The 112,878-nt window shown below is 63.7% G+C and carries 111 protein-coding genes and 1 pseudogene (1 of these 112 only partly in view); 73 read left to right on the top strand and 39 right to left on the bottom strand.

Translation table 11 applies throughout. The features are described 5' to 3' along the window. Positions 1-142: 142 nt before the first annotated feature. The 4 genes from IVA78_RS32515 to gph form a co-directional block, all read right to left on the bottom strand. Positions 143-1,798, bottom strand: a complete 1,656-nt coding sequence (locus IVA78_RS32515; RefSeq protein ID WP_247276791.1) for a TRAP transporter large permease subunit — start codon at positions 1,796-1,798, stop codon at positions 143-145. A gap of 26 nt (positions 1,799-1,824) precedes the next feature. Further along, positions 1,825-2,406 carry a TRAP transporter small permease subunit gene (locus IVA78_RS32520; RefSeq protein ID WP_247276792.1) on the bottom strand — a complete coding sequence of 194 codons (582 nt, stop codon included), beginning with the start codon at positions 2,404-2,406 and terminating at the stop codon, positions 1,825-1,827. A gap of 174 nt (positions 2,407-2,580) precedes the next feature. Beyond that, entirely contained in the window at positions 2,581-3,633 is a 1,053-nt protein-coding gene (gene moaA / locus IVA78_RS32525; RefSeq protein ID WP_247276793.1) for a GTP 3',8-cyclase MoaA, read from the bottom strand. Between the two features lie 382 nt (positions 3,634-4,015). Beyond that, the gene (gph, locus tag IVA78_RS32530; RefSeq protein ID WP_247469431.1) at positions 4,016-4,708 is read right to left on the bottom strand and encodes a phosphoglycolate phosphatase; all 693 of its coding nucleotides are present in this window, start codon (positions 4,706-4,708) and stop codon (positions 4,016-4,018) included. A gap of 166 nt (positions 4,709-4,874) precedes the next feature. Here gph and rpiA point away from each other — a divergent pair, with 166 nt between their 5' ends. From rpiA to IVA78_RS32550, 4 genes are all read left to right on the top strand, one after another. Continuing rightward, a complete protein-coding gene (rpiA, locus tag IVA78_RS32535) occupies positions 4,875-5,594 on the top strand; it encodes a ribose-5-phosphate isomerase RpiA (RefSeq protein WP_247276795.1) in 720 nt (239 codons plus the stop codon). Next, complete coding sequence (locus IVA78_RS32540; RefSeq protein WP_247276796.1) at positions 5,591-6,130, top strand: DUF2059 domain-containing protein; 540 nt, start codon at positions 5,591-5,593, stop codon at positions 6,128-6,130. Before rpiA ends, IVA78_RS32540 begins: the two co-directional genes overlap by 4 nt. Before the next feature lie 127 nt (positions 6,131-6,257). After that, positions 6,258-7,646 carry a glutathione-disulfide reductase gene (gene gor / locus IVA78_RS32545; RefSeq protein WP_247276797.1) on the top strand — a complete coding sequence of 463 codons (1,389 nt, stop codon included), beginning with the start codon at positions 6,258-6,260 and terminating at the stop codon, positions 7,644-7,646. A gap of 140 nt (positions 7,647-7,786) precedes the next feature. Next, positions 7,787-8,074: a hypothetical protein gene (locus IVA78_RS32550; protein ID WP_247469435.1), complete on the top strand. Its 288-nt coding sequence runs from the start codon at positions 7,787-7,789 to the stop codon at positions 8,072-8,074. A 228-nt stretch (positions 8,075-8,302) separates the two neighbouring features. On the opposite strand, the gene IVA78_RS32555 is transcribed toward IVA78_RS32550, so the two are convergent. Together IVA78_RS32555 and IVA78_RS32560 are read right to left on the bottom strand one after the other, a co-directional pair. Then, positions 8,303-9,529, bottom strand: a complete 1,227-nt coding sequence (locus IVA78_RS32555; protein WP_247276799.1) for a carboxylate-amine ligase — start codon at positions 9,527-9,529, stop codon at positions 8,303-8,305. Positions 9,530-9,550: 21 nt separating this feature from the next. Further along, a complete protein-coding gene (locus IVA78_RS32560) occupies positions 9,551-10,378 on the bottom strand; it encodes a class II glutamine amidotransferase (RefSeq protein WP_247276800.1) in 828 nt (275 codons plus the stop codon). Positions 10,379-10,511: 133 nt separating this feature from the next. Here IVA78_RS32560 and IVA78_RS32565 point away from each other — a divergent pair, with 133 nt between their 5' ends. The 9 genes from IVA78_RS32565 (at position 10,512) to IVA78_RS32605 (ending at position 17,654) form a co-directional block, all read left to right on the top strand. Further along, positions 10,512-10,892 (top strand): nuclear transport factor 2 family protein, encoded by a 381-nt coding sequence (locus tag IVA78_RS32565; RefSeq protein ID WP_247276970.1) that lies wholly within the window; start codon positions 10,512-10,514, stop codon positions 10,890-10,892. A 404-nt stretch (positions 10,893-11,296) separates the two neighbouring features. Next, the gene (locus tag IVA78_RS32570; RefSeq protein WP_247276801.1) at positions 11,297-11,770 is read left to right on the top strand and encodes a TerB family tellurite resistance protein; all 474 of its coding nucleotides are present in this window, start codon (positions 11,297-11,299) and stop codon (positions 11,768-11,770) included. A gap of 2 nt (positions 11,771-11,772) precedes the next feature. Next, positions 11,773-12,135, top strand: coding sequence for a hypothetical protein (locus IVA78_RS32575; protein ID WP_247276802.1), 363 nt, complete (start codon positions 11,773-11,775; stop codon positions 12,133-12,135). After that, positions 12,132-12,770 (top strand): TerC family protein, encoded by a 639-nt coding sequence (locus tag IVA78_RS32580; RefSeq protein WP_247276803.1) that lies wholly within the window; start codon positions 12,132-12,134, stop codon positions 12,768-12,770. The genes IVA78_RS32575 and IVA78_RS32580 overlap by 4 nt, the downstream gene beginning before the upstream one ends. A 31-nt stretch (positions 12,771-12,801) precedes the next feature. Continuing rightward, the gene (locus IVA78_RS32585; protein WP_247276804.1) at positions 12,802-13,386 is read left to right on the top strand and encodes a TIGR00645 family protein; all 585 of its coding nucleotides are present in this window, start codon (positions 12,802-12,804) and stop codon (positions 13,384-13,386) included. 203 nt (positions 13,387-13,589) lie between these two features. After that, entirely contained in the window at positions 13,590-13,853 is a 264-nt protein-coding gene (locus IVA78_RS32590) for a hypothetical protein (protein WP_247276805.1), read from the top strand. Between the two features lie 273 nt (positions 13,854-14,126). Then, positions 14,127-15,515: a 3-deoxy-7-phosphoheptulonate synthase class II gene (locus IVA78_RS32595; protein ID WP_247276806.1), complete on the top strand. Its 1,389-nt coding sequence runs from the start codon at positions 14,127-14,129 to the stop codon at positions 15,513-15,515. A 4-nt stretch (positions 15,516-15,519) separates the two neighbouring features. Beyond that, entirely contained in the window at positions 15,520-15,873 is a 354-nt protein-coding gene (locus IVA78_RS32600) for a diacylglycerol kinase (protein WP_247276807.1), read from the top strand. Positions 15,874-15,896: 23 nt separating this feature from the next. Next, complete coding sequence (locus IVA78_RS32605; protein ID WP_247276808.1) at positions 15,897-17,654, top strand: NAD+ synthase; 1,758 nt, start codon at positions 15,897-15,899, stop codon at positions 17,652-17,654. A gap of 52 nt (positions 17,655-17,706) precedes the next feature. Here IVA78_RS32605 and IVA78_RS32610 read toward each other — a convergent pair whose 3' ends face one another. The 5 genes from IVA78_RS32610 to IVA78_RS32630 form a co-directional block, all read right to left on the bottom strand. Then, a complete protein-coding gene (locus IVA78_RS32610; RefSeq protein ID WP_247276809.1) occupies positions 17,707-18,099 on the bottom strand; it encodes a cytochrome C oxidase subunit IV family protein in 393 nt (130 codons plus the stop codon). 9 nt (positions 18,100-18,108) lie between these two features. Continuing rightward, positions 18,109-18,831, bottom strand: coding sequence for a heme-copper oxidase subunit III family protein (locus IVA78_RS32615; RefSeq protein ID WP_247276810.1), 723 nt, complete (start codon positions 18,829-18,831; stop codon positions 18,109-18,111). A gap of 9 nt (positions 18,832-18,840) precedes the next feature. After that, a complete protein-coding gene (locus IVA78_RS32620) occupies positions 18,841-19,545 on the bottom strand; it encodes a cytochrome c oxidase subunit 3 (RefSeq protein ID WP_247469437.1) in 705 nt (234 codons plus the stop codon). Beyond that, positions 19,542-21,320, bottom strand: a complete 1,779-nt coding sequence (locus IVA78_RS32625; RefSeq protein WP_247276812.1) for a cbb3-type cytochrome c oxidase subunit I — start codon at positions 21,318-21,320, stop codon at positions 19,542-19,544. Before IVA78_RS32625 ends, IVA78_RS32620 begins: the two co-directional genes overlap by 4 nt. A gap of 76 nt (positions 21,321-21,396) precedes the next feature. Continuing rightward, complete coding sequence (locus IVA78_RS32630) at positions 21,397-22,230, bottom strand: cytochrome c oxidase subunit II (RefSeq protein WP_247276813.1); 834 nt, start codon at positions 22,228-22,230, stop codon at positions 21,397-21,399. A gap of 541 nt (positions 22,231-22,771) precedes the next feature. On the opposite strand from IVA78_RS32630, the gene IVA78_RS32635 reads away from it, so the two are divergent. Continuing rightward, positions 22,772-23,677 (top strand): DUF2189 domain-containing protein, encoded by a 906-nt coding sequence (locus IVA78_RS32635; protein WP_247276814.1) that lies wholly within the window; start codon positions 22,772-22,774, stop codon positions 23,675-23,677. Between the two features lie 57 nt (positions 23,678-23,734). Here the strand turns inward: IVA78_RS32635 and IVA78_RS32640 are convergent, their stop codons facing one another. Continuing rightward, entirely contained in the window at positions 23,735-24,922 is a 1,188-nt protein-coding gene (locus tag IVA78_RS32640) for a DUF2865 domain-containing protein (protein WP_247418495.1), read from the bottom strand. A 147-nt stretch (positions 24,923-25,069) separates the two neighbouring features. Further along, entirely contained in the window at positions 25,070-25,375 is a 306-nt protein-coding gene (locus IVA78_RS32645; RefSeq protein WP_247418496.1) for a hypothetical protein, read from the bottom strand. Positions 25,376-25,663: 288 nt separating this feature from the next. Here IVA78_RS32645 and cysS point away from each other — a divergent pair, with 288 nt between their 5' ends. The 4 genes from cysS to IVA78_RS32665 all read left to right on the top strand — a co-directional run bounded on the left by cysS (position 25,664) and on the right by IVA78_RS32665 (position 29,737). Continuing rightward, a complete protein-coding gene (gene cysS, locus IVA78_RS32650) occupies positions 25,664-27,046 on the top strand; it encodes a cysteine--tRNA ligase (RefSeq protein WP_247276816.1) in 1,383 nt (460 codons plus the stop codon). A 115-nt stretch (positions 27,047-27,161) separates the two neighbouring features. Further along, a complete protein-coding gene (locus tag IVA78_RS32655) occupies positions 27,162-27,653 on the top strand; it encodes a GNAT family N-acetyltransferase (protein ID WP_247276817.1) in 492 nt (163 codons plus the stop codon). After that, positions 27,650-29,248 carry a citramalate synthase gene (gene cimA, locus IVA78_RS32660; RefSeq protein WP_247276818.1) on the top strand — a complete coding sequence of 533 codons (1,599 nt, stop codon included), beginning with the start codon at positions 27,650-27,652 and terminating at the stop codon, positions 29,246-29,248. Before IVA78_RS32655 ends, cimA begins: the two co-directional genes overlap by 4 nt. Before the next feature lie 111 nt (positions 29,249-29,359). Then, on the top strand, positions 29,360-29,737 hold the full coding sequence (locus IVA78_RS32665; protein WP_247276819.1) for a VOC family protein: 378 nt from the start codon (positions 29,360-29,362) through the stop codon (positions 29,735-29,737). Positions 29,738-29,740: 3 nt separating this feature from the next. Here IVA78_RS32665 and IVA78_RS32670 read toward each other — a convergent pair whose 3' ends face one another. Further along, the gene (locus tag IVA78_RS32670) at positions 29,741-30,346 is read right to left on the bottom strand and encodes a TIGR00730 family Rossman fold protein (RefSeq protein WP_247276820.1); all 606 of its coding nucleotides are present in this window, start codon (positions 30,344-30,346) and stop codon (positions 29,741-29,743) included. 201 nt (positions 30,347-30,547) lie between these two features. Between IVA78_RS32670 and IVA78_RS32675 the strand changes: the two genes are divergently transcribed. From IVA78_RS32675 to IVA78_RS32690, 4 genes and pseudogenes are all read left to right on the top strand, one after another. Next, positions 30,548-32,506, top strand: a complete 1,959-nt coding sequence (locus IVA78_RS32675) for an ABC transporter ATP-binding protein/permease (protein WP_247276821.1) — start codon at positions 30,548-30,550, stop codon at positions 32,504-32,506. 72 nt (positions 32,507-32,578) lie between these two features. Next, positions 32,579-33,292 (top strand): annotated as a pseudogene (locus IVA78_RS32680) (phosphatidylserine decarboxylase); the annotation flags it as partial. Positions 33,293-33,379: 87 nt separating this feature from the next. Next, positions 33,380-34,264, top strand: coding sequence for a phosphatidylcholine/phosphatidylserine synthase (locus IVA78_RS32685; protein ID WP_247276823.1), 885 nt, complete (start codon positions 33,380-33,382; stop codon positions 34,262-34,264). A 122-nt stretch (positions 34,265-34,386) separates the two neighbouring features. After that, complete coding sequence (locus tag IVA78_RS32690; RefSeq protein WP_247276824.1) at positions 34,387-35,106, top strand: RraA family protein; 720 nt, start codon at positions 34,387-34,389, stop codon at positions 35,104-35,106. Between the two features lie 17 nt (positions 35,107-35,123). On the opposite strand, the gene IVA78_RS32695 is transcribed toward IVA78_RS32690, so the two are convergent. Further along, positions 35,124-35,417, bottom strand: coding sequence for a hypothetical protein (locus tag IVA78_RS32695; RefSeq protein ID WP_247276825.1), 294 nt, complete (start codon positions 35,415-35,417; stop codon positions 35,124-35,126). Positions 35,418-35,517: 100 nt separating this feature from the next. On the opposite strand from IVA78_RS32695, the gene IVA78_RS32700 reads away from it, so the two are divergent. The 8 genes from IVA78_RS32700 to IVA78_RS32735 all read left to right on the top strand — a co-directional run bounded on the left by IVA78_RS32700 (position 35,518) and on the right by IVA78_RS32735 (position 45,087). Beyond that, the gene (locus tag IVA78_RS32700; protein ID WP_247276826.1) at positions 35,518-36,342 is read left to right on the top strand and encodes an SDR family NAD(P)-dependent oxidoreductase; all 825 of its coding nucleotides are present in this window, start codon (positions 35,518-35,520) and stop codon (positions 36,340-36,342) included. A gap of 198 nt (positions 36,343-36,540) precedes the next feature. Further along, positions 36,541-37,314: a MotA/TolQ/ExbB proton channel family protein gene (locus tag IVA78_RS32705; RefSeq protein WP_172788099.1), complete on the top strand. Its 774-nt coding sequence runs from the start codon at positions 36,541-36,543 to the stop codon at positions 37,312-37,314. Positions 37,315-37,337: 23 nt separating this feature from the next. Beyond that, a complete protein-coding gene (locus IVA78_RS32710) occupies positions 37,338-38,168 on the top strand; it encodes a flagellar motor protein MotB (RefSeq protein ID WP_247276827.1) in 831 nt (276 codons plus the stop codon). A 171-nt stretch (positions 38,169-38,339) separates the two neighbouring features. Then, positions 38,340-40,238, top strand: coding sequence for a potassium transporter Kup (locus IVA78_RS32715; protein WP_247276828.1), 1,899 nt, complete (start codon positions 38,340-38,342; stop codon positions 40,236-40,238). Between the two features lie 138 nt (positions 40,239-40,376). Beyond that, positions 40,377-42,299, top strand: coding sequence for a potassium transporter Kup (locus IVA78_RS32720; RefSeq protein WP_247276829.1), 1,923 nt, complete (start codon positions 40,377-40,379; stop codon positions 42,297-42,299). Positions 42,300-42,455: 156 nt separating this feature from the next. After that, on the top strand, positions 42,456-42,782 hold the full coding sequence (locus tag IVA78_RS32725; RefSeq protein ID WP_247276830.1) for a rhodanese-like domain-containing protein: 327 nt from the start codon (positions 42,456-42,458) through the stop codon (positions 42,780-42,782). Positions 42,783-42,789: 7 nt separating this feature from the next. Next, on the top strand, positions 42,790-43,971 hold the full coding sequence (locus IVA78_RS32730) for an aminotransferase (RefSeq protein WP_247276831.1): 1,182 nt from the start codon (positions 42,790-42,792) through the stop codon (positions 43,969-43,971). Between the two features lie 3 nt (positions 43,972-43,974). Further along, positions 43,975-45,087, top strand: a complete 1,113-nt coding sequence (locus IVA78_RS32735) for a polyamine ABC transporter substrate-binding protein (protein ID WP_247276832.1) — start codon at positions 43,975-43,977, stop codon at positions 45,085-45,087. A 105-nt stretch (positions 45,088-45,192) separates the two neighbouring features. Here IVA78_RS32735 and IVA78_RS32740 read toward each other — a convergent pair whose 3' ends face one another. From IVA78_RS32740 to IVA78_RS32765, 6 genes are all read right to left on the bottom strand, one after another. Further along, positions 45,193-46,125, bottom strand: a complete 933-nt coding sequence (locus IVA78_RS32740) for a lipid A biosynthesis lauroyl acyltransferase (RefSeq protein ID WP_247276833.1) — start codon at positions 46,123-46,125, stop codon at positions 45,193-45,195. Positions 46,126-46,133: 8 nt separating this feature from the next. Continuing rightward, on the bottom strand, positions 46,134-47,411 hold the full coding sequence (locus IVA78_RS32745; RefSeq protein ID WP_247276834.1) for a beta-ketoacyl-ACP synthase: 1,278 nt from the start codon (positions 47,409-47,411) through the stop codon (positions 46,134-46,136). 14 nt (positions 47,412-47,425) lie between these two features. Next, positions 47,426-48,634 carry a beta-ketoacyl-ACP synthase gene (locus IVA78_RS32750; protein WP_247276835.1) on the bottom strand — a complete coding sequence of 403 codons (1,209 nt, stop codon included), beginning with the start codon at positions 48,632-48,634 and terminating at the stop codon, positions 47,426-47,428. Continuing rightward, positions 48,631-49,101 (bottom strand): 3-hydroxyacyl-ACP dehydratase FabZ family protein, encoded by a 471-nt coding sequence (locus IVA78_RS32755; protein ID WP_247276836.1) that lies wholly within the window; start codon positions 49,099-49,101, stop codon positions 48,631-48,633. The genes IVA78_RS32750 and IVA78_RS32755 overlap by 4 nt, the downstream gene beginning before the upstream one ends. Positions 49,102-49,111: 10 nt before the next feature. Further along, positions 49,112-49,399 (bottom strand): acyl carrier protein, encoded by a 288-nt coding sequence (locus tag IVA78_RS32760; RefSeq protein ID WP_094974763.1) that lies wholly within the window; start codon positions 49,397-49,399, stop codon positions 49,112-49,114. Positions 49,400-49,619: 220 nt separating this feature from the next. Then, positions 49,620-49,961, bottom strand: a complete 342-nt coding sequence (locus IVA78_RS32765) for a hypothetical protein (protein WP_247276837.1) — start codon at positions 49,959-49,961, stop codon at positions 49,620-49,622. A gap of 319 nt (positions 49,962-50,280) precedes the next feature. Here IVA78_RS32765 and IVA78_RS32770 point away from each other — a divergent pair, with 319 nt between their 5' ends. Further along, positions 50,281-50,904, top strand: a complete 624-nt coding sequence (locus tag IVA78_RS32770) for a ParB-like protein (protein WP_247276838.1) — start codon at positions 50,281-50,283, stop codon at positions 50,902-50,904. Between the two features lie 402 nt (positions 50,905-51,306). Here the strand turns inward: IVA78_RS32770 and IVA78_RS32775 are convergent, their stop codons facing one another. The 3 genes from IVA78_RS32775 to IVA78_RS32785 all read right to left on the bottom strand — a co-directional run bounded on the left by IVA78_RS32775 (position 51,307) and on the right by IVA78_RS32785 (position 54,359). Further along, positions 51,307-51,807, bottom strand: a complete 501-nt coding sequence (locus tag IVA78_RS32775; protein ID WP_247276840.1) for an MgtC/SapB family protein — start codon at positions 51,805-51,807, stop codon at positions 51,307-51,309. Positions 51,808-51,817: 10 nt separating this feature from the next. Continuing rightward, positions 51,818-52,396, bottom strand: a complete 579-nt coding sequence (locus IVA78_RS32780) for a peroxidase-related enzyme (RefSeq protein WP_247469439.1) — start codon at positions 52,394-52,396, stop codon at positions 51,818-51,820. 223 nt (positions 52,397-52,619) lie between these two features. Continuing rightward, positions 52,620-54,359 carry a DUF87 domain-containing protein gene (locus IVA78_RS32785; protein WP_247276842.1) on the bottom strand — a complete coding sequence of 580 codons (1,740 nt, stop codon included), beginning with the start codon at positions 54,357-54,359 and terminating at the stop codon, positions 52,620-52,622. 446 nt (positions 54,360-54,805) lie between these two features. On the opposite strand from IVA78_RS32785, the gene IVA78_RS32790 reads away from it, so the two are divergent. Further along, the gene (locus IVA78_RS32790; protein ID WP_247276843.1) at positions 54,806-55,774 is read left to right on the top strand and encodes a catechol 2,3-dioxygenase; all 969 of its coding nucleotides are present in this window, start codon (positions 54,806-54,808) and stop codon (positions 55,772-55,774) included. Here IVA78_RS32790 and IVA78_RS32795 read toward each other — a convergent pair. Together IVA78_RS32795 and IVA78_RS32800 are read right to left on the bottom strand one after the other, a co-directional pair. Next, on the bottom strand, positions 55,771-59,301 hold the full coding sequence (locus IVA78_RS32795) for a molybdopterin cofactor-binding domain-containing protein (protein ID WP_247276971.1): 3,531 nt from the start codon (positions 59,299-59,301) through the stop codon (positions 55,771-55,773). The genes IVA78_RS32790 and IVA78_RS32795 overlap by 4 nt on opposite strands. After that, positions 59,301-59,783, bottom strand: coding sequence for a (2Fe-2S)-binding protein (locus IVA78_RS32800; protein ID WP_247276844.1), 483 nt, complete (start codon positions 59,781-59,783; stop codon positions 59,301-59,303). Before IVA78_RS32800 ends, IVA78_RS32795 begins: the two co-directional genes overlap by 1 nt. A gap of 244 nt (positions 59,784-60,027) precedes the next feature. On the opposite strand from IVA78_RS32800, the gene IVA78_RS32805 reads away from it, so the two are divergent. The 8 genes from IVA78_RS32805 (at position 60,028) to IVA78_RS32840 (ending at position 68,187) form a co-directional block, all read left to right on the top strand. Then, positions 60,028-61,485: a 6-hydroxynicotinate reductase gene (locus IVA78_RS32805; protein WP_247276972.1), complete on the top strand. Its 1,458-nt coding sequence runs from the start codon at positions 60,028-60,030 to the stop codon at positions 61,483-61,485. Beyond that, positions 61,482-62,378 (top strand): UPF0280 family protein, encoded by an 897-nt coding sequence (locus IVA78_RS32810; RefSeq protein WP_247276845.1) that lies wholly within the window; start codon positions 61,482-61,484, stop codon positions 62,376-62,378. The genes IVA78_RS32805 and IVA78_RS32810 overlap by 4 nt, the downstream gene beginning before the upstream one ends. A 27-nt stretch (positions 62,379-62,405) precedes the next feature. Next, entirely contained in the window at positions 62,406-62,990 is a 585-nt protein-coding gene (locus IVA78_RS32815) for an amino acid synthesis family protein (protein ID WP_247276846.1), read from the top strand. A 78-nt stretch (positions 62,991-63,068) separates the two neighbouring features. Then, the gene (locus IVA78_RS32820; RefSeq protein WP_247276847.1) at positions 63,069-64,271 is read left to right on the top strand and encodes an ABC transporter substrate-binding protein; all 1,203 of its coding nucleotides are present in this window, start codon (positions 63,069-63,071) and stop codon (positions 64,269-64,271) included. Between the two features lie 68 nt (positions 64,272-64,339). Then, positions 64,340-66,229 (top strand): ABC transporter permease, encoded by a 1,890-nt coding sequence (locus IVA78_RS32825; RefSeq protein ID WP_247276848.1) that lies wholly within the window; start codon positions 64,340-64,342, stop codon positions 66,227-66,229. Next, positions 66,226-67,017, top strand: a complete 792-nt coding sequence (locus IVA78_RS32830; protein ID WP_247276849.1) for an ABC transporter ATP-binding protein — start codon at positions 66,226-66,228, stop codon at positions 67,015-67,017. The genes IVA78_RS32825 and IVA78_RS32830 overlap by 4 nt, the downstream gene beginning before the upstream one ends. Further along, entirely contained in the window at positions 67,014-67,718 is a 705-nt protein-coding gene (locus IVA78_RS32835; protein ID WP_247276850.1) for an ABC transporter ATP-binding protein, read from the top strand. Before IVA78_RS32830 ends, IVA78_RS32835 begins: the two co-directional genes overlap by 4 nt. Before the next feature lie 13 nt (positions 67,719-67,731). Further along, positions 67,732-68,187: a MarR family transcriptional regulator gene (locus tag IVA78_RS32840; RefSeq protein ID WP_247276851.1), complete on the top strand. Its 456-nt coding sequence runs from the start codon at positions 67,732-67,734 to the stop codon at positions 68,185-68,187. A gap of 113 nt (positions 68,188-68,300) precedes the next feature. Here the strand turns inward: IVA78_RS32840 and IVA78_RS32845 are convergent, their stop codons facing one another. Continuing rightward, positions 68,301-69,497, bottom strand: coding sequence for an amidohydrolase family protein (locus IVA78_RS32845; protein ID WP_247276852.1), 1,197 nt, complete (start codon positions 69,495-69,497; stop codon positions 68,301-68,303). Between the two features lie 157 nt (positions 69,498-69,654). On the opposite strand from IVA78_RS32845, the gene IVA78_RS32850 reads away from it, so the two are divergent. The 7 genes from IVA78_RS32850 to IVA78_RS32880 all read left to right on the top strand — a co-directional run bounded on the left by IVA78_RS32850 (position 69,655) and on the right by IVA78_RS32880 (position 73,656). After that, the gene (locus IVA78_RS32850; protein ID WP_247276853.1) at positions 69,655-70,428 is read left to right on the top strand and encodes a ferredoxin--NADP reductase; all 774 of its coding nucleotides are present in this window, start codon (positions 69,655-69,657) and stop codon (positions 70,426-70,428) included. 210 nt (positions 70,429-70,638) lie between these two features. Next, positions 70,639-70,959 carry a hypothetical protein gene (locus IVA78_RS32855; RefSeq protein WP_247276854.1) on the top strand — a complete coding sequence of 107 codons (321 nt, stop codon included), beginning with the start codon at positions 70,639-70,641 and terminating at the stop codon, positions 70,957-70,959. A 107-nt stretch (positions 70,960-71,066) separates the two neighbouring features. Further along, a complete protein-coding gene (locus IVA78_RS32860) occupies positions 71,067-72,302 on the top strand; it encodes a cytochrome P450 (protein WP_247276855.1) in 1,236 nt (411 codons plus the stop codon). A 171-nt stretch (positions 72,303-72,473) separates the two neighbouring features. After that, positions 72,474-72,659 carry a hypothetical protein gene (locus IVA78_RS32865; RefSeq protein WP_247276973.1) on the top strand — a complete coding sequence of 62 codons (186 nt, stop codon included), beginning with the start codon at positions 72,474-72,476 and terminating at the stop codon, positions 72,657-72,659. 14 nt (positions 72,660-72,673) lie between these two features. Further along, positions 72,674-72,874: a hypothetical protein gene (locus IVA78_RS32870; protein ID WP_247276856.1), complete on the top strand. Its 201-nt coding sequence runs from the start codon at positions 72,674-72,676 to the stop codon at positions 72,872-72,874. Between the two features lie 245 nt (positions 72,875-73,119). Next, a complete protein-coding gene (locus tag IVA78_RS32875; RefSeq protein WP_247276857.1) occupies positions 73,120-73,383 on the top strand; it encodes a hypothetical protein in 264 nt (87 codons plus the stop codon). Between the two features lie 33 nt (positions 73,384-73,416). Continuing rightward, positions 73,417-73,656, top strand: coding sequence for a hypothetical protein (locus tag IVA78_RS32880; protein WP_247276858.1), 240 nt, complete (start codon positions 73,417-73,419; stop codon positions 73,654-73,656). Positions 73,657-73,693: 37 nt separating this feature from the next. Here the strand turns inward: IVA78_RS32880 and IVA78_RS32885 are convergent, their stop codons facing one another. Next, the gene (locus IVA78_RS32885) at positions 73,694-74,938 is read right to left on the bottom strand and encodes a DUF763 domain-containing protein (protein ID WP_247276859.1); all 1,245 of its coding nucleotides are present in this window, start codon (positions 74,936-74,938) and stop codon (positions 73,694-73,696) included. A 126-nt stretch (positions 74,939-75,064) separates the two neighbouring features. Between IVA78_RS32885 and IVA78_RS32890 the strand changes: the two genes are divergently transcribed. After that, the gene (locus IVA78_RS32890) at positions 75,065-76,207 is read left to right on the top strand and encodes a mechanosensitive ion channel family protein (RefSeq protein WP_247418515.1); all 1,143 of its coding nucleotides are present in this window, start codon (positions 75,065-75,067) and stop codon (positions 76,205-76,207) included. A gap of 122 nt (positions 76,208-76,329) precedes the next feature. Here the strand turns inward: IVA78_RS32890 and IVA78_RS32895 are convergent, their stop codons facing one another. Further along, positions 76,330-77,310: a tripartite tricarboxylate transporter substrate binding protein gene (locus tag IVA78_RS32895; RefSeq protein ID WP_247276861.1), complete on the bottom strand. Its 981-nt coding sequence runs from the start codon at positions 77,308-77,310 to the stop codon at positions 76,330-76,332. 116 nt (positions 77,311-77,426) lie between these two features. Here IVA78_RS32895 and IVA78_RS32900 point away from each other — a divergent pair, with 116 nt between their 5' ends. From IVA78_RS32900 to IVA78_RS32935, 8 genes are all read left to right on the top strand, one after another. Beyond that, entirely contained in the window at positions 77,427-78,137 is a 711-nt protein-coding gene (locus tag IVA78_RS32900; RefSeq protein ID WP_247276862.1) for a TetR family transcriptional regulator, read from the top strand. Positions 78,138-78,211: 74 nt separating this feature from the next. Further along, complete coding sequence (locus IVA78_RS32905; protein ID WP_247276863.1) at positions 78,212-79,171, top strand: amidohydrolase family protein; 960 nt, start codon at positions 78,212-78,214, stop codon at positions 79,169-79,171. Positions 79,172-79,176: 5 nt separating this feature from the next. Then, positions 79,177-80,055, top strand: coding sequence for an amidohydrolase family protein (locus IVA78_RS32910; protein ID WP_247276864.1), 879 nt, complete (start codon positions 79,177-79,179; stop codon positions 80,053-80,055). Beyond that, positions 80,052-81,353: a C4-dicarboxylate transporter DctA gene (dctA, locus tag IVA78_RS32915; protein WP_247420232.1), complete on the top strand. Its 1,302-nt coding sequence runs from the start codon at positions 80,052-80,054 to the stop codon at positions 81,351-81,353. Before IVA78_RS32910 ends, dctA begins: the two co-directional genes overlap by 4 nt. 66 nt (positions 81,354-81,419) lie before the next feature. Then, the gene (locus tag IVA78_RS32920) at positions 81,420-82,133 is read left to right on the top strand and encodes a PIG-L deacetylase family protein (protein ID WP_247276866.1); all 714 of its coding nucleotides are present in this window, start codon (positions 81,420-81,422) and stop codon (positions 82,131-82,133) included. Continuing rightward, positions 82,130-82,813, top strand: coding sequence for a 4-carboxy-4-hydroxy-2-oxoadipate aldolase/oxaloacetate decarboxylase (locus IVA78_RS32925; RefSeq protein ID WP_247276867.1), 684 nt, complete (start codon positions 82,130-82,132; stop codon positions 82,811-82,813). The genes IVA78_RS32920 and IVA78_RS32925 overlap by 4 nt, the downstream gene beginning before the upstream one ends. A gap of 20 nt (positions 82,814-82,833) precedes the next feature. Further along, positions 82,834-83,703 carry a hypothetical protein gene (locus tag IVA78_RS32930; protein ID WP_247276868.1) on the top strand — a complete coding sequence of 290 codons (870 nt, stop codon included), beginning with the start codon at positions 82,834-82,836 and terminating at the stop codon, positions 83,701-83,703. Continuing rightward, on the top strand, positions 83,700-84,650 hold the full coding sequence (locus IVA78_RS32935) for a DUF1932 domain-containing protein (protein ID WP_247276974.1): 951 nt from the start codon (positions 83,700-83,702) through the stop codon (positions 84,648-84,650). The genes IVA78_RS32930 and IVA78_RS32935 overlap by 4 nt, the downstream gene beginning before the upstream one ends. Here IVA78_RS32935 and IVA78_RS32940 read toward each other — a convergent pair. After that, positions 84,623-84,943, bottom strand: a complete 321-nt coding sequence (locus IVA78_RS32940; RefSeq protein WP_247276869.1) for a hypothetical protein — start codon at positions 84,941-84,943, stop codon at positions 84,623-84,625. The genes IVA78_RS32935 and IVA78_RS32940 overlap by 28 nt on opposite strands. A 227-nt stretch (positions 84,944-85,170) precedes the next feature. Continuing rightward, a complete protein-coding gene (locus tag IVA78_RS32945) occupies positions 85,171-86,412 on the bottom strand; it encodes an amidohydrolase family protein (protein WP_247276870.1) in 1,242 nt (413 codons plus the stop codon). Between the two features lie 150 nt (positions 86,413-86,562). Between IVA78_RS32945 and IVA78_RS32950 the strand changes: the two genes are divergently transcribed. After that, positions 86,563-86,985, top strand: coding sequence for a nuclear transport factor 2 family protein (locus IVA78_RS32950; protein ID WP_247420228.1), 423 nt, complete (start codon positions 86,563-86,565; stop codon positions 86,983-86,985). Here the strand turns inward: IVA78_RS32950 and IVA78_RS32955 are convergent. Continuing rightward, positions 86,982-87,740: a GntR family transcriptional regulator gene (locus IVA78_RS32955; RefSeq protein ID WP_247276872.1), complete on the bottom strand. Its 759-nt coding sequence runs from the start codon at positions 87,738-87,740 to the stop codon at positions 86,982-86,984. The two genes, IVA78_RS32950 and IVA78_RS32955, sit on opposite strands and share 4 nt — an antisense overlap. A 199-nt stretch (positions 87,741-87,939) precedes the next feature. Between IVA78_RS32955 and IVA78_RS32960 the strand changes: the two genes are divergently transcribed. From IVA78_RS32960 to IVA78_RS32980, 5 genes are all read left to right on the top strand, one after another. After that, entirely contained in the window at positions 87,940-88,797 is an 858-nt protein-coding gene (locus IVA78_RS32960; RefSeq protein ID WP_247276873.1) for an ABC transporter ATP-binding protein, read from the top strand. Beyond that, positions 88,797-89,573, top strand: a complete 777-nt coding sequence (locus tag IVA78_RS32965; protein ID WP_247276874.1) for an ABC transporter permease — start codon at positions 88,797-88,799, stop codon at positions 89,571-89,573. Before IVA78_RS32960 ends, IVA78_RS32965 begins: the two co-directional genes overlap by 1 nt. A 39-nt stretch (positions 89,574-89,612) precedes the next feature. After that, entirely contained in the window at positions 89,613-90,638 is a 1,026-nt protein-coding gene (locus IVA78_RS32970) for an ABC transporter substrate-binding protein (RefSeq protein WP_247276875.1), read from the top strand. 17 nt (positions 90,639-90,655) lie between these two features. Next, positions 90,656-92,095, top strand: a complete 1,440-nt coding sequence (locus IVA78_RS32975) for an amidohydrolase family protein (RefSeq protein WP_247420221.1) — start codon at positions 90,656-90,658, stop codon at positions 92,093-92,095. 145 nt (positions 92,096-92,240) lie between these two features. Beyond that, positions 92,241-93,149 (top strand): amino acid ABC transporter substrate-binding protein, encoded by a 909-nt coding sequence (locus IVA78_RS32980; RefSeq protein ID WP_247276877.1) that lies wholly within the window; start codon positions 92,241-92,243, stop codon positions 93,147-93,149. Between the two features lie 770 nt (positions 93,150-93,919). On the opposite strand, the gene IVA78_RS34455 is transcribed toward IVA78_RS32980, so the two are convergent. The 3 genes from IVA78_RS34455 to IVA78_RS32990 form a co-directional block, all read right to left on the bottom strand. Further along, a complete protein-coding gene (locus IVA78_RS34455) occupies positions 93,920-94,051 on the bottom strand; it encodes a hypothetical protein (RefSeq protein WP_256464572.1) in 132 nt (43 codons plus the stop codon). 34 nt (positions 94,052-94,085) lie between these two features. Beyond that, complete coding sequence (locus tag IVA78_RS32985) at positions 94,086-95,204, bottom strand: glycoside hydrolase family 172 protein (protein WP_247276878.1); 1,119 nt, start codon at positions 95,202-95,204, stop codon at positions 94,086-94,088. Positions 95,205-95,309: 105 nt separating this feature from the next. Continuing rightward, positions 95,310-96,935 carry a long-chain fatty acid--CoA ligase gene (locus IVA78_RS32990; protein ID WP_247469442.1) on the bottom strand — a complete coding sequence of 542 codons (1,626 nt, stop codon included), beginning with the start codon at positions 96,933-96,935 and terminating at the stop codon, positions 95,310-95,312. A gap of 175 nt (positions 96,936-97,110) precedes the next feature. Between IVA78_RS32990 and IVA78_RS32995 the strand changes: the two genes are divergently transcribed. The 6 genes from IVA78_RS32995 (at position 97,111) to IVA78_RS33020 (ending at position 102,071) form a co-directional block, all read left to right on the top strand. Then, positions 97,111-98,964: an NAD(P)/FAD-dependent oxidoreductase gene (locus IVA78_RS32995; RefSeq protein WP_247276880.1), complete on the top strand. Its 1,854-nt coding sequence runs from the start codon at positions 97,111-97,113 to the stop codon at positions 98,962-98,964. Between the two features lie 40 nt (positions 98,965-99,004). After that, positions 99,005-99,823: a lytic murein transglycosylase gene (locus IVA78_RS33000; protein ID WP_247276881.1), complete on the top strand. Its 819-nt coding sequence runs from the start codon at positions 99,005-99,007 to the stop codon at positions 99,821-99,823. A 110-nt stretch (positions 99,824-99,933) separates the two neighbouring features. Beyond that, positions 99,934-100,155 carry a hypothetical protein gene (locus IVA78_RS33005; protein WP_091888574.1) on the top strand — a complete coding sequence of 74 codons (222 nt, stop codon included), beginning with the start codon at positions 99,934-99,936 and terminating at the stop codon, positions 100,153-100,155. A gap of 12 nt (positions 100,156-100,167) precedes the next feature. After that, a complete protein-coding gene (locus IVA78_RS33010; RefSeq protein WP_247276882.1) occupies positions 100,168-100,590 on the top strand; it encodes a hypothetical protein in 423 nt (140 codons plus the stop codon). Positions 100,591-101,026: 436 nt separating this feature from the next. Then, positions 101,027-101,473 carry a MaoC family dehydratase gene (locus tag IVA78_RS33015; protein WP_247420213.1) on the top strand — a complete coding sequence of 149 codons (447 nt, stop codon included), beginning with the start codon at positions 101,027-101,029 and terminating at the stop codon, positions 101,471-101,473. Between the two features lie 100 nt (positions 101,474-101,573). Then, complete coding sequence (locus IVA78_RS33020; protein WP_247276883.1) at positions 101,574-102,071, top strand: hypothetical protein; 498 nt, start codon at positions 101,574-101,576, stop codon at positions 102,069-102,071. Between the two features lie 247 nt (positions 102,072-102,318). Here IVA78_RS33020 and IVA78_RS33025 read toward each other — a convergent pair whose 3' ends face one another. Next, positions 102,319-105,507: a multidrug efflux RND transporter permease subunit gene (locus IVA78_RS33025; protein WP_247420207.1), complete on the bottom strand. Its 3,189-nt coding sequence runs from the start codon at positions 105,505-105,507 to the stop codon at positions 102,319-102,321. A gap of 184 nt (positions 105,508-105,691) precedes the next feature. After that, positions 105,692-106,936: an efflux RND transporter periplasmic adaptor subunit gene (locus IVA78_RS33030; protein WP_247276885.1), complete on the bottom strand. Its 1,245-nt coding sequence runs from the start codon at positions 106,934-106,936 to the stop codon at positions 105,692-105,694. A 199-nt stretch (positions 106,937-107,135) separates the two neighbouring features. Here IVA78_RS33030 and IVA78_RS33035 point away from each other — a divergent pair, with 199 nt between their 5' ends. Continuing rightward, the gene (locus tag IVA78_RS33035; protein WP_247420201.1) at positions 107,136-107,738 is read left to right on the top strand and encodes a TetR/AcrR family transcriptional regulator; all 603 of its coding nucleotides are present in this window, start codon (positions 107,136-107,138) and stop codon (positions 107,736-107,738) included. A gap of 73 nt (positions 107,739-107,811) precedes the next feature. On the opposite strand, the gene IVA78_RS33040 is transcribed toward IVA78_RS33035, so the two are convergent. After that, positions 107,812-108,396: a DUF1349 domain-containing protein gene (locus IVA78_RS33040; protein WP_247276975.1), complete on the bottom strand. Its 585-nt coding sequence runs from the start codon at positions 108,394-108,396 to the stop codon at positions 107,812-107,814. A gap of 488 nt (positions 108,397-108,884) precedes the next feature. On the opposite strand from IVA78_RS33040, the gene IVA78_RS33045 reads away from it, so the two are divergent. From IVA78_RS33045 to IVA78_RS33060, 4 genes are read left to right on the top strand one after another with little or no spacing between them, the layout of a single operon-like run. Next, the gene (locus IVA78_RS33045) at positions 108,885-109,181 is read left to right on the top strand and encodes a hypothetical protein (protein WP_247276887.1); all 297 of its coding nucleotides are present in this window, start codon (positions 108,885-108,887) and stop codon (positions 109,179-109,181) included. Positions 109,182-109,197: 16 nt separating this feature from the next. Further along, entirely contained in the window at positions 109,198-110,595 is a 1,398-nt protein-coding gene (gene guaD / locus IVA78_RS33050; RefSeq protein WP_247276888.1) for a guanine deaminase, read from the top strand. An 11-nt stretch (positions 110,596-110,606) separates the two neighbouring features. Further along, entirely contained in the window at positions 110,607-111,584 is a 978-nt protein-coding gene (locus IVA78_RS33055; RefSeq protein ID WP_247276889.1) for an antibiotic biosynthesis monooxygenase, read from the top strand. A gap of 28 nt (positions 111,585-111,612) precedes the next feature. Further along, on the top strand, positions 111,613-112,515 hold the full coding sequence (locus IVA78_RS33060) for a ribonuclease Z (protein WP_247276890.1): 903 nt from the start codon (positions 111,613-111,615) through the stop codon (positions 112,513-112,515). A 15-nt stretch (positions 112,516-112,530) separates the two neighbouring features. Here IVA78_RS33060 and IVA78_RS33065 read toward each other — a convergent pair whose 3' ends face one another. After that, on the bottom strand, positions 112,531-112,878 hold the 3' portion of the coding sequence (locus IVA78_RS33065) for an IclR family transcriptional regulator (RefSeq protein ID WP_247276891.1). The gene runs 504 nt beyond the window's last position; only the last 348 of its 852 coding nucleotides appear in the window; its start codon lies off the right edge, out of view; its stop codon occupies positions 112,531-112,533.

The following is a 112,878-nucleotide window of genomic DNA, read 5'->3' on the forward strand; positions in this document are numbered from 1 at the left end:
TCACCCTGACACCACCATCTCCTTGCGCCTCAAGCTCAAGCGCGCCGGGTGGAACGATGCCTTTCTTTTTGAGCTCCTCGGCCACATGCGATAGCCCTGACCCTCAGGGGGAGGGTAGGAGGGGCAGTCGCGCGCTCCTTCGCTACTTTTGCGGCGGGCCGAGATCGAGCGGCGGCAAGTCGATCTGCGGCACTTCGATCTTGATCGTGCTGGGGTCGATGTTCGATTGCACGCCCTTGTAGTGCATCACCATCGAGGGGAACGCGATCACCAGACCTACCATGATCAACTGAATCACGACGAATGGCACCGCCCCCCAATAGATCTGGCCCGTGGTGACAGGCTCCATTCGCTTGCCGGTGACGCGATCAGTATATCGATCCTTCGGGGCGACCGATCGCAGATAGAACAGCGCAAAGCCGAATGGCGGATGCATGAACGAGGTCTGCATGTTGACGCCGAGGATGACGCCGAACCAGATCAGGTCGATGCCGAGATGCTCGGCGGCAGGTCCGAGCAGCGGGATCACGATGAAGGCCAGCTCGAAGAAGTCGAGGAAGAAGGCCAGCACGAACACGAACGCGTTGACGAAGATCAGGAAGCCGACCGGGCCGCCGGGCAGGGAGGTGAGCAGGTGCTCGACCCAGACATGCCCGTTGACGCCGTAGAAGGTGAGCGAGAACACGCGGGCGCCGACCAGGATGAACACAACAAAAGCCGACAGCTTGGCGGTCGATTCCGTGGCCTGCCGGATCAGGTCCCAGCTCAGCCGCCGCTTTGCGGCACCGAGGATGAGGGCGCCGGCGGCACCCATCGCGCCGCCTTCGGTCGGCGTCGCGATGCCGATGAAGATCGTACCCAGCACCAGGAAGATCAGGAACAGGGGCGGCACCATGACGAAGGTGGTCTGCTGCGCCATCTTCGAGAGGAAACGGAAGCCGGTGAGCTTGTCGATAACCCAGTTCAGCACGGCGACGACGAAGGCGAAGATGATACCGTAGAACATGCTCAGCACGACGTAGTCGGCGCCATGCGTGCTCGAACTGCGCATCATGAACCATCCGAACACACAGCTCGCGAGGAACAGCATGCCGAGCGAGACCAGGCCGCGGCTGCCGTCCTCCTCGCGGAAACCGATGGCCTCCTTCGGCAGGCCCGGCACGGCCTTCGGGAAGATCATGCTGACGAGGAAGGCATAACCGGCGTAGAGGGCGGCGAGCACGAGGCCCGGGATGAAGGCGCCTTCGTACATGTCGCCGACGGACTTGCCGAGCTGGTCGGCCATCACGATCAGGACGAGCGAGGGCGGAATGATCTGCGCGAGCGTGCCGGACGCGGCGATGACGCCGGTCGCTACCCGGCGGTCATAGCCGTAGCGCAGCATGATCGGCAGCGAAATCAGCCCCATCGAAATCACCGAGGCGGCAACCACGCCCGTCGTCGCGGCCAAGAGCGCACCGACGAACACCACCGCGTAAGCAAGTCCGCCGCGGATGGTGCCGAACAATTGGCCGATGGTGTCGAGCAGGTCCTCGGCCATGCCCGATCGCTCCAGCACCAGCCCCATGAAGGTGAAGAAGGGAATGGCGAGCAGCGTGTCGTTGTTCATCACGCCGTAGACCCGCTCCGGAAGGGCCTGGAGGAAGTCGGGGTGGAATTGGCCGAGCTGGACGCCGATGATGGCGTAGAACAGGCCGACGGCGCCGAGCGAGAATGCCGCGGGATAGCCGAGCAGCAGCACGACAACCAGCGACGCGAACATGATGGGCGCCATATTGGCGATGATAAACGCGGTCATGATTTCCCCTAAACCGTCGCCAACGGCTACTTCTTCTCGATCGCTTCGACGAGATGCTCGACTTCTGCCTCGAGCGCCGACACTTGGGATTCATGCGGATCGGGCATCAGTCCGCGCATGACTGCCATCCGCTTGATCAGCTCGGAGATACCTTGCACGAGCAGGAGAGCGAACCCGATCATGATCAGGGCTTTGGCAGGCCATTGCGGCAGGCCGCCGGCATTGCCGGATTGCTCGTTGATGTGGAAGGAGCGCTGGAAGAACGGCACGCCGGTGATGATCATCACGACGCACAGCGGAATGAGGAAGAACAAGTGACCGATCACGTCGATCACGTTGCGGGCCGTCTTCGGCAGTGCGTTGTTCACGATATCGATGCGGATGTGCTCGTTGTCGAGCAGCGTCCATGACGAGCAGAGCAGGAAGACGATGCTGAACAGCACCCATTGCAGCTCGAGCCACGAATTGGAGGACGTATCGAAGGTCTTGCGGATGACGGCGTTGACCGCCGAGATGATGACTGCGAGCACGATCAGCCATGCCAGGCGTTTGCCCGTCCAGCGCGTGAACGCGTCAATCCTGCTGCTCAACTTTAGGAGCGCTTGCAACGATAGGTCCTCCCCCGATTGTGCCCCCGGCCGTCTTGACTGCGCCGAGTTGGCGCGTGGCTTGTCTCGCCGGGCAGGCATGAGGCAGCCGCACCAAACCAGCGGGCGTGCCGCCAGTCAATTGGAAGTTTGTTGATAGTTAAGGGGAAATAATACCCGCGAGCAGGTTAAGGGCTACCCGCCGGTGACGCTCATATGCCTGGAGACGCTGGGACGGTTGTGGCGGCGGTCGATAATGAAATCGTGGCCCTTGGGCTTGAGCCCAATGGCACGATCGATCGCATCCGCAAGCAGCACATCCTCGTTCGATGCACGCAGAGGTTTACGCAAATCGGAAGCATCCTCGTGGCCAAGGCAGGTGTGCAGCGTTCCGGTGCAGGTGATGCGCACCCGGTTGCAGGATTCGCAGAAATTATGGGTCATTGGTGTGATGAAGCCGAGCTTGCCGCCGGTCTCGGCGACGTTGACATAGCGCGCGGGTCCGCCCGTGCTCTCGGCTAGGTCTGTCAGCGTGAATTGCTGGGCGAGACGCGCGCGCACCAGGGACAGCGGCAGATATTGGTCGATCCGGCCCGAGCCGATCTCGCCCATCGGCATGACCTCGATCAGCGTCAGGCCCATGCCCTTGCCATGGGCCCAGCGCATCAGCTCGGGGAGCTCGTCCTCGTTGAGGTTCTTCAGGGCCACCGCGTTGATCTTCACGCTGAGCCCTGCGGCGCGGGCGGCTTCGATGCCTTCCAGAACCTTGTCGATCTCGCCCCAACGGGTGATCTCGCGAAACTTCCGGGGATCGAGCGTGTCGAGCGAGACGTTGATGCGGCGGACGCCGCAATCGGCGAGCTCCCGCGCATGCTTCGCAAGCTGGGTGCCGTTGGTGGTCAGCGTCAGCTCATTCAAGGCGCCGCTGGAAAGATGCCGCGACAACGAGCGCACCAGCATCATCACGTTGCGGCGGACCAAGGGCTCGCCCCCGGTGAGCCGCAGCTTCTTCACGCCCTTGGCGATGAAGGCCGAGCAGAGCCGGTCGAGTTCCTCCAGCGTCAGCAGGTCAGCCTTGGGCAGGAACGTCATGTCCTCTGACATGCAATAGAAGCAGCGCAAATCGCAACGGTCGGTCACGGACACGCGCAAATAGCTGATGGTCCGCCCGAACGGATCGGTCATGGGGCTCGACAGCGCGGCGAGGGGACTCGCTGTAGCGAGGGGGCTCGCGGAAGATCCGTTCATACGGGAAGCCTTGTACTTCGGGCAGCTTGCGCACCGACGCTTCAGCGGTGCTCTGGAAGCAATCTAAGCATCGGAGAGGCAAAGGACAATCGGGTCGATAGGTCAGCGCCTCCCGCGCTTGGCTCGGGGGACGCGGCCCGCGCGGCGTCCGCCGGGCTGCGGCTGCCGCAGGTTTCGGCTTCTTGGGCCGCTGCGGCTTACGGACCGGTTTGGGCGGAGTGGCCGATTGAAGCTCTGCAAATCCCGGATTTGGCGCGGTGATGGAGGCCACCTTCTGCGACCAACCGCTACATCGCCCAGCCGGACCTAAGGCGTGCCGCTTGGGCAGGCAACCACGGCTGCGCATCGATCACGCAGAATTGCAAGGAATAACTCAGATTTATCAGGGGTTTGCTGGAGCCTGGGCGGTCATCAGGCTGCGCGCTGCGGCGGGCAGGTCACGCATGTGATGGATCAGCCGGTCCGGCTTCAGTTCGGCGATCGGCACGTCCGTATAGCCGAAGCTGACCCCGATCACGGGCACCCCGGCCCGGCGGGCCACGCCAACGTCGGTTCCGGCATCACCGACCATGATGGAGGCTTTGACCTCCCCGCCGGCGCGCGCCACGGTCTCGCGGAAAATGGTCGGGTCCGGCTTCTGGACGCCGAACGTGTCCGCGCCGCAGATCGCCGCGAAGCGGCGGCTGAGGTCGAGCTGGTCCAAAAGCCGCTTCGACAGCCATTCCAGCTTGTTGGTGCAGACCGCGAGGCGGTGGCCTTGGGCGGCAAAATGGTCGAGCGCGGCCTCGAGCCCCTCGAAGGGGCGGGATTCCACCGCGATATGATCGGCGTAATAGGCGATGAAATCCGCCGTCATCTGGTCCATGTCGGCAGTGGTGACGGTGCGCCCCTCGGCCTCCAGGCCCCGCTCGATCAGTTTGCGGGCCCCGGCGCCGATCATGTTCCGGGCCGAGGCCATCGGCACCGGCGGCAGCCCTTCGCGGTCGAGCACGTGATTCAGCGCGGTGATCAGGTCGGGCGCCGTATCCACAAGCGTGCCGTCGAGATCGAAGACGATGGTGTGAGGGAAGGTCATGGGCGAAGCGCTACCGGCCCGGTCGTATCGAAGCAAGGGGCGGGACCATAAGATCCGCTTATAGACCTGATCCCAGACCCTGTTCTCCGGGAAAAAACGAGGCTACATAGGCCGCCGCAACCGGCCACACCCGGCGGCACATTCTCGATTCAAGGCGGGCGCAAACGTGAACATGGACCAGTTGAAGCGGCAAGCGGCCGCGCGCGCCCTCGAGGAGGTGCGTGACGGCATGCAACTCGGGCTCGGCACCGGCTCGACCGCAAAACATTTCGTCGAGCTGCTCGGCGAGCGCGTCGCCGCCGGGCTCAAGGTGATCGGCGTACCGACCTCGGAAGCGACCCGCTCGGACGCCGAGCGTTGCGGCGTGCCACTGACCACGCTGGACGAGATCGACCATCTCGACATCACCGTCGACGGCGCCGACGAGATCGATCCCGAGCTCAACCTCATCAAGGGCGGCGGCGGGGCGCTGCTGCGCGAGAAGATCGTGGCGGCTGCGTCGGATCGCATGATCGTGATTGCCGACGAGAGCAAATGGGTGCCGACGCTCGGACGCTTTCCGCTGCCGGTCGAGGTCATCCCGTTCGGGCTTGGGGCAACGCGTCGCGCGATCGAGATTGCATTTGCCGAATGCGGCGTTTCCGGGCAGATGGCGGTCCGCAAGGCCAAAGACGGCCACGTTTTCGTCACCGATGGCGGCCACTGGATCGTCGATGCCCAGCTCGGACGTATTGTGGATCCATCCGGCCTCGCCAACGCGTTGAGCGCGATTCCGGGCGTGGTCGAGCATGGGTTGTTCATCGGCTTGGCCGGCTCGGCCGTTTTGGCGGGCGGCGAGGGAATCCGCGTGATTGAACGGCGCAAGCCGAAAGGAGACTTGGAATGAAGATCGTGTTGAAATTCTTGCCGGCTGCGACCCTCGCTGTGGGACTGGCGCTTTCGGCCGCCCCGGCAATGGCCCAGCAGGCCGCGCCCAAGGCCGCCGCGCCGGCCCAGCCGAAAGCCTCACCTGCGGCGATTGCGGCGGCCAAGGAGATTTTGCAGATCAAGAACGCGACTGCGATGTACAGCGGCGCCGTGCCCGGCCTCGTCGAGAAGACCAAGATCGCGCTGATCCAGCAGAATCTCAACTACCAGAAGGACCTCAACGAGGTCGCGCCGATCGTCGCCCAGCAGCTCAACGGCCGCCAGAACGAAATCGGCGAAGGCATGGCGCAGATCTATGCCAGCGAATTTACCGAGCAGGAGCTCAAGGACCTCGTCACCTTCTACAGGTCGCCGCTCGGCAAGAAGCTGATCGAGGCCGAGCCGCGCGCCATCGGCCTCAGCATGGCCTTCATGAACTCCTGGGCCCAGAACTTCTCCGAGACCGTGATGGGAGCCTTCCGCGCCGAGATGCGCAAGCGTGGCAAGGAGATCTGAGCGCACCTATCTGATAGGAGTCCTAAAGCGCGTCATCGCGCTCTGGGTTGTTATTTGAGCAAGATCTTTTTCGGAAAACCGCTCCACACTTTCCCGGATCATGCTCTGAAAGAGGTCGGAGTGGACAATGGCTGAATTCGACGTCGACCTCTTTGTCATCGGTGGCGGCTCGGGCGGCGTGCGGGCCGCCCGCATCGCGGCTGGTTACGGCGCCCGCGTGATGATCGCGGAAGAGTACCGCATGGGCGGCACCTGCGTGATCCGCGGCTGCGTGCCGAAGAAGCTGTTCGTGATCGGCTCGCATTTTCGTCATGAGCTCGAGGACGCCGCCGGCTTCGGCTGGACAGTCCCGCCAGCCACCTTCGACTGGCCGACGCTGATCGCCAACAAGGACAAGGAGATTGCGCGGCTCGAGGCGGCCTACACGGCCAATGTCGAGAAGTCGGGTGCGCAGATCGTCAAGAGCCGGGCGGTGATCGAGGATGAGCACACTGTCCGTCTGCTCGAGAACGACCGCAAGATCACGGCGAAGTACATCCTGATCGCCACCGGCGGGGCGCCAAACCATGGCGCGGCGATTCCCGGCATCGAGCACGTGATCTCCTCCAACGAGGCTTTCCATCTGAAAAAGTTGCCGAAGCGGATCGTGATTCAGGGCGGCGGCTACATCGCGCTGGAATTCGCCGGGATCTTCGCCGGCTTCGGCTCGGACGTCACGGTGATCTATCGCGGCGACAACATCCTTCGCGGTTTTGACGAGGATGTTCGGACCCACGTTCGCGCCGAGATGGAGAAGCAGGGCATCACCATCCTCACCGGCTGCACCGTGACCAAGGTCGATCGGCACGGCGAGGAGTTCACCACGCATCTGTCGAACGGGTCGAGCCTCGCCTCCGATCAGGTCATGTTCGCGATCGGCCGCCATCCTGCGGTGGCCAATCTCGGCCTTGAGAACGCCGGCGTCGCCATTAATCCGAGCAATGGCGGCATAGCGGTGGATGGTTTCTCGAAGAGCTCGGTCGACAGCATCTATGCGATCGGCGACGTCACCCACCGCTTCAACCTGACGCCGGTAGCGATCCGCGAAGGCCACGCCTTTGCCGACACCGTGTTCGGCAAGCGCGAGGTCAGGGTCGATCATGCCAACATCCCGACCGCCGTGTTCTCGCAGCCGGAGGTCGGCACCGTCGGCCTCACCGAGACGGAGGCACGGGCGCAGTACAGCCACGTCGATATCTACAAGACGACGTTCCGCCCCATCAAGGCGACGATGTCGGGCCGCGACACCCGCATGCTGATGAAGCTCGTCGTCGACGGGGCGACCGAGCGCGTGCTGGGCTGCCACATCGTCGGCGATGCCGCCGCCGAGATTATCCAGGCGGTCGCGATCGCTGTGAAGATGAAGGCGACCAAGGCCGATTTCGATGCGACGATCGCGCTGCACCCGACCGCGGCCGAAGAGCTCGTTACCATGCGCACGCCGAGCGCACGCCACGTGCGCCAGGCGGCGGAGTAGCCTTTCGACTGTGAGGTCTCGGCCTGTGAGGCCTTGACGTTATGTTCATGTTTTGTTCTTATGCTGCGATCGTCAGGGAGGCAGCCATGGACAACCGTATCAACGAAATCCGCAGAACCATACGAGCGCTCCGGGTCAGCATGCTCGAGGCCGAGTCCATCATGCGTGAGCAGGTCAATCGGGACGAGGACTGCAGCTTCGTCGCGCAGGAAATCCTCAAGATGCGTTCGGTCATGAGCCTGCTCGTCAAGGAGCGTGCAACGCTCGGCGATGACGAGCCGATCCTCGTCAACTGCCTCTATCTCCGGCGACGCCGGCAGCCGCGAAAATCATCGGCTGATCGCCTCCCGGAGCCGGCAATATTCCACCGCAACGCGTGGCGGCGAGGATCTGACCGGAACGGGGCGACCGCTCATTCGAGCGACTGACGGGCAGCCCGCTCAGGCTTGCCGGACGGGCTGTCCGCCCACTTCGCCATGTCCGTCGTTCGCACGTCGATGCCTTCGCACCAGAGGCAGCTGAGCTCCGCGCGGCCCTTGGCCGAAAGCATCGGGACAAGTCCATGGCCGCAGCCGGGGCAAGACGTGACGCGATTCATGCGTTCCTCCGATGCCCGAATTCAAGACGACATTTCGTTGCCGAAGCTTGCCCGGGCGTTATGACGGAGCAGGAACGCTGCCAGTCGGAGCGCTCGTCCCTGAGATGGTCGAGGCTGCGATCCAGCGCGAAACTGCCCCGATGTCCTCGGCATGTTCGCGATAGGCGCGAAGCTGGAATTCTGCGGAGCTGCCGCGCGCAACGATGGTCCGACAGTGCTCGACCTCGGCGGCGCAGTTCAGTGCCGCTGCGTCCCCAGCGATGTCGTCGATCACGCGGGAGAGCAGCTCCGAGATCGTGACGGGCCCGTCCTTCGAGGCGAAGATGCAATCGGTGCCGTAGCGCTGGGCGCGCCATTTGTTTTCGACCGCAATCGCGCGTTCGACCGCGGTGACCTCCTTCGACAGGTGGGGCCGCAGGTAGAGGTGCCGTGTCAGGCAGCGATAGAGCGAGGCGATCGCGACGGCGTCGTCGATGAAGGTGCAGGTGTCGGGCGCGCGCAGCTCGAGGGTCGGGTGTCGCATCGAAGGTCGCATCGCCCACCAGATGTGGCTCTCGTCGGGAATCACGCCCGAGCGCTGCAACGCGCCGACATAGTCGTCGAAGTCCTGCTTGCTTTCGAACAGTTCGGGCAGGCCGGTGCGCGGCAGCTCGGAGTAGGCGGCGAGCCGGTAGCCCTTTAGTCCGGTCTTGTGCGAATTCCAGAATGGGGACGAGGCGGAGAGCGCGATGAACAGCGGCAGATGCGGCAGCATCGCCCGCATCACCGCCATGCGCTTCTCGGGATCTGGCAGCTGGACGTGCACATGCATGCCGCACATCATGTTGCGGTGGCCGATGCTGCGCAAATCCTCGATCATCTCCTCGTAGCGCGGTTTCGGGCTGGGCTGCGACATGCGCCAGACCGCGGTCGGATGCGTGCCGCAGGCCATGATCACGAAGCCGTATTGCGCGGCGACGTTTGCGACCTCGCGGCGCAGGAAGCGGAGCTCTTCGCGCGCGTCATTGACCTCGACGTGAATGTTGGTCGCGACCTCGAGTTGGGATTGCAGCATTTCCCGCATCGCCTGGCCGCCGGTCGACCAATTCGCCGATTCGAACAGCTCGTTGGGAGTCTCGATCGCGACTTCCAGGCTGCGACGATCGGCGAGGAAATATTCCTCCTCGATGCCGAACGAATATTCCGCCGCCTTGCCGCCTCTGCCGGCGGAGCGAATGACGAAGTGCTGCCTGTCGTCGGACGGATCAAGCCGCAGCAGTTTCAAAACGTCTGAAGCAAATGTCATTGTCCCACCCGGCCGAGGTATTTACCTGCCGGCAACAATTCTTCTGGATGGAACGGGTTCCGCGTCGCACTCACCCGTAATTGCAAGAGTGAACGGAACAATCTTCACGCTTTCGGACGCGCGCGCGATCAGCGTGTGATTCGGCGGCACTTCGGCCCAATCCTCGTCCTTGTCGAACGGCTCGGACACGACGACGACCTGGCCGCCGGCCTCGCGGAAATACAGCGTGTTCGCGGCATCGTTGACCGCAACGCGGAACGCGTAGAGATCGTGGCCGTTGGCGATCGCGCTCGTGAAGCGCAGCCGTTCGCGTAGCTGGCCTTCGTTGACGAGACTGACGAGGGCTTGCAGCACGCGGTGCGTTGCGCCGAGCGGATCGCTATCCAGACCCGCGCCCATCATGGCGAGGAATACGGCTTCCGAATCGGTCGTGCCCAGCCGCGATGGGTAATAAGGATCGGGGATCAACGCCTCGACCCTGCGCCGCAGCCGATTCCAGCTCCCGACGAATCCATTGTGCATGAACATCCATTGGCCGCAGGCGAAGGGATGGCAATTCTGCCGTGTCACCGCCGTGCCGGTGGCCGCGCGCACGTGCGCGAAGAACAAATGCGAGCGCAGATGGCGGCAGAGATAGCGCAGGTTCTCGTCCGACCAGGCCGGGCGCGTCTCGCGATAAAGGCCTGGCTCCGGATGCTCGCCGTACCAGCCGAGGCCAAAGCCGTCACCGTTCGAACCCGCCGTCGACTGAAGCGAGCGGATGCTCTGCGCGACCAGCGAATGCTCGGGCTCGGTGACGTAGGGCTCGAAGGACGTCGTCTCGCCCCGGTATGCGATCCAGCGGCACATGAGGGATCCTCTCGGGGATGTGTCTTGAGCTGCACCAACAGTTCTGACTCCCTCATGGTTCCCGGTGATGCCGGGAGCGCGACCAAGGCCGGCTTCGTTGCTAGGATGCGAGAAAATCGAGATGGAGATCGAGATGAATGATCGAGCCAAGCTAGCCGCGCTCAAGCGCCATTGGGATGCTTCGGACGCGAGCAATTTCGAGGCGGAGCATGACATTTACTGCGAGGATGCCGTGCTCGACTATCCGCAGTCCGGCGAGCGCATCCGCGGTCGTAGGAACATTCAGGAGAGTCGATCCGCGCAGCCGAACAGGAAGCGATTCACGGTCCGGCGGATTGCCGGTGGAGGCGATTTCTGGGTGAGCGAATTCGTCCTGAGCTATGATGGGGTGCCGTCCTACGTCGTGAGTATCATGGAATTCCGCGAAGGCCTGGTGGCGCACGAAACGCAGTATTTCGGTGACAGGTTCGAGCCGTCGCCCTCGCGTGCGCATCTCGTCGAGCGGGGAGGATGAGGAGCACTTGGCCAGGGGCATCCATTCATGCTGGCTCGCGATGCAACGAGCGCCAACCCGACACCATCGCCCTGAGGTGTGTGACCGCGCGGCGCATGGCGTCACTTGGCGAGCCACGAAAGATCGACTCCAGCCCGCTTCCATGGCCATATGGAACCCAATGCGGCGGCTAGTCGCAGCCGTATCGCCTTGATTCCGACAGCCCCGTCTTTATCTCTGAGAGGAACAAGAATCCGGGCCCCTCTGGCGAGGACGCCGACAATGTCGGCAAACCTCGTGATGTCGGATGACCTGTCCCGCGCGAATGCGATGGATCGGCCGATCGTCGGGCCTTCTTCGGTTCTCTCCGACCAGTCGTTCCATCGCAGCTCCGTGCGGCCATTTCGCAAGCTTAGGGAGCAACGATGTCTGACGCCAAGCATTCAAATCCGATCGAGATCGAGATCGCCGATCCGTCCAGCCTGAACGAGCAGGCTGCGGCGGCGCTGGTCATTGCCGGCGCGCTCGTCGCCGTGGCCGACCGGCGCGTTTCGCCGGTCGAGCGCGACGAGGTGATCCGCTTCATTCGCGATCGCGGATTGGCGCCTCATATCGAGGACGAAAGGCTATTTGGGATGTTCGACACACTCGCCGAGCGACTCGAGGAGCCGGATTTTGCAAACGTCGTGATCGATACGCTGCGGCCGGTCTCGGACATGCCGCTGTCGTCGCATCTGATGGAGTTGTCGGAGCGCGTCGCCGCTGCCGACGAGGACGTGCATCCGCATGAGGTGCAGGCGATCAAGCTGTTGCGCCTGCTGACGCTGGCCCTGCCGCGTGCAAAGCAGGTCGCACCGGGTGCTGCGCGCGCCCAACAGCCCGTGGCGGCAGAGGAGTGAGCATGAGCGCAGCTTCGGACGAGCCTACGAATGGGGCCACGGGCCCCGCCAGCCAGTTGGCCGGCGGCGACCCGCGTCTCGACAAGCTCGTCCATCGCTTGCCGCCGCGCATGGGCGACGCCGTCACCTATCTGCTCAAGCCGTCCAGCCGCTGGATCAGGATTCCCTCGGGCCTGCTGCTCATCGTCGGCGGCGTGCTCTCCTTTCTGCCGGTGCTCGGCGTCTGGATGCTGCCGCTCGGTCTTGCATTGCTGGCGGAAGACGTGCCGCTGCTGCGCTCCTCGCGCGCCAAGGTCCTGGATTGGGTTGAACGGAAGAAACCGCACTGGCTCGATCCGTCTGCACCGAAAAACGATCAATCATGACAGAATTCATCACCGCCGATGCTCTGACCGCGCTGTTTCAGGTCATCCTGATCGACCTCGTGCTGGCCGGAGACAACGCCGTCGTCATCGGCCTTGCCGCGGCGGGACTGCCGGCCGAGCAGCGCCGGCGCGCCATCGTCGTCGGCATTGTCGCCGCCACGGCGCTCCGCATCGTCTTCGCCGGCGTTGCGACCCAGCTCCTGCAGGTGATCGGCCTCCTGCTCGCCGGCGGCGTGCTGTTGCTGTGGGTCTGCTGGAAGATGTGGCGCGAGCTGCGCGAGCAGTCCGCGCATTCGCGCCAGCTCGCGTTCGAGTATGGCGGCGGCGCGGGTGCTGCGCCGGCGCAGCGAAAGACCTTTGGTCAGGCGGCCTTGCAGATCGTCGCCGCCGACGTCTCGATGTCGCTCGACAACGTGCTCGCGGTTGCGGGCGCCGCGCGCGAGCATCCCTACATCCTTGCCTTCGGTCTGCTATTGTCGGTGGCGATGATGGGCGTTGCGGCCGACCTGCTCGGCCGCGTGCTGCAGAAGCAGCGCTGGATCGCCTATGTCGGTCTCGCCATCATCGTTTACGTCGCCTTCGAGATGATCTATCGGGGCTCGCTCGAGCTCGCGCCTGTCATCGCGAGTCTGTGAGGCGCTTCCTATTTGCAATCCGGAGTGATCAATGACGTCTGAACCGAAAGCACCTTCGGCGCATGCCGCGGAGGGGCCGCAGATCGGCCCGTTTGCGCAGCTCATCTTTGGTTCGCGCTGGCTGCAAGTGCCGCTCTATGTCGGCCTGATCATCGCGCAGGGCGTTTATGTGCTGCTGTTCCTCAAAGAGCTCTGGCACCTGGTCTTGCACTCGTTCGACGCCAGCGAGCAGCAGATCATGCTGGTCGTGCTCGGGCTGATCGACGTCGTCATGATCTCGAACCTGCTGGTGATGGTGATTGTCGGCGGCTATGAGACCTTCGTCTCCCGCCTGAACCTGACCGGGCATCCCGACGAGCCGGAATGGCTCAGTCACGTCAATGCCAGCGTGCTCAAGATCAAGCTGGCGATGGCGATCATCGGCATCTCCTCGATCTCTCTGCTCAGGACCTTCATTGAGGCGGGCAATCTCGGCACGACGCGCAGCAATTTCACCGAGAGCGGCGTGATGTGGCAGGTGCTGATCCACCTGACCTTCATCATCTCGGCGATCGGCATCGCTTGGGTCGATCGCCTCAGCGAGAGCGGCCATCGCAAGGAGGCAAGCCACGGCTGACGAATCCGGCCGTCCGATACCTCCCGAGCGGCCAAGCCTGGGCCCGCCTGGTCGCTTGGTCGGGCGGGCTCCCTTTTCCGGATCGATAAAATTGCCTGCAATCCGCACAGTAGCGGCAAACCCTGCGAACAAGAAGCGCGCGGCTTTAAACCTCGACTTTGGAACCAGCGTGCATCCTCCCGGCAAAAGGGCAGGGCATCCTCATGTCTATTCTCAGGGAGATCGTCGCCGCAGTCGCAGGAGTGTACGCGCTCCTGTTTCTCTGCGACGCATTGTTCGGGGTCGGCGAGGCACGCTTCGACGAGGCCTATTTCCGCACCAGTTTCTACGCGCCGCGGCCGAAGGAATTTCGCTTTGCGAGCGATACGCCGCCGGCGGTGCGAGTTAGCGACGCATTTGCGCAATTCGCGCCGGGCGAAGCCAGGCTGAACAGGCGTTACTCGTCTCTGACGACGATCATTCGCTGACGTCATTCCCCCTAGGTCTGGGTCCATTCCGCGACGCCGCCCCACCTTGTATCGCGGTGATCGGGGCGGTGGCGCCGACGTCGAATGGCTTGACCGTCAACACCTCCGGTTTGATCGCCGACCGTTTCCCAACAATTGCGAATTTGACTTTGGCCGCAAGGGTTTGCAATGCGGAATGGATTTACAACTGGCGGGACGGGGCCAGCCTGTGTATAAGGCGGCCCTCGCAACCCACAGATCAGGTTGCGCTTTTTGCTTCACGGAGAGATTGCGATGTCCGAGCGGTGGACGCCCGAGTCCTGGCGCAGCAAGCCGGTGCTACAGGTGCCCGACTATCCCGACGCCAAGGCCTTGGCCGACGTCGAGGCGCAGCTTGCGACCTTTCCGCCGCTGGTGTTTGCCGGCGAAGCGCGCAATCTGAAGAAGGCGTTGGCACGGGTTGCGGCCGGCGAGGCCTTCCTGCTCCAGGGCGGCGACTGCGCTGAGAGCTTTGCCGAGCACGGCGCCAACAACATCCGCGACTTCTTCCGCGTGCTGCTCCAGATGGCGGTGGTGCTTACTTACGCCGGCGCCGTCCCCGTGGTGAAAGTCGGCCGCATCGCCGGCCAGTTCGCCAAGCCGCGGTCGTCGCCGACCGAAAAGGTGAACGGTGTCGAGCTCCCGAGCTATCGCGGCGACATCGTCAACGACATCGCCTTCACCAAGGAAGCGCGCGTGCCGGATCCGCAGCGCCAGCTGATGGCCTACCGCCAGTCGGCCGCGACGCTGAACCTGCTCCGCGCCTTCGCCACCGGCGGCTTCGCCAATCTCGGCAGCGTGCATCAATGGATGCTCGGCTTCCTGAAGGATAGCCCGCAGTCCCGCCGCTACAAGGAATTGGCCGACCGCATCTCGGACGCGCTCAACTTCATGCGCGCCTGCGGCCTCGATCTCGAAAGTCATCCCGAGCTGCGCGCCACGGATTTCTACACCAGCCACGAGGCGCTGCTGCTCGGCTACGAGCAGGCCCTGACCCGCGTCGATTCCACCACCGGCGACTGGTACGCGACCTCGGGCCACATGATCTGGATCGGTGACCGCACCCGCCAGCTCGATCATGGCCATATCGAATATTTCCGCGGCATCAAGAACCCGATCGGGCTCAAATGCGGCCCGTCACTTAAGCCCGACGAACTGCTGAAGCTGATCGACGTGCTCAACCCCGACAACGAGCCGGGCCGGCTGACGCTGATCGGCCGCTTCGGCTCCGACAAGATCGGTGAGCATCTGCCCAACATGATCCGCGCCGTGCAGCGCGAGGGCCGGGTGGTGGTCTGGTCCTGTGATCCCATGCACGGCAACACCATCACCTCGACTTCGGGCTACAAGACCCGCCCCTTCGACCGCATCCTGTCCGAGGTGAAGTCGTTCTTCGCGGTCCACGCCGCGGAAGGCACCCATGCCGGCGGCGTGCACCTGGAGATGACGGGCCAGGACGTCACCGAATGCCTCGGCGGCGCCCGCGCCATCACCGACGAGGATCTCAACGACCGCTACCACACGGTCTGCGATCCCCGTCTCAATGCTGAGCAATCCATCGACATGGCTTTCCTGATTGCCGAGCTGCTGAAGCAGGAACGCGCCGGCAAAGCCAGGCCGATGCCGGCCGCAGCGGGGCTCTAGAACCTTGCTGCGAATTTGGAAGGCCACGATCAATTCCCGGAACGGTCTGGCCTTTGCGTTCCGCTCGGAGCAGGCCGTCCGCGAGGAGATCTTTGTGCTCCTCCTGTCGCTGCCGCTGGCCTGGTTCATCGGCGCGACCGCGATGCGCGCGGTCGAGCTGGTCTGTGCAGTCGCCTTCGTGCTGGTGGTCGAGCTGCTCAACACCGCGATCGAAAAACTCGCCGACCGCCTGACCATGGACCACGACAAGCAGATCGGCCGGGTCAAGGACATGGGCTCGGCCGCGGTCGGCGTTGCGCTGCTGATGGCTGGCGCGTTCTGGATCTTTGCGCTCATCGAGCGATTGGGTTTCGTCTAGCGAGGATCGAACAAGGGCGGTCCATGACCGAACGTCTCAACGCATTCGCGGTCACGCTCGCCCAGCTCAATCCGACCGTGGGCGACATCGAGGGCAATGCTGCGAAGGCACGCTCGGCGCGCGCGCGAGCCGCCGCCGACGGTGCCGATCTCGTGCTGTTTCCGGAATTGTTCATCGCCGGCTATCCTCCGGAGGACCTGGTGCAGAAGCCGGCGTTCCAGGCTGCCTGCCGCGCCGCGATCGAAGGCCTCGCGCGCGAGACCGCGGACGGTGGTCCGGCGATGCTGGTCGGCACGCCCTGGGTCGAGGAGGGCAGGCTTTACAATGCCTGTGCGCTGCTCGATGGCGGCCGTGTCTCCGGCTTACGCTTCAAATGCAATCTGCCGAACTACGGCGTGTTCGACGAGAGGCGACTGTTTGCGCGCGGACCCGCAGCAGGACCCGTGACCGTGCGTGGCGTGCGCATCGGGGTGCCGATCTGCGAGGACATCTGGCTGGAAGAGTCCGAGGACTACGAAAACGTGATCGAGACGCTGGCGGAGACTGGCGCCGAGATCATCCTGGTGCCGAACGGCTCGCCTTACGCCCGCGACAAGAACGACGTTCGTCTGTCGGTCGCCGTGGCGCGCGTCACCGAAAGCGGCCTGCCGCTGGTCTATCTCAATCAGGTCTGTGGCCAGGACGAGCTCGTGTTCGACGGAGCGTCCTTCGTGCTCAATGGCGACCTCTCGCTTGCGGCGCAATTACCGGCGTTCGAGGAGAGCGTGGTCACGCTGCGCTTCACCAGGAATGGTGACGACTGGCGCTGCACCGGGCCGGTCGCCCAGCAGCCCGAGGGCGACAAGGCCGATTATGCCGCCTGCGTGCTGGGCCTCCGCGATTACGTCGCCAAGAACGGCTTTCCAGGCGTGCTGCTGGGCATTTCCGGCGGCATCGATTCCGCGCTGTGTGCGGCGATCGCGGTCGATGCGCTCGGCGCCGATCAGGTGCATGGCGTAATGCTGCCTTATCGCTACACGGCACCACACGCGATTGCGGATGCCGGCGAGCTCGCGGGCCATCTCGGCATCCGCTACGAGGTTTTGCCGATCGCCGAAGCGGTGAACGGGTTCGAGACGATCCTGTCCGGCATCTTCAAGAATCTGCCGCCAGATATCACCGAGGAAAATCTCCAGGCCCGCACCCGCGGCACGCTCTTGATGGCGATCTCCAACAAAACCGGCTTGATGGTGGTGACGACAGGCAACAAGTCGGAAATGTCGGTCGGCTACGCCACGCTCTATGGCGACATGAACGGCGGCTTCAATCCGATCAAGGACATTTATAAGACGCAGGTGTTTCGGCTGGCGACACTGCGCAATTCCTGGAAGCCGGAAGGCGCGCTCGGACCGGCCGGGGAGGTCATTCCGCCGGATATCATCACGCGGCCGCCGACCGCGGAATTGCGCGAGAACCAGCGTGATGAGGATTCTCTGCCGCCCTACGATGTGCTCGATGCCGTCCTGGAGCGTCTGGTCGAACGCGAGGAGCCACTTGATCACATCATCGCAGCCGGCTTTGACCGCGAGACGGTCACCCGCATCGACCATCTCCTCAACGTCGCCGAATACAAGCGCCGCCAGGCCGCACCCGGCGTGAAAGTGACACCTAAGAACTTCGGTCGCGACCGCCGCTATCCCATCACCAACCGTTTTCGTGACAAGGGCGAGCCCTTGCCGGCGGCGGATGAGGCGCTGGTGTCACGTGGTAGCAAGGCGTCGATCGACGCGTTTGAGGGGTGACTCTTCTAGATGCCCGCCTCGCGCGGAATGACGGTGAGAACTCGGGTTGCCGCTACGACGGGGTTGCGAAGAAGAGCACGCGAAGGAAGTGGGTGTAATCGGATTCGAGCACCATGATCGACACAAATACCAATACCACGACCGGCGGCAGCAGGATGGCGTAGGCCAGGGCCAGTCGCTCCCAGGCCATGTGCATGAAGACAGCGACGATCAAGCCGGCCTTCAACACCATGAACAGCAGGATCAGCGACCACCTCAGATAGCCATGTAGGCCAAAGTAGTCGACGAGGTAGGAGCACGTGCTGAGGACGAACAACCAGCCCCAGACCACGAGGTAGAGCTTGATCGGGTGCTGTTGACCCTTGGCGTGAACGGCCCCCGTTGCGACTGCGCCATGCACCGGAGCGTGAAGTTGTCCTTCCATGTGTACCGCCGCGTTTGTCATGCGCCGACCTCACCAAAGATAGAAGAATGCAAAGATGAACACCCACACGAGATCGACGAAGTGCCAGTACAGGCCCGTGATCTCGACGATCTCGTAATACCCCTTGCGGCTCGTGAAAAAGCCGCGCCTCTCGACGTCGAAATCGCCGCGAAAGACCTTCCGCGCGATGGCGATGAGGAAGATCACACCGATCGTGACATGGGTGCCGTGAAAGCCCGTGATCATGAAGAAGCTCGCGCCAAACTGCGGGGCACCCCATGGATTGCCCCAGGGCCGGACGCCCTCCATGATCAGCTTGGTCCATTCGAAGGCCTGCATTCCAACGAAGGTCGCGCCGAAGGCTGCCGTGGCCAGCATTAAGGCCGCGGTTCTGACGCGATCGCGTCGGTAGCCGAAATTGACGGCCATCGCCATGGTGCCGCTGCTGCTGATCAGGATAAACGTCATGATGGCGATCAGAATCAGCGGAATGTGCTTGCCGGCGATGTTGAGAGCGAAGACTTCGCTGGGATTGGGCCAGGGCACGGTCGTCGACATGCGCGCCGTCATGTAGGAGAGCAGGAAGCAACTGAAAATGAAGGTGTCGCTGAGGAGGAAGATCCACATCATGGCCTTGCCCCAGGACACGTTCTTGAAGGCGCGCTGATCGGACGCCCAGTCGTCGGCGACGCCGCGCCAGCCCTCAGGCCGCGCAGGCGATTGGCCCGGATTTGTGAGCACGGTCTCAGCCATCTGGTCTCTCTAGCTCAGCAATTGGCGGCAGATGTTGACGAAATCGTCGGTCCAGCCCGTGAGAAGACCGAGCAGGACAAGCCAGACCAGCAGCAGGAAGTGCCAGTAGATGGCGCACAGCTCCACGCTCAAGCGCATGTTGGCGATCTCGGTGCCGCGCCACATCTTGGCTGAGGTTCGGCCCAAGGCCACCAGACCGCCTGTCAGATGGAGCCCGTGCACTGCGGTCAACAGGTAGAAGAAAGAATTCGCCGGATTGGACGCCACGAGATATCCGGCAGCCCCCAGCCGTTGCCAGGCCAGGAGCTGCCCGGCGAGGAAGATCACGGCAGACGCTCGGCCGGCGAGCAGACCGATCATGGCGCCTTCAGCATCGTGTCGGCGCGCGGCCACGTACGACCATTGCAGCGCGACGCTGCTCAGGACCAGGACTCCTGTGTTGACCCACAGCAGTCGCGGTATCGGCAGCGGCCGCCAGTCCACCACGCTCATGCGCATCGAGTAGGCGCTGATGAAGAGGACGAATAATGCGCTCGCGACGGCGAGAAACACGCCAAGTCCGACCTTCGCTGCCGGCCAGGTCATGGTATCGCCGCCCGGGAAGTTACCGACCGGGCCTTCCTCCAGCCATGGCTTGGCCGTCAGCCGCTGCTGCGATAGCCACCAACCGGCGATCACCGCAAGCACAGCCAGGAAGAGGATGACGGCGCTCACGAAGCAGCTCCCTGAATGAGCTGCGTCGCGCGCGGCGGCTGGTTCTGCGGAATGAAGTCCTCTGCGGCGCCGGGCACGCTGTAGTCATAGGCCCAGCGGTACACGACCGGGAGCTCCTTGCCCCAGTTGCCGTGCCCTGGAGGGGTCTCCGGCGTCTGCCACTCTAGCGTCGTCGCCCGCCACGGATTGCCGCCTGAGGCCTCACCTTTGAACAAGCTCCAGGCAAGATTAAACAGGAACACCATCTGGCTGAAGCCGACGGTCAAGGCCACCACGGAGATGAAGGCGTTGAGTGAATGGGCCGAGGATGGGATGAATGTCGCATCGCCGAGTTCGAAATACCGCCGCGGAACCCCGAGCAGTCCAAGATAGTGCATGGGGAAAAAGATCAGGTACGCGCCGAGGAAGGTGACCCAGAAGTGAAACTTGCCCAAGGCCTCGTTCAGCATCCGTCCCGTGACCTTGGGGTACCAATGATAGATCGCGCCGAGCACGACCATGATCGGCGCCACGCCCATCACCATGTGGAAATGCGCGACCACGAACATGGTGTCCGAGAGGGGCACGTCCACGACGACGTTGCCGAGGAAGAGGCCGGTGAGCCCGCCGTTCACGAAGGTGATGATGAAGCCGAGGGCGAACAGCATCGGCACCGTGAGATGGATGTCGCCGCGCCACAGGGTCAGCACCCAGTTGTAGACCTTGATCGCGGTGGGGATTGCGATGATGAGCGTTGTGGTGGCGAAGAAGTACCCGAATTGCGGGAACATGCCGCTCACATACATGTGGTGCGCCCATACGATGAAGCTGAGCGCGCCGATGGCCACGATCGCCCAGACCATCATACGGTAACCAAAGATGTTCTTGCGCGCATGCGTGCTGATCAGATCGGAGACGATGCCGAAGGCGGGCAGGGCGACGATGTAGACTTCGGGATGGCCGAAGAACCAGAACAGGTGCTGGAAGAGCAGCGGGCTGCCGCCACCATATTTCGACAGCGTGCCCATCTCGACGAGCGAAGGCATGAAGAAGCTGGTTCCGAGCAGGCGGTCGAGCAGCAGCATGACCGAGGCAACGAACAGGGCAGGGAATGCCAGCAACGCCATGACGGTCGCCGTGAAAATGCCCCACACCGTCAGGGGCAAGCGCATCAACGTCATGCCGCGGGTGCGGGCCTGGAGTACCGTTACCACATAATTCAGTCCGCCCATGGTGAAGCCGATGATGAACAGGATCAGGGACGACATCATGAGAATGATGCCCCAATCCTGCCCGGGCGTTCCGGAGAGGATTGCTTGCGGCGGGTATAACGTCCAGCCGGCGCCGGTGGGGCCGCCGGGCACGAAGAATGTCGAGGCCAGCACCAGGACTGCGAGCAGGTAGACCCAGTAGCTCAGCATGTTCACATAAGGGAAGACCATGTCCCGCGCGCCGACCATTAGCGGGATCAGGTAGTTGCCGAAGCCGCCCAAGAACAGCGCGGTGAGCAGATAGATCACCATGATCATGCCGTGCATGGTGATGAACTGAAGGTATTGGTTGGCATCGATGAAAGAGAAGGTGCCGGGGAATCCCAATTGCAGCCGCATCAGCCACGATAGCACCAGGGCCACCAGCCCGATCGCCGTGGCCGTCAGCGAATACTGAATAGCGATCACCTTGGCGTCCTGCGAGAAGACATATCGTGTCCACCAGCTCCTCGGATGATAGAGCTCGACATCAGGTACTTCGGCAGGCGGGATGCCGGGGATCCCTTCATATGGAATATCGACCACAGAAACCTCCTCGGTCGTTTCCATCGGGGGAGGCGTTGGCCTCATGCACCCGATCTATCTTTGCGGCGGCAGCTTGCTAGTTGCCTCCGGATTGGAACGTCGCCTTCACGACGGCCTTCGCCGGCGACAATTCTGCAAACGTTTTTTGTTGCTCCAGCCAAGCGTGATATTCACGCTCTTCGTCGACGATGACCTTGGCCCGCATCTGATAGTGAGCAGCGCCACAAAGCTCCGCACAGAGAACATCGAACGTTCCGGTTCGGATTGGCGTTATCCAGAAATAGGTCACCATGCCTGGAACCATGTCCATCTTGGCCCGGAATTCGGGCACGTAGAAATCGTGCAGGACATCAACCGAGCGGAGCAGAACCTTGACCGGCTTTCCCACTTGAAGGTGCAGGTCGCCGTTCTCGATCACGACGTCGTCCTGCGCGTGTTGGTCGTCATGATTGAGCCCCATCGGATTGTCGGAGGCGATGTTGCGGACGTCGGATGTGCCCAATTGCCCATCCTTGCCCGGAAGGCGGAAGCTCCATTGCCATTGCTGCCCCATGACCTCGACCTCGGTGGCATCCGCAGGCACCGTCACGAACTGGTGCCAGACCACGAGGCCAGGCGCCAGCATGGCCGCGACGCCGACGCCGGTTCCGACGCTCAGCCACCATTCGAGCCTTTTGTTTTCCGGATTGTAATCGGCCCGTCTTCCCTCTTTGTGGTGAAAGCGGAAGACGCAGTAGGCCATGAAGGCGATGACCGCGACGAATACAAAGCCCGTGATCCAGAACGTGATGTTGATGGTGTGGTCGATATAGGCCCAGTTAGTGGCGATCGGCGTCCACCACCACGGGCTGTAGAGGTGAAACAGCACGGAGCCAATCGCGACCAGCAGCAATATCAGTGCGACAGCCATCCTGATCCATCCTTGCCATTGAAGGCTACGGATACGAATCCAGGGCGGAGCTCATGTCGGTTGCGATGGCTGGCCTTTCTCGTTGGCGTTCATGCCATCTCCGGCCTCTTGCTTCGCCCATTCCACTGGTCGCGAAATCAAAGGAACGCTCGCGACCATCAATCTCATCGGAGCTTAGGGCGTCTGTGTCTAAAATGATCCCAGCCTAAGCCGGCGTCAATAGAGCATATTTTCGTGTCGACGCGGCGTGGGCGTTGCCGTCGTCGGGCACGACCAAGCATCAGGGCATCAGGTGCGCTCAGCGTCCGGGGTGATGCAACGCACAATCAGCCGCACAATTCACCCAACCGTGAGTGCAGCCGTGCCCCGCGCGCGCTAAGCTTGTGAGGCAGGTCGCGGCGGGTTCCGTCCGGCCAGGCTCGTTCGCTGAACCTGGGTTGCCGTACCCGACCCATCGCGTTTCCTGCTTATCCGGCGGACACGCGTGGCTGGAAAGCGCGTGTCATCGAAACCGCGATTTTCAGCACGGGAGGGTCCGTTCATGGCCACTCTGTACTCCCACGACATCAGGCGGCACGTATTCGGCGAAGCGGCCTCCTATCCCATTCGCAAGATCAGCTTGTCCGACCTGTCCGAGGCCCTGCGCCTGGGTTGGGGGGATTTCCAGGCAATGCCGAGTCACGCGATTATCGTGTGCGTGATTTATCCCGTTCTCGGTCTCGTCCTGTTCAGGATGGTGCTCGGCTATTCGGTGCTGCCGCTACTGTTTCCGCTGGCCGCCGGCTTTGCCTTGGTCGGGCCTTTTGCCGCCATCGGTCTCTACGAGCTCAGCCGTCGTCGCGAGCGCGGCGAGGAGGTCGATGCATGGGATGCGTTCAAGGTGCTGCGCGCACCCTCGTTCGGCGCCATGGTAGAACTCGGCGTGCTCCTGCTGGTCCTGTTCGGGGCCTGGATCGGTGCCGCGAACGCAATCTATGTCGCGATCTTCGGTCACGCGGCGGCCGCAAGCATTCCCGACTTCGCAACGCGCGTGCTGACGACACCGGAAGGCTGGTCGCTCATCATCGTCGGTTGCGGCGTCGGCTTCCTGTTTGCGGTTGTCGCGCTGTGCGTCAGCGTCGTGTCATTCCCGTTGATGCTCGACCGGCATGCGACTGCGATCGACGCGATCCGCACGTCGCTCCGAGTGGTGGCGGCGAATCCGATTGCGATGGCCGGATGGGGCCTCATTGTGGCAGCGCTGCTCGTGATCGGCTCGCTGCCGCTCTTCGTCGGCCTTGCTGTCGTTCTGCCGGTGCTCGGTCATGCCACCTGGCACCTCTACCGGCGGGTGGTCGAGCCGAATCCGAACCCACCGGACGCACCGCCCCCGCCCCGGAAGGGAAGGCGCTACGCAGCAGACTTTCCGGCCAATCTCTTCCCCTGGAGCCGCGAGGGAGAGCCGTAACGGCCGAAACGGCCGCGCCGGCGGCCGCCTGCGCGGAGCATGACAGAAAGTAACGGCCTACTTCTGCTGCTGCGGCAGGAAGGTCGGGCCGACTGAACGGATCGGCTTATTCTCGGAGTTAGCGGTGGTGCCGGTATCCGCCGGCGACGTCGTGGCCGGCGTATTGGCCGTCGTCGGCGCCGAAGCTGCGCCCTTCTTGGCATTCGCAGGCGTGCCCTTGTTGAGCCGCTGCTGCTGCATCTTCCTGGCGCTCTCTTCGGTGACGATGATGTCGCCCTGCTGCTCGACTGCGGCCTTGTCGTCCGCCGATTTCAACGCGTCCGCCCAGGTCTGGCCTGCGGCCTTGCAGGAGCAGGATGGGTTGAACTCGCTGCGGAACTTGAACGCTGTCGGCAGCGCCGTGTAGGGCTGGCCGCCGATCGAGACCGCCGAGTTCATGTCTTCGCCGGGATTGCGATGGGTGTAGAGCACGGCCTCCGCGGCCGGGCACAGCGCCTTGCAGGTTTTCTCGTCGTCGGGGAAGCGCGCCGGCACGGTCGCAAACGAGATCGGAAAATAGGCGCCGTCGCAGGTGCGCACGCACACGGTGCGAAAGGTGGCGGATTGCGGGCCGAGATCGGCGGGCGGAACGGCTTGCGGATTGCCCGCGTTATTGCCGCCAAACAGATTGCTGAGGAAGTTGCCGCCGCCTTGCGACTGCGCCGCGTTGGCATATTGCGGGCCGCAATTGTTCTGCGCCAGCGCCGCCAGCACCGAACGGCGCTGATTGTCGCGCTCGGGGCTGAAGCCGCCGGGGCCACCGCCGCGCAGGCGCTCGAGATTGCCAGTGATCTGATCCAGATTGGCGCGCATCTGCTGGATCTGGGTGTTGACCGGGCCGCATTGCGCGGATTGGCCGCTGAACAGCGAGAAGAAGCCGGAGGAATCGCAGCCCATGCGCTTGGCCTGCATGGTGACGCGATCGAGCTCGGCCTGCTGACGGGTCTGGGAATCCTGGTAGCGGCGGATCTGCTCTTCGCGCGCGGGGTCACCACCGCCGCCGCGGTCGAGTGCGGCGAGCTGGCCTTCCAGCCGCACGCACATCGGATTAGGGCCGAGCCCGTTCTGGGCGGGCTGAGGCGGCGGTCCCGGAGGGCCGACCTGCGCGAAAGCGCCGGTGGCGAGCACGACCGTGCTCAAGAGCACGGTGCAGACAAGGAGGAAGCGGGCACGGGGCAGGGACAACAATTCAGGCATATCCGCCATTCTAGCGAGGTCACGGCCCAATGTGACTTGGGAAGCCGAAGTGACTTGAGGGCCGAAGCGCGCCCTCCCATAGCCGCTTCCTGCGGCATCGTCACGTCGTTTCAGGGGCCAAAGATTGGGCCTAAGGTCCGCCAGTTCCGAGGGAATTCAGCGCTGGCAGGTGATTGCGACATATTCGTCGCAACGGCCATGGGAGCAGTTTGCGCCGGATTTGGGGACGGAGCCGGTAATTTCGTCGGGATCGACCCGGCGATAGGCCGAGGCCTGGGCAAAATCCCGTGACTGGCAATAGGTGCGCGCGACGGAGGCGCCGCATCTCTCGCCCTTGGCCAGGCACTGGTCAACTCCATAGCCGTCCGCCTGGTTGGCAATGATGAAGACGCGCGTCTCGGCGTAAGCGCTGGCTGCCGCAAGGGTGGAGGCGCACAAAATCAGGACGAGCAAGGATCGCATGAAAATACCCGTGAAAAAATGGAACCGCCAGTTCCAGAATGGGCTCAAGTGGTTAAGGATCACGAACCAGCAGGGCGAGCCGCGTGCTTTGCGGAGATAAAGCGGCGCTTTCGCGGCTCTCTTGACGCGGAGCCGCCTCATAGCCCATATGTGGCCGCATGAACGGTCTCCTCGCCATTTGCGCCATTTGCCGCGAGATTACGAGCTAGCGATTCGCTGGCTGGAGCCGTCTTTTCTCAAAAACATTGAGAGCCTTGGACGCCCGGCCAACAGCCGACGGGTATCCATATGGAATTGCGCCTCTACGATACGCTGAGCCGGGAAAAGCGGACCTTTGTACCGCTCGATGCCAACATCGTGCGCATGTATGTCTGCGGACCGACCGTCTATGACTTCGCCCATATTGGCAATGCGCGGCCGGTGATCGTGTTCGACGTGCTGTTTCGGCTGCTGCGCCATCTCTATGGCGAGGCGCATGTCAAATATGTCCGCAACATCACGGACGTCGACGACAAGATCAACGACCGCGCCGCGCGGGATTTTCCCGGCCTGCCGCTGAACGAGGCGATCCGCAAGGTCACGGAGGAGACGGGCCGGCAGTTTCATGCCGACGTCGATGCGCTGGGCGCGCTTCGACCGAGCGTCGAGCCGCGCGCGACCGAGCATGTCGGCGAGATGCGCGAGATCATCGAAAAACTCGTCGCCGGCGGCTTTGCCTATGTCGCTGAGGATCATGTGCTGTTCTCGCCGCAGGCAATGAACGCGGCCAATGCCGGCCTGCCGCGCTACGGCGCGCTATCCAATCGCTCGCTGGACGAGATGGTCGCCGGCGCCCGCGTCGATGTCGCGCCCTACAAGAAGGGCAACACCGACTTCGTGCTGTGGAAGCCATCAAAGCCGGGCGAGCCGTCATGGCCATCGCCGGCGGGCATCGCCGCGCAGGGACGCCCGGGCTGGCACATCGAGTGCTCGGCAATGGCCTGGAAGCATCTCGGCGAGCATTTCGACATCCATGGCGGCGGTATCGATCTCGTGTTTCCGCATCACGAGAACGAGATCGCGCAGACCTGCTGCGCCTTCCACCAGCAGCGCATGGCGAACTACTGGATGCACAACGGCTTCCTGCAGGTCGAGAGTGAGAAGATGTCGAAGAGCCTCGGCAACTTCATCACCATCCATGAGCTGCTTGCGGATTGGCCGGGTGAGGTGCTGCGTCTGAACATGCTGAAGACGCATTACCGCTCGCCGATCGACTGGACCATGAAATCGCTGGAGGAGAGCGCCAAGACGCTCGACGACTGGTATCGCGTTGCGGCCGACGTCGAATCCGGCAGGCCGGCAGCATCCGTGGTCGAGCCGCTGCTGGACGACCTCAACACGTCCCTTGCGATCGCGGCGCTGCACGGCTTGCGCGGCAGCGACGTGAACGGCTTGGCGGGATCGTTGCGGCTGCTCGGTTTTCTCTCCGAGAGCGCTGCGCAATGGGAAAGCCGCAAGCAGCAGGCGAGCGGCATCGATGCGAAGGAAGTCGAACGCCTGATCGCGGAACGGACGGCCGCCCGTCGTCGTAAGGACTTTGGGGAGTCCGATCGCATCCGCGATCTGCTCGCCGCGATGGGCGTTGCGATCAAGGACTCCAAGGAAGGCACGACCTGGGAGATTGCGCGATGAAGCGGCCCGACACGCCTTTTCCGCGGCACTGGCTCTACTACATCGCGCTGAAGATCGCACTGCTCGGCGCGGCCGTGGCGATCGTGCTGAAACTCTATGGGATGTGGTGAAGACCATGGGACAGACTTTGCCAAAGCCCGCACTCAGGCCGTTCCTGCCGGCCGACGTGCCGGTGCTCGCCGCGATCTTCACCGCCAGCATCGAGGAGCTGACCGGCGACGATTATAGCGAGGCGCAGCAGCAGGCCTGGATGGAGACGGCGGAAAGCGAAGAGTTCGGCAAGCGGCTCGCCGCCGACCTGACCCTGGTCGCGACGCTGGAAGGCTCGCCCATCGGTTTCGCCTCGCTGCGCGGCAACGATCATATCCGCATGCTCTATGTGCATCCCGGAGTGAGCGGGCAGGGCGTTGCGACCATGCTGGTCGATGCGCTGGAGAAGCTTGCCGGCGGCCGCGGTGCGACGAGCCTCTCGGTCGACGCCAGCGACACCGCACAGGGCTTCTTCGCCAAGCGCGGCTACACCGCCCAGCAGCGCAACAGCGTCACCGTCAATGATGAGTGGCTCGCCAACACGACCATGAAGAAGACGCTTGGAGCGCCGCAATGAGCAAGGAGCGTCTCTATCTGTTCGACACCACGCTGCGCGACGGCGCGCAGACCAACGGCGTCGATTTCACGCTGGCCGACAAGCAAGTCATCGCGGCGATGCTCGATGATCTCGGCATCGACTATATCGAGGGCGGCTATCCCGGCGCCAATCCGCTCGATAGCGAATTTTTTGCGACCAAGCCCAAGCTTAATCATGCGCGCTTTATCGCCTTCGGCATGACGCGGCGGGCCGGGCGCTCGGTCTCCAACGACCCTGGTGTCGCCGGGTTGCTGGAAGCAAAGGCCGACGCGATCTGCTTCGTGGCGAAGTCATCGGCCTATCAGGTGCGCGTTGCGCTGGAGACGACGAAGGAGGAAAACCTCGCCTCGATTCGCGACAGCGTCGCGGCTGCGAATGCCGCCGGCCGCGAGGTAATGCTCGACTGCGAGCACTTCTTCGACGGCTACAAGGAAGACGCGGCGTTCGCGCTCGCCTGCGCCAAGGCCGCCTATGAGGCCGGCGCGCGCTGGGTGGTGCTGTGCGACACCAATGGCGGAACCATGCCTGACGAGGTCGAGGACATCGTCACCGAAGTGACGAAGCACATCCCCGGCGATCACGTCGGCATCCATGCCCATAACGACACCGAGCAGGCGGTGGCCAACTCGCTCGCTGCGGTGCGTGCCGGCGCACGGCAGATCCAGGGCACGCTGAACGGCCTTGGCGAGCGCTGCGGCAACGCCAATCTCTGCTCGCTGATCCCGACGCTGAGGTTAAAGAAGGGCTTTGCCGACGCCTTCGAGATCGGCGTCACGGCCGAGAAGCTGGCAACGCTGGTCAAGGTCTCGCGCACGCTCGACGACATGCTCAATCGCGTGCCGAACCGGCATGCGGCCTATGTCGGCGAGAGCGCCTTTGTCACCAAGACGGGCATTCATGCCTCCGCCGTGCTGAAGGATCCACAGACCTACGAGCACGTCCTGCCGGAACTGGTCGGCAACCACCGCAAGGTGCTGGTCTCCGACCAGGCCGGACGCTCCAACGTCATTGCCGAGCTCGATCGCGCCGGCATTCCTTACGAGAAGAGCGATCCGAAGCTGACGCGCCTCGTCGAGGAATTGAAGGCGCGCGAGGCGGCGGGCTACGCCTACGAATCCGCAAACGCCTCGTTCGAGCTCCTGGCGCGCCGGACGCTCGGGAAGGTGCCGCACTATTTCGAGGTCGAGCAGTTCGACGTCAATGTCGAGCAGCGCTACAATTCGCATGGCGAGCGCGTCACCGTCGCTTTGGCCGTGGTCAAGGTCGACGTCGCCGGCGAGCGCCTGATTTCAGCCGCCGAGGGTAACGGTCCCGTCAACGCGCTCGACGTCGCCTTGCGAAAGGATCTCGGCAAGTACCAGACCTACATCGAGGGCTTGAAACTAATCGACTATCGCGTGCGTATCCTGAACGGCGGCACCGGTGCGGTCACGCGCGTCCTGATCGAGAGCGAGGACGAGAACGGCGACAGTTGGACCACGGTCGGGGTGTCTCCGAACATCATCGACGCTTCGTTCCAGGCGCTGATGGATTCGGTGATCTACAAGCTGGTGAAGTCGGGGGCGCCGGCGTAGCTATCAGGGAGTCATTCCGGGGCGGTCCGCAGGGCCGAACCCGGAATCTCGAGATTCCGGGTTCACGCTTCGCGTGCCCCGGAACGACAGCGGAGAGGGGGAGCGCGACCAATGATCGATCACATCTCCGTCGGCGTCAGCGATCTCGATCGCGCCGCAAAATTCTACGAGGCCGCGCTCTCCGCGCTCGGCCTCACGCGCCTCGTGACGCGACCGCGGACGGTCGGCTTCGGCAAGGCCTATCCAGAGTTCTGGATCAACTTGCGCGAGGGCATGCCGCACGTCCCGCCGGAGAGCGGCGTGCACATCTGCCTGCGGGCGAAGACGACTGATGAGGTCGATGCGTTTCACGCCGCCGCGCTGTCCGCCGGCGGTGCCTCCGATGGCGCGCCCGGCCTCCGCCCCCACGATCGCGTGCGCTATTATGCGGCGTTCGTCAGCGATCCCGACGGCAATCGCATCGAGGCGGTGACGTTTCCGAGCGCGTAATCCTTACAGCCGGCGTGCCACTTCCGGAGCCATCTGCTTTTCCGCCTCGGCGACCTGGGCGGCGGCTGCCTTCAGCTTCGGTAAAATATCCTCGACGCGATCGGCCTTGAGGATGTCGATCGACAGGCCGGCGCGGATGAACTCGGTCTGGCGCATATGCGACAAGAGCGAGAACAGCGGCTCCCAGAAATTGTCGATGTTGGCGAGCAGCACCGGCTTGGCGTGACGGCCGAGCTGCTTCCAGGTCATCTGCTCGACCAGCTCCTCCAGCGTGCCGACGCCGCCCGGCAGCGCCACGAAGGCATCGGAGCGTTCGAACATCAGCCGCTTGCGCTCGTGCATGTCGGGGGTGACGATCATCTCCTGCACCCGCGTCAGCGCGTTCTCGCGCAGCCGCAGGAAGTCGGGGATGATGCCGGTGACGGTGCCGCCGTGATCCAGCACGGAGGTCGCGACCGCGCCCATCAGGCCAAGCGAGCCGCCGCCATAGACCAGGCGGATGTTGTTCTCGGCGAGCGCCTTGCCGAATGCCTTGGCACCTTCGGTAAAGTTGGGATTGGTTCCGGGGCCGGAGCCGCAATAGACACAGACGGTTTTGATTGTGCTCATTGGTGCCATGATGCATTGCAGCGAAGAGGCGTCAAGCCAAATCCGTGATTCGGTACTCCCGGAAATCTACCGGCAAATAGCGACAAACAATCGAAGATTCGCCATCTGGCGGGGTGCGCTGGCATCGGGAAGGCTCTATATGACGGGCGAAAATCGCAAATCGTAACGCCGCCCGCATCCGGCGGGCTTTCAGGCTTTTTGATGGACCAACCTCAATCGTTCGACGGCGCCGACGTTCCTGATCCTCCCGCGGGGCAAGGGCTGGAGCGGGCCACGCTGATGGGCACGCTGGCGCATCTGTGGCCCTATATCTGGCCGGGCGACCGCTTCGACCTGAAGATGCGGGTGGTCTGGTCGCTGGTGCTGCTGCTCGCCGCAAAGCTGATCACGCTCGCGGTGCCGTTCAGCTTCAAATGGGCGACGGACGCGCTGACCGGCGCCAACACGGCGCCGGTGCAGGCGGACAATTGGCAGCTCTGGGTTATCGCCCCGCCGCTGCTGCTGACCGCGAGCTACGGCGCGATGCGCATCCTGATGGCCGTGCTGACGCAATGGCGCGACGGCATCTTCGCCCGCGTCGCCATGCATGCAGTGCGCAAGCTTGCGACCATCACCTTCATTCACATGCACGAGTTGTCGCTGCGCTTCCACCTCGAGCGCAAGACCGGCGGTCTGACGCGGGTGCTCGAGCGCGGCCGCGAGGGCATCGAGGTCATCGTGCGCATGGTGATCCTGCAGCTGATCCCGACCATCGTCGAGGTCTCGCTGCTGATGGCCGTGCTGCTCTGGCAGTTCGATTGGCGCTACGTGGTCGCCACTCTGATCACGGTCACGCTCTACATGTATTACACCTACATCGCGACCGAGTGGCGGATCGGCATTCGCCGCAAGATGAATGATTCCGACACCGAGGCGAACACCAAGGCAATCGACTCGCTGCTCAACTACGAGACCGTCAAATATTTCAGCGCGGAGGCGCGCGAGGCCCAGCGCTATGACAGATCGGTGGCGCGTTACGAGGAGGCGAGCGTCCGCACGTATACTTCGCTCGCGGTGCTCAATACCGGCCAGGCCGTGATCTTCACGCTCGGCCTGACCGCGACCATGCTGATGTGTGCGATCGGCGTGCGCAACGGCACCAACACGGTGGGCGATTTCGTGCTGGTCAACGCCATGATGATCCAGCTCTACCAGCCCCTGAACTTCATGGGCATGGTCTATCGTGAGATCAAGCAGGCGATCATCGACATCGAGAAGATGTTTGGTGTGCTGGGCCGCGAGGCCGAGATCAAGGACGCGCCCGATGCGCAGCCGCTGGTCGTCTCCGCCGGCACCGTGCGCTTCGAGGACGTGCGCTTTGCCTATGAGCCGACGCGGCCGATCCTGAAGGGCATCAGCTTCGAGGTGCCGGCCGGCAAGACGGTCGCGATCGTCGGCCCCTCGGGTGCGGGCAAATCGACGATCTCGCGGCTGCTATTCCGTCTCTATGACGTCTCCGGCGGAAAGATCTTGATCGACGGCCAGGATCTTCGCGACGTCACGCAGGCCTCGCTGCGCGCGTCCATCGGCATGGTGCCGCAGGACACCGTGCTGTTCAACGACACCATCCGCTACAACATCCGCTACGGCCGATGGGACGCCAGCGATGTCGAGGTCGAGGAGGCGGCGCGGCTGGCACAGATCGACCATTTCATCCGCTTGGCGCCGATGGGCTACGAGACCCAGGTCGGCGAGCGTGGCTTGAAGCTCTCCGGCGGCGAGAAACAGCGCGTCGCGATCGCGCGCACCGTCTTGAAGGCGCCGCCGATCCTGGTGCTCGACGAGGCCACCTCGGCGCTCGACACCCACACCGAGCACGAGATCCAGGGCGCGCTTGACCGCGTGGCCAAGAACCGCACTTCGCTGGTGATCGCGCACCGGCTCTCGACCATCGTCGGCGCCGACGAGATCATCGTGCTGGATCAGGGCCGTATCGCCGAGCGCGGCACCCACGCAAAGCTGCTCGCGCAGGGCGGCCTCTATGCCAGCATGTGGAACAGGCAGCGCGAGGCCGAGGCAGCGCGGGAGAAACTGGCCAAGATGGCCGACAGTAGCGAGGCACCCAACCGGGAGCCGCCGCCGGTCAATGATTCCCTGACGGCGCCTGCGGCGGCGGAGTGACCTTGTCTCGGGTGCCAACTCTGGCCTAAACAACTCCACCGCGCGGGACGGCCCCGTGCGCCGTCAACCCTTCAGCGGCAGAGAGCGATGTCCATTCTCGATTCGATCCAGCGTCAGATCCCGCCGATCCACAAGGAGGGCTATCCCTTCATCGGCGGTTTCGCGCTGGCAAGCCTGATCCTATTCTGGCTGTGGTCCCCTCTGGGGTGGATCGGCACGATCCTGACTGTGTGGTGCGCGCTGTTCTTCCGCGATCCCGTCAGGGTCACGCCGGTGCGCGAGGGGCTCGTGGTGTCGCCGGCTGACGGCCGCGTCTCGATGATCACCATGGCGCTCCCTCCGGCCGAGCTCGGGCTCGGCGACCGGCCGTTGCCGCGCATCTCGGTGTTCATGAGCGTGTTCAACTGCCACGTGAACCGCAGCCCGATCGCGGGCAGGGTGGACCGCATCGCCTACCGGCCCGGCCTGTTCATCAATGCCGAGCTCGACAAGGCGAGCGAGGACAATGAGCGAAACTCGCTGGTGATCACGACGCCCACGGCGCGGATCGGCGTGATCCAGATTGCCGGCCTCGTGGCCAAGCGCATCGTCTGCTTCGTCAAGGAAGGGCAGGCGATTGGCGCCGGTGAGCGCTTCGGTCTTATCCGCTTCGGCTCGCGGCTCGACGTCTATCTGCCGGTCGGTACCAAAGCGCTGGTATCGGAAGGGCAGACCGCGATCGCTGGCGAGACGATTTTGGCCGATCTTGCCGGGGACGACGCCAGCCGCACCTATCGCACCAATTAACCAATAAGTCGTTCCAGGAAGCCGTTCCGCCGCAATGGCGGAGGGGAGCGCGGCTTGCTATATCTCGCCTTGAGGTGAGGACGAGCCATGACGCCCTACGATTTCAAAGATCCTGACGCGCGCCGGCGGCGGTTCCGTCCGATTCCGGTGCGGATGCTGGTGCCCAACGTCATCACGCTGCTGGCGATCTGCGCCGGCCTGACCTCGATCCGGCTGTCGATCGAGGGGCGGATGTCGCTCGCGGTCTATGCCATCGTGTTCGCGGCCGCGCTCGACGGCATCGACGGCCGCATCGCGCGCATGATCAAAGGCCAGTCCAAGTTCGGCGCCGAGCTCGATAGCCTCGCCGATTTCGTCAATTTTGGCGTTGCGCCCGGCCTGATGCTGTATTTCTGGCAATTGCACGAGCTCGGCAATGCCGGCTGGATCGCCGCGATGGTGTTCGCGATCTCGGGCGGTCTGCGCCTTGCCCGCTTCAACGCCACGATGGATGATCCGAACAAGCCGGCGTTTGCGGCCAATTTCTTCACCGGCGTGCCGGCGCCGGCCGGCGCCATCACCGTGCTGCTGCCGATCTATGTCGCGTTCCTCGATCTCGGACGCTGGCCCGCGGCGGTAACGGCAGGCTACACGCTCTTGATCGCCTTCCTGATGGTGTCGCGCCTGCCAGTGTTCTCCGGCAAGACCAAGCGCATGCGCGTGCCGCCCGAGCTGGTGCTGCCGGCGTTCGTCGCCGTCATCGTCTTCATCGCGCTGTTGATCGCCTATCCCTGGCACGTGCTGTCGATCGGCACGGTGCTCTATCTGCTCTGCCTGCCGCTCGGCTACAAATCCTACCGCGATCACGCGCGGGCGATGGAAACCACCGCGCCGGCGGGAGGTGAGGTCGCGTCACCGCCTTCGGCGCCGACGCTGGCGAATTTGTCCGAGCCGCCGCACGACGACGACGACCGGCCCGGACGGCTGCACTAAGCGGCCACACGCGGATATCTGCCATGAGTCCCGCTGAGTTGGGTTGATGCCTGATCTCGGCTATATCGCCCTGTGACGGCGGCACCGCGCCAACAGCGGCCGCCAATTTGGGAGAGAACGCCGTGACCAATTCCGCGACCGGGCCGCTGCCCGCTTCCGTCCTCGAAGCGCTGGGCCGCTATGATACGCCGACGATCTGCAATGCCATGGAGATCGTGGCGCCCGAGCGCCGGCTGATCGGCTACACCACCAAGCAGCTTGTTTGTCCGTTCCCCGATCTGCCGCCGATCGTCGGTTATGCCCGCACGGTCATGATCCGCTCGGTGCTGAAATCCTCGCTTCCTGCTGAGGAGCAGTCCAAGCGCCGCATCGACTATTACGAATATGTCGGCACCGGCCACGGTCCGCGCATCTCGGTGATCCAGGACATCGATGGCCCCGACGTTGGCTATGGCGCGTTCTGGGGCGAGGTGCAGAGCAACGTGCACAAGGCGCTGGGCTGTCTCGGCGTCATCACCGACGGCTCGATCCGCGACATCCCGCAATGGGCCCCGGGCTTCCAGGCCTTGGCAGGCTCGATCGGGCCGTCGCATGCCTGGGTGCATGCGGAGAGCTTTGGCGGCGAGGTGCGTGTCGCCGGCATGACCGTTAAGTCGGACGACCTGATCCATGCCGACCAGCACGGCGCCATCGTGATCCCGATCGACGTCGCGGCAAAGCTGCCCGAGGCAGCCGAGCTCTGCGGCCGCCGCGAGACCCCGATCCTCGAGATCGCCCGCAGTCCCAACTTTTCGCTGGAGAAGCTGAAGGCGGCGCTGAAGCGCTCGGCGGAGATTCACTAGACGCGCGGCGGAGCGGCCTACGGTCGGGGCACCGACCGTGGGCCGCCTTGTTCCGTCAGAAACAGGGCAGCCTGATCCGGCTCGCCGAACACCGCGGCGGCGCATCCGATCAGGGTGAAGCCGCCCGCAAGGTCCCACAAGGTGATGTCGTCCGCATTGTCCGGGAGATGGATCAACCGCGCCGCGATCACGGCGAAGGCGGCCTCGACAAAAAGCAGGGCGCTGAACGCTGGCAGCACCAGCTCCGGCTCGAGCAGATGGAGCGCCAGTACCGCCGGCAGCGCAGTGAGAAGACTGAACAACGTCAACATGGCAAATGGGCTCCTGCGATGGAGCATGCCGCATAGCTACAGAGTACCGCATGATGGCGCGTCACGGATGTGACGCAGGGCCGCAGTTGGAGGAAGCGCAATGAGGATGAAGGGCAAGACGGTTCTGATCACCGGCTCGACCGACGGCGTCGGCCGCTACGTTGCAGGCCGCCTGGCCAAAGAAGGTGCGAGGGTCCTGATCCATGGCCGCGACGCGGCGCGTGCGAAGACCTTGAGCGACGAGATCGTGGAGGCCGGCGGTATCGCGCCGACTTTCTACCAGGCCGACCTGTCATCGATGTCGGGCACGCGTGCGCTCGCGGAGGCCGTGAAACGTGACCACCAGCGCCTCGACGTCCTGGTCAGCAATGCCGGCATCGGCTCGCAGAATGACGGCCCGCAGCGGCAGGTCAGTGCCGAGGGTCACGAGCTGCGATTTGCCGTGAACTATCTCGCCGGTTTCCTGCTCGTCCATCTGTTGCTGCCATTGCTGAAGGCGGCTGCGCCGTCGCGCATCGTCAACGTCGCCTCGCTCGGCCAGCACCCGATCGAGTTCGACGACGTCATGATCACCAGGGGCTACAGCGGTTCGCGCGCCTATGCGCAGAGCAAGCTCGCTCAGATCATGTTCACGATCGATCTGGCGCAGGAATTAAAGGGCACCGGCATCACCGTGAACGCGCTGCATCCCGCGACCTACATGAACACCACGATGGTGCGCGCCGGCGGGATCACTCCGATGTCGACGGTCGAGCAAGGCGGTGCAGCCATCCTCCACCTCGTCGAGGGCGACGACGTCGCTGATCGAAGCGGATTGTTCTTCAACGGTATGAACGAGGCACGCGCAAATCCGCAGGCCTACGATGCCGACGCGCGCAAGCGCCTGCGTGCGCTCAGCCTGGAGCTGACGGGGTTATCGTCCTAGCGACCGTTATGGTTAGCGAAGTGTTGAGATTCCCGCCGCCCACCAGGAATCGCAGCGCCTGCGGCGCGCCGTACCTCGCTGTCCAGACTTAACCTTTACGCGGCTTTAAGGGCGGCGCTCTAGGGTTCCGATGCGGTTCGGGGTTGGGCCGCGCCAGCGGCCAGGACGGCCGTTGTCGTGTACGCATTGGAGTCTCCCATGGATATCATGACGAGCGTCGGGCTCATTGCGGGCACCATCGTCATCGTTGCGATGATCTTCATGGGCGGCGATCTCCACATGTTCATCTCCGAACATGCGATGATCATCATTTTCGGCGGCTCGATCTCCGCCACCATGATCCGCTTTCCTCTCAGCGCGCTCCTGCATGGCCTTCCGCTCGGCGCCAAGTTCGCTTTCACCATGAGCCGCCTGTCGGCCCACGACCTCGTCGACGAACTCGCCCGCATCGCCGAGATCGCCCGCAAGCAGGGCCCGGTCGGCCTGGAAAAGGTCGAGACCGACGAACCCTTCCTCGCCAAGGGCATCCGCTACGTTGCCGACGGTTACGACCTCGACTTCATCCGCGACAATCTCGAGCGCGACCGTGACAACTTCCTGATGCACCTCGACGAGGGCAGCAAGATCTACCGTGCCATCGGCGATTGCGCCCCTGCCTTCGGCATGATCGGTACCCTGATCGGCATGGTGCAGATGTTCGCCAACATGACCGACCCTTCCAAGCTCGGCCCGTTCATGGCGACCGCGTTGCTCGCGACCCTCTACGGCGCGCTCGTCGCGAACCTGTTCTGTTTGCCGATCGCCGACAAACTTCACGGCAAGCTGCTGGATGAGGAGACCAATCGCACCCTGATCATCGACGGCATCCTGATGATCCGCGACTCCAAGAGCCCGACCTTGGTGCGTGAAATGCTGCTGGCCTATCTGCCGGAGAAGCACCGTCACGCCGACGGCGAGCCGGTGCCGGCCTGATCGCGCGCGCCGGGATCTAGACCATGGCCAAGAAGAAACGCGGCGATGCGCACGGCGGCGGTCACGGCTGGTTCGTGACCTTCGCCGACCTGATGGGCCTGATGATGAGCTTCTTCGTGATGCTCGTCGCGTTCTCGACCCAGGACGCCAACAAGTTGAAGATCGTCGCCGGATCCATGCGCGACGCCTTCGGCGTGCAGAGCGAAGCGCGCTATGCCGGCATCGTCGAGTCCGACGGTCTGCCGACGCGGCCGCGGCTGAAGAACGTCGACCATATCCAGCCCGAGGAAGCTTCCAACACGCCGACGCCCGACCAGGATGATCGCGACCGCACCTCGGGGGCGAAGATCAAGGTCGACCGCAATTTCGCGCTCGCCGCGGCCTCGCTGCGCCAGGCGTTGCAGGACATGCCGGAACTGACGGAAATGTCCAAGCACATCATGTTTGAAGAGACCAAGCAGGGCCTCAACCTCGAGATCGTCGACCAGGATGGCCGCTCGATGTTCGCCGACGGCTCCAAGGTGCCTTACGACCGCACCCGCCGCTTGGTCGAGAAGCTCGCGATCCCGCTCAAGGCGACGCCGCTTCGCGTCTCCATCGCCGGCCACACCGCGGCGGGATTTGTGCCGGTCCGCAGCGACTACGGCGCCTTCGACCTGTCGGCCGACCGCGCGAATGCCGTGCGCCAGATCCTCGAACGCGAAGGATTGCCGCCGTCGCACATCTTCGCTGTCTCGGGCAAGGCGGACACCCAGCCGCTGTTTCCGGACGATCCCTCGCTCGCGGCCAATCGGCGGGTGACCATCACCCTGATGCGGGAAGATCCGCCACTGCCGCCGAATCTGAAGCCGTAGGGACTTGCGCTACCATCTTACCTGAGGCATCTCGTCGCGCTGCGGCGAGCGTGACCGCGCCGTCACAGCATCCGGCTCGGCGCCTGCTATGGTGGTGAGCCGGTTGACAGGCCCGCCGGAAGCGTCAAAAGGCGCCGGATCAAATTCAGGGACGAAGCGTTCTCCACCCTCATGACGGCGAGCATCACATCGACCGAGACCCAGGAAGGGCCGGTCACATCAGGTTTTTGGGCCCTTACGCTCGGGAGCATTGGCGTCGTCTTCGGCGATATCGGCACTTCGCCGCTCTATGCCTTCCACGAGGCGGTCAGAGGCGCGGCCCATGGCGAGCCGGTCTCGCGGGTCATCGTGCTCGGCGTGCTCTCGCTGATCCTATGGGCGCTTCTGATCGTCGTCACCGCCAAATACGTCCTGCTGCTGCTGCGCGCCGACAATAACGGGGAGGGCGGGACGCTCTCCCTGATGGCACTCGGCCAGCGTGCGCTCGGGCGGCGGAGCTGGTTCCTGCTCGCGCTCGGCGTGGTTGGCGCCTCCATGTTCATCGGCGATTCCATGATCACACCGGCCATCTCGGTGCTGTCGGCGGTCGAGGGTCTCAAGCTCGCAACCCCTGCGTTCGAGCACTACGTCGTGCCGCTCACGGTGCTCATCCTGGCATTGCTGTTCGCAGTGCAGAGCAAGGGCACCGCGCTGGTCGCCTCGGCGTTCGGGCCGGTGATGGTGGTCTGGTTCACCGTCATCGCGGTGATGGGAGCTGTCCACATCGCCGACGACCCCTCAGTGCTGGCGGCGATTAATCCCTATTACGCGGTGCAGTTCGTGCTGTCGCACGGCACGATCGGCCTTGTCACACTCGGCGCCGTGTTCCTGGCTGTGACCGGGGGCGAGGCGCTCTATGCCGATCTCGGCCATTTCGGGCGCAAGCCGATCCAGTCAGCCTGGATGTTCTTCGTGCTGCCGGCGCTCCTGATCAACTATTTCGGGCAGGGTGCGCTGGTGCTGTCCGATCCCAGCGCGATCGAGCATTCCTTCTATCGCATGGTGCCTGAAAGTCTGGTGCTGCCGCTGGTCGGGCTTGCGACTGTCGCGACCGTGATCGCTAGTCAGGCGGTAATCACGGGCGCCTATTCGCTGGTCTATCAGGCGGTGCAACTCGGCCTGCTCCCTCGCTTCGAGGTGCGCTACACCTCCGAGACCCATGCCGGCCAGATCTATCTGCCGCGCGTCAACCGGCTGCTGCTGATCGGTGTGATGCTGCTGGTGCTGCTGTTCCACACCCCCAGCAATCTGGCTTCGGCCTACGGCATCGCGGTCTCCACCACCATGGTCGCCGACGGCATCATGGGCTTCATTGTCATCTGGAAATTGTGGAACTGGCGCGCTGCCACGGCTGCGGCCGTGATCATGCCCTTCGTCGTCGTCGACCTAAGCTTCTTCAGTGCCAATCTGCTCAAGCTGCTCGAAGGCGCCTGGGTGCCGCTGCTGTTCGGCGTCGCCATGGCGGGGACGATTTGGACCTGGCGGAAAGGCTCGGGGATCCTGATCCAGAAGACGCGCCGGATCGAGGTGCCGCTGGACGATCTGATCCGAAGTCTGGAGAAGCGGCCGCCGCATATCGTCAAGGGCACGGCCGTATTTCTGACCAGCGATCCGTCGTTCGTGCCGACGGCGCTGCTGCACAATCTCAAGCACAACAAGGTGCTGCACGAGCACAACGTGATCCTGACCATCGAGACCGCGCATACGCCGCGGGTCGACCTGTCCGAGCGATTCCGCATGGAAAAGATCAGCGACAAGTTCTTCAAGGTCCGCTTGCGCTTCGGCTTCATGGAGCAGCCGAACGTGCCGAAGGCGCTCGCGATCGCGCGCAAGCAGGGTTGGCAGTTCGACATCATGTCCACGTCGTTCTTCGTGTCGCGACGATCGCTGAAGGCCTCGGCCCAGTCGGGCATGCCGCTGTGGCAAGACCACCTCTTCATCGCGCTGAGCCGGTCGGCCAACGACGCCACTGACTATTTCCAGATTCCCACGGGGCGCGTGGTTGAAGTCGGGACCCAGGTCACCATCTAAATGCAACTGCCGGAGTCATGCAAATTTGCATGCCTAAGGCCCGGAATCGGGCTATGCTATGCCGGTAGCGCAGGACTATAAGCCGCGCGCCCTTCCGCCATTGTGCAGTGAAGCATTTTAGAGGCCACCAGGCTCTCCATGACAAGCGACGTAGCAATTTCGGCCCCGGAAACGGCGGCGGCCAATGGCGATGCCCATACCACGGCTCGTTTCGGTGCGCTGACGCTCGGTAGCATCGGTGTCGTCTATGGCGACATCGGCACCAGCCCGCTCTACGCATTCCGCGAGGCCGTGATGGCGGCTTCGGGGGCGGAGGGGCTACCAACGCCGGCGGCCGTGCTCGGGGTGCTGTCGCTGATCCTGTGGGCGCTCATCGTCGTGGTGACGCTCAAATACGTCGTGATCCTGCTCCGCGCCGACAATAATGGCGAGGGCGGCACGCTGGCGCTGATGGCGCTGGCCCAGCGCGCCGTCGGAACCGGCGGAGCGACCGTCGTCCTGCTCGGCATCATCTCCGGCGCCCTGTTCTACGGCGATGCCGTGATCACGCCCGCACTTTCGGTGCTGTCGGCGATCGAAGGCATGAAAGACGTGACGCTGCGGTTCGAGCCCTACATCGTGCCGCTGACTGTGGCGATCCTGGTCGGCCTCTTCGCCGTGCAGTCGCGCGGCACCGCCCGGGTCGCCGCCTTCTTCGGCCCGATCATGTGCGTCTGGTTTGCGGTGATCGCCGCGGCGGCGGTCCATCCGATCATCGCGCAGCCGGAAGTGCTGTACGCGCTGAATCCGCTCTACGCCGTGTCATTCATGCTTCAGCATGGCGTCATCGGCTTCGTGACCTTGGGCGCGGTGTTCCTGGCGGTCACCGGTGCCGAGGCGCTCTATGCCGACCTCGGCCATTTCGGCAAGCGGCCAATCCAAACGGCCTGGTTGTCTATCGTGCTACCATCGCTCGCGCTGAACTATCTAGGGCAGGGGGCGCTCGTCCTCAGCGATCCCGGGGCGATCGTGAGTCCGTTCTTCCAGCTCTTCCCGCAAGGTTTTATTCGCGGCAGCATGGTGGTGCTTGCCACCATGGCCACCGTGATCGCGAGCCAGGCCGTCATCACCGGCGCCTATTCGCTGACGCGGCAGGCGATCCAGCTCGGACTGCTGCCGCGCTTCGAAATTCGCCATACGTCAGAGGCCCATTCCGGCCAGATCTTCATCCCGCGCATCAACCAGCTGCTGCTGGTTGCGGTGGTGCTGCTGGTACTCCTGTTCCGATCCTCCAGCGCGCTCGCCTCGGCCTACGGCATCTCCGTCACCGGCACCATGGTGGTCACGGCGATGATGGGCTTCGTCGTGATCTGGAAGGTCTGGCGGTGGTCTGCGTTCGCCGCCGCAGCGCTCATCGTGCCGTTCCTGTTTCTCGACCTGACCTTCCTCGCCGCGAACCTGCTCAAGGTGTTCGAGGGCGGCTGGGTGCCGCTGGCGCTCGGCGCGCTCATGATCATCCTGATGTACACGTGGCGGCGGGGCAGCCGGCTGCTGTTCGACAAGTCGCGCAAGCTCGAATTCCCGCTCGCCGACCTTGTGGCGATGCTGGAGAAAAGGCCGCCGCAGCGGGTGCCCGGCACAGCCGTGTTCCTGACCTCGGACCCACTCAGCGCGCCGACGGCGCTGATGCATAGTCTGAAGCACTACAAGGTGCTGCACGAGAAGAACGTCATTCTCACTATCGACACCGCGCAGACCCCGCGCATCGACCCGGCCGACCGGGTGCGGCTGGAGCAGATCTCACCGACCTTCTCAAAGGTGACGCTGAAATTCGGCTTCATGGAATCGCCCAACGTGCCCAAGGCGCTGGCGATCGCGCGCAAGCTCGGCTGGCAGTTCGATATCATGTCGACCTCCTTCTTCCTGTCGCGGAGGGCGCTGAAGCCGGCGGCCCATTCCGGTATGCCGCGCTGGCAGGACCGGCTGTTTATCTCGCTGAGCCGCTCGGCGAACGACGCCACCGACTATTTCCAGATCCCCTCTGGCCGCGTGGTCGAGGTTGGAACGCAGGTCACGATCTAGGCAGGCAAACCAACGCTGCGCTTCAAGTCGCTGCGATTTAGCTTTAACTTGCACCGCTCAGCTCAAGCCATTGTAGCGCTTGATTTTCGTCGGCCGAGAGGCGAGGTTGCCGCCGACCGGGTGCCCCGGCCAATAGGCGCGACGTTGGAGGATGATGTGGCAAATCAGGTACAGGATCTGACCCCGGACGAGGTCTCCAAAGGTGTCGCGGAAGGCCGCTATCTGCTGGTCGACGTCCGCGAGCCGAACGAGGTCGAAGCCGAGGCCTATCCTTACGGCGTCGTGGTTCCGCTCTCGACCTTCGATCCCAAGGCGATCCCGGATCCCGAAGGCAAGCAGGTCGTGTTCGCCTGCCGATCGGGCAAGCGCTCGGTGACCGCCTCGCTCGCGGCGCAGGCGGCGGGCCTGCCTTACGACAAGCATCTGGCCGGCGGCATGCTGGGCTGGAAAGCGGCCGGTCTTCCCAGCAAGGTTGGCGGCTGAGCTCGCGATGACGACCAAGAGCTCGTCGCTAAACAAGGTCTTCGCCGACCTTCCCGTCACCATCTTCGAGGCGATGTCGCAGGCCGCGCGCGACAATGCCGCAATCAATCTCGGCCAGGGTTTTCCTGACGATCCCGGCCCCGAGGACATCCGCCGGGCCGCGGCTGATGCCTCTCTGCACGGCTACAACCAGTACCCCTCGATGATGGGCCTGCCCGAGCTGCGCCAGGCGATCGCAACCCATTACGGGCACTGGCACGGGCTCAAGCTCGATCCGATGAGCGAAGTGATGGTGACCTCCGGGGGCACCGAGGCGCTGACCTCGGCAATTCTCGCGGTGGTTCAGCCCGGCGACGAGGTGGTCTGCTTCCAGCCAGTCTATGATTCCTACCTGCCGATCATCCGACAGGCGGGCGGCACTCCGCGCCTCGTCCGACTCGAGCCGCCGCACTGGCGGCTGAATGAGGACATGCTGAAAAGCGTCTTCAATTCAAAGACCAAGGCGGTGCTGTTCAACAACCCTTTGAATCCCTCCGCGGTGGTGTATCCGCGCGAGGACCTCGAGCTGCTGGCGCGCTACTGCCAGGAGTTCGATGTCATCGCGATCTGCGACGAGGTCTGGGAGCACGTCACTTTCGACGAGCACAAGCACATCCCGCTGATCACCATCCCCGGCATGCGCGAGCGCACGATCAAGGTCGGCTCGGCCGGCAAAATCTTCTCGTTGACGGGGTGGAAGATCGGCTTCGTCTGCGCCGCGCCGCCGCTCTTGCGCGTCGCCGCCAAGGTGCACCAGTTCTTGACCTTCACCACCGCGCCGAACCTCCAGGCCGCCATCGCCTACGGCCTCGGCAAGCCCGACGACTACTTCCTGTCGATGCGCAAGGACCTGACGCGGAGCCGCGACCGTCTCACCAAAGGGCTGGAGAGCCTCGGTTTTCCTGTGCTGAGGTCGCAAGGCACCTACTTCCTCACGGTCGATCTGTCGCCGCTCGGGCTGAACGAGAGCGACACCGAGTTCTGCTGGCGGATTGTGAAGGACTACAAGGTGGCGGCGATCCCGGTGTCGGCCTTCTACGAGCAGGACCCGGTGACCTCGGTGGTGCGCTTCTGCTTTGCCAAGAAGGACGAGACGCTCGACACAGCACTCGAGCGGCTGTCGGATGCGGTGCGCGGGCGCAAGAGGTAGAAGATGACGAACGTCGGCCGCTTCAGGCTTTGCTTCGCTCTCGCAATTGCCGCAGCGCTGACGTTGCTCTCCGCCCCTGCAAGTGCGGAGGAACGGGTCGTCAACTTCTACAACTGGTCCAACTACATGGCGCCGGAGGTCCTTGAGAACTTCACCAAGGAAACCGGCATCAAGGTGGTCTACGACACCTTCGACGCCAACGAGACGCTGGAGACGCGCCTGATGGCCGGCAAGTCCGGCTACGACGTCGTGGTGCCCACCGCCTATTTCCTGCAGCGCCAGATCAAGGCCAATATTTTCCAGAAGCTCGACAAGTCGATGCTGCCTAACTTGGCCAACGCCTGGCCCGTGGTGACCGAACGCCTCGCGATCTATGATCCCGGCAATGTCTACGCCGCCAACTACATGTGGGGTACGACGGGCATCGGCTACAATGTCGCCAAGGTGAAGCAGATCCTGGGGCCGGATGCGAAGATCGACAGCTGGGACATCGTCTTCAAGCCCGAGAATTTGACCAAGTTCAAAGACTGCGGGGTGCACATGCTCGACTCCGCCGACGACATCTTTCCGGCAGCGCTGAATTATCTCGGGCTCGATCCGAACTCGACCAACCAGGCGGACCTGGAGAAGGCTGCCGACGTCGTGGCAAAAGTCCGCCCGTCCGTGCGCAAGTTTCACTCCTCCGAATACTTAAGCGCGCTCGCTACCGGCGAGATCTGCTTCGTGGTCGGCTGGTCCGGCGACATCATGCAGGCCCGCGCCCGCGCTGCGGAGGCCAAGAGTGGCATCGAGATCGGCTATGCCATTCCGAAAGAGGGTGCGCAGATGTTCTTCGACAATCTCGCGATCCTCGCGGATGCCAAGAACGTCAAGGAGGCCTACGAGCTGATCAACTATCTCTACCGCCCCGATGTTGCCGCCAAGAACTCGGACTTCCTGTCCTACGCCAACGGCAACCTCGCCAGCCAGAAACTGGTCAACCCAAAGATTTTGAACGACAAGAACATCTATCCGGACGAGGCGACGCTTTCGAAGCTCTTCGTCATCACCGCGCGCGAGCCGGCGACGCAGCGCATCATCAATAGACTCTGGACCAAGGTGAAGACGGGGCGGTGAGGAGCACACCCGTCATTGCGAGGAGCGAAGCGAAGCAATCCAGAATCTCTCCGCGGAGGCACTCTGGATTGAATCGTCGCTTCGCTCCTCGCAATGGCGGCGTAACTACCGCCACCTTCTATGCAGCCACAGCCATTGCTCCGGATGCTCGCGCACCCAGCTTTCCACCACGCTCGTGATCGCCTGGGTCGTGCCCTGGATGTCGATCTTGCCGTCGGCATCGCGCACCGGCTTGATCTCTTCGGTGAGCTCGCCGCGAAAGCGGCCGTCGGGCAGGCGGATGATGCGCACACCGTGGATCGGGCACTCGACCTGGCGCAAGAGGCGCGCCAGCATCGGGTTGGCGCGGGTCTTGCGGCCGAAGAAGGTGACCTCGACGCCGGCCGTCAGATATTGATCGATCAGCATCGCGACGTGCTTGCCGTCCTTGAGCGCCTGCGCGAGCCGCAGCGGCGCGTCGCGGCCTGCCGGGATCAACGTGCCCATGTTGACTTGGCGCATCTCCTGGATGATGCGGTCGGCGGAGGCGATGTTCGGTCGGCGATAGAGGATCGCAGTATCCAGCCCATGCGCGACGGCGGCGAGCGCCGGCAATTCCCAATTGGCCAGATGCGCGGCGAAGATCAGCGCCGGCTTGCCATCGTCGCGGATCTGGTCGAACAGCTCGATGCTGCGCGGCGACAATTCGATCCGGCTCTTCTCGGGGTGATCGCGGTCGTAGTCCCAGACATGGTCGATATGGGCGAACTCGGCGCCGACGCGGCCGAGATTGTCCCAGACGCCCATCAGGATCTGTTCGATCTCCTCTGGCGACTTCTCCGGAAATGCCGCAGTGAGGTTGGCGCGGCCGATGCGATGCTCGCGCAGACGCGGGCCGATGAGCTTTACGACGCGCGCGAAAAAGTCCGAAGTCTTGACCGGATCGAAATAGCGCGTGGTGCGCAGCAAGCCGACAGTCGCGGCGCCGATCAAGCTGCCGCCGAGCGATTTGGCAGCCTCCCGCGCGCGGGCCTTCGTGCTCGCAGTCAGCAGTGCCATGCGTCCGGTCAGGCCGGTTCGCGGGTCAGGATCAGCGAGGCGTTCTGGCCACCGAAGCCGAACGAGTTCGACATCACCGCGGTGACGCGGGCATCGCGGGCCTTGTTGCCGACGACATCGAACAGGATCGTCGGATCCGGGGTCTCGTAGTTGATCGTCGGCGGGATACGCTGATGCTCGAGCGTGAGCAGCGAGAAGATCGCCTCGACCGCACCGGCGGCCGAGATGGTGTGGCCGACCATCGACTTATTAGAGGTGACCGGAATCTTCTGCGCGAGCTCGCCGAACACTGCCGACGTCGTGTTGAACTCCATCTTGTCGTTTTCGGGCGTCGCGGTACCGTGCGCGTTGATGTGGTCGATCTGGTCCGGCGTCATGCCGGCATCGGCCAGCGTCTTGTTCATGCAGCCGATGATCGGCTTGCCGTCGGGCGAGGAGCGGGTGCGATGGAAGGAATCGGTGAGCTCGCCGCAGCCGGCGATCACGCCGAGGATCTTTGCGCCGCGCGCGGTCGCCGCCTTGTAGCTTTCCAGCACGAGCGCGCCGGCGCCTTCGGCCATGACGAAGCCATCGCGGTTCTTGGAGAAGGGGCGGGAGGCCGCCTGCGGCGGATCGTTCTGGGTCGAGAGCGCCGAGAGTAGCGAGAAGCGCACCAGCGCCTCCGGATTGACGGTACCGTCGGTCGCGACGCACAGCGCAGCGTCGGTCTCGCCACGCCGGATCGCCTCGACGCCGAGCTGGATCGAGGTCGCGCCCGACGCGCAGGCCGTCGATAGTGAGATCGGCGAACCCTTGGTGCCGAAAGTCTCGGCGAGATGCGCGGCGACCGAGCCGAACATGAAGCGGTGATGATAGTCGCTGTACTTGCCGCCGCCGGAGATGCGCAGGAGGTCGTCGTAGTTGAAGTCGGTCTTTCCGACGGCGCGGCCAAGCTCGCGCCGCTGCGGCCATTCGACCTCGACCGGCGCGACTGCGAGGAAGAGGGGACCGGGGAAATCCTCCTTGGCGCCGATGCCGGCCTGCTCGAGCGCTTCCTCCGTCACCAGCTCCGCCATCCGCTCGGAGAGGCCGGTGGAGGAGAACGGATCGACGCTGACGAAATCCACCGTACCAGCCATCGTGGTCTTCAGGCCGTCGACCGGAAAACGCGTGATAGTGCGGATGCCGGATTCGCCGGCGACCAGCTTCGCCCAATTGTCGGCCTTGCCGGCGCCGAGCGAGGTCATGATGCCCATGCCGGTGACGACGACGACGGGACGGCCGAATTTGTCGCGTGGTGCAGTCATTTCGACCCCCTGAGCTAGCTCACTGCCTCGATCAGCGCCATGCCTTCGCCGCGCCAGTGTCCGGCCCCTATCACCACGATCTGGGTGGGCGCGCCCTGCATTTCAATCTCGGTCCCGGTGGAATCATTCGGCGGGAACAATGCACCGCGCGAGATCGACAGTGCGGCCAGGGCAATTCCGAGCGGGAATTGCGTTTCCATGGTGTGGCCGAACATGGTGCCGGTCGAGCGCACCGGCAGATCCGCATGGCCCCTCAGGAAGCTGCGCTCTTCCGAGGTCGCGGGCTCGGCGCCGGTCGCGCCTGATATGATCGCGGCCTTGCCCTCGCGCTTGGGCAGCTTTTCCCAAAGCTTCTCCAGCGTCGAGGCCATGTCGCCAGGCTGCTTGCGGCGGGCAAGGTCGGCGACGACGCTGGTGAGCTTGGCGAACGGCTTTGCGCCGCGCGCCTCTGCATGCGCCTTCGACTCCAGTACCAGGAAGGCGCCGGCCGAACCGAGCGCGAAGCCGGGACGGTCCTTGCGCGCCCACACCGGAGCGAACTTGTCCTTCAGGTTGAAGTCGCCGAATTCGTAGAGGACCATCAGGTCCTTGCGTTCGCCATTGTGCGAGCCACCGACCAGCGCAATGTCGCTCTCACCCGAGGCGATGCGCGCGAGCGCAATGCGGGCGGCGTCCGCGCCCGCGACCTCTTCGCCCATGAAGGTGCGCGAAGTGCCGCCGAGACCATGGACGATGGCGATGTTGCCGGCGAGCAGGTTGGAGAGCTGGGCCAGGAACAACGTCGGCCGCAGGTCGCTCATCAGCCGTTCGTTGAGGAAGCCGGGGGCGTTGGCGCCCTTGGCCTCGGCCGTGAGCACACCGGTGTCGACGTTGAGATCGCGCTCGCCGCCGCCTGCGGCCACCACCATGTCAATCTTCGACAGGATATCCTTGTTGCCCTTGATCCCGGCGGAATCGAGCGCCAGGCCCGCGGCATAGGTGCCAATACGCTGCCAGGCTTCCATCTGGCGCTGGTCGCCCTTCTTCGGAATCTGGCTGTCGAAAGAGACCGGCATCAAGGGATGCACGATGTAGGGCGCAAAGCCCTTCTCGTCGACATTGATGCGCTTCTCCTGGAGCGCAGCCCAGTTGGCGTCGAGCCCCTCGCCGAGCGAGGTGGCAAGTCCAATGCCGGTGATCCAGACTTCCGTCTGGGCGGGCTTCGTCGCGAAGGTGTCGGTCATGGCGAAACGGCCTGTTGCGGAAAGCCGACGCGTTTGGCGATTGCGTCCATGTGTCCGCGCATATCCGCATTGGGAAAGGGAATCTGCGTGAAGGTGAGCGTCGAATTCGCGCGCAGCTTGCCGCCGACCCGGATCTTGGCTTCGGTGACCGCGTAACCCGAGCCTTGATGGGACAGGGTCGCCTCGATGCTCATGACATCACCGGGGTAGACCGAGCCGCGGACCTTGGCCTCCTTCACGGCGGCGAGGATCGGCATGCGCTCGAACTTCAGCACGCCGAGCTGAAGCCAGCCCGAAGCCTGCGCCATCGATTCGATCAGGAGCACGCCGGGCATCAGCGGATAGCCCGGGAAGTGTCCCTCGAAGATGGTGCTTGCGTTCGGAACCTGGGCCTCGACGACAATCGTCTTCTCGTCGACGTTTAAGTCGACGATCCGATCGATCATGTGGAAGTATTCGAGTTGCATGGCCGCGCGCTTAGGCGCCCGCGCCCTTGGCCGCGACGAGCTCGTCGATGCGCGCGCACAGGTTCTTCAGCACGAAATACTGCTCGGTGGTCGCCTTGCCGTCGTTGACCTCCTGGGTCCACTTTTCAAGCGGCAGCTTGATGCCGAACTGCTTGTCGATCGCGAACGCGATATCAAGAAAATCGAGGCTGTCGATGCCGAGATCATCTATGGCATGGCTATCCGGCGTGATCGTGTCGCGCGGGATGTCGCAGGTTTCAGCGATGATCGTGGCGACCTGATCGAATGTGGAAGACATCACTAAGCCTTTGATATATTGCAGGTATTTGTCAGATTCCAGAGTGGCACGGTGGGTGGGCATCGCGCCCCTGATGACGCCCTCAAACCCCTCTCTGGCCGGGTCGAAAGCCCGTATATCGGAGCGCCGCCCTGAGTTCAATGGAGCCGGCCAGGCGCGGAGACAGGGCTGGGGATGCCCGCCACGGGCCGTCCAGTGAGGGACCGCCGGCAAGGCGCGCCTAGATGTGCGGCGTCGTGATCTTGACGCAGTCGCGGCGGCCCATCAGCACGCAATCCTGAGTCCGGCGCAGGTCGGCAATACTCACGGCGAGCCAAATCCCGATCGCGGTCAGCGCGATGGTGAAGGCGAGCGCCGCGATATTGGCGAGCATGCGGTGGCGGAAATCGTCCGGTCCGGTGCGGGGCTGCTCGTAGCGCGATAGGTCGAGCGGCTCCGGCGCCGCGCGCAATGACTGCACGGTGCCGCTGCCCCGGCGAACCATGGCGGAAGGCGAGGTGCGCGGCCTGAATTGGAGCACCCGGTGCTCGTCATCAGAGCTTATGGGCCGCTGGCTTTTCATAGGGCAGGGGATCACTCCGAAGCAGCGATTTTTAAATAGCATACGTGATGAGCGCGTTGCAGAAAATCTTCTCAACGCCCAGATGCATTTCCTATTCGCACTATTTTGCATAGCGCGCCGCCAAGCGTCACGAGCCGGCCGTAAAGTGGTCAAGAATATGCGGTTGCGTTGCAATATTGGCCGGGGAACTCACGCGTGCTCTCGTCCACATCGGCTTGTGATCTGCGCGTGCAGCCCAACGCCTTTGCCGTCGCTGGGGCGATGGCATAGTCCAGGGAACCTGTTCCGCCAATCGCAACCAAGTGAGAGACCGTTCGAGATGACAAATACGCGCGAGCCGAGAGTGCACCCGGTCCCCATCCTGTCGCTGCGGCCGACGCAGATGACGGTCGGCATGCGCGAGGTCAAGGAGAAGCGCAAGCGCTGGCGCGAGCACGACAAGAAGAAGCAGGCCGACCTGCTCGGCAAGCACATGATCCCCGTCGTCTACGGCCCGGACCAGCGCTATTACGTGATCGATCATCATCATCTCGGCCGCGCATTGCACGACGAGGGCATCAAGGAGGTGCTGGTCACCATCGTCGGCGACCTCAGAATGGTCGAGCGCGAGGCGTTCTGGGGCGTCCTGGACAACAAGCGCTGGGTCTATCCCTACGACGCCAAGGGCGAAAGGCGGCCGTTCCGGGACCTGCCGAAATCGGTGGCCGACCTCAAGGATGACCCGTTCCGCAGCCTCGCCGGCGAGCTCCGCCGCATCGGCGGCTTCGCCAAGGATACGACGCCATTCTCCGAATTCCTGTGGGCCGACTATCTGCGCCGAAAACTCTCGCGCAAGCTGGTCGATGCCGATTTCGACAAGGCGCTCGAGAAGGCCATGTCCTCGGCTAGAAGCAAGGATGCGATCTATCTGCCCGGCTGGTGCGGGCCGGCGGACGAGGATTAGGGGCACATGGATACTGCACCGCAATCCGACCTCATCACAGCCTCTTGAGCGAAATCATTTTCCGCCCGCATGAAGCGGTCCTGAAATAGAGCCGTCCCATCCTTTGGGGCAATCGGGCTCACACGGGAGGCAAGAATGCGCCGTCTGGTTTTCGCTGTTGCCCTGCTCGCCCTTGCGTCAGCGGGGGTTTCGGCCTCGTTTGCGGCAGTTCACCATGCCAAGACATTGACGTTGACGTTTGCCGAGCGCTTTGCTCCGGCACTCGAGTTGATGGCAAAGCGCTAGCGGCATAGCGCTTCGTAGCCGCACGCAATGCATCACCGCGACCCCTGCTCGTACGGAGTCGCTGGACCCTGCGGCGGAAGGTGAGCGCGCGGCGAGCGCACGGCGAGCCGAAAGCGCCTAAACGCTGCTTTCAGGCTTCTGCTCGGAGGCTGTTTCATGCAGCAGTTCCTCCTGGCCACCGAGCATCCGGTGCAGCCAGCGCTCGACGCGGCGGCCGACCGTCAGCAGAACGAAGGCGAACGCCAGCGCGGCTGCGACGATCTTCCATTGTCCGGTGCCGCAGACGATGCCCAGACAGGCAGCGAGGAACGTGCAAGCCGCACTGGTCAGGCCGCTCACGCGAAAACCTTTGCTCTCGTGGACAATGACGCCGGCACCGAGGAAGCCGATCCCGGTCAGGATGCCCTGGATCACCCGGCTCGCCGCATCGGTGATTCTGCCGGGCTCGGCGAACTCGACCGCGAGCAGCACGACGGCCGCGGTGGAGAGCCCGACGATGCCGAGCGTCTTCAGTCCGATCGGCTTACCTTGCAGATCGCGGTTCAGGCCGATCGCTCCGCCGGCAAGCGTGGCGCTGCCGAGACGCAGCACGATTTCGGGCCAGTCGAGCTCGGTCATTGCCTGTCGATCACTTCTTCGGCAGTCGTCCCATCAGATAGAACTCCTCGTTCGGGCGCATGCCCGTGAAATTCGCCAGCCGATTCGAAAGTGCGAAGAAGGCGGAGATCGCAGCGATGTCCCAGATGTCGTCGTCGCTGAAGCCGTGCGGCGCGAGTGCTGCGAAATCGTCCTCTGAAATCCGCTGCGCCTCGGCCGAGACCTTCATCGCGAATTCGAGCATCGCCTTCTGCCGCGGCGTGATGTCGGCCTTGCGGTAATTAATCGCGATCTGGTCCGCGATGAGCGGATTCTTGGCTCGAATGCGCAGGATCGCGCCATGCGCGATCACGCAATATTGGCATTGGTTGGCCGCCGAGGTCGCGACCACGATCATCTCGCGCTCGGCCGTGGTGAGGCCGCCGTCCTTCTCCATCAGTGCATCGTGATAAGCGAAGAAGGCGCGAAACTCGTCGGGACGATAGGCCAGCGTCAAGAACACGTTCGGCACGAAGCCGCTCTTCTCCTGCACGGCGAGGAGCCGCGTGCGGATGTCGTCCGGCAGCGTGTCGAGGGCGGGGGCGGGGAAGCGTTGCGCGGGCTTTGTCATTTGCACGGACTCCGGCTTGGGGGCGGCAAACATAGTCGATGCGGGCGGCCGTCTCAACGTGCTGCATATTCCGTGGGGCGCGCCCCGGACGCAGCGCAGCGCTTGTCCAGCGGTGCCCTGCAGAGCCGGGGCCCATCTTTCCGAGAGTGCGGTGCGTGTGGCGTGGGTCCCGGCCCTGCGCAGCAGCGTTGCACGCTGTAGCGCGTCCGGGACACGCGCGGCCTTACCTCAACGGCTTCTTCAGCAGCGAGAAGCGGTCGGGATCGAGGCCCATCGACGGTTGCAGCATCGGCGCTTCGAGGCTGGACAACGTCTTGGCGGGAGGGGCCGAGAACAGTGGATCGTTTGGCACGTCGCGCTGCGAGGTGGCGCCGCGCCAGCGTTCGAGCACGGCGCTGACGAAATGCATGTCGTGACCGGAGGTGACCGAGGGCACGCTGCTGATGGTGGCTTCGCCGCGCGGCAATTGATGCGGCGGCACCTCCTTGAAGCGCAGCCGCGTCGGCAGGGCGACGCCTTCCCCGAACGCCAGCACTTCGCGGGTGCCGAGCGAGGGCACGAAGGACAACAGGTTGGCGGCCGCGTCCGACACGGCGGCGCGGAGCAGCGCTTGGTCGCGCTCGTTGGCGAGACGCATCGTGAACAGCGTGTTGCACTGGGAGATGATGGTGGCGTCGAGCTCGGCCGGGCGCTGGGTGATGAGGCCGAGATAGACGCCGTATTTGCGGCCCTCTTTAGCAATGCGCGAAACAGCCTTGCGGGTCGGCCCGAAGCCGATGTTGCGGTCGGCGGAGGCGTAGCGATGCGCTTCCTCGCACACGAACAGCAGCGGCGAGACGCCGTCGCTCCACAGGCCGAAGTCGAAAGCCATGCGGCAAAGCACCGAGACGACGGAATCGATGACCTCGGCCGGGAAGCCGGCGAGCTGCATCACCGTCATCGGTTTGCCGTTGGCCGGCAGGCGGAACAAATGGCTGATCACCTCGGCCATGGTGTCGCCGCCAACATTGGCGTTGTCGAACATGAAGGCGTAGCGCGGGTCGTTGCGGACGGCCTCGATGCGCGAGATCAGTTTGTGATAGATGATGCGCGACGAGCGGTTCTCGAGCTTGCCCATGCGCTCGTCGATCAGCGAGATCAAGTCAACCAGGCGATACGGCACTGGCGTGTCGGCGGTGTAGCCGACCTGCTTGGGATCGATGCGCTTGAGACCGATGCGGTCGGCGTTCTGGTACTGGGTATAGACGCCCTTCGCGATCGGGATCACCTCGGCGAGAATGTCGAGCTCCTCAGGCACGCCCGCGCGGCCGCCGAACAGCACGTCGACGATTTCCTCGAAGTTGAACAGCCAGAACGGCAGCTTTAGATTCCGCGGATTGAGCACTAGCGCGCGATCGCCGAAGCAGCGGCCATATTCGTTGTGCACGTCGAGCAGGAAGATGCGCAGGTTCGGACGCGCCTTCAGGATCTCGTTCAGCAGCAGCGAGACGCCGGTCGATTTGCCGACGCCGGTCGATCCCAGCACCGCGAAGTGCTTGGACAGCATTTCCTCGACGTCGACATAGGCGACGACCGAGCGGTCCTGCTGGAGGAAGCCGACATTGATCTGGTCCGACCCGATCGGCGCGTAGATCGTGCGCAACTCCTGGCTCGTGATCAGGTCGACGGCATCGCCGATGGTTGGATAATTGGTGACGCCTCGCTGGAATTTCGGCTTGTCGGTGGCGTTGAGGATCTCACCAAGCAGGTCGACCGAGGCAATCGCAATGTAATTGTCGCTAGCCGACAGGTTTTCGCAGGAGACCTCGGTGATCATTGCGACGATAACCGAGTTTGCGCAGCGGATACTGACGAAGCGGCCGACGGTCGCCCGAACCTCCGAGACCGGCATCCGGCTTTCCGCCAGAAGCCCGACCCGGGCGAGCGATCCGCGAACCGAAATCACGCGTCCAAAGGATGTCACAATGAATGAACCTGGCAAGAGCAACGGGTTTGGTCCGGACTATGCGCAGCCGTCGCTGCACAAACGGTTAAGCCGCAGGCGCGGCCGCTTCGTTAAATCCGCCGCAATCCGGCCGAAAGGTGGCTTCCTATCCGCGTTGAGAGAAGAAATGGCAGGAAAAAGCTACATTGGGAGGTTCAGGAGAGCCGAAGGCGGTTAAGGAAGGCTTTACCATTGGAGGCAGTCAGGGTTCCGCCGTTCGGGAGTAATTGTTCCCGGGAGCGGCGCGCCCTCCCGTTGGAAGATGTTTGGTTTGTTGACGAGACCTAATGATTTGTACATTAGTACAAATGAACCGACGGCTTCAGTGTCCGCCATGGCGTGGGCGCATCGCAGTCTCACGCCCGATTGCGGGATTCGGTCCTGCGGATCGCAGCCAACGCTGACGGCGACGTTTGGAGGGAAGCATGCAGCCCGAACCGATCCTCGATCTCGCCCATCTCGGCCACATGGAGCTCTTGACGCCGAAGCCTGATGAAAGCCTGAAGTTCTTCGTCGATGTCATGGGCATGACCGTGAGCGGGCAGAACGGCGAGTCGGTCTACTTGCGCGGTTGGGACGATTACGAGCGCTATTCGCTCAAGCTCACGGCCTCGAAGACCTCGGGCATGGAGCACATGGCGTTGCGCGCGCGCAGTCAGCAGGCCTTGGAACGCCGAGTCGCCGCGCTGAAAGGCTCCGGCTTCGATATCGGCTGGATCGACGGCGATATGGGGCAGGGGCCGACCTTCCGCTGCCGTGATCCTGATGGACACATCGTCGAACTCTATTACGAGACCGAATGGTATCAGGCGCCGCCGGAGCTGAAGCCCGCACTGAAGAACCAGGCCCAGCGCTTTCCGGCCCGCGGCGTCAACGTGCGCCGGCTCGACCATCTCAACTGCCTCGCCGTCGACATCAAGGCCAACCGCGAGTTCTTCGAGAACTATCTCGGCTGCCGTCTCACCGAGCAGATCGTGCTGAACGACGGTCGTGAAGCCGCGATGTGGCTGACGATGTCGAACAAGAGCTACGACTTCGCCTATTCGCTCGACCATTCAGGCACGCCCGGCCGCTTCCATCACGTCACCTACGCGCTCGACAGCCGCGAGGAGATTTTGCGCGCTGCAGACATTTTCCTGGAGAACGGCGTGCACATCGAGACTGGCCCGCACAAGCACGCGATCCAGCAGACCTTCTTCCTCTACGTCTATGAGCCTGGCGGCAACCGCGTCGAGGTCGCCAACGCCGGCGCGCGTCTCATCCTCGCGCCGGACTGGAAGCCGATCGTGTGGACCGAGGAGGAGCGCAAGAAGGGCCAGGCCTGGGGCCTGAAGACGATCGAGTCGTTCCACACGCATGGCACGCCGCCGGTGGAGATCAAAAAGCACGCCTAATTTGCGGATGCGCGTGCGCGCGCGATCGTCTCGCGCACGCCGGTCCAGGCCGGCTTCTCCGGTGCGAACTGCTTGCGCAGAAAGGTGACGAGCTCCTCGACCTGCGCGTCGCTCAGGCTGCCCTTGAAGGCGGGCATGTAGCCGAGATCGCTCGACACCGGATCGGCAATGCCGTGCAGGATCACCTGCACGAGATTGTCCGAGCTCGCGCTATGCAGATTGCTGTTGAGCGCGAGCGAGGGCCTGGTGCCGAACAGCGGCGGGCCGCCGACCTCGTGGCAGACCGCGCAGGCGCCGACATAGAGCCGCGCGCCCGTGGACGCGCCGACAGTGACTTGCGTCGCGTTCTCGAGTTTTGTTGCGAGCGCGTCTTGCATTTGTCCGTCGCTCGCGGTGTCATTGAAGGAATTGAGATAGACCGCCATTGCGCGGATGTCCTGATCGGACAGGGCCTTGAGGTCCCGGACGATCGGCGCCATCGGGCCGGCCGCGACGCCGTGATAGCGCGAATGACCAGTGCGCAAGTAAGCGAAGAGTTCGTCCTCGTTCCACGGAATAGGTGCGCGGGAGAGCGAGGTCAGGGCCGGAGCTTCCCAGCCTTCGGCAAAGCCTCCGGCGAGATAGGCCTGGCGCTGCTCGGCACCGAGTGCATTGCGCGGCGAATGGCAGGCGCTGCAATGGCCGAGACTCTCGACTAGATAGGCGCCGCGATTCCAAAGCTCAGACTTCGCGGGATCGGGCTTGAATTCATCCGCCTCGTGAAACAGCGCGTTCCATCCCGCGAGCAGTGGCCGAAGATTGAAGGGGAAGGCGAGCGCGTTGGCAGGCTGTGTCGCGCGCACCGCAGGCTGTGCCATCAGGTAGGCATAGAGCGCCTGCAGGTCGGCCTCGCTGGTCTTCGAAAAATGTGTGTAGGGGAAGGCAGGATAGAGCTGCCGTCCGTCGCGATGCACCCCGTCGCGCATCGCGCGCTCGAAGGCGGGGTAGGACCAGGCGCCGATGCCGGTCTCGACATCGGGCGTGATGTTGGTCGAGTAGATCGTGCCGAACGGCGTTTCCAGCGCACGGCCACCGGCATTGAGCGCGCCTCGAACCGTCGTATGGCACTCCGCGCAATTGCCGAGCGCCGCGAGTTGTTCGCCGCGGGCGATCGTTGCCGCGGAATAGACCGACGCGTCGGGTTGGGCGATGGGTGCGATCGCGCGCCCCGGCAGCAGCGCCGCGCCGACTCCGATCGCGGCGGTGCAGACGGCCGCGATCGTCGCAAAGATACCGGCGCGTTGGGCGAACGGATTCTCCCAGATGCGGGATGGCGGCGGGGTGGCCGGCGCGGGCAGGGCCTGCGGCGCGGCCGCCGCATCGCCGTGCAATCCCCTGAGAATGCGTTCCGGCGTGAATGGCGGCTCGCGAAAGCGCACGCCGGTGGCATCGAAGATCGCATTGGCGATCGCCGCCGCGCTCGGCACTGAGGCAGATTCGCCGACGCCGAGCGGCGGCTGGTCCTGACGCGGCAGCATCAGCACGTCGATCTTGGGCACGTCTGGGAAGGGGATGATCGGATAGGCCCCCCATTCGCGCGCTGCCACCGCGCCGCGCTCGAACGAGACCTCCTCCATTAGCGCGCGGCTGGTGGACTGGATGACGTTGCCGTGAATCTGGTGACGCACGCCGTCCGGATTGATCATCAGGCCGGAGTCCTGTCCGGCGACCACGCGCGTGATGCTGACGTCGCCGGTGCTTTTGTTCACCGCGACGTCTGCAACCCAGGCCGACCACGCCGCGCCATAGCCGGGGAACTTGCTGTGGACGTAGAGCGCATAAGCAAAGCCACGCCCGTGCACGATCTCGCCGTCTTTCTCTTCGCGGACCGGTCGCGGCGTCCAGCCTGCGCGCTCGGCGACCGCATTGACGAGGTCAACGGCGCGCTGATCCTTCAGGTAGCGCAGGCGATACTCGATCGGGTCGACGCCGGCCTCTGTCGCGGCCTCATCGATATAGGATTCATGTGCAAAGGTGTTCGGCAGCGCCGAGACGCCGCGAAACCAGGACGCGCGCACGATCGGCGGCATGTCGTGGGCGACGACGCGCATGTGGTCGTAATCGTAAGGCGGAATAGCGGTGCGGTCGCCCATCTGGAGCACGGCGGGCTCGGGCGAGATCCGCCCGGTCAGCAGCAGCGCCAGGGTCGGCGCGGCGTTCGAGGGGTAGCGCGTGGCGAGATCGTAGGCAGCGATGCCGCCGCCGGCGTCGAGGCCGCCATTGACGTCGATGAGCTGCGCGGTGCCCTTGGGTTCCCAGGCGTGCTCCTGCTCGCGCGTCAACTGCACGCGCACGGCCCGGCCGACCGCGCGCGACAGCAGCAGGGCGTCCGCCGTGACGTCATCGGCGCAGTTGCGGCCATAGCAGCCGGCGGCCTCCAGCCGGATCACCTCGATCTCGCTCTCCGGACGCTCGATCAGCAGCGCCAGATCGCTGCGCAGCACGTGCGGGTTCTGCGTGCCGGACCAGACGCGGATGTTGCCATCCTGGAAGTCGGCGACCGCGCAGGACGGGCCGATCGAGGCGTGCATCTGATACGGCCAGACATAAGTGCGCTGCATCGGCTTGGCCGCGCCCGATATCGCCGCGTCGACGTCGCCCTTGTCGATCAGCGTGCGCGGCGTCGATGGATTGGCGCGCAGCGCGCTCTCGACATCAGCGAGATCGGTCAGCGCGGGTGTCGGCTTCCAGCTCACCTTGAGCTGCTCTGCCGCCCGGATCGCATTCTCCTCGCGCTCGGCGACCACGCCGACGAAATCACCGATGCGCACGACGGCAACCAATCCGGGAATGTCGCGCACCGACGCCTCGTCGAGGGCGATCAGGCTGGTGCCGACGAACGGACCGGCATCGACGCCGGCATAGGGCGGACGCACCACGCGGCCGTGCAGCATGCCGGGCACGCGGATGTCGTGCACGAAAGTTAGCTCGCCCGTGGCCTTGGCCGGCAGGTCGACCCGCGGCACCGACTGGCCGACGATGGCATAATCGCCAACCGCCTTGACGACGACGTCATCGGCAAGCTCCAGGCTGATCGTCTCGCCGCCGATCAGTTCGCCATAGCTGACGCAGCGATTGTCGGGCCCGCGCACGAGACCGTCGTCGATCTTAAGCTCGGCCGCCGGCAGTTCGAGCCGCTCGGCCGCGCGTGCGATCAAGAAGTGCCGCGCCTGGGCTGCGGCCTTGCGCAAGGGCACAGCCGTGATCTGGATCGTCTCGCTCGCGATCGTCGCGCCCTGGTTCGGCACCAGTGCGGTATCGCCGAGCACGATGACGACGCGCGCAAAGGACACGTCCAACTCTTCGGCGACGATCTGGCCGAGCGCCGTGCGGATGCCGGTGCCGAGATCGACATGGCCGTTATAGGCTGTGATCGAACCGTCCGCGGTGATGCGGACATAGGTCTCGGTTGTGACCTCGTCCACGGTGCGCAAGACGACGAGCGAACCGGATGGCCGCTCAGCTCCGTTCGAATGGGAGGAGACCATCAATCAGCGGCCTCGGTGAGCTGGCCGGAGGCGCGCATCACCGCGCGCAGGATTTCGACATGCGTGCCGCAGCGGCAGAGATTGTAGCGCAGTGCCGCCAGCGCTTGCTGTTCGGTCGGCCGCGGATTGACCGCGAGCAGCGCCTTGGTGGTCATGATCATGCCGTTGAGGCAGTAGCCGCATTGCGCGGCCTGCTCGTCGATGAAGGCCTGCTGCACGATGTCCGGCTTGTCGCGCGTGCCCAAGCCTTCGAGCGTCACGATGTCGCGGCCATCGCAGCCACTCACGGGAATCACGCAGGAGCGTGCCGCGGCCCCGTCGATCAGGACAGTACAGGTGCCGCATTCACCGAGGCCGCAGCCATATTTCGGCCCGTTGAGCGCGAGGTCGTTGCGCAGCACGTAGAGCAGCGGCGTGTCTCGCGCCGCAGTGACCTCGTGGATCCTGCCGTTCACGGTGAGGCGGATCGGTGTCTGCATCATCCTCGTTCCCAAGCCCTGTAAACACGCGATTTGTAAGTCGCGACGATACCGTTTGTACACAAACGTGCAAGCCGTCATGCCGCACTGCAGCGCGACTGCCTCCTTTGTGGACAGGGCGGATAGGCATATGAGCTTTTATGCGGCAGGTGCACCTTTTGCGCCGCACCGCCGCTTGACAGCCATCGGGACCGCGCGCAACATCGTTCGTATACGAATGATAACCGCGGTGTCTGCTGGCTCTGACATGGTGATGGAAACGACGAGCGCTGCCATCGACAAGATACGCTGCGATGCCTGTCCGGTGATGTGTTATATCAAGCCGGGTGCGGCGGGAGCTTGCGACCGCTACGCTAACCACGACGGCAAGCTCGTTCGCGTCGATCCGCACGTGATCCTGGAGCGCACCGTCTCGCATGGCGGCAAGCTGGTGCCGTTCAGCCGGACCGAAGACTGGGACGGCAAGATCGTCCACGAGCCTTCAACCTTTGTGACGGCGATCGGCGCGGGCACGACCTATCCCGACTACAAGCCGGCGCCATTCATCGTCTCCGCGGAGGTCGACGGCGTCGACATGGTGACTGTGGTCACCGAGGGCATCTTCTCCTATTGCGGCGTCAAGGTGAAGATCGACACCGATCGCTATCTCGGGCCGGAGACCGCGACCGTTCGCGCGCAAGGCGAGGCGGTGGGCCACGTCACCACCAGCGAATACGGCTCGCAGATGCTCTCGCTCGGCGGCGTGCATCATCTCACTGGCGGCTCCAAGAAAGAGGGGCGCGTCACCTGCGACACGCTGATGGATCTCGCCAATTGCAAGGCGGTCGAGCTCACCATCGACGGCGGCGCGACCGTGGTGGTGCAGGCCGGCCAGCCGCCGATCGTCAACGGCGTGAAGGAAGAGCGCATGCGGGTCGGCTGCGGCTCGGCGACGATCGGCATGTTCGCCAAGCAGTGGCATGGCAAGGTCGACGAGGTCGTCGTGGTCGATGACCACATCACTGGCGTGCTGTCGGAACATCAGGCCGGCAAGCTGCTCGACATCGCCGATACCGGCATCAAGATGAAGGGCCGGCGTTCGACGCCCGGCCGCTATTTCCAGGTCGCCGAGCCCGGCACGGGCTGGGGGGGCACCAACATCTCGGATCCGCTCTCGATTCTCGGGCCGTTTGATGCCAAGCAAGCCAAGCCCGGTCTGACCATGCTGATGGTCTCCACCACCGGCGAGCATTCGTCCTATTATGTCCTCGACGAGGCTTTGAAGCCGGTCGAGACCGAGATGCCTGATGACCTGAAGTTTTCGGTCGAGCGCATCCAGGAGAATTGCGAGCCGGCACTCTGCACGGTGCTGTTCATGGCGGGTGCCGGCGGCTCGTTGCGCGCCGGCGTCACCGACAATCCGGTGCGGCTGACGCGCTCGGTTAAGGACGCACTGACGCGCGTCACCAGCGGCGGCGCGCCGGTCTATGTCTGGCCCGGCGGAGGCATCACCTACATGGTCGACGTGACGCAGATGCCGGCGGGTGCGTTTGGCTACGTGCCGACGCCGGCGCTGGTCGCGCCAATCGAGTTCACCATGATGCTGTCGGACTATGCCGCGCTCGGCGGTCACATGGATCATGTGAAGCCGCTTTCCGAAGTGCAGAGCGGTGACGACGTCCGTCAATTGCCCTGGCAGAACCCGATCCCGGGACGTCGGGCATGACACGGCGCCCGCAAATCGCATTCCTGTCTGACGGCCGGCGGCTGCATTTGCAGGATGGACCGATTGATTTGATCGTGGAGGCGAGGGGGCCTGCGGACGAGGTGCGCGCGGCCTATGAGGCTGCAGCGTGGCGGTTCACCGGATTGTTGGATGAGCTCTGCGCGGAACTGCCGGAGCTGCGGACGGCCGCTGAGGAGCGGACTTCGCTGAAGGGCGTGGTCGCGCGGCGGATGCATGCCGCTGTGTCGCCCTACGCGGCTGATTGCTTCGTCACGCCGATGGCCGCCGTTGCTGGCAGTGTGGCGGAGGAGATCCTTGGCGCAATGCTCGGAGCCGCGACACTCAATCAAGCCTACGTCAACAATGGCGGCGACCTCGCGCTTCATCTTGGCGAAGGCGAGCATTTCTCTGTCGGTCTGATGGATCGCCCTGATGGCTCCGGCGTGATGCGGACCATGAGGGTCGATTCGGCCGACCCTGTACGCGGAATCGCGACCAGCGGACGCCACGGTCGTAGTTTTTCGCTCGGCATCGCCGACGCGGTGACGGTGTTGGCTGCAACGGCATCGCAGGCCGATGCGGCGGCCACGATCATCGCCAACGCGGTGGATCTGCCGAGACATCCGGCCATCATCCGCAAGCCCGCCAACGAGCTTCAGCCTGACAGCGATCTCGGGGCCCGTCTTGTCACCCGCGAGGTCGGCAAGTTGTCGCACAATGAGATCGCGGCCGCGCTCGAATCTGGCGCGGAATGTGCACGGCATTTATTCGATCGCGAATTGATCGAGGGTGCCGTATTGCAGCTTTGTGGTGATATGCTTGTCATCGGACCAAAAGATATCGAACGGCAACGATCGCGCCCGCCTATGCTGGAGACTGCGGTTCATGCCTGAACAGGGAAGTTACTTGAGGAAACAATCATGAACGCGATCATCCGCAAGATCGTCACCGTCCTCGAAGAGACCCAGATGGAGATGGGACGTCAGGTGTCGCCGCCGACGCGGCGCGCCGCGGCGATCGCCGTGATCGAGAATCCCTTTGCGGGGAAATATGTCGAAGACCTTTCGCCGCTCGTCGCGATTGGCGAGGAGCTGGGCGAGCTGCTATCGAAGCGCGCGGTGGCGGCGCTCGGGATCGATGGCGCAAAGGTGCAGAGCTATGGCAAGGCCGCCGCCGTCGGCGAGAACGGCGAGCTGGAGCACGCCGCCGCCATTCTTCATCCGAAGATGGGTGCGCCGGTGCGAAAAGTGCTGGGCAAGGGCGCGGCGCTGATCCCGTCGTCGAAAAAACGCAGCGGCCCGGGCACGACGCTCGATATCCCTCTGGGGCACAAGGACGCGGCTTTCGTACGCAGCCATTTCGACGGCATGGAGGTACAGATCAACGATGCACCGCGGGCCAATGAAATCATGGTCGCGGTTGCCGTCACCGACAGCGGCCGTCCACTGCCGCGCGTCGGCGGGCTGACGGTTGCGGAGATCAAGGGCGAAGACGGTTTGAGATAGCGCGTCCGGAGAACCGGGCACGGGTTCTCCGATCAGATCGTTTGCGAAAGGCAGAGAAGTTCAAAACTGGAGGTTGGGATGCGAGCAAGAAACGTTTTTGTCGGCGCGGCCTTCGCGCTTCTGGCCGGCGGCATGGCCCATTCGGCCCTGGCGCAGGACATCAAGATCGGCGAGATCAACAGCTATTCGCTGTTGCCGGCCTTCACCGAGCCTTATCGCAAGGGATGGCAGCTCGCCACCGAGGAGATCAACGCGGCCGGTGGCATCAACGGCAAGAAGCTCGTCGTCATCTCCAAGGACGATGGCGGCAAGCCGGCGGATGCGCAGACCGCTGCGAATGAGCTCGTCTCGAGCGAGGGCGTTGCGATGCTCGCGGGCACGTTCCTGTCGAACATCGGCCTCGCCGTCAGCGACTTCGCCAACCAGAAGAAGGTGTTCTTCCTCGCGGCCGAGCCGCTGACCGACGCGATCACCTGGTCGAAGGGCAACAAATACACCTTCCGCCTGCGTCCCTCCAACTACATGCAGGCGGCGATGCTGGTGGAGGCAGCCAGCAAGCTGCCGGCGAAACGCTGGGCGACGATCGCGCCGAACTACGAATACGGCCAATCGGCCGTCGCGGTGTTCAAGAAGCTGATGTCGGAAAAGCGCCCGGACATCCAGTGGGTCGACGAACAGTGGCCGCCGCAGGGCAAGATCGACGCAGGTCCGGTGGTGCAGGCGGTTGCCGCCGCCAATCCGGAAGCCATCCTCAACGTCACCTTCGGCGCCGACCTCGTCAAGCTCGTGCGCGAAGGCAACACCCGCGGCCTGTTCAAGGGGCGGGAGGTCGTCTCCTTCCTGACCGGCGAACCGGAATATCTCGATCCGCTCAAGGAGGAGACGCCGGAGGGTTGGATCGTCACCGGCTATCCCTGGTACTCGATCAAGACGCCAGAGCACGACGCGTTCCTGAAGGCCTACCAGGCCAAGTACAACGACTATCCGCGCCTCGGCTCGATCGTCGGTTATCAGACCATCAAGTCGGCAGCGGCAATCCTGGCGAAGGCCGGCTCGACCGATCCGGAGAAGCTGATCGCCGCGGCCGAAGGCCTGTCGATGCCATCGCCTTTCGGCGAGATCACCTTCCGCAAGATCGACCATCAATCGACGCTCGGTGCCTATGTCGGCAAGACCGCGCTGAAGGATGGCAAGGGTGTGATGGTGGATTCGTCCTACAAGAAGGGCGCGGACTATCTGCCCACCGATGCCGAGGTCGAGAAGCTGCGGCCGAAGGATTGATTATCTTTCCCCTCCCTCTCCCCGCTCTTCGTGGGGAGAGGTGACCTCAACCTCTACCCGGACCGCCGATGGCCTTTTACGTCGCACAGTTTCTGACCGGTCTCGCCAGCGCAGCGTCGCTATTCTTGGTGGCCTCGGGCCTGTCGATTATCTTCGGCGTGACGCGGATCGTGAATTTCGCGCATGGCGCCTTCTACATGATCGGCGCCTACATCGCCTTCACGCTCACCGAGCGACTGTCGGGTGCGTTCGGCTTCTGGGGCGGGATCGTGCTGGCGGCGCTGGCGGTGGCGATGATCGGCATCATCGTCGAGATGGTGCTGCTCCGGCGCATTTATCATGCGCCCGAATTGTTCCAGCTGCTCGCGACGTTTGGCCTGACCCTGATGGTCGAAGATCTCGTGGTGCTGATCTGGGGACCCGACGACCTCGTCGGCCGCCGCGCGCCCGGCTTCAAGGGCGCGATCGATTTTTTCGGCCAGAACATTCCGAGCTATGACCTATTCCTGATCGTGCTCGGACCCGTCGTGCTCGGCATTCTCTGGCTGCTGTTTCAGCGCACGCGCTGGGGCGTGCTGGTGCGCGCCGCAACGCAGGACCGCGACATGGTCGCCGCGCTCGGCGTCAATCAGAAATGGCTGTTCACCTCCGTGTTCGCAGTCGGCGTCTTCCTCGCCGCTCTCGGCGGCGCGCTTCAGATCCCGCGCGATGCCGTGCATCACGCCATGGATCTCCGGATCATCGTCGAGGTCTTCGTCGTGGTCGTGATCGGCGGCCTTGGCAGTATCGTCGGCGCGTTCGTTGCGGCGGTGCTGGTGTCCGAACTCAACGCCTTCGGCATCCTGATCTTTCCAAAGATCTCCATCATTCTGGTCTTCCTGGTGATGGCAGTGGTGCTGATCGTGCGGCCCTGGGGCCTGTTCGGCAGGCCCGAGGCGGCTGCGCGCAAGACGCCGGGCCTCACCGTCAATCCCTGGCGGCCATTGACGCCGAATGAACGGCTGGCTGCACTTGCCGCGCTCGTCATCGCAGCGACGCTGCCGCTGTTCGCCGGCAATTACGCGCTGACGGTCGGCTCGGAGATCGCGATCTTCGTCATCTTTGCCGTCAGCCTGCATTTCTTGATGTCGGTCGGCGGGCTCGCATCGTTCGGCCATGCCGCCTATTTCGGGCTTGGCGCCTATGGCATTGCCTTCCTCGCCAAGATGGCGGGGCTGCCGATGATCGTGTGTCTGTTGCTCGGCCCGCTGCTCGGCTGCCTGGGCGCGGCCGTGTTCGGCTTCTTCGCGGTGCAGCTCTCCGGCGTCTACTTCGCGATGCTGACGCTCGCCTTCGCGCAGATCGTGTGGTCGATCGCATTTCAGTGGGTGGACGTGACAGGCGGTGACAACGGCATTCTGGGCCTGTGGCCGTCGAGCTGGGCCGCGAGCCCACCGCATTTCTACTGGCTCGCGCTCGGCGTCGCGGCGCTCGTCACGATCGCGCTTCGAGCCATGGTGTTCTCGCCGTTCGGCTATGCGCTCCGAGCAACGCGTGACTCGACGCTGCGCAGCGAAGCGATCGGCATCGACGCGAAGCGCATCCGGTGGACGGCCTTTGTCATCGCAGGAACGACCGCTGGGATCGGCGGCGCCCTGTTCGCCTACCTCAAGGGCAGCGTCTTCCCCGACAATCTCGGCATTTCGCTGTCGGTCGATGCGCTGGTCATGGTGCTGCTCGGCGGCGTCGAAACGGTGTCGGGCGCGGTGATCGGCGCCATCGTCTACAAGGCTTTGAACATCTGGCTGATCAGCCAGACCGACTTGTCGAAGCTTGTGCTCGGCGGCTTCATCATGCTGATCGTCGTCGTCTTCCCCAAGGGAATCGTTGGCATGCTCGAGATGCTGGCGCAGCGCCGTAAGAAAGCATCGCCGCCGGCATCTCCCTTGCTTGCTAAGCCGATCGAGTCCGCCGAATGAGCGTCGCACCCCCACTTCTCGCGGTCGAAGGCCTGACCAAATCCTATGGCGGCATTCATGCCGTGCGCGGCGTGTCGTTCTCGTTGCGTGCAGGCGAGATTCTGGCGCTGATCGGCCCGAACGGGGCCGGCAAGAGCACCTGCTTCGACATGCTCAACGGCCAGAACAAGCCGGACTCCGGGCATGTCCGCCTATTAGGTGAAGAGATCACCGGCAGGAAACCGCGCGAAGTTTGGCGGCTCGGCGTCGGGCGCACGTTCCAGATCACCGCGACCTTCGCCACCATGAGCGTGCGCGAGAACGTGCAGGTCGCGTTGATATCGCACGGAAAGCAGCTGTTCAATCTGTTCGGCTCGGCGCCGAAGTTCGACCGCGGCGAAGCCGGTCGGCTGCTCGAGCTGGTCGGCATGGGCGGCTACGCTGATCGCCCCTGCGGCGAGCTCGCCTATGGCGACCTCAAGCGTCTCGAGCTTGCGGTGGCGCTCGCCAACCAGCCAAAGCTGCTCTTGATGGACGAGCCGACCGCGGGCATGGCGCCGCGCGAGCGCGTCGACCTGATGCGGCTGACCGCGCAGATCGCGCGGGAGAAATCGATCGGCGTGCTCTTCACCGAGCACGACATGGACGTCGTGTTCGAACATGCCGACCGCATCATCGTGCTCAACCGCGGCGCGCTGATCGCCGAGGGCTCGCCGGCCGAAGTGCGCGGCAATCCGCAGGTGCAGGCGGTCTATCTCGGCGAAGGCCTCGTCTATGATGCCCGCCATCGCGAGGGAGCCTCGGCATGAAGCTGAAGGTCGAAGGGCTTAACAGCCATTATGGCCCGGCGCATATCCTGTTCGACATCGGCTTCGAGGTCGGTGAGGGCGAGGTCGTCGCACTGCTCGGGCGCAACGGCGCGGGTAAGTCGACGACGTTCCGCTCCATCGTCGGCCTCGTCGCGCAGCGAACCGGCCGCATCATGTTCGAGGGCAAGGATGTCTCGGTGCGTCCGACGCACGAGATCGTCCGCGAGGGCCTGGGCTATGTGCCGGAGGAGCGGCGCATCTTCACAGACCTGACCGTTGAGGAAAATCTCGAGGTCGGCCGCCAGCCCAAGCGTCCGAACGCGCCGCACTGGACGCGCGAAAAACTGTTCGCGCTGTTTCCAAACTTGGGTGAGATGAAGAATCGCTCCGGCGGACGCATGAGCGGCGGCGAGCAGCAGATGCTCACCATTGCGCGCACGCTGATGGGCAATCCGTCGCTGGTGCTGCTGGACGAGCCTTCGGAGGGCCTGTCGCCGAAGATCGTGGAGCAGATGGTCGATGCCATCCTGACCATGAAGAAAGAGGGCGTCAGCATCGTCGTCTCCGAGCAGAATCTGCATTTCGCGCGGCTGATTTCCGATCGCGCCTACATCATCGAGCGCGGCCGCATTTGCTTCGGCGGCACCATGGCCGAACTCGACGCGCGTCCGGATATCCGCGACGCGCATCTGTCGTTGTGAGGGTGGGGAACGGATGGCGAGAAGCGTTACGGCGAAGAAAAGCGTCAAACCGGCAAAACCGCCTTACGTGCTCGACGAGCAGGTCGGCTTCATCCTGCGCCAGGTCTGGCAACGCCACAGCTCAATCTTCTCGCGCGATATCGGCACCAATTTGACGCCGACGCAATGGGCAGCGCTGTCGAAGCTCGCTGAGACCGGGCCGTGCTCGCAGAACCAGCTCGGACGTCTCACGGCGATGGACGTCGCGACCATCAAGGGCGTGATCGACCGCCTGACGGCGCGCGGCTTGACCGAGACGAGCCAGGATCCGGAAGACGGACGCCGCTTGCTGGTCAGCCTGACGCGCGCGGGTCAGCAGCTTGCGGAGAGGCTAGCGCCGAACGCGCTCGCGATCACCCGCGAGACGCTCGCGCCGCTGGATGCAAAAGAGCGCGAAACGCTGATGGCGCTGCTGAACAAGCTGCGGTGATCGTTTCCGTCATTCCGGGGCACGCGCATTGCGCGTGAACTCGGAAACCCGACGCTGTTGTGCGAGAGTCCGGGTTTGCGCTCACGCGCGCCCCGGAATGACGGCCACTGCCGTCACTTCGTCACCAGCTCCGGCACCTTGCCCGCCGGCGGGGTATTGCGGCTGCGCTGGGTGCGCACGATGCCGTCGATGATGGTCATGCCGATGCCGGGGAGGTCGCCGAGCTGCACGCTCTCCAGAATGGTCTTGCCCGGCGAGTGCTGCGCCTTGTCCATGATGACGAAGTCGGCGGAGCGGCCGACCTCGATCAGGCCGCAATCGAGCTCGCGCATGCGCGCGGTGTTGCCGGTGGCAAGACAGAAGGCGATCTCGGCCGGCAGCTCGCCGAGCGAGGACAGCATCGACACCATGCGCAAAATGCCGAGCGGCTGCACGCCGGAGCCGGCCGGCGCGTCGGTGCCGAGGATGACGCGGTGCAGATCGCCCATCTCGCGCGCGGTGCGCAGCGTGAACAAAGCCGAGCGCTCGTTGCCGTTGTGCACGAGCTCGAGGCCGCGCTTGCAGCCCTCACAGATGCAGCGGATCTGGTCGTCGGGGAGCGCCGTGTGGCCGCCATTGATGTGGCCGACCACGTCGGTGTCGGCTTCCAGCACCACGTCCTTGTCGATCAGGCCGGAGCCGGGGATCGAGGGGCCGCCGGTGTGGATGGTGCTCTGGATGCCGTATTTGCGCGCCCAGCCGACCATCTTGCGTGCCGTCGGGCCGTCCTTGACGCCACCGAGACCGACTTCGCCGAGCAGCTTGACGCCATTGGCGGCCATCTCCTTGAAATCCTCTTCGACCATCTCGCATTCGATCACCGGCGCGCCGGCGTGAACCTTCACGCCGCCGGGGCGCAAGGTCCAGAACGCGCGCTGGGCGAACACCGCCATCGCCTTGAGGCCGACGACGTCGCGGGGGCGGCCGGGCGTGTGCACTTCGCCGGCCGAGATCATGGTGGTGACGCCGCCATGGAGGTAGCTGTCGATCCAGTTGATCTGGTTCTGCCGCGGCGTCCAGTCGCCCGCAACAGGGTGGACGTGGCTGTCGATCAGGCCCGGCGCGACCGTGGTGCCGTGGGCGTCGACGATCGTGGTCGCGCCTTCCGTGTCGACGTCCTTGAATCGGCCGATGGCGGTGATCTTGCCGTTCTCGGCAACGATGGTGTCGCCGTCCAGGATCGGCTTTTCCAGGGCGCCGGACAGGATCAAGCCGATATTCCGGATCACGAGCTTCGAGGGTCCGGTGGCCTGGGGTGTGTCATGCGCCATGGAAGGGGCTCCTTATTCCTAGCTGCAATGCTTTCGATCTTGGGCAGCCTTGACCGCGGGATCAAGCCAGATTATTCATTAGTATACGAATGATTGTGTACAAACGACGCATAGCTGCCCGCCTCGGAACTGCGTTGGAAGCGACAGGGAAGGTGTGATGAGCAATTACAATCAGGAAAGTGTTTTGAGCGTCCACCACTGGACGGACACGCTGTTCTCCTTCAAGACCACCCGCAGCCCGACCTTCCGTTTCCGCAACGGCGAATTCACCATGATCGGCCTCAAGGTCGGCGAGAAGCCCTTGCTACGGGCCTACAGCGTCGCCAGCGCCAATTACGAGGACACGCTGGAGTTCTTCTCGATCAAGGTGTCGGATGGTCCGCTGACCTCGCGGCTTCAGCATTTGAAGGCAGGCGACGAGATCATCATCAGCCGCAAGGCCACCGGCACGCTGGTGATCGACAACCTGGAAGAGGGCCGCAACCTCTACCTCATCGGCACCGGCACGGGTCTCGCGCCGTTCCTGAGCGTGATCAAGGATCCTGAAACCTACGAGCGCTTCGAGAAAGTGGTGCTGCTGCACGGCTGCCGGCATGTCAACGAGCTCGCCTATGGCGAGATGATCACCGAGACGCTGCCGAAGGACGAACTGATCGGCGAATACATCCGCAATCAACTGATCTACTATCCGACCGTCACGCGCGATCCGTTCCGCAATCGCGGCCGCATCACCGACCTCATCACCTCGGGCAAGCTGTTCAGCGACATCGGTCTCCCGGCGCTGGAAGCTGCCCACGACCGCGTCATGATCTGCGGCAGTCCGGCCCTGGTCGCGGACACGCGCGTGCTGCTGGGTGAACGCGGCCTCATGGAGGGCAATCACGGCGAGCCGGCCCAGTTCGTGGTCGAAAAGGCCTTTGCCGAGCGTTAAAGCCCATTTCCGTTCCGATGCGCATCGGAACGGGGCTCCAGATTCTTATTTTGACGCGTTTTCTTTACGAGGACCGGTATCGACCTCCCTCGAAAACGTTCTAGGCCCGTAATTCCTGCCCAATAAGGTCGCATTTTCGCCGCCGGGCGCCCGTTGCGGCGTCGATTCGGCGCACGATACTATGTGGGAGCGAATCAGCGGAGTTCCCACATGGTTGCGGACAGCGACAGCAACATCGCCTGGCACCGGGTCCAGTTGAAGAAGAACCGCGCCGAGTTGAAGGCGCTGGAGACCGCGCGCTTCACGATGGGCGAGATCGCCTCGTCGAAGCGGAACGGTCAATCCGAGAAGACCATCGCGGAACTCAAGCGCAAGATCGCGCAGTCCGAGCGCGTGATCGCCGATCGCGATAAGCGCACGCGCCGACCGCTCGCGACCGACCTGCAAAGCCTCAGCAATGGCAGCTGGAGCCATTGGGACGCCTACACGCAGCAGCGCAAGACCGGGCAGCGATCTCCGGGACGGGGGTAGGCGTGTCTCTCGACACCTGCGACTGAAGCGGAGGGCGCGCTCCACCCTTGCACGGCCCGCGCCGTGCACCATCTCGGTGAGACGCCAGCAATCACTCCGGTGAACCCATGACAGCGCGCCTCGATTTCACCAGCGAGGCCTTCTTTCGCGATCCGCCCAAGGCGATTGCGACGCTGCGCATGTCTGGCCCCGTGGTCGCGACGCGATTTCCTCTCATCGGCGACGTCTGGATTACCACAACCCATGACGCCACCGCGCAGGTCCTGAAGGACGGCGCGACGTTCACGTTCCGAAGGGAGGATGGCGACGTCGCTGGTCTGCGCTGGTGGATGCCGAGATACGTCAAGACCATCGCCAACAACATGCTGACGATGGACGAGCCGGATCACACGAGGCTCCGCGGCATCGTGGACGAGGCCTTTCGTCGGCGCGCCATCGTCGCGATGGAGCCGCGCATCCGTACTATTGCCGACGGTCTCGCCGACGAGCTCTTTGCGAACGGAAGCCCGGCCGATCTGGTTCAGCGCTACGCGCGTATCCTGCCGCTTGCGGTGATCTCCGAACTCCTGGGCCTGCCTCCGGCCGACCGTCCGAGATTCATCGCCTGGGCCAACACGATGTCCTCGCTGACCAATGTGGTCAGCTTTTTCCGGCTGCTGTTCGCGTTCCGCAAGATGCGTGCCTACCTCGAGCGGCAGTTGCAGATTGCACGTGTGCAAGGCGGCGAAGGCCTGATCGCAGAGCTGGTTCAGGTCGAGCGCGAGGGCGGCCAGATCACGCCGGACGAAATGGTTTCGATGGTCTTTCTGCTGCTTGCGGCCGGATCGGAGACCACCACGCATCTCATCAGCGGCTCGGCGTACGAACTGCTCCGGAATCCCGGGTTGCGCCATTGGCTCGAAGAGGACTGGAGTCGCGTCGGGCTTGCCGTCGAAGAGTTCCTGCGCTTCGTCTCGCCAGTGCAATTCTCAAAGCCGCGCTATGTGCGGCGGGATCTCGACGTCGAAGGCGTGCGCCTGAAGAAGGGCGATCGCGTCATGGCGATGCTCGCCGCGGCGAACATGGATCCTACGGTGCACGATCGTCCGGAACGCCTCGATCTCGCGCGCAGGCCGAACCGGCACATCTCGTTCGGGACGGGGATCCATTTCTGCCTCGGCCACCAGCTCGCGCGCATTGAGGCGGCGTGCGCGCTCGAAGCGCTGTTCGTACGATGGCCAAAGCTTGGCTTGGCCGTCGATCCGGCAGAGGTCCGCTGGCGCAGGCGGCCGGGTTTGCGTGCGATTGCGAAACTTCCCGTCTCAACTGAGGGCCGCGGAACAGAGGCGCGCGCGGAGCTATGATTGATCGTTCCCTCACCGCGGCGGGCTCAGTCGGCGATCTTTCGGAAAATCTTTGCCGAACGTGATCAGTCAGGAACGGTGTGCCGCTGGTCCTGTTGTCATCAGGACCTCGAACGCGGCGACGAGTTCCTTGGCCGCATCGCAGGTCACCGTCTTAACGGAGACAAGATCATGGCCAGCAAGATGCCACCTGTTCCACCGGATAATCAGAGCCCGAAGGGAACTGGCGACGCCAAGCAAGTGTCGGCGGATCGGACCCCGCACGGCCAACGGCGCGTGGAAAATCCGGACCAGCAGGGACAGCAGGGCAACATCAAGCAGAACACGACCAATCAAGGCTATCAGCAAGATCGGTGAGGAGGACGACGTTCATGTCGACATCCATCAAGACACCAAACAGCATTCGTCAGGGCGGACCTGGCGCTTCGCACGAGAATGCGAAGGCCCCGCTGGAAGTGAAGAAACCGCCGGCGGACGATTTGCAGCGCAGTCACAGCCGGATCTCCGGCGGAGGCGGCGAGCGCGATTCCCATCACAGACACGATGAAGCCGGAAAGGGCGGAGGCAGGTAGCTCATGAGCAGCAAGCAACCCAAGTTGTACATGCCTAGCGAGAAGGACATGCGCGAAAATCCCCTGATCGGAGGATCAAAGGGAGCGACAATGGCGGGTGCGTCACCCGACGATCTCGAAGATGCTCTCGGTGAGAACACAATCGAGGGCGATCGCGAGAATGATGTGGGCGTCGGCGGCGGCATCGACAAGGACGTCGCACATGGCGGCGCGCACCGAAGGCGCCGGTAGTCCGGAGAACAGCAATGCAAGGCAAAAAGACCCACGAGCAGCAGGTTCGCATTCTCGAGCGCAAGCCCGATGTTCCCGACGCGCGGGAGCTCGATCAGGCTATCGGCCATAATGCCGAGGACGCTGCTGTTCATCGCGCGCGCTCGGAAGCCAGGCACAGCGAATACGCAGTAAGTCGCGGCGGCCTCAATCAGGAGAGCGATCACAACAAGCACAATGATTCCGGCCAGAGCGGCCACAAGCCGCCGAAGCCAATGCCGGCGCAACAAAAGCACTAAGTCTTCGGAAGATCACTGCAAGAGGAGAAACCGATGCCAGCAGGGCACGGCAGCAAGACGCACTTCAGATCGGGAATGCATGGCAAGGGCGATGGCACTGGCGCCATGGCCGAAATCCCGAAGGACAAGATCGGCGACAACATGGTGCTGTCAAACCGCGACAAGGCACAGCATTCGGACATCCGCGGCATGGATGGCAAGTTCATCCAGACCGAGCAGTATCAGGACCATGCAGCCAACCGGCTCGACGATGAGCCGGAGACCGAGACCTGAGAAGTGGCGTTCCTCCCGACCAACTCGCGGACCGGTTTCAGCCGGTCCGCTTTTTGGTCGGTGTCAGATCGCGCTCCCAGCCGAACACGGATCGGCCGTCGAGGTCGGGCGAGGCAGCACGCTCGCCGGCGATGTAGGCCTCGACCGAGGGGCCCTGTGCGGTCCGCTCCAACCGCCGCGCCTGGTCGTCGAGGCGCTTGATCGCCTGCATTTCTTCCTCGCGTCCCAGCTTGGCGTTCTGAATCGCGCCCTTCAGCACTTGGATAGTTTCGTCATAGACCTTGATTGGAACGGGATAGGGATGCCGGTCCTTGCCGCCATGGGCGAGCGAAAAGCGCGCGGGATCGTTGAAACGATAGGGTGCGCCGTGCACGACCTCGGCGACCATCGCAAGTGAGTGCACGGTGCGCGCACCGACGCCGGGCGTCAGCAACAGCTCCGGGAAATCGACCGGGCCGCGCTCGGCCGCCGCGGCCAGCGTGCCGTGCAGGCGTCGTGCGAACACGTCCTTGGGGCGAACGTCGTGATGCGCGGGCATGATCAGATGCGGCAGTATGGCCTGCGCCGGCTCGAGGCCGGTGAGTCGTTCGAACTCGGAGACAATGCGATCCGGGCCAAGACCTCTCAACAGCTCGAGCTGCGCGGTGCGCGAGATATCGGCGCGATGGTCGGTGAGGTTGACGATCTCGCCTTGCTTGGGACCGTCGATCGCAGTGTGGGGCGTATCGACAAAACTCTTCAGCGCCTCGGAATGCCAGTGGTAGCGGCGGGCCTGCCGCTTGTCGCCGTTCATGCCCTGCTGCACCACCGTCCATTTGCCCTCTGCGGTGACGAAGAACCCATGGAGATAGAGGTCGAAGCCGTCTTGCACAGCCGCGCTGTCGACCTTCGCCACCAGGCGGCTGGCACGCGTCAGCATTGCGCCGTCCAAGCCGACACGCTCGCCAAGCTGCAACAGCTCGTCCGGCGTCTTGCGTGAATGCTGGCCGCGGCCGCCACAGACATAGATGCCGAGCTCGTCCTGGAGCGGTCCGAGTCCACGCTTCAGGGCGCCGATCACGGAGGTCGTGATGCCGGAGGAGTGCCAGTCCATCCCCATCACGGCGCCAAACGACTGGAACCAGAACGGATGCGACAGCCGCTGCATGAACGCGTCGCGTCCGTAATGATGCACGATCGCCTGAGTGACGATTGCGCCCAACGAAGCCATGCGGCTTGCCAGCCACGGCGGAACACGTCCGGTGTGCAAGGGAAGATCGGCGCTGCCGCTACGTCGGGTCATGGGCGCCCTAAATTAGCTCAGTTCGGCAGCGGTTGCACCAGCGGAATGCTGCGTTGCACGAGATAGGGGAGCGAAGCTGGGCGGCAGGCGTTGAGCGCTGACGCGTACGTAAGGACAGGGACAGCAATGAATTGGCAGACCCTTATGGCCGACATCGACAGGATGTTCGGCTGGATACCGTCATGGTTCATCGGCCTCGGCTTGGTCGCCGGCGCGATGATGCTCGCTCTGTCGTTCTATCGGTTCGCTGTTTGGCTGCTCAATCGCGCTTTCGGAACCCGGCTTCCGCTCCTGAGTGTGTTCATCGAGCGCACGTCCGGCCCGGCCCAGCTGGCGCTGTGTCTGGCTGCCGTGGCACTGGTCCTGCCACTTGCGCCGCTCGACGATACGATCCGCACGCCGCTGATGCGCCTGTTCGTCGTCGCCGTCATCGCCTTGATCGGCTGGATATCGATCCGGATCGTCGACATGAGTGCGGCGCGATACTTGCAGAACTTTCGCGACGTCACCGAGAATTTCATCGCGCGCAAGCAAGTCACGCAAGTCCGCGTGTTCAAGCGTGTCACCGACACCATCATCGTTATCATCACAGTCTCCACCGCGCTGATGACGTTCGACTCGGTGAGGCAATATGGCGTCAGCCTTTTCGCCTCCGCCGGTGCCGCCGGTATCATCGTCGGTCTTGCCGCGCGGCCGCTGCTGAGCAATCTGATCGCGGGCTTGCAGATCGCCATCACCCAGCCGATCCGCATCGAGGATGCCGTGATCATCGAGAACGAGTGGGGATGGGTCGAGGACATCGCCTCGACCTATGTCGTGATCCGGCTGTGGGATTGGCGCCGTATGGTGGTGCCGCTGTCCTATTTCATCGAAAAGCCGTTCCAGAACTGGACGCGCGACACCGCCTCGCTGATCGGAGTGGTCGGGCTCCATGTCGATTACCGTGCCGATGTGGCGCGCATCAGGCGCTGGCTGGAGGAGGCGGTGAAGCAGTCCAAGCTCTGGGACGGCGCCGTGGTCAATCTCCAGGTGATCGACGCAGATTCGCGCACCATCGAGCTTCGCGCGCTGGTCAGCGCGCGCAATGCGCCGCAATCCTGGGACCTGCGCTGCGAGGTCAGAGAGAAGCTCGTGGCCTTCATCCGCGACGAGATGCCGGAGGCACTGCCGCGCGAGCGTGCGATCCTGATCCCCTCGGGTGACGATGATGCCGATTTGCCGCGGCGCCCCGCGCCGCCGGAGAAAATGCGGGCGAGGGCCCATAACTGAACGGCGCGTCCCTTCTTGCTGGGCGGAGGCTGGCCACTCGCGCGTCTTCGCCGTCGGGGCGCGCGGGCGTGCTGAGCAGGGCGCTGCCCGAGGCGCCTAGTGCGATTCTCGTGCGAACAGCCTCACTGGGCGCGGATGTTGGCGGCCTTCAGCAACGGCTCCCACTTCGTCGCCTCGGCATGCATATAGGCGTCAAAGTCCTTGGCGGAGGAGCCGACCGGGGTGGCGCCGATCTTGCCGAGCGTCGACAGGACGCTCGGATCCTGCAGCGCCGCCTTCAGGTCGGTTTCGAGCTTGGCGACGATCTCCGGCGGCATCTTCGCCGGACCGAGCAGGCCCCACCAGACCGAGACGTCGTAGCCGGGCACGCCGGCTTCCGTGACGGTCGGAACATCCGGCAGCGCCTTGGAGCGCTCGGCCGAGGTCACCGCGAGTGCGCGCACCGGCCCGCCTTCGAGCTGGCCGATCGCTTCCGCGAGCGGATTGATGCTGAGCGGAATCTCGCCGGCGATCACCGCCGTCAGCGCCGGTGCGCCGCCCTTGTAAGGGATCGCCACGATCTTGCTGCCCGACATGTATTTGAGCAGTTCGCCGGCCAGATGCGCCGAGGTGCCGTTGCCGGACATGCCATAGGAGAGCTTGTCCGGCTCCTTCTTCGCCGCAGTGAAGAGATCGCCAAGCGTCTTGTAGGGGCTGTCCTTGGCGACGACGATCGCGAGCGGCGAGGAAGCGATCTCGGTGATCGCGGTAAAATCCTTGAACGTGTCGTAGGGCACGCTCGGATAGATGAACTGATTGAGAGGATGACCGCTCGCGACCAGGATCAACGTGTATCCGTCCGGCGCGGCCTGCGTCAGCGCCTGCGAGGCAACGATGCCGCCTGCGCCCGGGCGGTTGTCGATCACGGGCTGCTGGCCCCAGGTCTTGGCCAGCGCCTGGCCCAGCGTGCGCGCGAGCACGTCCACCGCACCGCCCGCGGCGTAGGGGACCAGAATGTGGACCGGCTTGCTCGGATAAATGTCGGCGGACTGCGCGGCGCCGCCCGCCAGCAGCAGACCGGCACACAGCATCAAACCGCCGATCTTTTTGTTCAAACCCAGCATTTCCCAGCACTCCTTGAGGGCATTCGGCCGCCTGCCGGCGGTCTCCAGGCCATTGCGGACACCGCCCGTTGTTTTTGTTGACGAGACTTGATCTTTTGTACGATAGTACAAATCGTATGGTACGCAAGTCCACCAGCAAGGAAACGGCCCGCAAGCCGAACATGCGCGAGGCGATCCTCGCCGCGGCCGAGGAGCTGTTTGCCACGAACGGCTTCAATGCTGTGTCGGTGCGCGACATCGCGCAGGCTGCCGGGGCCAATCCCGGCAGCGTGACCTATCATTTCAAGACCAAGGACGGCCTACTGCTGGAGATCTACCGGCGCCATTGCGGGCCGATGAATTTGCGCCGATCCGAACTGCTCGCGGCCGCCAAGCGCGTGCGCGATCTCCAGGATCGGCTGGAGGCGATCGTGCGCGCTTATGTGGTGCCGGCCTTCACCTCGGGCAGCGATCTCGCCGGCGGCGGCGCGCGCTTCACGCGGCTGCGTGCCGTGATGTCGGCGGAAGGCAACGAGGTCGCTCGAAAAATCATCGCGCAGACCTTTGACGACACCAGCCACGCCTTCATCGACGCGATTCACGAGAGTCTGCCACACATTCCGCGCACCGACATCGTCTGGCGCAGCCATTTCCTGCTGGGTGCACTCTATTATTCACTGGTGACGCCGGAGCGCGTGTCGCGCCTGTCGCGCGGTGAGGCCGACGGCGGCGATGCAGCCAATGCCATCGAGCAACTGGTGCAGGCCACCGTTGCCTCGTTCCAGGCGCCCGCGCTGGATCAAGCCGCGCCGGTGCGGCGGCGGCCGGTCGTCAGCAGCAAGACTTGAAAGAAGCCGCACGAGGGGAGGCGCGGCCTTACGCTTCCACTCGCAAGTGGACCATGTGACGGGGTGTTGAGGACATGAATAGGCGGGAGTGCTTGCATCTCTTGACTGGCCTGGCCGGCGCGGCGCTTGCGAATGAAGCACGCGCGCAAGGCGCCGAGCCGAAGGCGATCCCCACGATCGCGCCGCCGCATGCAAATCCCAAGACGCCGTCGTTCAAGCTGCCAGCGAAATCCTGCGATAGCCACACCCACGTTTTTGGGCCGGCGTCGCGTTACCCCTTCGCGGAAAAGCGCCCCTACAACACGGCCGATGCGCCGCTGGAGGCATTCCGCAGCGTGCACGAGAAGATCGGGGTCGAACGCAGCGTCATCGTCAATGCCACCGTTCACGGCACCGACAATCGCGTCGTGACCGACGCCATCGCCCAGAGCGAGGGCGCGTACAAGGGCATCGCCAATGTCAACGACGAGATGACCGAGAAGGAGCTGGCGGCGCTCGACAAGGCAGGCATCTGCGGCTGCCGCTTCGCTTTTCTCAAGCGCCTCGGCGGCGTCGGCGACATGGGAAAATTCCAGCGCATCGTGCACCGGGTCGCCGAGCTCGGCTGGCACGTCGACCTCTATTTCGAGCCGGGCACGATTGCCGAATTCGCGCTCATCCTTTCCGCGCTGCCGACGCCTTACGTGATCGATCACATGGGAACGGTCCAGGCCGCGAAAGGTCTCGGCGACCCCAGCTTCACCGCGCTGCTCGATCTCCAGAAGAAGGACGATAAATGCTGGGTGAAGATCACCGGTCTTGAACGTGCGTCAGCGGCCGGCAAACCGTTCCATGATGCAGTGCCGTTCGCCAAGGCGCTGATCGACAACGCACCCGATCGCGTGCTGTGGGGCACTGATTGGCCGCATCCCAACGTCAAGATCATGCCGAACGACGGTGAGATCGTCGACCTCATCCCGCTCTACGCGCCCGACGCAAAGGTCCAGCAGAAGCTGGTGGTCGACAATCCCGCGCGCCTGTTCAAGTTCAGCTGAAGATCATGATGTACACGCCGACCATTCCGCCGCCAGACCCAAACACGCGCAGGCCGATATTCAAGCTGCCAAGGCTGGCTTGCGATGCCCATTGCCATATCTTCGGACCCGGCGCGAAATATCCGTACGCGCCGGACCGCTCCTACACGCCGCCCGATGCGCCGCTGGAAAAATTCCGCACGCTCCATGCCAAGCTCGGCATCCAGCGCGCCGTCATTGTCAATGCCAGCGTGCACGGCACCGACAACACGGTAGCGCTGGACGCTCTCGCGCAGAGCAACGGTGCCTATCGCGCGGTCGCAAACATCGACGACACCATCACCGAGCGCGGGCTTCGGGTGCTGCACGAGGGCGGCTTCCGCGGCTGCCGCTTCAACTTCGTCCGCCATCTCGGCGGCGTCCCCGATAAGAGCGTGTTCGACCGCGTCATCGCCATGGTCGCGCCGCTCGGCTGGCATATCGATCTGCATTTTGACGCGATCGACTTGCCCGAATATGCCGACATGCTGGCAAGACTGCCGCTCAGCTACACCATCGACCACATGGGACGGGTGAAGACCTCCGATGGGCTCGACCAGCTTCCGTTCAGAATTTTGGTCGAACTGATGCAGCGCGACGAAAAATGCTGGGTCAAGATCTGCGGCTCGGAGCGGGTGTCCTCGGCCGGTCCGCCGTTCACGGACGCGGTGCCATTCGCGCGCAAGATCGTCGAGACCGCGCCCGATCGCGTCATTTGGGGCACCGACTGGCCTCATCCGAACGTCAAGGTGATGCCAAACGACGGTGACCTTGTCGACCTGATCCCGCTGTTCGCGCCGGAGCTGGAGTTCCAGCAGAAGATCCTGGTCGATAATCCCGCGCGCCTGTTTGGGTTCGACCAATGACGGCGCTCGCGATCGAAAAGCCGCGCGGCCGCGCCTGGTGGAAGGAGCTCTGGATCCAGGTGCTCATCGCCATGGCGGCCGGCATCGCGCTTGGGATCGCCAGTCCCGAGGCGGGCGCCAAGATGCAGCCGCTCGGGGATGCCTTCATCAAGGCGATCCGGATGCTGATCGCGCCGATCATCTTTTGCACCGTCGTGCACGGTATCGCGCACATGGCCGACATGGCGCGCGTCGGGCGCATTGCGGTGAAGGCGATCGTCTATTTTGAAGTCATGACCACGATCGCGCTGATCATCGGTCTCGTCGCGATGAACCTGCTCAAGCCCGGCGTCGGCATGAACATCGATCCCGCCAGCATCAATGCCGGCGCGATCGAGCCCTATGTCAGGCAGACCGGTGCGATCGGCTTCGTGCCGTTCCTGATGAACATCGTGCCCGTGACGTTCGTCGGCGCCTTTGCCGAGGGCAACATTCTCCAGGTGCTGTTCATCTCCGTACTGTGCGGCTTTGCTCTGGTGCAGCTCGGCGAGCGTGCCGCGCCGCTGGTGCATCTGATCGACATCGCCGCCAAGATGGTGTTCGCCGTCGTTGGCTTGGTAATGTGGGCGGCGCCGATCGGCGCGTTCGGCGCTATCGCCTTTACGGTCGGCAAGTTCGGCGTTGGCTCGCTGGCCTCGCTCGGCAAGCTACTGGGGGGCTTCTATCTCACCTGCGTGGTCTTCATCATCGTGGCGCTCGGCCCCGTGGCGCGGCTCTGCGGCTTCTCGCTGGTCAAACTGATCCGCTATATCTGGGAAGAGCTGCTGATCTGCATCGCCACGACATCTTCGGAAACGGTGTTGCCGCGGATGCTGACCAAGCTGGAAAAGGCCGGTTGCGAGAAGAGCGTCGTCGGACTTGTGATCCCGACCGGCTATTCCTTCAATCTCGACGGCACCTGCCTCTATCTTGCCGCTGCTTCGGTGTTCCTGGCGCAGGCGACCAACACGCCGTTCGGCCTTGCCGAGCAGATCGAGCTGCTGCTGATCCTTCTCGTCACCTCCAAGGGCGCGGCGGGGATTGCGGGCGCCGCCTTCGTCGTGCTGGCGGCGACGCTGTCGGCCACCGGCACCATTCCGGTGACAAGCGCTGCGCTGGTGCTCGGCATTCATCGCCTGATGTCGCAGGGGCTAACGCCGACCAATCTGATCGGGAACGCGGTTGCGACGATCGCAATTGCCAAGTGGGAAGGCGCGCTCGACAGCGAGCGCCTCCGGCATGTGCTCGACGGTGAGGAGCAAGCGGCCGCCGCGGCTTGATGAACCGGCTTCCTGCCTGAGGCAGACGGCCTTTGATGCTTACGAACGAAAGAGGGAGCTTGTCCCATGAAAACCGGTCTCGTGATCACCGCCCATCCCGGCGATTTCGTCTGGCGCGCCGGCGGCGCCATCGCGCTGCATGCGAAGAAGGGCTATCGCATGAAGATCGTTTGCATGTCCTTCGGCGAGCGCGGCGAGAGCCAGTTCGCCTGGAAGGAGAAGGGGGCGACGCTGGAATCGGTCAAGGCCGGCCGCAAGGACGAGGCGGAGCGGGCGGCAAAGCTGTTAGGTGCCGAGATCGAGTTCTTCGACTGCGGCGATTATCCGCTGAAGCTCACTGAGGCGCATTTTGATCGCATGGTCGACATCTACCGCGAGCTCGATCCGAGCTTCGTGCTGACGCACGCGCTGGAGGACCCCTATAATTTCGACCACCCCAACGCTGCGCATTTCGCGCAGGAGACCCGCGTGGTCGCGCAGGCGATGGGCCACAAGCCCGGCGCGCAGTACAAATACTCGGCGCCGCCGGTGTTCCTGTTCGAGCCACACCAGCCGGAGCAGTGCAACTACAAGCCGGACCTGCTCCTCAAGATCGACGAGGTCTGGAAGGCGAAGTACGAGGCGTTCCAGATCCTGGCCGCGCAAAAGCATCTGTGGGGCTATTACGAACGCGTCGCGCTCAATCGAGGCATCCAGGGCAGCCGCAACACCGGCGTGCCCATGACCTATGGCGAGGCCTATCAGCGTCTGTTTCCGACCGTCGCGGAGGAACTCGCATGAAGCCGGTCGTCGTTCGCAACATCAAGCGTGCCGATCCCGCCGGCATGGCGGAATACGGCGTTTCGACCGTACATGAAGCCTATGGTCGCATCGGCCTGATGAAGCCATATTTGCGGCCGGTGTGGGCGGGCGCGGCGATTGCGGGTCCCGCGGTCACCGTGCTGGCGCAACCCGGCGACAATTGGATGATCCATGTTGCGGTTGAGCAATGCAGGAAGGGCGACATCCTGGTCGTCGGCTGCACCACCGACAATACCGACGGCATGTTCGGCGAATTGCTGGCGACCTCGCTTACGGCGCGCGGCGTGCAAGGATTGATCATCGATGCCGGCTGTCGCGATGTCAAAGCGCTGCACGAGATGAAGTTTCCGGTGTGGTCGCGCGCAGTCTCGGCCAAGGGAACGGTGAAGGCGACGCTCGGCTCGGTCAATGTCCCCGTGGTCTGCGCCGGCGTCAATGTCGATCCCGGTGACATCATCGTGGCTGACGACGATGGCGTCGTCGTGGTGCCGAAGCGGTACGCCCCCGAAGTCGCCGAGAAGGCGAAAAAGCGCAATGCCGATGAAGGCGGCAAGCGCAAGCGTCTCGCCTCGGGCGAGCTCGGCCTCGACATGTACAGCATGCGCGACGCTCTTGCCAAAGCCGGGCTCGTCTATGTCGACAATCCCGAGGACGTTTGAGGCAAGGCAGGAGCGGGCGGATGGATCGTCTCAAGCTGAAGGCCGTGCTCGGCAGTCATCCCCATGTCCAGGCGGTGAAGAGCGGCGCGCTCCGCTCCGACCTGTTCGATCTCGACTTCATCGAGTACAGCCCGACCAACACCGCGTTCAAGCCGATGGTGCGCGAGCAGGCCTTCGATGTCTGCGAGATGGCCATCGTGACCTATCTGATGGCGAAGGCGCACGGCAAGCCGCTGGTGCTGCTGCCGGCCACCATGCTCGGCCGCTTCCAGCATGCCTACGCGCTGTACAATCCCGCGCGAGGAGCGCTCGGCCCGTCCGACCTCGAGGGCAAGCGCGTGGGCATTCGGTCCTTCACGACGACGACCGGCGCCTGGATCAGGGGCATTCTCGCCAACGACTACGGCGTCAATCTCGATAAGATCCGCTGGGTGACGTTCGAGGATCCGCATGTCGCCGAATATATCGACATCACCGAGCGCGCCCCGAAAGACAAGAAGATTCTCCAGATGCTGGTCGACGGCGAGCTAGACGCGGTGCTTGGCGAGAGCTCGGTCGATCCCAAGCTGAAGCCGCTATTCCCCGATCCGGCCGCGGAAGCCGCCAAATGGTATGCCCGGCGCGGCGTCGTCCCGGTCAATCATCTCGTGGTCGTGACCGAGCAGCTCGCCAAATCGCGTCCCGACGTAGTCACAGGCATCTATGATCTGCTCAAGCGGAACAAGGAGCAGGTGGGACCTGCGGCCTCGCCGGACCTCATTCCGTTTGGCATCGAAGCGAACAGCAAACCGCTGGAACTGATCGTCGACTACGCGTTCCAGCAAGCGCTGATTCCGCGCCGCTATGCGGTCGAGGAGCTCTTTGACGAAACGACACGAGGGCTGAACTGATGGCGGATCCGAGGCGATGGCAGATCGGGCTGGTTGGCTATGGCGAGGTCGGCAGGATCTTGGCCGAGGATTTGCGCCAGCAGGACATCAAGGTATCTGCCTACGACATCAAGCTCGGAGGCGAGCAGGGCGCTTCGCTGGAGGAGCATGCCGCGAAATTCGGTGTGGTGTTCGCAGGCTCTCATGCCGACCTGACGGCGAAGTCCGATTTCATCATCTCCGCGGTCACGGCCAGCCAGGCTGTTCCGGTGGCAAAAGCCTGCGCGGGCGCGATCAACCAGGGCACCTGGTTCCTGGACTTCAATTCGGCTTCACCGGGCGCCAAGCAGCGCGCTGCTGCGCTGATCGATGGCGCTGCCGGTCGCTATGTGGAAGGCGCAGTGATGACTTCGGTGCCGCCGTATCGCATCAAGGTGCCGTTGCTGCTCGGCGGCGCTGGCGCGAGAGAGCTCGAGCCGCTGCTGAATGCGATCGGATTCGCGGCAAAGGTTGCCAGCGACAAGCTCGGCGTGTCCTCCGCGGTGAAGATGTGCCGCAGCATCATGATCAAGGGCCTGGAAGCCATGGTCATCGAAAGCTTCACCACGGCGCGCGCCTATGGCGTGGAAGATGCCGTGCTGGCATCGCTTACGGAAACTTTCCCCGCGATCGACTGGGAGAAGCAGGGCGCCTATTTCTTCCAGCGCGTGATCGAGCACGGCCGCCGCCGGGCCGAGGAGGTGCGGGAGGTCGCCGAAACCGTTCGCGAGGCGGGGCTGACGCCCTGGTCCGCGCAGGGCACGGCCGAGCGGCAGGCCTGGGTGGCTGATCTCGCCGATGAAGGATTGTTCGGCACCAAGGGCACCAGCGAGTTCGCCCGCAGCGCTGACTGGCGCACCGAGGCGGACCGGATCCTCGCGAAGATCAAGCGCGCAAATAATCAGCTCAAGATCGTTCCACGGAGCTGAAAGCTCACGACCTGGTCGCGGGCGCGTTCGATCAGGTCGATCAGATTCCTGGACTTGCGGGCGAGCTGCTCCGTGGCCGGTTGCGTGCGGAATTCGGCCAGCACCGCGCGAACGCATTTGTTGGCGGCGTCGAGCGTCCAGAGCGTCCGGTTGACATCATCCTGCGTCCGGATCCCCGAAATATCGAGATCCGACAGAACGTGGCCGATGCCGTCGAGCCGCTTCACCGCCGTGTCGGTGGGCGTTCCGGCCTGGTTGGAATGCTGGTCGATGCTGCTGAATGCGCTGAACATATCGATACTTTCCCGATCGCACGCAAATGATCGGTCCGAGGTCTAGTTATGATCAGCGCGACGGGCCTCGCAATGCGTGGAGTTACGGTCCGGGATTCTACCGAATTGAATCAGCGGTAACATTGAACGGAAGCAGTCAGTAGTCAGGCCCGTTTCCCGACAATCCTACCGCTGCAAGCGGCGGGCCGGCCTTGGCGTGGTCGGAGCGACCCTGCGGTGTCGCGACATCAGCTCTGGGGGCGGAACAGATTCGGCCGCTGCCGCTCAAATGTCTGTCGGCCAGCCTTGAAGCCCATCACCAAGTCAGGCAGCTCCGCGACGGCGAAGCGGCTGTCTTGCGTATCGAGCACGACGAGATCGGCGGGGTTGCCGACCTTGATGCCGTAATCGCCAAGGTTCATCAGCCGCGCCGGCAGCTCGGTCACGAGATCGAGGCAGGTGTCGAAATCGCTCACGGCGGCGTGGGCGACGTTGGCATAGAAGTTTGCCATCCGCAGCAGCGAAGCGTCGCCGAACGGCGTGAACGGATTGAGGACATTGTTGGTGGCAACCGAGCACACGAGCCCATTGTCGGCCAGCTTGTGGGCGAGCGTCAGACCGCGCGGCGCATTGTGGGTGGCCTCCCGTCCCATCAAATAGAGATCGGTGGCGGGCAGCACGGTCACCGCAACGCCTGATGCCGCCAGCTGCGCGGTGGCCGCCTTCATCCGCTCGGGCGGCAGTGCCGAGAGCTTTGTGGCGTGGCCGATCGCGACGCGTCCCCCATACTTGCGCCGTTCGGTCTGGCGGCAGACCTCGTCGAGATGCCACCAAGAGGGATCGAGATCGAAATCGAGATGGAGATCGACATCGGCGTCGAACGTCTCGGCGAGATCGAAGATGCGTTCGAGATGGGCGTTCGGGTCGGTATCCATATAGGGACAGCCGCCGATCACCTCGCCGCCGTCGCGCAGCGCCTGGATCAGCAACTCCTCAGCTCCGGGGTCGTTGGTCAGGCCTTCCTGCGGGAAGACGCAGAGCGACAGGTCGATCGCCCAGGCATAATCGCGCTTCAGCGCCTTGACCGCCTCGAAGCCGCGCAAGGCGATGCGCGGATCGATCTCGACATGAGTGCGCATGCGGGTCGTGCCGTGCACGATCGCGCGCTCGAGAACCCGGGCGCCGCGGGCATAGACGTCCTCGACGGTGAAATCGCGCTTCATCCCGGCCACGGCGCGGATAGCGTCCGAAACACTGCCGTGATCGTGCCCACAGCGGCCGAGCAGGCAGGCTTTGTCGAGATGGATGTGGGTATCGACGAACCCGGGCAAGGCAAGGCGGCCGCCGAGATCGACCTCGGGCGCGTCGCAGGCGAGCTTTGGCTCGATCGCGGCAATACGCCCGCCTTTCACGCCGATATCGACGGGTGCGGCGGATGATCGCAACTGCGCGTCACGAAAGATCAGGTCGAAGGCGGACTGGGTGATCATGGCTTCGTCGGATTTTGCTGTCAGAGCCTAGCGGAAGCTGCTGGGGCGGGCAGTACCGAATTGTGTGCAGTTCTGCCGCTAAATTGTTCAAAAAATATGCATGCAGTTCACGGCGCGAGCTGTAAGATGTCGAGAGCCGGAGAACCCGCTATGTCCGCCTTTGCAAAAGCCGAACTGCCGATGACCGATGCCAAGATCGTCGAGGCCTATCTGACGGCCTCGATGAAACCCGATCCAGATGCCGCCGCGACCTATATGAAGCCGGGCACGGTGATCACATTCACCGGCGGACGTGAGTTCGATCATCCGCGCGGTCCGACAGCTTTCAACGCCAAGCGCTATCGCTGGGTGAAAAAGAAGATGGACCGGTTCGATGTCTGTGTCTGTCCCGGTGCGGACGAGACGATCGTCTACAGCGTTGGCACGCTCTATGGCGAGTGGATGGACGGCACGCCGTTCGAGGGCAATCGCTATGTCGATCGCTTCGTCGTCAAGAGCGGGCAGATCGTCAAGATGGACGTCTGGAACGACAGCGCCGAGCGCATTCTGGTCCAGCGCGGCATCGAGGCCTAACTCCTGCGCGCGATTTTCGGCAGCTTAACGACGCGGTCGCTCGCCACCTCATCGGCATAGGGCGCGAGAATGTCGAGGAGGTCACGGCCGCGTAGCGGGGCAGGGGCGACTAATGCCCGATTGGCTACGGAATCGAGGTGATGGTGCATCAATTCCATCACCTTGGCTTCGTCGCCTTTGGCGAGCGCAGCAATGATGGCGCGGTGCTCGTTGATCGCGCATTCCGTCGAATGCGGCCGGCTGTACAGCGACAGCGTCAGGCAGCAGCGATAGGCGACCTCGCTGACATAGCGCACCAGGATCGGACTGTTCGTCATCTGCGCGAGCAGGATGTGAAATTCGGTGGCGAGCCGGATCGAGACCGCATCCGTGCCGCCGCGCGCCCGGTCCTCGGCATCGACGTGCGCGTTCAGCTCGGCGATCTGGCTTTTGGTCAGCTTGCCCGCGAGCTGGCGGACCACGAGCCGCTCGAGCTGGATGCGGATGTCAAAGGCATCTCGCGCCTCCTGCCAGCTCGGCGTCGCCACCACCGCGATTCGGTTGCGGCGCAGCTCGACAAGGCCTTCGGCGGCGAGCTGCCCCAGCGCGTGGCGGGCAATGGTGCGGCTGACGCCAAAGCGCTCGCCGAGCGAGTCCTCAGGCAGCTTTGCGCCGGGTTCCAGCGCCTGCTCGATGATCGCGCGCCGTAGTGCGCGGCAAATCACGCCGACCTTGTCAGATGATTCATAAGTCTTGCTGGTGGGGCGCGCCGCCATTCGGCGAATCCTTCGGAGTAGGGTCGCAGCCCTCTCCTTAGCACACCCTGCGCTGATCCAGCGCTTCAATTGCATGCAGTTTGGTGTCGCGATTGCCTAAATCGGGACCACAATTTTGGTACGCTGTTCGGTAAGTTGCTTAATTCTGCGGACGTCGGCGACTGGCATCTAGCTTGCATACACTTTGGCTGTGATGCGCATGCAGCCCAACGCCCAATTTGACCGCCAGCCTGTTCCTGACGGCTTCGGTCCGATCGCCATCCAGCTGTCCGAGGCCGCCGTGACCTTCGGGCGCGGCGACCGGGCCGTGTCCGCGCTGTCGAAGACGACGCTCCGGATCGCCGACGGCGAGTTTGTCGCGCTGGTCGGCCCGTCGGGATGCGGCAAATCGACCATCTTACGTCTCGTCAGCGGCCTGGTGCAGCCGACCAGCGGCGTCGTCATCGTCGGCGGCCGCGAGGTGGCAGCGCGGGCGATGCGGGTCGGCATGGCTTTCCAGAATCCGACCATGCTTCCGTGGATGACGATCGAGCGAAACATCATGCTGCCGCTGAAGATCGTCGAGCCGTTCCGCTCCAACTTCCGCAAGCTGCGCAAGACCGAATTCCGCGACAAGGCCAACGCGCTGCTGGAGCAGGTCGGCCTCAAAGGCTTCGGCAATCATTATCCCTGGCAGCTCTCCGGCGGCATGCTCCAGCGCGCCAATCTCTGCCGCGCGCTGATCCACGAGCCGCGCATGCTGCTGCTGGATGAGCCCTTCGGCGCACTCGACCAGTTCACCCGCGAGGAGCTGTGGACGATCCTCCAGAATCTCTGGATGACGCGCAAGCCGACAGTACTGCTGGTCACGCACGATTTGCGCGAAGCCGGCTTTCTTGCGAGCCGCATCTGCGTGATGAGCGCGCGTCCCGGCCGCATCCTCGACGACAGCCGGGTCGAATTCGCGCGGCCGCGCACGGTCGCCATGACCTTCGAGCCGGATTTCGTCGCGTTGAACCAGAAGCTGCGCGCCTTCATCGAGGATGCGCGCAGCGCGGCTGAGCAGGGGGCAGGCTGATGTTCGGGATCGATGTCAGGCAGAAGGCGTGGTCGGCGGGACTGATCGTGCTGTTCTTCGTCGCCTGGGAGCTGTTCTGCCTGATGACCGGCATGTCCGACCTGGTGCTGCCGCGGCCCTCGCAGGTGTTCGTGACCCTGTTTCAGCGTTTCCCGGTGCTGTGGCCGCACATCGTGCAGACGCTGGCCACCACCATGTTCGGCTTCGTCCTCGGCGTTGCGCTCGGTGTCGCCCTCGGCGCCGTCATCGGCGTCTCCAAGACGGCCTATGACACCTGCTATCCGCTCCTGATCGGCTTCTCCTCGATCCCCAAGGTCGCGGTGGTGCCGATCTTCGTGCTGTGGTTCGGCTCCGGCACGGTGCCCGCGGTGCTGACCGCGCTGTCGATTTGCTTTTTCCCGATCGTTGTCAACATTGCCACGGGTCTGGCAACCACCGAGCCCGAGCTCGAGGACGTCCTGAAGGCGCTCGGCGCCAGCAAGTTCGACATTCTCTGGAACGTCGGTCTGCCCCGGACCATGCCGTTCTTCTTCGCATCGCTGAAAGTCGCGATCTCCTACGCCTTCGTCGGCGCGGTTCTGTCGGAGACGGTCGCCTCCAACCGCGGCATAGGCAACGTCATGATGACCGCGTCCTCCAATTTCAACGTGCCGCTGGTGTTCGCCGGGCTGTTCGTGCTCGCCGGGCTCGGCGTCGCGCTCTACGCCGTGTTCTCGCTGATTGAAGGGCGGGTCACCGGCTGGGCCACGCGCAAGAACGACGTGATCGCCACCTGATTTTCAAATCGTCACGCAACGGAGCTTGAGGAGATCTCGATGTTGAGAAACGTAATTGTCGCGCTGCTGGGATTGGCCCTATCCGCTGGCGTCGCCATGGCCGAAGACACCACGATCAAGTTCACGCTGGGCTGGAAGACGCAAGGCAGCGACGCCGCGTTCTTCTACGCCAAGGACAACGGTTACTTCAAAGAGGAAGGCCTCAACGTCGTCATCGACCAGGGCGAGGGCTCCGGTGCCACCGTCACGCGTGTCATGTCGGGCGCCTATGACGCGGGCTTCGGCGACGTCAACGCCATCATCCAGAACGCCTCGACCAAGCCGCAGGAGGCGCCGATCATGGTCTACATGATGTGGAACCAGCCGCCGTTCGCGATCGTCGCCAAGAAGTCAAGCGGCATCAACACCATCAAGGATTTCGAGGGCCGCACGCTCGGAGGCGCGCAGGGCACGCCGACGACGCGGCTGCTGCCGGTATTCACCCGCAAGAACGGGCTCGATGGCGAGAAGATCAAGATTTCCAATATGGCGCCGAACCTCCAGGAGCCGATGCTGATCAAGGGCGATATCGACGCAGCGCTCGTCTTCAATATCACCAGCTACTTCAACCTCGTGCTCAACCGCCAGGACCCGGACAAGGATTTCAAGTGGTTCTCCTTCGGTGAGTACGGCCTCGATCTCTATTCCAACGGCGTGATGGTGTCGCGCAAGCTGATCGCCTCGAATCCGAAGGCTGTCGCGAGCCTCGTGCGAGCCATCAACAAAGGCGCGATCGCGGTGGCCAAGGACCAGAACGGCGGCATGAAGGCGGCGCTCAACTACGACAATCTCATCAATGCGGATGTCGAGAAGCGCCGGCTGCAATATTCGTTCGAGAAGCTGATCGTGTCGCCGGAGATGAAGGAGATCGGCATCGGCGACATCAAGGATGACCGCATGACGCGCGCCATCGCCATCGTGGTCGAGGGTTACCAACTCGCCCGCGCGCCGACGCCGGCAGAGGTGTTCTCACGCGAATTCCTGCCGCCGCGCGCGGAGCGGGAGTTGGTGTACACGGCCAACTGATCCTTGGAGAGACGGTGATGGCCGCGGAAATCTCGGCGTCCAGCCTGTTCCGTGGTCCTGACCGCGGCGTTGGCGACAATGTCGTGCTCCGGCACGACGGTGGGACGATCACGGATGTCTCGGAAGGAGCGGGGACCGCCAGGGGCCGGCGCTCCTTCGTCATTCCCGCCTTCGTCAACGCCCACGACCACGCCCGCGCCACTGCGTCATCCTTCGGCGCCGTCGGCATGCCTCTGGAAAGCTGGATCCTGCGGACTGCACTCGGCACGCCGGTCGACCCATATTTGGCCGCGGCGTCCGCATTGGCTCGGTCGGCCAAGGCGGGCTGCGCGGCCGTGATGGTGCATTACACCCGTCCGAGCGGCATGATGCCCCTGCTGGACGAAGCCAAGGCCATTGCAAGAGCGGCGTCCGACGTCGGCATCCGCATTGCTTTTGCGATGGCGGTGCGCGACCAGAACCCGATCGTCTATGGCGATGCCGAACCGGTGCTCTCGGGTCTCTCCAAGGACGGTCGCAAGACCATCGAAGATATCTTCGTCCGCGCACCGATGTCACCGCGGGCCTATATCGAGCTGACCGACGCGATTGCCGCTGCCATCGCCGGCCCCATGGTCGACGTCCAGCTCGGGCCCGCCGGCGTGCAATGGTGCTCGAAGCCGCTGCTGGAAGCGGTGGCGGAAAGCTCGGCGCGGACCGGCCGTCGCATCCATATGCATCTCCTGGAAACCGTGTACCAGCGCGCCTGGGTTGATCAGCACTTCCCGGATATGGTGAGCTGGCTGCGCGACATTGGCTTTCTCTCGGAACGGCTGACGCTGGCGCATTGCATCTACGCCCGGCCGGATGAGCTGGAGATGATCGCGGCGGCCGGCGCGCGCATTGTCACCAATTTCAGCTCGAACATGCATCTGCGCTCGGGGCTCGCGCCGATTGCCGCCGCCCATAAATGCGGCTGCGCCATTGCGGTCGGCGTCGACGGGCTGGCGCTGGACGAGGATGACGATATTCTACGTGAGATGCGGCTGGTGCAGATGGTTCATGGCGGCCTCGGGTTCAAGCAGACTTGGACAGCGGCCGAGATGTTTGCTCTCGCCATTCGCAACGGCCGCCGCGCGACCGGTGCGCCCGGAAGTGGCGAGTTGGCCGCCGGCAATCCCGCCGACTACGTCGTGGTTGATCTCGACCGGCTCGACCGTGACCAGATCATGCCCGTCGATCCCATGGTACTGCTGTTTGCACGAGGCAACGCGTCGCTCGTCAATGAGGTCGTCGTCGCCGGCAGGACGATCGTGAGGGATGGCGCCTGCGCCGGCGTCGATCTGCCGGTGATCGAAGACGAACTGCGGGGCATGTATCGCGCCAATCTCGGAAAGTTCGCGAACTTCCAGCGGACGTGGCTGCCGTTGTCGGAGCGACTGTCCGGCTGGTTCGAGCAGCAGCTCACCTGCGGGTAAAGGGGGCATGACGCTTTCCTGGCGCTGCGGTACATCGAAAAGCGCGATAGCTGGTAGACGGCACCTGATCTGGTGATCGTTCCAGCTCTGGGCTATCACCTTGTATGATTGCGCGCCGGCGCGATGATCTCTTGAGGAGCCCCCGATGCGTCTACCGACTATTCTCCTGGCCGTCACATGTGTTGCAGCCGCAGCTTCAGCCGAAGACCTGTCGGGCACGCTCCAGAAGATCAAGGAGACGAAGAAGATCACGCTGGGCTATCAGGAGGCCTCGGTCCCGTTCAGCTATCTCGACGGCAACCAGAAGCCGGTCGGCTTTGCCATGGATATCTGTCTCAGGATCGTCGACGCCGCGAAACGGGAGCTCGGCATGCCCGACATCGCCATCGACACTCTCGCGGTGACGTCGTCGAATCGGATTCCGCTGATGGTGAACGGCACGCTCGATCTGCATTGTTCGGCGACCACCAACAATGCCGATCGCCAGAAACAGGTCGCCTTCACCAACACGCATTTCCTCAGCGCGACGCGGTTCGCGGCGAAGAAAGCCGCGAAGATCAACACCATCGACGATCTCAAGGGCAAGGCCGTCACCGCAGTGGCCGGATCGGTCAACCTGACGCAGCTCGCCAAGGTCAATACCGAGCGCAATCTCGGCATCAACGTGATGCCGGCCAAGGACCAGGCCGAGGCCTTCCTGCTGCTGGAGACCGACCGCGCCCAGGCCTACGCACTCGATGACGTGCAGCTCGCGGTTGCGATTGCGCGTTCGAAGGAGCCGCAGCTCTACATGATCAGCGAGGAGGCGTTCTCGAAGCCGGAGCCTTACGGGATCATGCTGCGGCGGGAGGATGCGCCGTTTAAGGCACTCGCCGATCGCGCCACCGCGGAGCTTTATGCAAGCCCCGAGATCGAGGTGCTCTACAAGAAATGGCTGCAATCGCCAACGCCACCGAACGGACTCAACTACAACGTTCCGATGTCACCGGCCTTGCGCAACGCGTTCAAAAGGCCGAGCTCGAGCGCCGATCCTGATGTTTATGTGGTGAACTGAGGCGAGGGCAGCTTTCACCTCTCCCGTAAGAAGAGGTGAAGACAGTGCGCCTGGCTGAGGATCAGCTCGCCAGCGAGCGCTGATATATCGCGACGTTCCGCGACGGTGGAGGTATTGGACTAACGCAGCGAGCAGATGGATCACGCTTGGCTTGGGGAAAACCAGCAACAAGCGTTTCAATGCCAAATCGTAGGGCTAATCCTGATTGGCGTATGTGAGTCGGAGAAGCTGTATGGGCGTTTGGTTTTTAGTCCTAGCAGCCTGCGTCGTCGGCACGTTGCTCCTTTTGGCATTCTGCCGATAGGGCCGACAGCGGATGCACTTGTTGCTGCGAGGCATCAGCGAGCCGCTGAATAGCGGTTCCAGGCCCGATCGCTTTTGACTGTGCATGGATGAGCGCGTTCACTTCCGGGATTGGAGGCGGACGTGAGTTGGTTGTTTGCGTTTCTCATTGCGGCGAGCGCAGTCGTTCTGATCGCTCATGCGATTGATGCGATGCGTTCCTGATATTCGCGGCGGTTCGGGTCGCTTGCTATGCAAGCGACGAGTGTCAATTCGAGGAACTTGACCTGTAGGTCAAGGTTGTCACAGCGGGAGGAATACGATCATGCTTGCATTCTATCTGCCGATTATAATCTTCGGAGCGATACTCGAAGGAATTTCGAAGCAGCGCGCATCTGCATCCATCCAGGAACCGCCAAGCGTCGATTAGACTGCGATCCCAATGCGTAGACCTTCGGTGCGCGCCAGCGGCTTCAGCTCCTCGACGGCTAGACCTTCCACGGTCCAAGTTCTTCGGCCTCGCGATAGAAGCGCTCCTCGTTCGGATAGATGTGCCGGTCCATGAAGCTCTCGAGCTTGCGATTGAGCTCGACGGCTTTTGGCGACATCGGGTAGAGCATCTTTCGTCTCCTTGATCGGTGGACGTCGGCTGGATCAGCCGATTTCGAGATAATCGGGCCCCGGAAGCTTGGGGAAAGGCGCGGTCGGCAACGTCTGGTACCAGAACGCGACCGAGGCGATGTCATCCTGCAATGGCAGGTATTTCGCCTCCGTGACGCCCGGCAGCCAGCCGAGCGCCTGGATGGTCACGCGCAGGTCGGAGCGGAAGCGCACGGGATCGGGGATGTGCCAGCGATATAGGCCGAAGCGCTGTTGCGACTTGTAGACACCGTCGGGGCGGATCACCTGCGGCAGGCCGGCATAGGGCGTCGTGAACTCCTGGTAGCGCGATCGCTGCGCCGGTCCTTGGCCGGAATGGGCGACATAGGGATCGAAATTGTAGGCGCCGCAGAAATAGTCCTCAGTGCCGGTGCCGCAAATCGTCGGGAATGCGCTGTCGCCGTCGATGTAGAATTTGATCTCGCCTTCGCCCCACCAGCCATTGTTGTTGACGCCCCAGGCCATGTAGGTGCCGACGTAATGGCCGGCGCCGCTGATGCCGTCGAGGATGGTATAGACTTCCTTGTACGGCAGCGGATTGGTGCGCCTGAACTGGGCATGGAAATAGGCGCAATCCTCGGGGACGTCGGTCAGGGTGTAGTTGATCTGGTAGTAGGCGGTGAGCTGCTCCTCGCTGCGGTTCTCCAGCGTGACGCGCGCGCGCCTGCGGAACGGCATCTCCCAGTAGCAGTTGAAGGCGCGCCCGGGATTGACGCAGACAGCGAGCGAGGACACCTGCGCAAACTCTTCCCATCCGCAGGCGAAGAAATCGCCGGCTGGGCATTCGACGCTCGGCAGCGTTTGATCATCCCAATATACGCGCAGGATCGAGTGACGCAGGCGTCCGCGCGCCAGCGTCATCCAGATCTGCTGGACTGCGCCCTGGCCTTCGATGTCGGCCAGCGTGAAGGTCGCGCCGGGCTCGATGACGACGTAGGGCGAGACCTTCCAGCCCTGGCCGAGATCGCGGGCCTGACGCGCAGCGGGGCCGTCGACGGACATGCCGCCCTTACCCTTCTCGCCGGTAAAGTTCTCGGGGCTGATTGAGCGCGTCTGCGCATGCGACAGCCGCGAGAGATTGCCGAGATGCAGGCCCAATCCGGAAAACGCCATGGGATCCTCGATGAGGGGTTAGCGACACCCGGATATATCGCCTGCGGATTAACCAAAAGGTGAAGACCGCGCACGGAATGAACCCAGGCCTGATCGGCCATCGGTTCAAGCGACGCGGTATTCCCTGAACTTTTCGCGCAGCGCGGATTTGAGCACCTTGCCGGTGCCGGTCATCGGGAATTCGTCCAAAAATTCGACCGCGTCCGGCAGGCACCAGCTCGCAATCTTGGGGCGCATGTGGTCGAGCAGGGCCTTGCCGTCGACGGTCGCGCCCTTCTTGCGGACGACGAGGAGCAGGGGACGCTCCTGCCACTTCTCGTGCGATATCGCCACCACGGCGGCCTGAAGCACATCGGGATGAGACAAGGCGACGTCCTCGAGCTGGATTGAGGAGATCCATTCGCCGCCGGACTTGATCACGTCTTTGGAGCGATCGGTCAACGTGACGTGGCCTTGACTGTCGATCACCGCCATGTCGCCAGTGATCAGCCAGCCGTCGCGGTCGAGGCCTTCGTCGAGCTTCATGTAGCCGGAGGCGACCCAGGGGCCGCGAGCGCGCAGATGGCCGACGGTCTTGCCGTCGCGCGGCAATTCATTTCCGGCATCATCGACGATGCGCAAGGTGGTGCCGAAGCAGGCGCGGCCGGACACCTGGCGCCGGTCGAACTTCTGCTTGTCGCTGAGGTGCTCCGAGCCCGGCCGCAGGCCCGGCATCGAGCAGCCCAAGGCCTCGGTCATGCCCCAGGCCTGGACGTAGTCGATATTGTAGTCGCGCTTGAGCTTCTCGACCATCGCGCGCGGCGGCGCCGAACCCGACGATAACGTTGCGCGCAGCGTCGAGAATTTGTTGCCGGTGCGCCCGAGCCAGTCGAGCAGGATCAGCCAGAAGCTCGGCACGCCCGCCGACAGCGTCACCTTCTCGCCTTCGAGCAACTCATAGAGCTTGTCGGGCTCGTAATTGCGGCCGGGCAGCACCAGCTTGGAGCCGGTATAGGGCGCGGTGAACGGCATGTTCCAGCCGTTGCCGTGAAACAGCGGCGCCATCGGCATCATCACCTCGCGCACGCCTTCGACATGGCCCGGCAGGAAGTCGAAACTGCAGCAGGTCATGGTCTGCAAGATCGCGGCGCGGTGCGAATAGATCACGCCCTTGGGATTACCGGTCGTGCCCGACGTGTAGCAGATGGTGGAGGCGGACTTTTCGTCGAACTCGGGCCAGGCGAAGCTGGCTTCGTTCTCCTTGTCCAGAAGCTCTTCATAGCAACGGAGGTTCGGCAGCTTCGTCTCCGGCATCCGTTCGCGCGAGGACATCACGACGTAGGCCTCGATCGTCGATAGTTGCGGCGCGATCGCCTCGACGATCGGCAGCGTGGCACGGTCGATGAACAGCAGGCGGTCTTCGGCGTGATTGATGATGTAAACGAGCTGTTCCGGAAACAGCCGCGGGTTGACGGTGTGCAGCACATAGCCCATGCTCGGAGCGGCATAGAACATCTCGAAATGGCGGTGCGTGTTCCAGGCCAGCGTGCCGACGCGGTCGCCCTTCTTCATGCCGAGCCGCTTCAAGCCCAGCGCCATGCGCTTGATGCGCGGATGGGCATCAGCATAGGTGTAACGATGGATGTCGCCTTCGATCTCGCGCGCGACGATCTCGGCCTCGCCGTGGTAGTCGGCGGCATACTGGATCAGGCCGCTGATCAGGAGCGGCATGTCCATCATCAACCCCTGCATGGTCTCCTCCACAGCCACGTCGTTGCATGGCCTACGCTTGTGATTGCGCGCGAGGTTAACGGAACGCCGCGCGACGTTCACGCAAAAAAGAAGGCGCGTGATTGCATGCCGCACTTTTTCAGGGCTAACTTCAAGCGAACGGCCGGCGAAGTGGTGTTTGCCGTGGAGGAGACGAATGTCAGCGGAAAAACACAAGACCGGTGCGGCGAAGGAATCTAGCGTCGATATCTCCGCCCTCCGTGCGCGCTATCGCGACGAGCGCGACCGCCGTTTGCGCAGCGAAGGCAAGGCACAATATGTCGAGGTGACCGGCGATTTCGCTCGCTATCTCGACGATCCCTGGGCCGATCCCTGCCTCACACGCGCACCTGTCAGCGAAGCGACCGAAGTTCTCGTCGTCGGTGGCGGCTTCGGCGGCCTCTTGTGCGGTGCGCGCCTTCGCGAGGCCGGCGTTGACGATTTCCGCATCGTGGAAAAGGCCGCCGATTTCGGCGGCACCTGGTACTGGAATCGCTACCCCGGAGCTGCTTGCGATACCGAAAGCTACATCTACCTGCCGCTCCTGGAGGAGACCGGCTACATGCCGGTGCGCAAATACGCGCGCGCTCCGGAGATCTACGAGCACTCCCGCCGCATCGGTCGTCATTTTGATCTCTACGCGCGTGCGCTGTTTCAGACGATCATCTCACGGATGGAATGGCAGGGGCAGGAGGCGCGCTGGCTGGTCGAGACTGATCGTGGCGATCGCATCTGCGCGCGCTTCGTCATTCTCGCCGGCGGTCCGCTGAGCCGGCCGAAGCTGCCCGGCATTCCCGGCATCGAGACGTTCAAAGGCCACAGCTTTCACACCAGCCGCTGGGACTACGCGTATACTGGCGGCACTGCAGAGGGCGATCTCACCGGCCTCGCTGACAAGCGCGTCGGGATCATCGGCACCGGCGCAACCGCCGTGCAATGCGTGCCGCATCTCGGGCGCTCGGCAAAGGCGCTTTACGTTTTCCAGCGCACACCGTCCGCTATCGGCGTTCGCGACGACCGTCCGACGGATCAAGCCTGGGCGCAAAGCCTCAAGCCCGGCTGGCAGCGCGAGCGCATGGACAATTTCACCGCGGTCATCTCCGGCGAACCGGTCGAACGGGATCTGGTCCAGGACGGTTGGACCGGGCTGCTCGGCGAGATCCTGCTGGCGCCGCGCCGCCAGCCCCAGCCGGTGACCTCGCTGGAAGAGGCACTCAGGGTGATCGAGCAGGCCGACTACCGCAAGATGGAGGAGATCCGCGCCCGCGTCGATACGATCGTGCAGGATGAGGCGGCCGCGGCGGCGCTCAAACCCTGGTACAAGGCATTCTGCAAGCGGCCGTGCTTCCACGACGAATATCTCGACACCTTCAACCGTCCCAACGTGCATCTCGTCGACACCAAAGGGCAGGGCGTCGAGTGCATCACCGAGAATGCGGTCGTGGTCGACGGTAAGGCCTACGAGCTCGATTGCCTGATCTATGCCAGCGGCTTCGAAGTCGGCACTGATTACGCCCGCCGCATGGGTTTTGAGGTCTATGGCCGCGATGGCGTCAGCCTGTCCGAGCGCTGGCGCGACGGCGTCAAGACGCTGCACGGCTTCTATAGCCGCGGCTTCCCGAATTGTTTCCTGATCGTCACGGTGCAGGCCGGTCAGAGCGCCAATTTTCCGCACATCATCGACGAGCAGTCGCAGCACATTGCCTATGTGATCGCAGAAGTGCGCAGGCGCAAGGCGCGAACCCTGGAGCCGACGCTCGCCGCCGAGAAGGCCTGGGTCGACGAAGTCGTCAAGGCCGCGCTCGGCCGGCAGACCTATCTCGCCGAATGCACGCCCGGCTACTACAATAATGAAGGCGTGTTCGATCCGATCGCGGCAAGAAACAGCCAATATTGGCGCGGGCCGGTGGCATTCCTGCGGCTGCTCGACACATGGCGGAAGGAGGGTAATCTGGCCGGGCTGGACTTGTCCTATGATCGCGCCATGGAGTCGGCGCCTCCGAGCGGGTAAGATTGCGCCGCAGATCGGTACAGGACGGGAGATAGTGGATATGATCAGGGGCAGGGCTGTTGCGGGGGCGGCTTTTGGCGCGATGGTGCTGCTTGGTTGCCTGGCACCTACGGTCGAGGCTGCGCAATGCGGCAGCTCGCCGGCGGGCTTCGAGGCCTGGAAGCGCGAGTTCAGTCAGGAGGCGCAGGGCAAAGGCATTGGCCCCACCGCGCTTTCGGCCTTAATGCAGACCAATTATGCCAGCGCCACCATCGCCGCCGATCGCGGCCAGCGCAGCTTTTCCCTGACGCTCGACCAGTTCCTTGCCAAGCGCGGCGCCGCCACCATCGTTGCCAAAGGCAGGCAGCTCAAGCAGTCGCAGGCCGCCTTGTTCGCCTCGATCCAGCAGCGCTACGGGGTGCCGCCCGGGCCGCTGATCGCGATCTGGGGCATGGAGACCGGTTTCGGCAGCCAGCGCGGCAACCAGAACATGCTGTCGTCGATCGCGACCCTCGCCTACGACTGCCGCCGTCCCGAATTCTTCACCGACCAGCTGTATGCCGCCTTGAAGCTGATCGACCGCGGCACGCTTTCGGGATCGACCCGGGGCTCCATGCATGGCGAGGTCGGCCAGACCCAGTTCATGCCCAAGAACATCCTGGCCTATGGCACCGGCAATCTCGAGGTGGCTGCCAACGCACTGAATTCGACGGCGAATTTCCTCAAAGCCCATGGTTGGCGCGCAGGAGCCGGTTACCAGCCGGGCGAGCCGAACTTCGCCGCCATCGAGGCTTGGAATGCTGCCGGCGTCTATCAGAAAGCGATCGCGCTGATGGGCCGGCAGATCGATGAGGGAGGAGGGGCGGCAGCATTGCGCTAAGCCGTTCAGCAAGGCGTGATGCGTCGATGCGAGAAAGTTGTTGCCATCAGGAACTGAGGGCACGAGGTTTGCTTTGATCAGGTTCAGGGGTGGGCATGAGGAGACTCAATATGGCAACCCAGATCGTGATGGACCAGACCGGCGATACACGCCACGAGTTTGATCCTGGCAATGCCGAAGCGCTGGCGCGAGCCGAACGGCGCTTTCGGGAGCTGACCGGAGCCGGCTTCACTGCGGCGCTGCGAACCGGGCCCGGCGAGGTCACCCGTATCAGATCGTTCGACCCGACCGCGGAAGAAACGCTATTCTATCCGCGCCTGGTTGGCGGTTGATCTGAGCTGCTCATGATTGCGGCAGTTTGGCTCCGCGCGCCGGCGCGTGCGCGTCTGCATGCGCTGCGTGAACTCTATCGGCGCTTCTTCGGCGAGAACACGCCGGATGCCCGTGGCCGCCGGCTGCTCTCCGAATGGCTGTCGCCCGCACAATGCGCGCAATTCGAGGAGCACCGGTATTTCGACGTCGTCGGCTGCGACACCGGCAAGACCTATCGCATTCATTACGGCACTGCCGCCAACGTCCACGAAATCGACGGTGAAGGCCGAGCGACCATGGGGTGGTGCTTCGTCCCGTCAGGCTTCCTCGTCCCCGGCGACGTGATGCTGGCGCAGAAGATCGCCCTTGAGACCGACGAAAGGGGAGCGCTTGCGCTCGCCAATCGGTTTCCGCCGGCAACGCATTCGGAGCACTTCTACCGGCGCCCATTCTAGCGCCGGAAGGACATGGATGCGCCTGATGCTCACCTCTCCCCAACGCGGCGAGGTGAAGTAAGCTTGACGATGTCGGTCAGGAGTGCGTGGTGCGGTAGGCATCCAGCGCATGCGCAGCGAAGACGCCAACACTGCAAAGGGCAAGCAGGGCAGAGATCAGCTCGATCATAGCACGTCCTCCCCCAGCGGCTGGGCGACGAGATTCTGGCAGCATGAATATTCGTAGATCAGGTCGAAGAGGAATTGCATGGTGGCCGTCCCTGTATTTATTTTGACAACCACTTAACCGGCCATCTGTTTCAGGCATGTTTCGTCGCATCGGGAAAGGGGTTTCGCCGGGAACCCCCGGGGCCGGTTTGTGCGCTGCGGTCCCGCTATTGCTCAAGCCTTTGAACCGTGACTTCGCAGGCGGTGCATCAGATTGCGAGGCAAAATCATGGCGCAGGTCGAATGGTTCGACGATCTCTCGGTCGGAATGCGGTTCAGATCACCGGAGGTCGAGGTCACCGAGGCCGACATCAAGCGGTTCGCTGCCGAATTTGATCCGCAGCCGATGCATCTCGACCACGAGGCCGCCAAGGAGACCCTGTTCAGGGGGCTCGCTGCCTCGGGATGGCACACCGCCGCAATTGCCATGAATCTTGCGATCCAGACCCGACCTTTTGGTCCGCATCCGCTCATCGGCGCGGGCGTCGATGGCCTGCGCTGGACGATTCCGGTGCGGCCCAATGACCGCCTCCATCTGGTCGGGGAGGTCATGAACCTGACGCCTTCGAAGTCGAAGCCGCAGGGCATCGCGTTGGTGAAGTGGACGATGTTCAATCAGAACGATGAGGAGGTTTACACCTTCACCCCGATCGCGATCGTGCCGCGGCGGAGCTGAGGCCGCCGGCGTCACCATTGACCTCACGCCGCGCCGGAGATGCTTCCGGGCGGCCGGCAGAGGTGGTCACCTCGGCCCCGGGGAAGAGCTGGAGGCAGAGATGAAACGGTTCCTTTTCGCAACTAGCTTGCTCGCGGGTGCCTTGAGCACCGGCGCGGCGCCCGCGCAACAATCCAGGGCGGGCGACTGGACCATCGAGAAGCGTACGCAGGATACCCATTGCAACGCGAGCCGGGGCTACAAGGATAAGGACGACGAGGACCGCGACTACGTCATCGTGATCACCTATTCCGACAAGGCCATCGTGATCGTCATGATCTACGACGGCTGGGAATGGGACAAAATCGGCGAGATCCTCCGGGCCGACGTCGGCACCGATGACGCCGACATCATGAAGAAGGCGAAGTGGGAGGTCATGGACAAGACCACCGTGCGCGGCATCTTCGAATACGATCAGTCGATCATGGACCGGCTGTCGAAGGCCAAGCGTCCCGCGCTCGATTTCGAGGACGATGAGGATGACAGCATCGAGATGCAGATCCCGCGGGCCGGCGAAGCGCTGGCGGCGTTGAAGTTCTGCGAGGAGAACAGGAAGTAGAGACCTGATACCGGCAAAGAGCCGGCGAGCCTGCTGATGATGGCGTGCAGCATCGGCGTGCAGGCCACCCATTTGTGGGCGCTCCGGCGCAATATTCGGTCGGCGAAGGTCTTCGTCGACTTGGCGATCAGCCTGCCGGCCTGGTTCGCGGGATCTGGGCTCGGTGTGATCGCGTCCACCGCGTCAACGAGACGGTCTTTCGCAAGACCGTGCTCGTTCTGTTGCTGGTATCGGGGATTTCCTTGATCTAGTGCCCCAAACCCTGAACCGGTGCCGCGCTGGTGTCGCTGCCGTGATGCGTCAGCGGCTTCATGCCGGTGACGGTGCGTAGCAGCACATAGAACACCGGCGTCAGGAACAGGCCGAACACGGTGACGCCGATCATGCCGGAGAACACGGCAACGCCCATGGCGCGCCGCATCTCCGAGCCCGCGCCGGTGGAGAGCACCAGTGGCAGCACACCCATGATGAACGCCATCGACGTCATCAGGATCGGGCGCAGCCGTAGCCGGCTCGCCTCGATCGCGGCGCGGAGCGGCGTGCGGCCTGCGAACTCGAGCTCGCGCGCGAATTCGACGATCAGGATCGCGTTCTTGGCCGAGAGGCCCACGAGGACGATCAGGCCGATCTGGGTGAAGACGTTGTTGTCGCCCTTCGAAATCCAGACCCCGAACATCGCGGCCAGCAGGCCCATCGGCACGATCATGATGATCGAGAGCGGCAAGGTCAGGCTCTCATAGAGTGCGGCCAGCACCAGGAACACGAGCAGAATGGCCAGCGGAAACACCCAGACGCCGGAATTGCCGGCGATGAACTCCTGATAAGTCAGATCGGTCCATTCGAAGGCAAAGCCCGGCGGCAGCACTTCCGCGGCGATCCGCGTCGCCGCCTCCTGCGCCTGGCCGGAGGAGAAGCCGGGAGCGGCGGCCGCATTGATGTCGGAGGACAGGAAGCCGTTGTAGCGGATCGCGCGCTCCGGCCCCGCGCTCTGGCGGATCGTGAGCAGCGCCGACAACGGCACCATGTCGCCCGAGGACGAGCGCACCTTCAACTGCCTGATGTCGTCGGCGCGAGCGCGGAACGGCGCGTCAGCCTGCACGCGGACGGAATAAGTGCGGCCGAACTTGTTGAAGTCATTGACGTAGTAGGAACCGAGGTAAATCTGAAGCGTGTTGAACACCTCCGTCACGGGCACGCCCAATTGGAGCGCCTTGGTGCGGTCGATGTCGGCGAACAGCTGGGGCACGTTGACCTGGAAGCTCGAGAACACGCCGGCGATCTCCGGGGCCTTCTGCATCGCCGCCATGAACGCCTTGGTCGCCTCGTTCAGCGCCTCATAGCCGAGACCGGCACGGTCCTCGATCTGGAGCTTGAAGCCGCCGATGGTGCCGAGACCATTGACCGGCGGCGGCGGGAACATGGCGATAAAGGCTTCCTGAATCCCCGCATATTTCTTGTTCAGATCGGCCGCGATGGCGGGGCCGCTGAGCGAAGGGTCCTTGCGCTCGTCGAACGGCTTGAGGGTCGAGAACACGATGCCGGCATTGGAAGAGTTGGTGAAGCCGGAGATCGACAGGCCCGGGAAGGCGACCGAGCTCTCGACACCGGGCTGGGTCAGCGCGATGTCACTCATCTTGCGGATCACCTCTTCGGTGCGGTCGAGGGTGGCACCATCGGGCAGGCGGGCGAAGCCAACCAGATATTGCTTGTCCTGGCCCGGCACGAAGCCGCTCGGCACCTGCTGAAACAAGAGGGCGGTGAGGCCGACCAGGACCACGTAGAGGCCCATCACCGCGGCCTTGCCCGAGATCACTCTGGTGACGCTGCCGCTGTAATTCTCCGAGGAGCGCGTAAAACCCTTGTTGAAGCCGCGGAAGAACCAGCCGAGCGTCTTTTCGAGGATCAGCGTCAGCTTGTCTTTCGGTTCGTTATGGCCTTTCAGCAGCAGCGCCGACAAGGCCGGGGACAGTGTCAGCGAGTTGACCGCGGAGATCACGGTCGAGATCGCGATCGTCAACGCGAACTGCTTGTAGAACTGCCCGGTCAGGCCGGAGATGAAGGCGAGCGGCACGAACACCGCGACCAGCACCAGCGCGATCGCGATGATCGGGCCGGAGACCTCACGCATCGCCTGATAGGTGGCATCGCGCGGCGATAGCCCCGCCTCGATATTGCGCTCGACGTTCTCGACCACGACGATGGCGTCGTCGACGACGATGCCGATCGCGAGCACCAGGCCAAACAGGCTGAGCGCGTTGATGGAGAAGCCGAACACATGCATCACTGCGAATGTGCCGACGATCGACACCGGCACGGCCAGAAGCGGGATGATCGAGGCGCGCCAAGTCTGGAGGAACAGGATCACGACCAGCACCACCAGCGCAATGGCCTCCAGCAGCGTGTGGATGACCGCTTCGATCGACGAGCGCACGAACTGGGTCGGGTCGTAGACGATCTGATAGGACACGCCCTCGGGCATGTTCTTCTTGATCTCGGCCATGGTGGCGCGGACGTGGTCGGAGATCTCAAGCGCGTTGGAGCCCGGCGCCTGGAAGATCGGGATCGCGACCGCCTGCTTGTTGTCGAGCAGCGAGCGCAGCCCGTATTCGGACGCGCCAAGCTCGATGCGAGCGACGTCGCGTAAGCGCACCACTTCACCACGCGCGCCAGTCTTGACCACGATGTCGCCGAACTGTTCTTCGTTCGCGAGCCGCCCTTCGGCATTGACGGAGAGCTGGAGATCGATGCCCTTGACGTTCGGGGAGGAGCCGACGACGCCGGCGGCGGCTTCGACGTTCTGCGCCTGGATCGCCCTCACGATGTCGCTCGCAGTCAGGCCATGCTCGGCGGCCTTCTGCGGATCGACCCAGACCCGCATCGAATAATCGCCGGCACCATAGAGCTGCACGTCGCCAACGCCGTCAATCCGCGCGAGCCGGTCCTTGACGTTGAGCACCGCGTAGTTGCGCAAATACGTCATGTCGTAGCGGCCGTTCGGCGACAGCAGGTGCACGACCATGGTGAGGTCGGGCGACGATTTCTTGGTGATGATGCCGAGCTGGCGCACGACGGCGGGCAGGCGCGGTTCGGCCTGCTGCACGCGGTTCTGCACCAGCTGCGTTGCCTTGTCGGGGTCGGTGCCGAGGCGGAACGTCACCGTCAGCGTCATCGCGCCGTCAGTGGTCGCCTGGCTCGACATGTAGAGCATGTTCTCGACGCCGTTGATCTGCTCCTCGATCGGCGTCGCCACCGTCTCCGCGATCACCTTGGGGTTGGCGCCGGGATAGGTCGCGCGTACCACGACGGACGGGGGCACGACATCGGGATATTCCGAGATCGGCATCGCGAACAGCGAGATCAGGCCGGCAAGGAAGATCAGGACCGACAGCACGCCGGCAAAAATAGGACGATCGATGAAGAATTTTGAAAGATTCATGGCTTTGCCCCTGGGCAATGTCTTCCCGCGTCTCCGACCCCCTCCGCCGTCATTCCGGGGCGCGAGCGAAGCCCGCGATCCCGGAATCTGAAGGTGAGATGGTCGGAGTTTCAAAATGTCGAGATTCTCAGGTGCGCGCGTGCGCACCGTAGTTCGTGCTACGCGCACCCCGGAATGACAGACACTAGCGTTGCACCACGTCCTGGTTGCTGTGGTTGGATGCCTGCTGCGGCCCTCGCGCGCCCATCGCTGCCACCTCCGTCTTGAGCAGGGCGCCGGGACGCACGCGCTGCAAGCCATTGACGACGACGCGGTCGCCGGGCTTCAGGCCCGAGGTGACGACGCGGAGCCCATCGACGGCGCCGCCGAGCGTGACCGGCCGGTAGACCGCGCGGCTGTCGTCACCGACCGCCATCACGAACTTCTTGTCCTGGTCGGTGCCGATCGCGCGCTCGTCGATCATGACCAGCGTCTGCTGCTTCGGTTGCCCCATGCGCACTCGGGCGAACTGGCCGGGGATGAGACGGCCGTCCTCGTTGGGGAAAACCGCGCGGACGCGGATGGTGCCGCTCTGACCGTTGACCTGGTTGTCGATCAGCTGGATGTGGCCCTTCGCCGAGAGGCCGCCGGAGGTCGTCATCTCCACCGGGATCTGGTCGAGCTTGCCGCGTTGGCCGGAGCCGTCTGCAATGGAATTCAGCGCGCGCAGCACCACCTCTTCGTCCGCGTCGAACGAGGCGTAGATCGGATTGACCGAGACCAGCGAGGTCAGCACGGGAGAGGCGGTGCCGGCGGCGACGAGATTGCCGACCGTGACCTCGATCTTGCCGACGCGGCCGTCCACAGGCGCGCGCACCTCGGTGTAGCCGAGATTGAGCTTTGCGGTCTGCAGCGTTGCCTCGGCCGCCTTCACGTTGGCAATCGCTTCACGACTGGCATTCTCGCGCTGGTCGTAGTCGCGCCGCGTCACCACGGCGTTGCCGACCAGCTGCGCGCCGCGCTCGAGCTCGCTCTGGGTAAAGACAACGCGCGCCTTGGCGGCTTCGAGCTGGGCGTTGGCCTTGTCGACCTCCGCCGCGTAAGGCGCCGGATCAATCTTGAACAGCACGTCGCCGGCCTTCACCAACGTACCTTCCGTGAAATTGGTCGACAGGATCGCCCCCGCGACGCGGGGGCGCAGCTCGACTCGGTGGATGGCCTCCAGCCGGCCGGAGAAATCGTCCCACAGCACAGTTTGCCGCGGCTCGATCATCGCGACGGTGACGGAAACGGCTTGTTCGGCTGCGGCCGCCGGTGCGGTCGCTTGCGCCGCGTGAAAGTAGCGGCCGGTCGCGATCGAGCCGGCGGCGGCGAGGGCGCCTACGATGGCGACGCCACCGAGGAGGCGGCGGAAACGGCCGGTGCGGGCGGTATTTTGGGAGGGGTGCATTTGCGCGCTCCAGATATGTAGTGTTCACTACAGATGTGGAGCTGGATGCCGCAGTGCAAGATACTTATGTATCATTCACGAAGAAAATTGTACGTCGATACCGCGACGATTGGAAGACACAAGAAAAAGAAAGCCAGAACAACTAGATAAGATCAGGCGTTAGGTCACTACAGGGCGCCAATTCCGAGGAGACAGGCACATGGGCATGGGACGCCCCCGCGAATTCGACGCCGAGACGGCGTTGGATCAGGCGATGGAAGTGTTTTGGCGCCATGGTTATGAGGGCGCGACCATTGCCCAGCTCACCGAGGCCATGGGCATCAATCCGCCGAGTCTCTACGCCTGCTTCGGCAACAAGGAAGGCCTGCTGAAGGCCGCGCTCGACCGCTACACCAAATTGCGCGCCGTCTGGATGGACGAGGTGGTCGCGGCACCCACCGCCCGCGCCGTCGCCGAGCGGATGCTGATGGGCATCGCCGACAAGCAGACCGATCCGGCGAATCCGCCCGGCTGCCTGCTGGTGCAAGGCGGCATCGCCTGCGGTACGGGCTCCGAGAACGTCCCGTTCGAGCTCGCCGCCCGCCGCGCCCAGAACGAAGACCAGCTCCACGACCGCTTTGTTCGCGCCAAAGCCGAAGGTGATCTGAAGGAAAGCGCCGATCCCGCCGCGCTCGCGCGCTACGTCTCCGCCGTCGCGGTCGGCATGGGCGTGATGGCGTCCTCGGGCGCGGAACGCGAGGCGCTGCGGCAGGTGGCAAGTGTCGCCGTACAGGCGGTCGAGGCGCAGTCGGAGCGAGAGTAGAGGCGAGCGGGACGGCTCTGTGGTGAACGTCGATCTGTCCGCGCGACAGCGAGCGAGATTGCAGAACGGCCACTTAGCTCAGGTCGTGTAGGTCCTTTCCAAGCGGCGGTGTCAGATGAAACGTCGAGAATACGACTTCTAGCCCTGCCCGTTCCGGTGTGCAGGCCATGGGCCCCACAAGATAGGAGCTCGCTGCCGGAAACGGTGCTAGCCGCATCAGAGGCCAGTACTTGCCGTCGGCCGAAACTTGCAAACGAAGGACGCCGTTGGCGACGGTCGCGCGCACCCAAAAATCGCCAGCATCATGCTCATAGGATGCCGTGGCCCAGTCCGATCGCTCGTTGGTTAACACGCTCGCGAGCATGGCGCGGTCGTCCGAGAGTTCGATCCCGGCCTTGACCCAATGCTCCGCGTCGACGCGCACCATGATGCCCGCCTGATCGTAGAGCGCCTGGAAGTCGCCCTGAACGCGTAAACTGGCGGTGAATGCTTCGCCGGTTGGAAAGCCCAGGAAATGCCCGCTGTCGCGATTAAAGCCATAGTGGGTCTCGCGCCAGAAGTCGGTGCCTTTGTCAGTGATGATCTTTAGGCTCTCGCCCTCAGCCGTCCATCGTTCCGGTTCATTCAGCCACACACCGTCGGTTCTGCGGAGAGTCATCTCTAACCTCGATTGCCGACGCCTGCCGGACTCAATCCATCTGCCGGACAAGCGTGGCGTTGTGCAAACCGAGATCGAGCGCGGATTAAATGCGCTGCCTCGCGTCTTCGACAATTGACCTGATGTCGAAGCGCGCGCGTTCGAAGCGGCGATGCCTTCCGAAACGTTAACGGCGTCGGCGCGATGTCGGATTTCACGATCGGCGATCATGCAAGTCTGCGCCTGTTTTGCCCGACGAGTCAAATGGCCTGGCTGAACGCTTCGGCCTGAAATTCATCAATGATTTGTACTGTGCATGGGGTTGTTTTCGCGTTTTTTGTTCTGAGCCCTCCGGCCACGGCATCAGCGGTCAAGTCTCCGCATGGATACGGTAACTCCTAAGGGTTTTTACACACAGTTCTGGCACGCTCCGTGCGTCAAGATCCGCAACCTGTATCGTCGCCTCTCGTTGCGGGCACGAAAGACGCGGCCGGCGGAGACCGAGGGGCGTGAGCCATGACTGCACCTGCTTCCGACGCCGGGCGCGCGAACGGAAGGGTCGTGCCGATCCTGCTGGGCGTCGTGCCGTTCAGCCAAATTCCAAGGACGAGCGCAGCCACGGCCTGTTCGGCGGTCTCATCAGCGCGCCCTGCCATCTCGCGGTGAGCGGCGCCATGGCGATCGCGGCGGTGCTGCCTGAAGCGACGCAGGCGCCGAGCAATTGGGTTTATCTCGGCCTCTGCACTGTTGGGGGCACGCTGCCTGCGATCGCGCTGCCCTCAGCGGGCCACGCCACACAGACTTAGAGGAAGGAACCAAATCATGACCTCCGTCGGTATTCGCGGCACGTTCTTCGACTTCGTCGACGATCCCTGGAGGCACATCGGCAACGAGCAGGCCGCCGCGCGCTTTCACCAGGACGGCCTCATGGTCGTCACCGACGGCGTCATCAAGGCGTTCGGCCCGTATGACAAGATTGCCGCCGCGCATCCGGGCGTGCAGATCACCCATATCGAGGACCGCATCATCGTCCCGGGCTTCATCGACGGCCACATCCATCTGCCGCAGACCCGGGTGCTCGGCGCCTATGGCGAACAACTGCTGCCGTGGCTGCAGATGTGGATCTATCCGGAAGAGCTCAAATACAAGGACCGCAACTATGCCCGCGAGGGCGTGAAGCGCTTCCTCGATGCGCTGCTGGCCTCCGGCACCACGACGTGCCAGGCGTTCACGAGCTCGTCGCCAGTGTCGACCGAGGAGCTGTTCGAGGAGGCAGCCCGCCGCAACATGCGTGTGATCGCGGGCCTCACCGGCATCGATCGCAACGCCCCGGCTGACTATGTCGACACGCCCGAGAACTTCTATCGCGACAGCAAGCGGCTGATCGCGCAGTACCACAACAAGGGCCGCAACCTCTATGCCATCACGCCGCGCTTTGCCTTCGGTGCCTCGCCGGAGCTGCTGAAAGCGTGTCAGCGCCTCAAGCATGAGCATCCGGACTGCTGGGTCAACACCCACATCTCCGAGAACCCGGCCGAATGCAGCGGCGTGCTCGTCGAGCACCCGGACTGTCAGGATTATCTCGGCGTCTACGAGAAGTTCGATCTCGTCGGTCCGAAATTCTCCGGGGGCCATGGCGTGTACCTCTCGAACAACGAGTTCCGTCGCATGTCGAAGAAGGGCGCCGCGGTGGTGTTCTGCCCGTGCTCGAACCTGTTCCTCGGCAGCGGCCTGTTCCGCATTGGCCGCGCCACCGATCCGGAGCATCGCGTGAAAATGTCGTTCGGCACCGACGTCGGCGGCGGCAACCGCTTCTCCATGATCTCCGTGCTCGACGATGCCTACAAGGTCGGCATGTGCAATAACACGCTGCTCGACGGCAGCATTGATCCGGCGCGCAAGGATCTCGCTGAAGCCGAGCGCAACAAGCTCTCGCCGTATCGCGGTTTCTGGTCGATCACGCTTGGCGGTGCCGAAGGCCTCTACATCGACGACAAGCTCGGCAATTTCGAACCCGGCAAGGAGGCTGATTTCGTCGCGCTCGATCCGAACGGCGGGCAAGCCGCGCAGCCCTGGCACCAGTCGCTGATCGCCGAGGGCGGCGGGCCGCGCACGATGGACGAGGCTGCGAGCATGCTCTTCGCCGTGATGATGGTCGGCGACGATCGCTGCGTCGACGAGACCTGGGTGATGGGCAAGCGTCTCTACAAGAAGAGCTGAGGCGGCTGCTCATGAGCGCATCTCCTGATACGGCCGGACAGCCGGTCGCCCTCGTCATCCAGCGCCGCATCGCCGACGACGGCTTCGCCGCGTTCGCGCGGTGGAACGGCGAGGTCGGCGACGTGCTCAAGGCCTGGCCCGGCTTCCTCAGCCAGGAGGTGGTGCCGCCGCAACCGCCGGCGCATGTCGACTGGGTGACGATCCTGCGCTTCGCGAGCCCGGCGGCAGCCCGCGCCTGGCTTCAGAGCGATGTGCGGGCGCGGCTCATCGCGGAGGTGCAGCGCTTCTTCGTCGGTTCGGAGGATGTCCACATCCTGCCCGACACCGGCGTGCCGCGCGAGAGCGCAGTCTCTGCCGTGATCTCTTTCAAGGTGCCGGACGGACTCGAGGACGCCTTCCTCAAATGGCAGCAGCGCATTCAGGCCGCGGAGGCCGAGTTCAAGGGATTTTTGCGCCACAAGATCGAGCGACCGATTCCGGGCCTGCACGACGAATGGATCATCATCCTGTCGTTCGACTGTGATGCCAACCTCAATGCGTGGCTGGACTCGCCGTTGCGGCAGTCGCTGCTGAGGGAAGGCGAGCGCTTCAACGCCGGCATGAGCGTGAAGCGGGCGAGCTACGGCTTCAATTTCTGGTTCCCGGCCGGCAAGGCGGCGGAGCAAGGACCTGGCCTGATCTGGAAGAGCAATCTCATCGTCCTTCTGGTGCTCTATCCCGTCGTCTACCTCTGGGGCTACTTCATCAGCGCGCCGTTGATCGACAGCCACGGCGTGCCGGTCTGGCTGTCGCTCTTCGTCGGCAATCTCGTCAGCACCCAGCTGCTCGGCTGGTGGCTGGTGCCCGCCGCCTTCAAGGCGCTCGATTGGTGGATCGCGCCGAAGGCGAGGATCGGACGCCAGATCGCAGGATACGCACTCCTCGCCGCGCTCTATGCCGCGTCGATGGGCTTGTACGCGCTGCTGCTCGCATGGCATTGGGGGCGGTGAGACCGTCCACAGCTGGACACGTGAGACCATGTTCGCCCTGACATTTCTCGGAACCTCGGCCAGTGTTCCGTCGGCGGAGCGTAACCATCCGGCGCTCCTGGTCGAGGCGGCGGGCAAGCGCGTTCTGGTCGATTGCGGCGAGGGCACGCAGCGCCAGTTGCTGCGCGCTGGCGCCGGCTTTCGGCGGCTCGACCGCATCCTGCTGACGCATGCCCATCTCGATCACGTGCTCGGCATTCCCGGTCTCTTTTCAACGCTGGGGTTGCGGCAGAGCGCCGACATGATGACCGTTCATGCAGGGCAGCGCACGCTCGACCTCGTCGTCCGCCTGCTCGCAAGCCTGTGGGGCGCGGGCAGGGCGCCGATCGCGGTGGAGTTCGCGCCGCTGACCGAAGGGCAGGTCATCGATGCCGGCGCCTTCACCATCGGCTGCTTTCCGGTTCGCCATCGCGACACCGACAGTTTTGGCTTCGCCTTCCAGAGTCCCGCCCGCCGCCGTCTTCGGCCGGAGCGCCTTGCTGAGCTGGGCGTTCCAGACGGGCCGATGCGGGGAGAATTGGCTGCGGGACGAGCAGTCGTGCTCGCTGATCGAACCATCGACCCGGGAGACGTCCTGGGGCCGCCGAGCGGCGGCAGGAAGCTCATCGTGATCGGCGACACCGAAACGACCGAAGACCTCTCCAAATACGTTTCTGGCGCCGATCTGCTGGTGATCGAGGCAACGTTCCTCGATCGCGACGCATCGACCGCGCGGGACTATGGGCACCTCACTGCGCGCGATGCGGCTGCATTTGCGGCCGAAACCGGCGTCGGCCAGCTTGTGCTCACGCATCAGTCGGGCCGCTATGACGACGATGAGGTCCTTGCGGAGGCAGCCAGAATTTTTCCGAACACCCGGATAGCTGCCGACTTCGACCGCATTGCCGTCTAGCACTCGCGACGGCGTTCAGGTCGTCAATCCCGACTTGATGGCGAGGTCCTGCACCTGGCGCGTCACCTGCATCAGGCGCGGGAGCGCCTGATCGCGAAAGGCCGGCATGTCCATGCGCACCGCATCGATGGTGACGCTCAATCCCCCGATCGCGAGCCCCTGAGCGTCGAAGATCGGCGTTGCCAGCGTGCGCAGGCCGTAGGCGTTCTCGCCGTCGGAGACGGCGTGCCCCTTCTTTTTCACCTGGTCGAGTCGGGCGAGCAGGGCGTCGAGGTCGGTGAGCGTTCGCTCCGACAGCTTGACGCGCGGTCGCGACTCCAGCCGCTCGATCTGCTCGTCCCGCGCCAGATGCGCCAGCATGAC

It is taken from the genome of Bradyrhizobium sp. 137 (assembly GCF_023074095.1).
In the GTDB taxonomy this organism is placed as follows: Bacteria; Pseudomonadota; Alphaproteobacteria; order Rhizobiales; family Xanthobacteraceae; genus Bradyrhizobium.

Bases quoted from the DNA above. Each gene is read 5' to 3' on its own strand.
- IVA78_RS32515 (WP_247276791.1), bottom strand. From the start codon at position 1,798: ATGACCGCGTTTATCATCGCCAATATGGCGCCCATCATGTTCGCGTCG.
- moaA (WP_247276793.1), bottom strand. From the start codon at position 3,633: ATGAACGGATCTTCCGCGAGCCCCCTCGCTACAGCGAGTCCCCTCGCC.
- gph (WP_247469431.1), bottom strand. From the start codon at position 4,708: ATGACCTTCCCTCACACCATCGTCTTCGATCTCGACGGCACGCTTGTG.
- IVA78_RS32540 (WP_247276796.1), top strand. From the start codon at position 5,591: ATGAAGATCGTGTTGAAATTCTTGCCGGCTGCGACCCTCGCTGTGGGA.
- gor (WP_247276797.1), top strand. From the start codon at position 6,258: ATGGCTGAATTCGACGTCGACCTCTTTGTCATCGGTGGCGGCTCGGGC.
- IVA78_RS32550 (WP_247469435.1), top strand. From the start codon at position 7,787: ATGCTCGAGGCCGAGTCCATCATGCGTGAGCAGGTCAATCGGGACGAG.
- IVA78_RS32555 (WP_247276799.1), bottom strand. From the start codon at position 9,529: ATGACATTTGCTTCAGACGTTTTGAAACTGCTGCGGCTTGATCCGTCC.
- IVA78_RS32560 (WP_247276800.1), bottom strand. From the start codon at position 10,378: ATGTGCCGCTGGATCGCATACCGGGGCGAGACGACGTCCTTCGAGCCC.
- IVA78_RS32565 (WP_247276970.1), top strand. From the start codon at position 10,512: ATGAATGATCGAGCCAAGCTAGCCGCGCTCAAGCGCCATTGGGATGCT.
- IVA78_RS32570 (WP_247276801.1), top strand. From the start codon at position 11,297: ATGTCTGACGCCAAGCATTCAAATCCGATCGAGATCGAGATCGCCGAT.
- IVA78_RS32575 (WP_247276802.1), top strand. From the start codon at position 11,773: ATGAGCGCAGCTTCGGACGAGCCTACGAATGGGGCCACGGGCCCCGCC.
- IVA78_RS32580 (WP_247276803.1), top strand. From the start codon at position 12,132: ATGACAGAATTCATCACCGCCGATGCTCTGACCGCGCTGTTTCAGGTC.
- IVA78_RS32585 (WP_247276804.1), top strand. From the start codon at position 12,802: ATGACGTCTGAACCGAAAGCACCTTCGGCGCATGCCGCGGAGGGGCCG.
- IVA78_RS32590 (WP_247276805.1), top strand. From the start codon at position 13,590: ATGTCTATTCTCAGGGAGATCGTCGCCGCAGTCGCAGGAGTGTACGCG.
- IVA78_RS32595 (WP_247276806.1), top strand. From the start codon at position 14,127: ATGTCCGAGCGGTGGACGCCCGAGTCCTGGCGCAGCAAGCCGGTGCTA.
- IVA78_RS32605 (WP_247276808.1), top strand. From the start codon at position 15,897: ATGACCGAACGTCTCAACGCATTCGCGGTCACGCTCGCCCAGCTCAAT.
- IVA78_RS32610 (WP_247276809.1), bottom strand. From the start codon at position 18,099: ATGACAAACGCGGCGGTACACATGGAAGGACAACTTCACGCTCCGGTG.
- IVA78_RS32615 (WP_247276810.1), bottom strand. From the start codon at position 18,831: ATGGCTGAGACCGTGCTCACAAATCCGGGCCAATCGCCTGCGCGGCCT.
- IVA78_RS32630 (WP_247276813.1), bottom strand. From the start codon at position 22,230: ATGGCTGTCGCACTGATATTGCTGCTGGTCGCGATTGGCTCCGTGCTG.
- IVA78_RS32635 (WP_247276814.1), top strand. From the start codon at position 22,772: ATGGCCACTCTGTACTCCCACGACATCAGGCGGCACGTATTCGGCGAA.
- IVA78_RS32640 (WP_247418495.1), bottom strand. From the start codon at position 24,922: ATGGCGGATATGCCTGAATTGTTGTCCCTGCCCCGTGCCCGCTTCCTC.
- IVA78_RS32645 (WP_247418496.1), bottom strand. From the start codon at position 25,375: ATGCGATCCTTGCTCGTCCTGATTTTGTGCGCCTCCACCCTTGCGGCA.
- cysS (WP_247276816.1), top strand. From the start codon at position 25,664: ATGGAATTGCGCCTCTACGATACGCTGAGCCGGGAAAAGCGGACCTTT.
- IVA78_RS32655 (WP_247276817.1), top strand. From the start codon at position 27,162: ATGGGACAGACTTTGCCAAAGCCCGCACTCAGGCCGTTCCTGCCGGCC.
- cimA (WP_247276818.1), top strand. From the start codon at position 27,650: ATGAGCAAGGAGCGTCTCTATCTGTTCGACACCACGCTGCGCGACGGC.
- IVA78_RS32665 (WP_247276819.1), top strand. From the start codon at position 29,360: ATGATCGATCACATCTCCGTCGGCGTCAGCGATCTCGATCGCGCCGCA.
- IVA78_RS32670 (WP_247276820.1), bottom strand. From the start codon at position 30,346: ATGAGCACAATCAAAACCGTCTGTGTCTATTGCGGCTCCGGCCCCGGA.
- IVA78_RS32675 (WP_247276821.1), top strand. From the start codon at position 30,548: ATGGACCAACCTCAATCGTTCGACGGCGCCGACGTTCCTGATCCTCCC.
- IVA78_RS32685 (WP_247276823.1), top strand. From the start codon at position 33,380: ATGACGCCCTACGATTTCAAAGATCCTGACGCGCGCCGGCGGCGGTTC.
- IVA78_RS32695 (WP_247276825.1), bottom strand. From the start codon at position 35,417: ATGTTGACGTTGTTCAGTCTTCTCACTGCGCTGCCGGCGGTACTGGCG.
- IVA78_RS32700 (WP_247276826.1), top strand. From the start codon at position 35,518: ATGAGGATGAAGGGCAAGACGGTTCTGATCACCGGCTCGACCGACGGC.
- IVA78_RS32705 (WP_172788099.1), top strand. From the start codon at position 36,541: ATGGATATCATGACGAGCGTCGGGCTCATTGCGGGCACCATCGTCATC.
- IVA78_RS32710 (WP_247276827.1), top strand. From the start codon at position 37,338: ATGGCCAAGAAGAAACGCGGCGATGCGCACGGCGGCGGTCACGGCTGG.
- IVA78_RS32715 (WP_247276828.1), top strand. From the start codon at position 38,340: ATGACGGCGAGCATCACATCGACCGAGACCCAGGAAGGGCCGGTCACA.
- IVA78_RS32720 (WP_247276829.1), top strand. From the start codon at position 40,377: ATGACAAGCGACGTAGCAATTTCGGCCCCGGAAACGGCGGCGGCCAAT.
- IVA78_RS32730 (WP_247276831.1), top strand. From the start codon at position 42,790: ATGACGACCAAGAGCTCGTCGCTAAACAAGGTCTTCGCCGACCTTCCC.
- IVA78_RS32735 (WP_247276832.1), top strand. From the start codon at position 43,975: ATGACGAACGTCGGCCGCTTCAGGCTTTGCTTCGCTCTCGCAATTGCC.
- IVA78_RS32740 (WP_247276833.1), bottom strand. From the start codon at position 46,125: ATGGCACTGCTGACTGCGAGCACGAAGGCCCGCGCGCGGGAGGCTGCC.
- IVA78_RS32745 (WP_247276834.1), bottom strand. From the start codon at position 47,411: ATGACTGCACCACGCGACAAATTCGGCCGTCCCGTCGTCGTCGTCACC.
- IVA78_RS32750 (WP_247276835.1), bottom strand. From the start codon at position 48,634: ATGACCGACACCTTCGCGACGAAGCCCGCCCAGACGGAAGTCTGGATC.
- IVA78_RS32755 (WP_247276836.1), bottom strand. From the start codon at position 49,101: ATGCAACTCGAATACTTCCACATGATCGATCGGATCGTCGACTTAAAC.
- IVA78_RS32760 (WP_094974763.1), bottom strand. From the start codon at position 49,399: ATGTCTTCCACATTCGATCAGGTCGCCACGATCATCGCTGAAACCTGC.
- IVA78_RS32765 (WP_247276837.1), bottom strand. From the start codon at position 49,961: ATGAAAAGCCAGCGGCCCATAAGCTCTGATGACGAGCACCGGGTGCTC.
- IVA78_RS32770 (WP_247276838.1), top strand. From the start codon at position 50,281: ATGACAAATACGCGCGAGCCGAGAGTGCACCCGGTCCCCATCCTGTCG.
- IVA78_RS32775 (WP_247276840.1), bottom strand. From the start codon at position 51,807: ATGACCGAGCTCGACTGGCCCGAAATCGTGCTGCGTCTCGGCAGCGCC.
- IVA78_RS32780 (WP_247469439.1), bottom strand. From the start codon at position 52,396: ATGACAAAGCCCGCGCAACGCTTCCCCGCCCCCGCCCTCGACACGCTG.
- IVA78_RS32790 (WP_247276843.1), top strand. From the start codon at position 54,806: ATGCAGCCCGAACCGATCCTCGATCTCGCCCATCTCGGCCACATGGAG.
- IVA78_RS32795 (WP_247276971.1), bottom strand. From the start codon at position 59,301: ATGGTCTCCTCCCATTCGAACGGAGCTGAGCGGCCATCCGGTTCGCTC.
- IVA78_RS32800 (WP_247276844.1), bottom strand. From the start codon at position 59,783: ATGATGCAGACACCGATCCGCCTCACCGTGAACGGCAGGATCCACGAG.
- IVA78_RS32805 (WP_247276972.1), top strand. From the start codon at position 60,028: ATGGTGATGGAAACGACGAGCGCTGCCATCGACAAGATACGCTGCGAT.
- IVA78_RS32810 (WP_247276845.1), top strand. From the start codon at position 61,482: ATGACACGGCGCCCGCAAATCGCATTCCTGTCTGACGGCCGGCGGCTG.
- IVA78_RS32815 (WP_247276846.1), top strand. From the start codon at position 62,406: ATGAACGCGATCATCCGCAAGATCGTCACCGTCCTCGAAGAGACCCAG.
- IVA78_RS32820 (WP_247276847.1), top strand. From the start codon at position 63,069: ATGCGAGCAAGAAACGTTTTTGTCGGCGCGGCCTTCGCGCTTCTGGCC.
- IVA78_RS32825 (WP_247276848.1), top strand. From the start codon at position 64,340: ATGGCCTTTTACGTCGCACAGTTTCTGACCGGTCTCGCCAGCGCAGCG.
- IVA78_RS32830 (WP_247276849.1), top strand. From the start codon at position 66,226: ATGAGCGTCGCACCCCCACTTCTCGCGGTCGAAGGCCTGACCAAATCC.
- IVA78_RS32835 (WP_247276850.1), top strand. From the start codon at position 67,014: ATGAAGCTGAAGGTCGAAGGGCTTAACAGCCATTATGGCCCGGCGCAT.
- IVA78_RS32840 (WP_247276851.1), top strand. From the start codon at position 67,732: ATGGCGAGAAGCGTTACGGCGAAGAAAAGCGTCAAACCGGCAAAACCG.
- IVA78_RS32845 (WP_247276852.1), bottom strand. From the start codon at position 69,497: ATGGCGCATGACACACCCCAGGCCACCGGACCCTCGAAGCTCGTGATC.
- IVA78_RS32850 (WP_247276853.1), top strand. From the start codon at position 69,655: ATGAGCAATTACAATCAGGAAAGTGTTTTGAGCGTCCACCACTGGACG.
- IVA78_RS32855 (WP_247276854.1), top strand. From the start codon at position 70,639: ATGGTTGCGGACAGCGACAGCAACATCGCCTGGCACCGGGTCCAGTTG.
- IVA78_RS32860 (WP_247276855.1), top strand. From the start codon at position 71,067: ATGACAGCGCGCCTCGATTTCACCAGCGAGGCCTTCTTTCGCGATCCG.
- IVA78_RS32865 (WP_247276973.1), top strand. From the start codon at position 72,474: ATGGCCAGCAAGATGCCACCTGTTCCACCGGATAATCAGAGCCCGAAG.
- IVA78_RS32870 (WP_247276856.1), top strand. From the start codon at position 72,674: ATGTCGACATCCATCAAGACACCAAACAGCATTCGTCAGGGCGGACCT.
- IVA78_RS32875 (WP_247276857.1), top strand. From the start codon at position 73,120: ATGCAAGGCAAAAAGACCCACGAGCAGCAGGTTCGCATTCTCGAGCGC.
- IVA78_RS32880 (WP_247276858.1), top strand. From the start codon at position 73,417: ATGCCAGCAGGGCACGGCAGCAAGACGCACTTCAGATCGGGAATGCAT.
- IVA78_RS32885 (WP_247276859.1), bottom strand. From the start codon at position 74,938: ATGACCCGACGTAGCGGCAGCGCCGATCTTCCCTTGCACACCGGACGT.
- IVA78_RS32890 (WP_247418515.1), top strand. From the start codon at position 75,065: ATGAATTGGCAGACCCTTATGGCCGACATCGACAGGATGTTCGGCTGG.
- IVA78_RS32895 (WP_247276861.1), bottom strand. From the start codon at position 77,310: ATGCTGGGTTTGAACAAAAAGATCGGCGGTTTGATGCTGTGTGCCGGT.
- IVA78_RS32900 (WP_247276862.1), top strand. From the start codon at position 77,427: ATGGTACGCAAGTCCACCAGCAAGGAAACGGCCCGCAAGCCGAACATG.
- IVA78_RS32905 (WP_247276863.1), top strand. From the start codon at position 78,212: ATGAATAGGCGGGAGTGCTTGCATCTCTTGACTGGCCTGGCCGGCGCG.
- IVA78_RS32910 (WP_247276864.1), top strand. From the start codon at position 79,177: ATGATGTACACGCCGACCATTCCGCCGCCAGACCCAAACACGCGCAGG.
- dctA (WP_247420232.1), top strand. From the start codon at position 80,052: ATGACGGCGCTCGCGATCGAAAAGCCGCGCGGCCGCGCCTGGTGGAAG.
- IVA78_RS32920 (WP_247276866.1), top strand. From the start codon at position 81,420: ATGAAAACCGGTCTCGTGATCACCGCCCATCCCGGCGATTTCGTCTGG.
- IVA78_RS32925 (WP_247276867.1), top strand. From the start codon at position 82,130: ATGAAGCCGGTCGTCGTTCGCAACATCAAGCGTGCCGATCCCGCCGGC.
- IVA78_RS32930 (WP_247276868.1), top strand. From the start codon at position 82,834: ATGGATCGTCTCAAGCTGAAGGCCGTGCTCGGCAGTCATCCCCATGTC.
- IVA78_RS32940 (WP_247276869.1), bottom strand. From the start codon at position 84,943: ATGTTCAGCGCATTCAGCAGCATCGACCAGCATTCCAACCAGGCCGGA.
- IVA78_RS32945 (WP_247276870.1), bottom strand. From the start codon at position 86,412: ATGATCACCCAGTCCGCCTTCGACCTGATCTTTCGTGACGCGCAGTTG.
- IVA78_RS32950 (WP_247420228.1), top strand. From the start codon at position 86,563: ATGTCCGCCTTTGCAAAAGCCGAACTGCCGATGACCGATGCCAAGATC.
- IVA78_RS32955 (WP_247276872.1), bottom strand. From the start codon at position 87,740: ATGGCGGCGCGCCCCACCAGCAAGACTTATGAATCATCTGACAAGGTC.
- IVA78_RS32960 (WP_247276873.1), top strand. From the start codon at position 87,940: ATGCAGCCCAACGCCCAATTTGACCGCCAGCCTGTTCCTGACGGCTTC.
- IVA78_RS32965 (WP_247276874.1), top strand. From the start codon at position 88,797: ATGTTCGGGATCGATGTCAGGCAGAAGGCGTGGTCGGCGGGACTGATC.
- IVA78_RS32970 (WP_247276875.1), top strand. From the start codon at position 89,613: ATGTTGAGAAACGTAATTGTCGCGCTGCTGGGATTGGCCCTATCCGCT.
- IVA78_RS32975 (WP_247420221.1), top strand. From the start codon at position 90,656: ATGGCCGCGGAAATCTCGGCGTCCAGCCTGTTCCGTGGTCCTGACCGC.
- IVA78_RS32980 (WP_247276877.1), top strand. From the start codon at position 92,241: ATGCGTCTACCGACTATTCTCCTGGCCGTCACATGTGTTGCAGCCGCA.
- IVA78_RS34455 (WP_256464572.1), bottom strand. From the start codon at position 94,051: ATGCTCTACCCGATGTCGCCAAAAGCCGTCGAGCTCAATCGCAAGCTC.
- IVA78_RS32985 (WP_247276878.1), bottom strand. From the start codon at position 95,204: ATGGCGTTTTCCGGATTGGGCCTGCATCTCGGCAATCTCTCGCGGCTG.
- IVA78_RS32990 (WP_247469442.1), bottom strand. From the start codon at position 96,935: ATGCAGGGGTTGATGATGGACATGCCGCTCCTGATCAGCGGCCTGATC.
- IVA78_RS32995 (WP_247276880.1), top strand. From the start codon at position 97,111: ATGTCAGCGGAAAAACACAAGACCGGTGCGGCGAAGGAATCTAGCGTC.
- IVA78_RS33000 (WP_247276881.1), top strand. From the start codon at position 99,005: ATGATCAGGGGCAGGGCTGTTGCGGGGGCGGCTTTTGGCGCGATGGTG.
- IVA78_RS33005 (WP_091888574.1), top strand. From the start codon at position 99,934: ATGGCAACCCAGATCGTGATGGACCAGACCGGCGATACACGCCACGAG.
- IVA78_RS33010 (WP_247276882.1), top strand. From the start codon at position 100,168: ATGATTGCGGCAGTTTGGCTCCGCGCGCCGGCGCGTGCGCGTCTGCAT.
- IVA78_RS33015 (WP_247420213.1), top strand. From the start codon at position 101,027: ATGGCGCAGGTCGAATGGTTCGACGATCTCTCGGTCGGAATGCGGTTC.
- IVA78_RS33020 (WP_247276883.1), top strand. From the start codon at position 101,574: ATGAAACGGTTCCTTTTCGCAACTAGCTTGCTCGCGGGTGCCTTGAGC.
- IVA78_RS33025 (WP_247420207.1), bottom strand. From the start codon at position 105,507: ATGAATCTTTCAAAATTCTTCATCGATCGTCCTATTTTTGCCGGCGTG.
- IVA78_RS33030 (WP_247276885.1), bottom strand. From the start codon at position 106,936: ATGCACCCCTCCCAAAATACCGCCCGCACCGGCCGTTTCCGCCGCCTC.
- IVA78_RS33035 (WP_247420201.1), top strand. From the start codon at position 107,136: ATGGGCATGGGACGCCCCCGCGAATTCGACGCCGAGACGGCGTTGGAT.
- IVA78_RS33040 (WP_247276975.1), bottom strand. From the start codon at position 108,396: ATGACTCTCCGCAGAACCGACGGTGTGTGGCTGAATGAACCGGAACGA.
- guaD (WP_247276888.1), top strand. From the start codon at position 109,198: ATGACCTCCGTCGGTATTCGCGGCACGTTCTTCGACTTCGTCGACGAT.
- IVA78_RS33055 (WP_247276889.1), top strand. From the start codon at position 110,607: ATGAGCGCATCTCCTGATACGGCCGGACAGCCGGTCGCCCTCGTCATC.
- IVA78_RS33060 (WP_247276890.1), top strand. From the start codon at position 111,613: ATGTTCGCCCTGACATTTCTCGGAACCTCGGCCAGTGTTCCGTCGGCG.